Annotated in this window: 91 protein-coding genes, 10 pseudogenes and 1 riboswitch (2 of these 102 running past the window's edge); of the genes and pseudogenes, 42 read left to right on the forward strand and 59 right to left on the reverse strand. The window is 71.9% G+C overall.

Annotated features, from left to right (window positions below; all coding sequences use genetic code 11):
• From sdhC to LNW71_RS10940, 5 genes are all read left to right on the forward strand, one after another.
• On the forward strand, positions 1-112 hold the 3' portion of the coding sequence (gene sdhC / locus LNW71_RS10920; protein ID WP_308294476.1) for a succinate dehydrogenase, cytochrome b556 subunit. Its footprint begins 269 nt before the window's first position; only the last 112 of its 381 coding nucleotides appear in the window; its start codon lies beyond the left edge, outside the window; it ends in the stop codon at positions 110-112.
• Positions 113-117: 5 nt separating this feature from the next.
• On the forward strand, positions 118-591 hold the full coding sequence (locus LNW71_RS10925; RefSeq protein WP_250968076.1) for a succinate dehydrogenase hydrophobic membrane anchor subunit: 474 nt from the start codon (positions 118-120) through the stop codon (positions 589-591).
• A gap of 30 nt (positions 592-621) precedes the next feature.
• A complete protein-coding gene (gene sdhA / locus LNW71_RS10930; RefSeq protein ID WP_250968077.1) occupies positions 622-2,376 on the forward strand; it encodes a succinate dehydrogenase flavoprotein subunit in 1,755 nt (584 codons plus the stop codon).
• Positions 2,376-3,152, forward strand: coding sequence for a succinate dehydrogenase iron-sulfur subunit (locus LNW71_RS10935; protein ID WP_250968078.1), 777 nt, complete (start codon positions 2,376-2,378; stop codon positions 3,150-3,152). Before sdhA ends, LNW71_RS10935 begins: the two co-directional genes overlap by 1 nt.
• Before the next feature lie 178 nt (positions 3,153-3,330).
• Positions 3,331-3,921, forward strand: a complete 591-nt coding sequence (locus LNW71_RS10940) for a hypothetical protein (RefSeq protein WP_250968079.1) — start codon at positions 3,331-3,333, stop codon at positions 3,919-3,921.
• A 79-nt stretch (positions 3,922-4,000) separates the two neighbouring features.
• Here the strand turns inward: LNW71_RS10940 and LNW71_RS10945 are convergent, their stop codons facing one another.
• The gene (locus tag LNW71_RS10945) at positions 4,001-4,510 is read right to left on the reverse strand and encodes a MarR family transcriptional regulator (RefSeq protein WP_250968080.1); all 510 of its coding nucleotides are present in this window, start codon (positions 4,508-4,510) and stop codon (positions 4,001-4,003) included.
• 88 nt (positions 4,511-4,598) lie between these two features.
• On the opposite strand from LNW71_RS10945, the gene LNW71_RS10950 reads away from it, so the two are divergent.
• From LNW71_RS10950 to LNW71_RS10965, 4 genes are all read left to right on the forward strand, one after another.
• Positions 4,599-5,825: an MFS transporter gene (locus tag LNW71_RS10950; RefSeq protein ID WP_250968081.1), complete on the forward strand. Its 1,227-nt coding sequence runs from the start codon at positions 4,599-4,601 to the stop codon at positions 5,823-5,825.
• Between the two features lie 67 nt (positions 5,826-5,892).
• Complete coding sequence (locus tag LNW71_RS10955) at positions 5,893-6,324, forward strand: hypothetical protein (protein WP_250968082.1); 432 nt, start codon at positions 5,893-5,895, stop codon at positions 6,322-6,324.
• 9 nt (positions 6,325-6,333) lie between these two features.
• Positions 6,334-6,780, forward strand: a complete 447-nt coding sequence (locus tag LNW71_RS10960) for a DCC1-like thiol-disulfide oxidoreductase family protein (RefSeq protein ID WP_250968083.1) — start codon at positions 6,334-6,336, stop codon at positions 6,778-6,780.
• A gap of 23 nt (positions 6,781-6,803) precedes the next feature.
• Entirely contained in the window at positions 6,804-7,535 is a 732-nt protein-coding gene (locus LNW71_RS10965) for a TetR family transcriptional regulator (RefSeq protein WP_250968084.1), read from the forward strand.
• A gap of 99 nt (positions 7,536-7,634) precedes the next feature.
• On the opposite strand, the gene LNW71_RS10970 is transcribed toward LNW71_RS10965, so the two are convergent.
• The 3 genes from LNW71_RS10970 to LNW71_RS10980 form a co-directional block, all read right to left on the reverse strand.
• A complete protein-coding gene (locus LNW71_RS10970) occupies positions 7,635-9,188 on the reverse strand; it encodes an ABC transporter substrate-binding protein (RefSeq protein WP_250968085.1) in 1,554 nt (517 codons plus the stop codon).
• Between the two features lie 314 nt (positions 9,189-9,502).
• The gene (locus tag LNW71_RS10975; RefSeq protein WP_250968086.1) at positions 9,503-10,777 is read right to left on the reverse strand and encodes a metallophosphoesterase; all 1,275 of its coding nucleotides are present in this window, start codon (positions 10,775-10,777) and stop codon (positions 9,503-9,505) included.
• Positions 10,778-10,831: 54 nt separating this feature from the next.
• A complete protein-coding gene (locus tag LNW71_RS10980; RefSeq protein WP_250968087.1) occupies positions 10,832-11,077 on the reverse strand; it encodes an SCO4848 family membrane protein in 246 nt (81 codons plus the stop codon).
• Positions 11,078-11,198: 121 nt separating this feature from the next.
• Between LNW71_RS10980 and LNW71_RS10985 the strand changes: the two genes are divergently transcribed.
• On the forward strand, positions 11,199-12,452 hold the full coding sequence (locus LNW71_RS10985) for a D-alanyl-D-alanine carboxypeptidase family protein (protein ID WP_374119383.1): 1,254 nt from the start codon (positions 11,199-11,201) through the stop codon (positions 12,450-12,452).
• Here the strand turns inward: LNW71_RS10985 and LNW71_RS10990 are convergent.
• Positions 12,400-13,383: a YihY/virulence factor BrkB family protein gene (locus LNW71_RS10990; protein ID WP_250968089.1), complete on the reverse strand. Its 984-nt coding sequence runs from the start codon at positions 13,381-13,383 to the stop codon at positions 12,400-12,402. The genes LNW71_RS10985 and LNW71_RS10990 overlap by 53 nt on opposite strands.
• A gap of 140 nt (positions 13,384-13,523) precedes the next feature.
• On the opposite strand from LNW71_RS10990, the gene LNW71_RS10995 reads away from it, so the two are divergent.
• Positions 13,524-14,882, forward strand: a complete 1,359-nt coding sequence (locus LNW71_RS10995) for an FAD-binding oxidoreductase (protein ID WP_250968090.1) — start codon at positions 13,524-13,526, stop codon at positions 14,880-14,882.
• Between the two features lie 75 nt (positions 14,883-14,957).
• Positions 14,958-15,763 (forward strand): annotated as a pseudogene (locus LNW71_RS11000) (decaprenylphospho-beta-D-erythro-pentofuranosid-2-ulose 2-reductase).
• Positions 15,764-15,832: 69 nt separating this feature from the next.
• Here the strand turns inward: LNW71_RS11000 and LNW71_RS11005 are convergent.
• Positions 15,833-16,423 (reverse strand): 2'-5' RNA ligase family protein, encoded by a 591-nt coding sequence (locus LNW71_RS11005; RefSeq protein ID WP_250968091.1) that lies wholly within the window; start codon positions 16,421-16,423, stop codon positions 15,833-15,835.
• A 106-nt stretch (positions 16,424-16,529) separates the two neighbouring features.
• On the reverse strand, positions 16,530-17,543 hold the full coding sequence (gene trpS / locus LNW71_RS11010; protein WP_250968092.1) for a tryptophan--tRNA ligase: 1,014 nt from the start codon (positions 17,541-17,543) through the stop codon (positions 16,530-16,532).
• A 356-nt stretch (positions 17,544-17,899) separates the two neighbouring features.
• On the opposite strand from trpS, the gene rocD reads away from it, so the two are divergent.
• The gene (gene rocD / locus LNW71_RS11015) at positions 17,900-19,105 is read left to right on the forward strand and encodes an ornithine--oxo-acid transaminase (RefSeq protein ID WP_250968093.1); all 1,206 of its coding nucleotides are present in this window, start codon (positions 17,900-17,902) and stop codon (positions 19,103-19,105) included.
• Between the two features lie 81 nt (positions 19,106-19,186).
• A complete protein-coding gene (locus tag LNW71_RS11020; RefSeq protein WP_250971968.1) occupies positions 19,187-20,041 on the forward strand; it encodes a hypothetical protein in 855 nt (284 codons plus the stop codon).
• A gap of 137 nt (positions 20,042-20,178) precedes the next feature.
• Here the strand turns inward: LNW71_RS11020 and LNW71_RS11025 are convergent, their stop codons facing one another.
• Positions 20,179-21,582, reverse strand: coding sequence for a PLP-dependent aminotransferase family protein (locus LNW71_RS11025; RefSeq protein WP_250968094.1), 1,404 nt, complete (start codon positions 21,580-21,582; stop codon positions 20,179-20,181).
• Positions 21,583-21,629: 47 nt separating this feature from the next.
• Here LNW71_RS11025 and LNW71_RS11030 point away from each other — a divergent pair, with 47 nt between their 5' ends.
• Positions 21,630-22,139: a carboxymuconolactone decarboxylase family protein gene (locus LNW71_RS11030; protein ID WP_250968095.1), complete on the forward strand. Its 510-nt coding sequence runs from the start codon at positions 21,630-21,632 to the stop codon at positions 22,137-22,139.
• A 49-nt stretch (positions 22,140-22,188) separates the two neighbouring features.
• The gene (locus tag LNW71_RS11035) at positions 22,189-22,917 is read left to right on the forward strand and encodes an isocitrate lyase/phosphoenolpyruvate mutase family protein (RefSeq protein ID WP_250968096.1); all 729 of its coding nucleotides are present in this window, start codon (positions 22,189-22,191) and stop codon (positions 22,915-22,917) included.
• Between the two features lie 92 nt (positions 22,918-23,009).
• Here LNW71_RS11035 and LNW71_RS11040 read toward each other — a convergent pair.
• From LNW71_RS11040 to LNW71_RS11055, 4 genes and pseudogenes are all read right to left on the reverse strand, one after another.
• Positions 23,010-23,998, reverse strand: a pseudogene (locus LNW71_RS11040) (malate dehydrogenase).
• 236 nt (positions 23,999-24,234) lie between these two features.
• Positions 24,235-25,359, reverse strand: a complete 1,125-nt coding sequence (locus tag LNW71_RS11045; protein WP_250968097.1) for an XRE family transcriptional regulator — start codon at positions 25,357-25,359, stop codon at positions 24,235-24,237.
• Positions 25,360-25,810: 451 nt separating this feature from the next.
• Positions 25,811-26,500, reverse strand: a complete 690-nt coding sequence (locus LNW71_RS11050; RefSeq protein ID WP_250968098.1) for a DUF3017 domain-containing protein — start codon at positions 26,498-26,500, stop codon at positions 25,811-25,813.
• 20 nt (positions 26,501-26,520) lie between these two features.
• Positions 26,521-27,387 (reverse strand): bifunctional methylenetetrahydrofolate dehydrogenase/methenyltetrahydrofolate cyclohydrolase, encoded by an 867-nt coding sequence (locus tag LNW71_RS11055; protein WP_250968099.1) that lies wholly within the window; start codon positions 27,385-27,387, stop codon positions 26,521-26,523.
• A 227-nt stretch (positions 27,388-27,614) separates the two neighbouring features.
• On the opposite strand from LNW71_RS11055, the pseudogene LNW71_RS11060 reads away from it, so the two are divergent.
• Positions 27,615-28,213: pseudogene (locus tag LNW71_RS11060) on the forward strand (RDD family protein).
• A gap of 82 nt (positions 28,214-28,295) precedes the next feature.
• On the opposite strand, the gene purH reads toward LNW71_RS11060, so the two are convergent.
• Together purH and purN are read right to left on the reverse strand one after the other, a co-directional pair.
• Positions 28,296-29,849 carry a bifunctional phosphoribosylaminoimidazolecarboxamide formyltransferase/IMP cyclohydrolase gene (gene purH, locus LNW71_RS11065; RefSeq protein ID WP_250968100.1) on the reverse strand — a complete coding sequence of 518 codons (1,554 nt, stop codon included), beginning with the start codon at positions 29,847-29,849 and terminating at the stop codon, positions 28,296-28,298.
• Positions 29,836-30,492: a phosphoribosylglycinamide formyltransferase gene (gene purN / locus LNW71_RS11070; RefSeq protein ID WP_250968101.1), complete on the reverse strand. Its 657-nt coding sequence runs from the start codon at positions 30,490-30,492 to the stop codon at positions 29,836-29,838. Before purN ends, purH begins: the two co-directional genes overlap by 14 nt.
• A gap of 366 nt (positions 30,493-30,858) precedes the next feature.
• On the opposite strand from purN, the gene LNW71_RS11075 reads away from it, so the two are divergent.
• The gene (locus LNW71_RS11075; RefSeq protein WP_250968102.1) at positions 30,859-31,854 is read left to right on the forward strand and encodes a hypothetical protein; all 996 of its coding nucleotides are present in this window, start codon (positions 30,859-30,861) and stop codon (positions 31,852-31,854) included.
• Here the strand turns inward: LNW71_RS11075 and LNW71_RS11080 are convergent.
• Positions 31,844-33,514 carry a DUF6350 family protein gene (locus tag LNW71_RS11080; RefSeq protein ID WP_250971969.1) on the reverse strand — a complete coding sequence of 557 codons (1,671 nt, stop codon included), beginning with the start codon at positions 33,512-33,514 and terminating at the stop codon, positions 31,844-31,846. The two genes, LNW71_RS11075 and LNW71_RS11080, sit on opposite strands and share 11 nt — an antisense overlap.
• Positions 33,515-33,639: 125 nt before the next feature.
• Between LNW71_RS11080 and LNW71_RS11085 the strand changes: the two genes are divergently transcribed.
• Positions 33,640-35,049 (forward strand): helix-turn-helix domain-containing protein, encoded by a 1,410-nt coding sequence (locus LNW71_RS11085; protein WP_250968103.1) that lies wholly within the window; start codon positions 33,640-33,642, stop codon positions 35,047-35,049.
• Positions 35,050-35,159: 110 nt separating this feature from the next.
• Here LNW71_RS11085 and sucD read toward each other — a convergent pair.
• The 8 genes and pseudogenes from sucD to LNW71_RS11125 all read right to left on the reverse strand — a co-directional run bounded on the left by sucD (position 35,160) and on the right by LNW71_RS11125 (position 44,896).
• A pseudogene (gene sucD, locus LNW71_RS11090) lies at positions 35,160-36,043 on the reverse strand (succinate--CoA ligase subunit alpha).
• A gap of 21 nt (positions 36,044-36,064) precedes the next feature.
• Complete coding sequence (gene sucC, locus LNW71_RS11095; protein ID WP_250968104.1) at positions 36,065-37,246, reverse strand: ADP-forming succinate--CoA ligase subunit beta; 1,182 nt, start codon at positions 37,244-37,246, stop codon at positions 36,065-36,067.
• A gap of 369 nt (positions 37,247-37,615) precedes the next feature.
• Positions 37,616-37,819: a hypothetical protein gene (locus LNW71_RS11100; protein ID WP_250968105.1), complete on the reverse strand. Its 204-nt coding sequence runs from the start codon at positions 37,817-37,819 to the stop codon at positions 37,616-37,618.
• Between the two features lie 11 nt (positions 37,820-37,830).
• Complete coding sequence (locus LNW71_RS11105) at positions 37,831-38,736, reverse strand: hypothetical protein (protein ID WP_250968106.1); 906 nt, start codon at positions 38,734-38,736, stop codon at positions 37,831-37,833.
• A gap of 108 nt (positions 38,737-38,844) precedes the next feature.
• A complete protein-coding gene (locus tag LNW71_RS11110) occupies positions 38,845-39,909 on the reverse strand; it encodes a hypothetical protein (protein ID WP_250968107.1) in 1,065 nt (354 codons plus the stop codon).
• A gap of 180 nt (positions 39,910-40,089) precedes the next feature.
• Positions 40,090-41,231 (reverse strand): annotated as a pseudogene (locus LNW71_RS11115) (VWA domain-containing protein).
• Positions 41,232-41,358: 127 nt separating this feature from the next.
• Positions 41,359-43,787: pseudogene (locus tag LNW71_RS11120) on the reverse strand (DUF5682 family protein).
• Complete coding sequence (locus LNW71_RS11125) at positions 43,784-44,896, reverse strand: AAA family ATPase (RefSeq protein WP_250968108.1); 1,113 nt, start codon at positions 44,894-44,896, stop codon at positions 43,784-43,786. Before LNW71_RS11125 ends, LNW71_RS11120 begins: the two are co-directional and overlap by 4 nt.
• A 117-nt stretch (positions 44,897-45,013) precedes the next feature.
• On the opposite strand from LNW71_RS11125, the gene LNW71_RS11130 reads away from it, so the two are divergent.
• Complete coding sequence (locus tag LNW71_RS11130; protein ID WP_250968109.1) at positions 45,014-46,501, forward strand: SWIM zinc finger family protein; 1,488 nt, start codon at positions 45,014-45,016, stop codon at positions 46,499-46,501.
• A gap of 17 nt (positions 46,502-46,518) precedes the next feature.
• Entirely contained in the window at positions 46,519-48,261 is a 1,743-nt protein-coding gene (locus LNW71_RS11135) for a DUF5691 domain-containing protein (protein ID WP_250968110.1), read from the forward strand.
• Positions 48,262-48,554: 293 nt separating this feature from the next.
• Here LNW71_RS11135 and LNW71_RS11140 read toward each other — a convergent pair whose 3' ends face one another.
• A complete protein-coding gene (locus LNW71_RS11140; RefSeq protein WP_250968111.1) occupies positions 48,555-48,968 on the reverse strand; it encodes a cobalamin B12-binding domain-containing protein in 414 nt (137 codons plus the stop codon).
• A 401-nt stretch (positions 48,969-49,369) separates the two neighbouring features.
• On the opposite strand from LNW71_RS11140, the gene LNW71_RS11145 reads away from it, so the two are divergent.
• Entirely contained in the window at positions 49,370-50,230 is an 861-nt protein-coding gene (locus LNW71_RS11145; RefSeq protein ID WP_374119384.1) for an esterase/lipase family protein, read from the forward strand.
• A gap of 263 nt (positions 50,231-50,493) precedes the next feature.
• Positions 50,494-52,095, forward strand: a complete 1,602-nt coding sequence (locus LNW71_RS11150; RefSeq protein WP_250968112.1) for a M23 family metallopeptidase — start codon at positions 50,494-50,496, stop codon at positions 52,093-52,095.
• A 47-nt stretch (positions 52,096-52,142) separates the two neighbouring features.
• On the opposite strand, the gene pcrA is transcribed toward LNW71_RS11150, so the two are convergent.
• Positions 52,143-54,581 (reverse strand): DNA helicase PcrA, encoded by a 2,439-nt coding sequence (pcrA, locus tag LNW71_RS11155; RefSeq protein WP_250968113.1) that lies wholly within the window; start codon positions 54,579-54,581, stop codon positions 52,143-52,145.
• Between the two features lie 259 nt (positions 54,582-54,840).
• Positions 54,841-55,005, forward strand: a riboswitch (cyclic di-AMP (ydaO/yuaA leader).
• Between pcrA and LNW71_RS11160 the strand changes: the two are divergent.
• Positions 55,004-56,148: pseudogene (locus LNW71_RS11160) on the forward strand (NlpC/P60 family protein). It overlaps the preceding riboswitch by 2 nt.
• A 129-nt stretch (positions 56,149-56,277) precedes the next feature.
• Positions 56,278-57,168: a hypothetical protein gene (locus LNW71_RS11165; RefSeq protein WP_250968114.1), complete on the forward strand. Its 891-nt coding sequence runs from the start codon at positions 56,278-56,280 to the stop codon at positions 57,166-57,168.
• 31 nt (positions 57,169-57,199) lie between these two features.
• Here the strand turns inward: LNW71_RS11165 and LNW71_RS11170 are convergent, their stop codons facing one another.
• Positions 57,200-57,553, reverse strand: coding sequence for a hypothetical protein (locus LNW71_RS11170; protein WP_250968115.1), 354 nt, complete (start codon positions 57,551-57,553; stop codon positions 57,200-57,202).
• Positions 57,554-57,913: 360 nt separating this feature from the next.
• Here LNW71_RS11170 and LNW71_RS11175 point away from each other — a divergent pair.
• Positions 57,914-58,959 (forward strand): annotated as a pseudogene (locus LNW71_RS11175) (NlpC/P60 family protein).
• 42 nt (positions 58,960-59,001) lie between these two features.
• Entirely contained in the window at positions 59,002-59,775 is a 774-nt protein-coding gene (locus tag LNW71_RS11180; protein WP_250968116.1) for a GNAT family N-acetyltransferase, read from the forward strand.
• A 40-nt stretch (positions 59,776-59,815) separates the two neighbouring features.
• Here the strand turns inward: LNW71_RS11180 and LNW71_RS11185 are convergent, their stop codons facing one another.
• Both LNW71_RS11185 and LNW71_RS11190 read right to left on the reverse strand, forming a co-directional pair.
• The gene (locus LNW71_RS11185; RefSeq protein WP_250968117.1) at positions 59,816-60,520 is read right to left on the reverse strand and encodes a response regulator transcription factor; all 705 of its coding nucleotides are present in this window, start codon (positions 60,518-60,520) and stop codon (positions 59,816-59,818) included.
• A complete protein-coding gene (locus tag LNW71_RS11190) occupies positions 60,504-61,802 on the reverse strand; it encodes an ATP-binding protein (protein WP_250968118.1) in 1,299 nt (432 codons plus the stop codon). The genes LNW71_RS11185 and LNW71_RS11190 overlap by 17 nt, the downstream gene beginning before the upstream one ends.
• A 278-nt stretch (positions 61,803-62,080) precedes the next feature.
• On the opposite strand from LNW71_RS11190, the gene LNW71_RS11195 reads away from it, so the two are divergent.
• The gene (locus LNW71_RS11195) at positions 62,081-63,301 is read left to right on the forward strand and encodes a PspC domain-containing protein (RefSeq protein ID WP_374119385.1); all 1,221 of its coding nucleotides are present in this window, start codon (positions 62,081-62,083) and stop codon (positions 63,299-63,301) included.
• A 156-nt stretch (positions 63,302-63,457) separates the two neighbouring features.
• Here the strand turns inward: LNW71_RS11195 and LNW71_RS11205 are convergent, their stop codons facing one another.
• From LNW71_RS11205 to guaA, 4 genes are all read right to left on the reverse strand, one after another.
• The gene (locus LNW71_RS11205; protein WP_250968120.1) at positions 63,458-63,967 is read right to left on the reverse strand and encodes a DoxX family protein; all 510 of its coding nucleotides are present in this window, start codon (positions 63,965-63,967) and stop codon (positions 63,458-63,460) included.
• Between the two features lie 183 nt (positions 63,968-64,150).
• Positions 64,151-65,416 carry a hypothetical protein gene (locus LNW71_RS11210; protein WP_250968121.1) on the reverse strand — a complete coding sequence of 422 codons (1,266 nt, stop codon included), beginning with the start codon at positions 65,414-65,416 and terminating at the stop codon, positions 64,151-64,153.
• Positions 65,417-65,542: 126 nt separating this feature from the next.
• On the reverse strand, positions 65,543-66,313 hold the full coding sequence (locus tag LNW71_RS11215) for a class II aldolase/adducin family protein (RefSeq protein ID WP_250968122.1): 771 nt from the start codon (positions 66,311-66,313) through the stop codon (positions 65,543-65,545).
• Between the two features lie 204 nt (positions 66,314-66,517).
• Complete coding sequence (gene guaA / locus LNW71_RS11220) at positions 66,518-68,113, reverse strand: glutamine-hydrolyzing GMP synthase (protein ID WP_250968123.1); 1,596 nt, start codon at positions 68,111-68,113, stop codon at positions 66,518-66,520.
• Positions 68,114-68,491: 378 nt separating this feature from the next.
• On the opposite strand from guaA, the gene LNW71_RS11225 reads away from it, so the two are divergent.
• Positions 68,492-68,809 (forward strand): chorismate mutase, encoded by a 318-nt coding sequence (locus LNW71_RS11225; RefSeq protein WP_250968124.1) that lies wholly within the window; start codon positions 68,492-68,494, stop codon positions 68,807-68,809.
• A gap of 433 nt (positions 68,810-69,242) precedes the next feature.
• Here the strand turns inward: LNW71_RS11225 and LNW71_RS11230 are convergent, their stop codons facing one another.
• The 7 genes from LNW71_RS11230 to LNW71_RS11260 form a co-directional block, all read right to left on the reverse strand.
• Positions 69,243-70,970, reverse strand: a complete 1,728-nt coding sequence (locus tag LNW71_RS11230) for a peptidase (RefSeq protein WP_250968125.1) — start codon at positions 70,968-70,970, stop codon at positions 69,243-69,245.
• Positions 70,971-71,298: 328 nt separating this feature from the next.
• Positions 71,299-73,131, reverse strand: coding sequence for a GMC family oxidoreductase (locus LNW71_RS11235; protein WP_250968126.1), 1,833 nt, complete (start codon positions 73,129-73,131; stop codon positions 71,299-71,301).
• 49 nt (positions 73,132-73,180) lie between these two features.
• Positions 73,181-74,809 (reverse strand): succinic semialdehyde dehydrogenase, encoded by a 1,629-nt coding sequence (locus LNW71_RS11240; protein ID WP_250968127.1) that lies wholly within the window; start codon positions 74,807-74,809, stop codon positions 73,181-73,183.
• Positions 74,810-74,961: 152 nt separating this feature from the next.
• Positions 74,962-76,599 carry a serine/threonine-protein kinase gene (locus LNW71_RS11245; RefSeq protein WP_250968128.1) on the reverse strand — a complete coding sequence of 546 codons (1,638 nt, stop codon included), beginning with the start codon at positions 76,597-76,599 and terminating at the stop codon, positions 74,962-74,964.
• Between the two features lie 97 nt (positions 76,600-76,696).
• Positions 76,697-78,319: a serine/threonine-protein kinase gene (locus LNW71_RS11250; RefSeq protein ID WP_374119520.1), complete on the reverse strand. Its 1,623-nt coding sequence runs from the start codon at positions 78,317-78,319 to the stop codon at positions 76,697-76,699.
• A gap of 163 nt (positions 78,320-78,482) precedes the next feature.
• Positions 78,483-81,503, reverse strand: a complete 3,021-nt coding sequence (locus LNW71_RS11255) for a protein kinase (RefSeq protein WP_250968130.1) — start codon at positions 81,501-81,503, stop codon at positions 78,483-78,485.
• Between the two features lie 180 nt (positions 81,504-81,683).
• Positions 81,684-83,654: a serine/threonine-protein kinase gene (locus tag LNW71_RS11260; protein ID WP_250968131.1), complete on the reverse strand. Its 1,971-nt coding sequence runs from the start codon at positions 83,652-83,654 to the stop codon at positions 81,684-81,686.
• Positions 83,655-83,773: 119 nt separating this feature from the next.
• Between LNW71_RS11260 and LNW71_RS11265 the strand changes: the two genes are divergently transcribed.
• Positions 83,774-84,841 (forward strand): serine hydrolase domain-containing protein, encoded by a 1,068-nt coding sequence (locus LNW71_RS11265; protein ID WP_250968132.1) that lies wholly within the window; start codon positions 83,774-83,776, stop codon positions 84,839-84,841.
• Between the two features lie 84 nt (positions 84,842-84,925).
• Here the strand turns inward: LNW71_RS11265 and LNW71_RS11270 are convergent, their stop codons facing one another.
• The gene (locus LNW71_RS11270) at positions 84,926-86,632 is read right to left on the reverse strand and encodes a glycerol-3-phosphate dehydrogenase/oxidase (protein WP_250968133.1); all 1,707 of its coding nucleotides are present in this window, start codon (positions 86,630-86,632) and stop codon (positions 84,926-84,928) included.
• Between the two features lie 248 nt (positions 86,633-86,880).
• On the opposite strand from LNW71_RS11270, the gene LNW71_RS11275 reads away from it, so the two are divergent.
• Positions 86,881-88,143 carry a nucleotide sugar dehydrogenase gene (locus LNW71_RS11275; RefSeq protein WP_250968134.1) on the forward strand — a complete coding sequence of 421 codons (1,263 nt, stop codon included), beginning with the start codon at positions 86,881-86,883 and terminating at the stop codon, positions 88,141-88,143.
• A 106-nt stretch (positions 88,144-88,249) separates the two neighbouring features.
• Positions 88,250-88,879 carry a hypothetical protein gene (locus LNW71_RS11280; RefSeq protein WP_250968135.1) on the forward strand — a complete coding sequence of 210 codons (630 nt, stop codon included), beginning with the start codon at positions 88,250-88,252 and terminating at the stop codon, positions 88,877-88,879.
• Positions 88,880-88,955: 76 nt separating this feature from the next.
• On the opposite strand, the gene LNW71_RS11285 is transcribed toward LNW71_RS11280, so the two are convergent.
• The 4 genes and pseudogenes from LNW71_RS11285 to LNW71_RS11300 form a co-directional block, all read right to left on the reverse strand.
• Positions 88,956-90,080: a GuaB3 family IMP dehydrogenase-related protein gene (locus LNW71_RS11285; protein ID WP_250968136.1), complete on the reverse strand. Its 1,125-nt coding sequence runs from the start codon at positions 90,078-90,080 to the stop codon at positions 88,956-88,958.
• 104 nt (positions 90,081-90,184) lie between these two features.
• Complete coding sequence (gene guaB, locus LNW71_RS11290) at positions 90,185-91,687, reverse strand: IMP dehydrogenase (protein WP_250968137.1); 1,503 nt, start codon at positions 91,685-91,687, stop codon at positions 90,185-90,187.
• 130 nt (positions 91,688-91,817) lie between these two features.
• Positions 91,818-92,392: pseudogene (locus tag LNW71_RS11295) on the reverse strand (sigma-70 family RNA polymerase sigma factor).
• Positions 92,393-92,737: 345 nt separating this feature from the next.
• Positions 92,738-93,349, reverse strand: coding sequence for a response regulator transcription factor (locus LNW71_RS11300; protein WP_003948568.1), 612 nt, complete (start codon positions 93,347-93,349; stop codon positions 92,738-92,740).
• A 412-nt stretch (positions 93,350-93,761) separates the two neighbouring features.
• On the opposite strand from LNW71_RS11300, the gene LNW71_RS11305 reads away from it, so the two are divergent.
• Positions 93,762-94,097 (forward strand): WhiB family transcriptional regulator, encoded by a 336-nt coding sequence (locus LNW71_RS11305; protein ID WP_250968138.1) that lies wholly within the window; start codon positions 93,762-93,764, stop codon positions 94,095-94,097.
• A gap of 82 nt (positions 94,098-94,179) precedes the next feature.
• Here the strand turns inward: LNW71_RS11305 and LNW71_RS11310 are convergent, their stop codons facing one another.
• Complete coding sequence (locus LNW71_RS11310) at positions 94,180-95,070, reverse strand: LysR family transcriptional regulator (RefSeq protein ID WP_250968139.1); 891 nt, start codon at positions 95,068-95,070, stop codon at positions 94,180-94,182.
• 250 nt (positions 95,071-95,320) lie between these two features.
• Here LNW71_RS11310 and LNW71_RS11315 point away from each other — a divergent pair, with 250 nt between their 5' ends.
• Positions 95,321-96,094: an SDR family oxidoreductase gene (locus LNW71_RS11315; RefSeq protein ID WP_250968140.1), complete on the forward strand. Its 774-nt coding sequence runs from the start codon at positions 95,321-95,323 to the stop codon at positions 96,092-96,094.
• An 8-nt stretch (positions 96,095-96,102) separates the two neighbouring features.
• Here the strand turns inward: LNW71_RS11315 and LNW71_RS11320 are convergent, their stop codons facing one another.
• Positions 96,103-97,632 carry a right-handed parallel beta-helix repeat-containing protein gene (locus LNW71_RS11320; RefSeq protein WP_250968141.1) on the reverse strand — a complete coding sequence of 510 codons (1,530 nt, stop codon included), beginning with the start codon at positions 97,630-97,632 and terminating at the stop codon, positions 96,103-96,105.
• Positions 97,633-97,845: 213 nt separating this feature from the next.
• On the opposite strand from LNW71_RS11320, the gene LNW71_RS11325 reads away from it, so the two are divergent.
• The 5 genes from LNW71_RS11325 to LNW71_RS11345 all read left to right on the forward strand — a co-directional run bounded on the left by LNW71_RS11325 (position 97,846) and on the right by LNW71_RS11345 (position 103,263).
• Positions 97,846-98,940 (forward strand): substrate-binding domain-containing protein, encoded by a 1,095-nt coding sequence (locus LNW71_RS11325; RefSeq protein WP_250968142.1) that lies wholly within the window; start codon positions 97,846-97,848, stop codon positions 98,938-98,940.
• A gap of 182 nt (positions 98,941-99,122) precedes the next feature.
• Positions 99,123-100,454: a sugar ABC transporter substrate-binding protein gene (locus LNW71_RS11330; RefSeq protein ID WP_250968143.1), complete on the forward strand. Its 1,332-nt coding sequence runs from the start codon at positions 99,123-99,125 to the stop codon at positions 100,452-100,454.
• Positions 100,454-101,347: a carbohydrate ABC transporter permease gene (locus LNW71_RS11335; RefSeq protein WP_250968144.1), complete on the forward strand. Its 894-nt coding sequence runs from the start codon at positions 100,454-100,456 to the stop codon at positions 101,345-101,347. The genes LNW71_RS11330 and LNW71_RS11335 overlap by 1 nt, the downstream gene beginning before the upstream one ends.
• Positions 101,344-102,198 carry a carbohydrate ABC transporter permease gene (locus tag LNW71_RS11340; RefSeq protein ID WP_250968145.1) on the forward strand — a complete coding sequence of 285 codons (855 nt, stop codon included), beginning with the start codon at positions 101,344-101,346 and terminating at the stop codon, positions 102,196-102,198. Before LNW71_RS11335 ends, LNW71_RS11340 begins: the two co-directional genes overlap by 4 nt.
• Before the next feature lie 36 nt (positions 102,199-102,234).
• Positions 102,235-103,263: a hydroxyacid dehydrogenase gene (locus LNW71_RS11345; protein WP_250968146.1), complete on the forward strand. Its 1,029-nt coding sequence runs from the start codon at positions 102,235-102,237 to the stop codon at positions 103,261-103,263.
• A 145-nt stretch (positions 103,264-103,408) separates the two neighbouring features.
• Here the strand turns inward: LNW71_RS11345 and groL are convergent, their stop codons facing one another.
• From groL to LNW71_RS11365, 4 genes and pseudogenes are all read right to left on the reverse strand, one after another.
• Positions 103,409-105,031 (reverse strand): chaperonin GroEL, encoded by a 1,623-nt coding sequence (gene groL / locus LNW71_RS11350; RefSeq protein ID WP_123461111.1) that lies wholly within the window; start codon positions 105,029-105,031, stop codon positions 103,409-103,411.
• A gap of 102 nt (positions 105,032-105,133) precedes the next feature.
• On the reverse strand, positions 105,134-105,442 hold the full coding sequence (gene groES / locus LNW71_RS11355; protein WP_024490209.1) for a co-chaperone GroES: 309 nt from the start codon (positions 105,440-105,442) through the stop codon (positions 105,134-105,136).
• A 261-nt stretch (positions 105,443-105,703) separates the two neighbouring features.
• On the reverse strand, positions 105,704-106,036 hold the full coding sequence (locus LNW71_RS36895; RefSeq protein WP_374119386.1) for a hypothetical protein: 333 nt from the start codon (positions 106,034-106,036) through the stop codon (positions 105,704-105,706).
• Positions 106,033-107,021, reverse strand: a pseudogene (locus LNW71_RS11365) (polysaccharide deacetylase family protein). Before LNW71_RS11365 ends, LNW71_RS36895 begins: the two are co-directional and overlap by 4 nt.
• Positions 107,022-107,136: 115 nt before the next feature.
• Between LNW71_RS11365 and LNW71_RS11370 the strand changes: the two are divergent.
• Positions 107,137-108,375 carry a class I SAM-dependent methyltransferase gene (locus LNW71_RS11370; RefSeq protein WP_250968147.1) on the forward strand — a complete coding sequence of 413 codons (1,239 nt, stop codon included), beginning with the start codon at positions 107,137-107,139 and terminating at the stop codon, positions 108,373-108,375.
• Positions 108,376-108,415: 40 nt separating this feature from the next.
• Here the strand turns inward: LNW71_RS11370 and LNW71_RS11375 are convergent, their stop codons facing one another.
• Positions 108,416-108,781: a hypothetical protein gene (locus LNW71_RS11375; protein ID WP_250968148.1), complete on the reverse strand. Its 366-nt coding sequence runs from the start codon at positions 108,779-108,781 to the stop codon at positions 108,416-108,418.
• A gap of 51 nt (positions 108,782-108,832) precedes the next feature.
• Positions 108,833-109,498 carry a hypothetical protein gene (locus LNW71_RS11380; protein ID WP_250968149.1) on the reverse strand — a complete coding sequence of 222 codons (666 nt, stop codon included), beginning with the start codon at positions 109,496-109,498 and terminating at the stop codon, positions 108,833-108,835.
• An 82-nt stretch (positions 109,499-109,580) separates the two neighbouring features.
• Here LNW71_RS11380 and LNW71_RS11385 point away from each other — a divergent pair, with 82 nt between their 5' ends.
• On the forward strand, positions 109,581-110,201 hold the full coding sequence (locus LNW71_RS11385; RefSeq protein ID WP_250968150.1) for a class I SAM-dependent methyltransferase: 621 nt from the start codon (positions 109,581-109,583) through the stop codon (positions 110,199-110,201).
• Between the two features lie 27 nt (positions 110,202-110,228).
• On the opposite strand, the gene LNW71_RS11390 is transcribed toward LNW71_RS11385, so the two are convergent.
• From LNW71_RS11390 to tsaB, 7 genes are all read right to left on the reverse strand, one after another.
• A complete protein-coding gene (locus LNW71_RS11390) occupies positions 110,229-110,699 on the reverse strand; it encodes a VOC family protein (RefSeq protein ID WP_250968151.1) in 471 nt (156 codons plus the stop codon).
• Between the two features lie 63 nt (positions 110,700-110,762).
• Entirely contained in the window at positions 110,763-112,013 is a 1,251-nt protein-coding gene (locus LNW71_RS11395; RefSeq protein ID WP_250968152.1) for an RNA polymerase sigma factor, read from the reverse strand.
• Between the two features lie 65 nt (positions 112,014-112,078).
• Positions 112,079-112,435, reverse strand: a complete 357-nt coding sequence (locus LNW71_RS11400; protein WP_250968153.1) for a YciI family protein — start codon at positions 112,433-112,435, stop codon at positions 112,079-112,081.
• Between the two features lie 183 nt (positions 112,436-112,618).
• Complete coding sequence (locus LNW71_RS11405; protein WP_250968154.1) at positions 112,619-112,897, reverse strand: hypothetical protein; 279 nt, start codon at positions 112,895-112,897, stop codon at positions 112,619-112,621.
• Entirely contained in the window at positions 112,894-114,000 is a 1,107-nt protein-coding gene (gene tsaD, locus LNW71_RS11410; RefSeq protein ID WP_250968155.1) for a tRNA (adenosine(37)-N6)-threonylcarbamoyltransferase complex transferase subunit TsaD, read from the reverse strand. The genes LNW71_RS11405 and tsaD overlap by 4 nt, the downstream gene beginning before the upstream one ends.
• On the reverse strand, positions 114,000-114,491 hold the full coding sequence (rimI, locus tag LNW71_RS11415) for a ribosomal protein S18-alanine N-acetyltransferase (protein WP_250968156.1): 492 nt from the start codon (positions 114,489-114,491) through the stop codon (positions 114,000-114,002). Before rimI ends, tsaD begins: the two co-directional genes overlap by 1 nt.
• Positions 114,488-115,150, reverse strand: coding sequence for a tRNA (adenosine(37)-N6)-threonylcarbamoyltransferase complex dimerization subunit type 1 TsaB (tsaB, locus tag LNW71_RS11420; RefSeq protein WP_250968157.1), 663 nt, complete (start codon positions 115,148-115,150; stop codon positions 114,488-114,490). The genes rimI and tsaB overlap by 4 nt, the downstream gene beginning before the upstream one ends.
• A gap of 184 nt (positions 115,151-115,334) precedes the next feature.
• On the opposite strand from tsaB, the gene LNW71_RS11425 reads away from it, so the two are divergent.
• Positions 115,335-115,343, forward strand: partial view of a hypothetical protein gene (locus LNW71_RS11425; protein WP_250971971.1) — the 5' end (the start) only. Its footprint extends 528 nt past the window's final position; 9 of the gene's 537 nt are visible here — the first part of the coding sequence; it begins with the start codon at positions 115,335-115,337; its stop codon lies beyond the right edge, outside the window.

Raw genomic sequence — 115,343 nt, forward strand, 5'->3', positions numbered from 1 at the left:
GCGCCTCCAGAAGCAGATGCTCTGGACCGTGCTGGGCATCTGGATCGTGCTCATGGTCGGGGCCCTGTACCCCGTCCTCGGCCACGCCGTCCGCGTCATCTTCGGGAGCTGAGGCCCATGTCCACCGAGACTTCCGCGATCGGCGCGGTCGAAGGCGTCAGCCTTTTCGACGTCGACAACCCGGCCCCCGTGATCGAGCCCCCGCGTACGCGGACCGGCAAGACGCCCAAGGGTTCACGCACCAACTTCGAGATGTACGCCTGGCTCTTCATGCGCCTGTCGGGCATCGTGCTGGTCGTCCTGGTCCTGGGCCACCTGCTGATCCAGCTGGTGCTGGACGGCGGTGTCTCCAAGATCGGCTTCGCCTTCGTGGCGGGCCGCTGGGCCTCGCCGTTCTGGCAGGTGTGGGACCTGGCGATGCTGTGGCTCGCCATGCTGCACGGCGCCAACGGTCTCCGTACGGTCATCAACGACTACGCCGAACGGGACAACACCCGCTTCTGGCTGAAGATGCTGCTGTACACCGCCACGGTGTTCACCGTCCTGCTGGGCACGCTGGTGATCTTCACCTTCGACCCGAACATCCGCTAGGCGCCGGGCCCGAAGGACCAGAGGTAAACCATGCAGATCCACAAGTACGACACCGTCATCGTCGGCGCCGGCGGCGCCGGCATGCGCGCGGCCATCGAGTCGACCAAGCGCAGCCGCACCGCCGTGCTGACCAAGCTCTATCCCACCCGGTCCCACACGGGCGCAGCGCAGGGCGGCATGGCCGCCGCGCTCGCGAACGTGGAGGAGGACAACTGGGAGTGGCACACCTTCGACACGATCAAGGGCGGCGACTACCTGGTCGACCAGGACGCCGCCGAGATCCTGGCGAAGGAGGCCATCGACTCCGTTCTCGACCTGGAGAAGATGGGCCTGCCGTTCAACCGCACGCCCGAGGGCAAGATCGACCAGCGCCGCTTCGGCGGCCACAGCCGTAACCACGGCGAGGCTCCGGTCCGCCGGTCCTGCTACGCCTCGGACCGCACCGGCCACATGATCCTCCAGACGCTGTACCAGAACTGCGTCAAGGAGGGTGTGGAGTTCTTCAACGAGTTCTACGTCCTGGACCTCCTGCTCCAGGAGGTCGACGGGGTCAAGAAGTCGGCCGGCGTCGTCGCGTACGAGCTGGCGACCGGTGAGATCCACGTCTTCCAGGCGAAGTCGATCATCTTCGCCTCCGGCGGCACCGGCAAGTTCTTCAAGGTGACGTCGAACGCGCACACCCTGACCGGTGACGGCCAGGCCGCCGCGTACCGCCGCGGTCTGCCGCTGGAGGACATGGAGTTCTTCCAGTTCCACCCGACGGGCATCTGGCGCATGGGCATCCTGCTGACGGAGGGCGCCCGTGGTGAGGGCGGCATCCTCCGCAACAAGGACGGCGAGCGCTTCATGGAGAAGTACGCGCCCGTCATGAAGGACCTCGCGTCCCGTGACGTCGTGTCCCGCTCCATCTACACGGAGATCCGTGAGGGACGCGGCTGCGGTCCCGAGGGCGACCACGTCTACCTGGACCTGACGCACCTGCCGCCGGAGCAGCTCGACGCCAAGCTCCCGGACATCACCGAGTTCGCGCGGACGTACCTCGGCATCGAGCCCTACACGGACCCGATCCCGATCCAGCCGACCGCGCACTACGCCATGGGCGGCATCCCGACCAACGTCCAGGGCGAGGTGCTGGCCGACAACACCACCGTCGTCCCGGGGCTGTACGCCGCCGGCGAGGTCGCGTGCGTCTCCGTGCACGGCGCCAACCGGCTGGGCACCAACTCGCTGCTCGACATCAACGTCTTCGGGCGCCGTTCGGGCATCGCCGCCGCCGAGTACTCCGCGAAGAACGACTTCGTCGAGCTTCCCGAGAACCCGGCCCAGCTGGTCGTCGACCAGGTCGAGCGGCTGCGCAGCTCCACGGGCACCGAGCGCGTCTCGGCGATCCGGCTGGAGCTGCAGGAGTGCATGGACGCCAACGTGATGGTGTTCCGCACCGAGCAGACGATCAAGACCGCGGTCGACAAGATCGCGGAGCTGCGCGAGCGCTACCTCAACGTGTCCATCCAGGACAAGGGCAAGCGGTTCAACACGGACCTGCTCGAAGCGGTCGAGCTGGGCAACCTGCTCGACCTCGCCGAGGTCATGGCGACTTCGGCGCTGGCCCGCAAGGAGTCCCGCGGCGGTCACTACCGCGAGGACTACCCGAACCGCGACGACGTCAACTTCATGCGCCACACCATGGCGTACCGCGAGGTCGCCGACGACGGCACCGAGTCGATCCGGCTGGACTACAAGCCGGTCGTCCAGACCCGCTACCAGCCGATGGAGCGTAAGTACTGATGGCTACCCCCACGATGGAAAAGGCCGACAAGGCTCCTGAGCCCGAGGCGGGCTTCGCCGACTCCCCGTACATCACGGCCACTTTCCGGATCCGCCGGTTCAACCCCGAGGTCTCCGACGAGTCCGTGTGGCAGGACTTCCAGATCGAGATCGACCCGAAGGAGCGTGTTCTCGACGCCCTTCACAAGATCAAGTGGGAGACCGACGGATCGCTGACGTTCCGCCGCTCCTGCGCGCACGGCATCTGCGGCTCGGACGCGATGCGGATCAACGGCAAGAACAGGCTCGCCTGCAAGACGCTGATCAAGGACCTGAACCCGGAGAAGCCGATCACGGTCGAGGCCATCAAGGGCCTCACGGTCCTCAAGGACCTCGTGGTCGACATGGACCCGTTCTTCCAGGCCTACCGCGACGTCATGCCCTTCCTCATCACCAAGGGGAACGAGCCGACCCGCGAGCGTCTGCAGTCCGCCGAGGACCGCGAGCGCTTCGACGACACCACCAAGTGCATCCTGTGCGCCGCGTGCACGTCCTCGTGCCCGGTGTTCTGGAACGACGGCCAGTACTTCGGCCCGGCGGCCATCGTCAACGCGCACCGCTTCATCTTCGACTCGCGCGACGAGGGCGGCGAGCAGCGGCTGGAGATCCTCAACGACCGTGACGGCGTGTGGCGTTGCCGCACCACCTTCAACTGCACGGACGCCTGCCCGCGTGGCATCGAGGTCACCAAGGCGATCCAGGAGGTCAAGCGCGCGCTGATCACGCGTCGCTTCTGACCCCCGATCGCACCCGTAGCACCCCGGGGCCCCGTTCTCCGCAGCAACGCTGCGGGAGGCGGGGCCTCTTGGCTGCGCGGTGCGGCCGGTGACGGTACCGTCGTGCGGAACCCTCAGCGGTTCACCGCACACGGGCAGCAAGGCGCGGGGTGCACGGTTTGATCGAGAGCGGGGAACGTTGAGCGATCCGAATCCGTACGGGGACGACTCGTACAAGTGGGGGCCGCCCCAGCAGCCGGGCGGTCCGCCCACCGTCCCGCAGGGCTACGGCTATCCGGCCGCCGGCAACCCGGTCTACGGCTATCCGCAGCCGCTTCCCGAGTCCGCCGCCCAGCCCGGCCCCGGCTACGGCTACCCGGCGGGCCCGCCGACGATGCCGGGCTACGGGTACCCGGGGCAGCAGGCCATGGTCCCGGCGGGCGGCGGCGGGCCGGTCCTGTCGCTCGGCGACATCACGGTCATGGGCGACGCGATCGTGACGCCGTCCGGGACGATGCCCCTCAAGGGCGCGGTGTGGACGGCGATGGACATGTCCCGTACCGAGGAGAAGATCCCGCCGGTCGCGATCGTGCTCGCGATCCTCTTCGCCCTGCTGTGTCTGGTCGGTCTGCTGTTCCTCCTGATGAAGGAGAAGAAGACGACCGGATTCATCCAGGTCACGGTGACCAGCGGCGGCCGCCACCACTCGACGATGATTCCGGCCGTGCGGCCGGACACCTTCCACATGGTGATGGGACAGATCAACACCGCCCGCTCGCTGAGCTTCTGACGGGTGCGGCCGGGGCCGGCCGCGGCGTTCCCGCGGCCGGCCCCCGCACGGACGGCCGCGTCGGGCGCGCGGCTTCCGCTCAGTCCCAGGCCGCGCCGCCCCGGTCCTCTGCGGCCACCATGATGCGCCGCAACATGGCGTTGAGCAGCGTGCGTTCGTCGTTGTCGAGCACACCCAGCAGCCGGTACTCCTCGTGGCCGAGGATGTCCATCGCGCCGAGCCAGGTCGCGCGGCCCTCGTCGGTCAGCTCCACGTCGACGCGTCGCCGGTCGGTGGTGGAGGGCTTGCGGCGGACGAACCCGCGTCGCTCCAGCGCGTCCAGCCGGCCGGTGACGGAGGCGGGCGCGAGATCGAGGTCGGCGGCGAGCTCGGAAGGGGCCGCCTTGCCACCGCGGCCGGCGAGCTTGTGCAGGGTGTCGAACTCCTGGCGGTCCAGGGCGAAGTCGACCAGGGACTGCTCGCGCACCCGGCGCAGATGGACCGAGAGCTTCTTCATCCTGGTCACCGCGCCCTCGACATCGGGATCGAGGTCGGGAAGCACCGGCTTCCACCGCTCCACATGGCCGTCGGTCCAGTCGCGTCGCTCCATGAGCCACAGCCTACGCCGGAACCCAACTACGCTTCGGTACCCGATATTTCGTTGACGAATAGTTCGGAACCGAATTAGATTCCGCGCCATGCCTCACCCTCTGCGCACCCGCTCCTTCCGCCTGCTCTTCATCGGGCGCAGCCTCTCGATGCTCGGCGACGCCGCGATACCCGCCGCTCTCACCCTCGCCGTCTACCTGGCCACCGGCTCGACCGGCGCCCTGGCCCTGGTGCTGGGCTGCGCGATGGTGCCCAAACTGCTGCTGCTGCCACTCGGCGGCGTGATCGGCGACCGCTTCAACGCCCGCACCGTCGCGCTCACCACCGATCTCGTACGGTGCGTCACCCAGCTCTTCGTCGGCGCCCAACTGCTCTCCGGCACACCGGCGCTGTGGCAGATCGCCGTCGCCGAGGCGCTCGGCGGCGCCGCCGGGGCCTTCGCGATGCCGACCGTCTCCCCGCTGATCCGCGGCACCGTGGCGGAGTCCGGGCTGCTGCGCGCCAACTCCCTGATGGCGGTGGTCAGCAGCGCGACCCGGATCGGCGGACCGGCCGTCGCCGGCGCGCTGGTGCTCACCGCCGGGCCCGGCTGGGCCTTCGTGCTGGACGGTGCCAGCTTCGCGGTGAGCGCCGCCCTGCTCTCCGCGATCGACGTCCGGCACGTCCCCGTCCCCCGCAGCACCCTGCTCAGCGACCTCAAGGAGGGCTGGGCCGAGGTCCGCGGCCGGGACTGGTACTGGACGAGCCTGATCGCCCATGCGGCCTGGAACGGCGCGGCGGCCGTGCTGATGACGGTGGGCCCGGCCCTCTTCCTCCACGACCTGGGCGGCAGGGGCGCCTGGCTCGCCTTCCTCCAGACCGGCGCCGTCGGCCTGCTGCTCGGGTCGCTCCTGGCCGGCCGGGCCCGGCCGCGCCGCCCGATCCTGGTCGCCAACATGGGCCTCGCGCTGTACGCACTCCCCCTGTGCCTGCTGGCCGCGCACGCCCCGGTCGCCGTGGCCATCGGCGCGTACGGCGTCTCGCAGGCGGGGCTCGGCTATCTCAGCCCGGTCTGGGAGACCGCCGTCCAGTCCGCCGTGCCGCCCCACGCGCTCGCCCGCGTGACCTCGTACGACTGGCTGCTCTCCCTCGGCGCGATGCCGCTGGGCTACGCCCTGGCCCCGCTCGCCACCTCGGCCTGGGGCGCCGAAGTCCCGCTCGCCGCAGCCGGGGTGGCGGTCGGCGCGGCCTGTCTGGCCACTGCCGCGGTACCGGGCGTCCGGCGGTTCAGGGCCCCCGCCGACAAGGTGACGCGCACCACCGGAGCCCCGGCTTGAACATGTTCAACGGCAGGTCTACAGTCCATGACAACAGCATTTGAACGCGTTCAAGGGAGGGTGGGGCATGGACCTCACTGTTGTCGCGTACGTCATCTACCTACTCATCAGCGTGGCACTCACCATCTGGGTGGCCCGCACGCTCAGCAGCAACGGCAAGGTCTTTCTCGCCGACGTCCTGCACGGCAACGAAAAGCTCGCCGAAGCCGTCAACCACCTGCTGGTGGTCGGTTTCTACCTGGTCAACCTGGGGTTCGTGACGCTCTATCTGAAGAACTCCGACGAGGTCGCCAACGCCCGCGAGCTCTTCGAGGCGCTTTCGGTGAAGATCGGCGTCGTCCTGCTCGTCCTCGGGGTCATGCACCTGGGCAACGTCTTCGTGCTCAACAAGATCCGCCGCCGGGGCATGATGGAACGCGAGCAGACCCCGCCCGTACGGCCCCAGGGCTGGACCCCGCCGGGTCCCGGGCCGTGGGCCGCTCCCGCCCCCAGGGCGTGAGGACCGGCCATGGCGGCCCGCGGCGACGGTCGGCTCTCCGTCGAACGGCTCACCGTGCTCTACGAAGCACAGTGTTCGCTCTGCGTCCACCTGCGGCAGTGGCTGATGAAGCAGCGTCAGCTGGTCCCGCTCGACCTCGTCCCGGCGGCCTCCCAGGAGGCGCGCCGCCGCTTCCCCGGTCTCGACCACTCCGGAACGCTGGAGGAGATCACGGTGATCGGTGACCGGGGGCAGGTCTACCGAGGCACCTCCGCGTGGATCGTCTGCCTCTGGGCGCTGGCCGAGCACCGGCCCAGGGCCCACTGGCTGACCACCCCGGCCGGCCGGCCGTTCGCCAGGGCGACGGTCCTCGCCGCCGCGAAGTACCGCTCCTTGACCGCGGCGCCCTGCCGGTCGGGTGGGGACGGGGACGAGGACGGCGCGTGCCTGGTGCGGGGCCCGGAGCCCGGCGCGTAGTCATCCCGGATACCCTCGGGACCGTGGTGAAGGAAGAGAAGGACGTGAAGGAAGTCAAGGCTCCCAAGAGCGAGCAGACCCGCACACTCATCCTCGAAACCGCGCTCCGGCTCTTCCAGGAACGCGGCTACGACAAGACGACGATGCGGGCCATCGCCCAGGAGGCCGGCGTCTCCGTAGGGAACGCGTACTACTACTTCTCGTCCAAGGAACACCTGGTCCAGGGCTTCTACGACCGGATCGCCGCCGAGCACGAGGCGGCTGTCCAGCCGGTTCTGGCCGGCGACAAGGACCTCGCGGCGCGTATCCGCGGGGTCCTGCTCAGCTGGCTGGACGTGGCGGAGCCGTACCACCGCTTCGCCGCCCAGTTCTTCAAGAACGCCGCCGATCCGGAGAGTCCCCTCAGCCCGTTCTCGCGCGACTCGGTCGCGGCGCGGGAGGCGGCGATCTCCGTCCACAGGCGCTGCCTGTCGGGCTCCGGCACGAAGATCGACCCCGAGCTGGCCGAGCTGCTGCCGCAGCTGATGTGGCTGAACCAGATGGGCCTGGTGCTCTACTGGGTGTACGACCGGACGGACGACGCCGAACGCAGCCGCCGCCTCGTCGAGCGCACCGCCCCGATCGTCGCGCGGGCCATCACCCTGTCCCGGTTCCGGGTGCTGCGACCGCTCGTGCGGCAGGTCTACGAGGTGCTGGAGGAGTTCCTGCCCGCAGTGGCGGGCCGGGCGGCGGACCGGCCGGCCGCGGGCGGGTAGCGGCGGGCCGAACGACGGCGGGCACGGCCGAGCGGCCGCCCCCTGGTGCCGGGACGGCCGCTCGGTGAAGCTCTGCTCGGTGAGGAGCTGACGCGCAGGTCAGATCCAGCCCAGTTCCCACAGCCGCCAGATGCCGGTGCCGTCGGAGAGGTACTGCGAACCGGCGACGTCGGGCTTGGCGACGACGTAGTCCTTCTTCTGCCACAGCGGTACGAGCGGCACGTCCTCGCCGACCAGCTTCTGGAGGTCCTTGAAGTCGGCCGAGGTGCGGCTGCGGTCGCTGTACTCCAGCGTGGAGTTGATCAGCCGGTCCATCTTCTTGCTCGTGTAGCCGTTGTGAAGGCTGGTGTCACGGCCGACGAGCGGCTGGCTGAAGGTGTCGGGGTCCGGGTAGTCGGGGAGCCAGCCGACGGTGTACGCGTCGTACTTGCCGGCCGCGTACCCCTTCTGGAACGCCTTCCACTCCACGGCCTTCACGGTGACCTTGAACAGGCCGTCCGCCTCCAGCTGGCGCCGGATCTCCGCGGTCTCCTTCGTGTACGCGTCGTCGTCGCGGTAGGCGAAGGTGATGTGCAGCGGCAGCTGCACGCCCGCTTCCTGCATCAGCTTCCTGGCCTGCTTGGGGTCGGGCGAGGGGTACTCGTCGAAGAACGGGGTGCTGTGCCCGATGTAGCCCTGCGGGATCAGCGAGTAGAGCGGTTCGACGGTGCCCTTGTAGACATCGGTCACCAGCGGGGCGCGGTCGATGATGGCCGCGATGGCCTGCCGGACCCGCTTGTCGGCGAGCGGCGCCCCGGCACGGACGTTGAAGACGAGGTTGCGGATCTCCGCGCTGTCCGCCTCCGTCACGTGCTGGTCGGCGTCACCCGGGTCGAGCGCGGCGAGCGTGGACGGCGGGAGCTGACGGTGCGTGACATCGATCTGGCCCGACTTCCAGGCGGCCAGGAGCTCGTCCGACTGCTTGTAGTAGCGCACGGTGACCGGACCGCCGGTCTCCTTCAGTGCGCCCCGGTAGTTGGGGTTCGGCTCCAGTTCGGCGCTGACGCCCGGCTCGTACGACTTCAGGACGTACGGCCCCGAGCCCGTCACCGCGGCGTCGGAGCGCAGCTTGTCGTCCGGGTAGTCCTCCCGGTCGACGATCGAACCGGCCCCGGTGGCGAGCTTCTGCGGGAACGTCGCATCGCGCGAGGAGAGGTTGAAGGTGATCGTCCGGCCCTCGGACACCACGCTCTTGAGGCTGGGGAACAGCACGGACGGGCCGACGTCCGTCTTGATCCTGATCATGCGCTCGAAGGAGTACTCGACGTCCGCGCCGGTGATCTTCCGGCCGTTGGAGAACGACAGGTCGTCACGGAGCTTGCACTGGTACGTCTGGAGCTTCCCCCCGATGAACCCGCAGCTTTCGGCGGCGTCCGGCTCGGGGACGATCGCTCCGGAGTGGAACGTCATGAGGGACTGGTAGACGTTGCTGTACATCGCCCAGGATCCGGCGTCGTAGGCGCCTGCCGGGTCCAGTGAGGTCACCTCGTCCGTCGTGCCGACCGTGACCGGGTCGTCCTTCGCCCCGTCCGAGGGAAGCAGCTGCCAGGCGCCGACGCCTGCTATGACCAATACCGCGAGAATCGCGAGAATCCGTAGCCGGATCGACCGCATTGCCGTGCACTCCCTTAACTGCCCCACCTCGGTGTCGCGCTCAGATACGCAGATCACCGCACGTTCGGGCTCAGCCAATCACACGATTTTCACAACTGGAAGAGGAAATCGGAGGCTCATAGCCTTTTGTTCGTTACTTGAAACCTTGGGCGGATAGGTCGAATACAGAGGGTTCATGCCCGGTCACCGATCCGGCCCGGAAGTGGTGTTCGGGCGGAGTCGGGAGGGAGATCCGGCGGAGATCCGGTGGTGGCTTGCGGGTTGGGCCCGAAGGTCTTCCGGTGTGACCCGGCATGTTCCGGACGGAACAGCCCTCAGGCCTGCCGGGAAGCGAGCTCGACGACGGTGATGTCCGAGGGTGCGCCGACCCTTACCGGCGGGCCCCAGGCACCCGCGCCCCGGGTGACGTACAGCTGGGTGTCGCCGTAGCGTTCGAGCCCGGCGACGGTGGGATTGGACAGCTCCGCGATGTAGTTGCCCGGCCAGAGCTGACCGCCGTGGGTGTGCCCGGAGAGCTGCAGGTCCACGCCGTGCGCGACCGCCTCGTCGATGAGCACCGGCTGATGGGCCATCAGCACGGCCGCGCGGGTCCGGTCGCGGTCGCCGAGGGCGCGGTCGAAATCGGGGCCGTGCCCTTCGCTCTCCCCTCCGATGTCATTGACCCCGGCCAGATCGAAGCCGGCGATCTCGACCCGGGAATTCTCCAGCGGGTGCAGCCCCAATTCCCGCACGTGGTCGACCCATTGGGCCGCTCCGGAGTAGTACTCGTGGTTACCCGTGACGAAGAAGGCGCCGTGCCGTGAGCGGAGCCGGGCGAGCGGTTCGGCGGCCGGGCCGAGATCGGCGACCGATCCGTCGACCAGGTCCCCGACGACCGCGATCAGGTCGGGCTGGGTGCGGTTGACCGTGTCGACGATCCGCTGGGTGTGGTCCCGGCCCAGGATCGGACCGAGATGGATGTCGCTGACGACGGCGATCCGGAAGCCGTGCGCGGAGCGGGGCAGCCGGGCGAGCGGGATGGTGACGCGCTTGACCCGGGGGCCGCGCAGCACCCCGTAGGTGCCGTAGCCGACCGTGCCGAGCCCTGCGACGGCGGCGGCGCCGCCGACGGCCCGCGCGACGAAGAGCCGGCGCGAGGAGGTGTCGGCTGCGGGTACGGCCGCCGGCGGTGCTGCGGTCCTGGTGCCCGCGGCGGCCGCGCCGGCGTCCGATGCGGCGGGCCCGGTCTCCGGCACCGGCGCCGCCCCGGCCGGCGATCCCGCCGCACGGCGGGCGAGCAGCCTGCGCAGCAACGGCCGTACCGCCTCGCCGACCAGCAGGGCCAGCGTCAGGTACAGCAGCGCGGCCAGCCACAGATAGCCCGGCCAGGCCAGCACCTGCTGCAGCCAGAAGGGCACACCCGAACGGCCGGAGACCAGGGCGCCGACGCTCAGCAGCGGCAGGACGTACGCGGCCACCGTGCCTGCCCTGCGCAGCGGACTCCCCGCCGTCGTCGTGTCACCGACGAATCGGCGCCATACGTAGCGGTGCACGGCGACGAGCAGCGCGAGCACCACGATCGCCACCAGAGCGAATCCGACGACTGCCATGTACAGGTCCCCGCCCGTTTTGTCCGCACTCGGTCCCTACTCGAAACCTGGGAGCTAAGCGCCCCGGCTGCGCAACGCCCTGACGCCACGGAACCCGATCACGCCTACCGCCGTCCCCAGAAGAAAGGACGTGATGGCGAGCAGCAGATGCACCCAGAAGTACGCAGTAGGGTCACCCGCGTCGTCGAAGGCGAGACCGCTGCCGTCCTTCCACAGGTTCTTGACGAAAGTGATCCAGATGAACCAGCTCCACACCCCGAAGGCGAGCAGGAACCAGGAGACGGGGCGGCTGAGCTTCATGGAATCAGTATCTCCGCCTCGCCCCGGCCGACTCGCCCGGGGTGGGCTGTCCCGGCGGTCCGCCCGGCGGGTCATACCGTCGGTGTCCATTTTCAGATCAACTGCATGTACGTTTTCGACCGTGTCAGCTCTCAAGAAGACCGCGTTGGCGGTCACCTCTGCCGCTTTGCTGTCCGCTTTCGTCGTCAGCCCTGCTTCGGCGGTCGTCAAGGACAGCTCCGACGACGAGCCGAAGCCGCCCTCCGGGATGTCGCAGGTCGGCGGGGAACAGCTCGGCCGCACCGGCACCCAGGTCAATCTCGGCGCCGGCGCCCCGGTCCTGCCCAAGGATCTGACCGGCAGGTCCTGGATGGTCTCGGACGCGGAGAGCGGCGAGGTGCTCGCCTCGCACAATCCGCACTGGCGGCTGCCCCCGGCCTCCACCCTGAAGATGCTCTTCGCGGACACCGTGATGCCGTCGCCGGCCCTGCAGCCGAACACCCGCGAGTACACGGTGAAGGACGCGGACCTCGCCGACCTCGGCGAGGGGAGCAGCCTGGTCGGCGTCAAGGAGGACCTCAGCTACACGGTGCACGACCTGTGGCTCGGGGTCTTCCTGCGTTCGGGCAACGACGCGGTGCACGTGCTGGCCTCGATGTACGGCGGTGTCGGCAAGACCGTCACCGACATGCAGGCGCACGCCGAAGAGCTGCAGGCCCTGGACACCAATGTGGTGTCACCCGACGGCTACGACGCCCCGGAACAGGTCTCCAGCGCGTACGACCTCACACTGTTCGCCCGCAGCGGGCTGCAGAAGGCGGACTTCCGCGAGTACTGCGCGACCGCCGAGGCGGAGTTCCCCGGCAAGAAGGAGAAGGGCGAGAAGCGCGAGAGCTTCGGCATCCAGAACACCAACCGGCTGCTCACCGGGGCCGACGGGGTCAGCGCGTACAAGGGCATCGCGGGCGTCAAGAACGGCTACACGACGCACGCGGGCAACACCTTCACCGGTGTCGCCGAGCGCAACGGCAAGGTGCTGCTCGTCACCGTCATGAACCCGTCGTCCAACGAGACGCACGCGGTCTACAAGGAAGCGGCGAGCCTGCTCGACTGGGGCTTCGACGCAGCCGGCAAGGTCACCCCGGTGGGCGAACTGGTTCCCCCGAAGTCCGCCGTGACCGGCAACGGCAAGGGCTCCGAGGCCGACAAACCTGCCGGGAACAAGGGCAAGCACGGTCCGGCCCACAGCAAGGCCGCTGCCGCGGACGGCTCCGGCGGGGTCGGGATCGCGCTGGGTATCGCCGGCGGGGTGCTGGTGCTGCTGGGCGGGGCCGCGTTCCTCGTCAACCGGCGCTGGCCGCTGCCGGACCTGGTGCGCCGCCTCCCTCGCCGCTGACCCGGCCGCCCGGGGCCTTGCCGTCCCGGGCGCCCTCGTCGCCGGCGTCCCCCTCGCCGTCGGGCAGGGGCTCCTCGGCGTCCTTGCTCCGCGTCGCCGTCCAGGCGGCGCAGAACAGCAGCAGCTTCGCGGTGAAGTTGATCCACAGCAGCAGCGCGATCGGCACGCCGAAGGCCCCGTACATGCTCTTCGACGCGACACCCCTCATATAGCTGCCGAGCAGCAGCTTGAGGAGTTCGAAGCCGACCGCGCCGGTCAGCGCGGCGACCACCAGCCGGCGGCGCGGCGGCTCGACCCCGGGCAGCAGGGTCAGCAGGTAGAGCAGCAGCAGGAAGTCGGCGACCACCCCCACCAGCAGGGCCGCGATCCGAAGCAGCACGCCGCCCGCGCCGTCCTCGGGGATGTTGATCAGATCGGCGATCCAGCCGACGGCGACGGAGCCGACGGACGAGATCGCCAGGGTCACCAGGGCCGCGCCGCCCAGGCCGAACAGCACCCCGGCGTCCTTGAGTTTGCGGATGACCGGATTGCCCTGGTCCAGGTCGTCCATCTCCCACACCGCGCGCAGGCAGTCCCGCATCGAACCGACCCAGCCGATGCCGGTGAAGAGCAGCAGCGCACCGGCCACCAGCCCGACCGTTCCCGCATGGGCCACCAGGTTGTCGATGCCCAGCTGGTCGGAGATGCCGGGCACCTGCTCGGCGACCTTGTCCTTGATCTTGTCCAGCTGCTCAGTGGAGAGCAGCGCCGCGCCGATGGCGGCGGCGACCGCGATCAGCGGGAAGAGCGCCAGGAAGCTGATGAACGTGATCGCCGCGGCGAGCCTGGCCCAGTGGACCCGTTCCAGCGTCTCGTAGCTGCGCCAGGCGTGCGTCTCCATCAGCCGGGAGACGAGCGGACCGATGACGGGGAGTTTTTTGAGCCAGTCCATGACGTACGACTACCCTCCCGGGCTCCGAAAACCGATGTCCGTTCTGCCGCGCAGGAGATGACACCTCCGCAATCACCCATTTCGGTGAGTGTTGTAACAAATCCCTCAAAGGTGTTTTCTCGGGCGATACGGTCACCCTCATGTCTGTCGACACCGTGTCCCTGACCGGCTGGGGCCGTACCGCCCCGACGACCGCCGTGCGCTTTCGCCCCCGCAGTTACGAGGAGGCGGCGGCGACCGTGCGCGGCTGCGGGCCCCGCGGCTCGATCGCCCGCGGCCTGGGCCGGGCACACGGCGACGCGGCGCAGAACGCGGGGGGCTCCGTCCTCGACATGACGGCGCTGAACCGGATCCGCACCATCGACGCGGGGGCCGGCCTGGTGGTCTGCGACGCGGGCGTGAGCCTGCACCGGCTGATGGAGGTGCTGCTCCCGCTCGGCTGGTTCGTGCCGGTGACTCCGGACAGCCGGTACGTCACGGTGGGCGGCGCCATCGGCTCCGACGTGCACGGCCGCAATCACCGCACCGCGGGCTCCTTCTCCCGCCACGTGGCGGGGTTCGACCTGCTCACCGCCGACGGCGAGGTCCGCACCGTCCGGCCCGGGACACCACTCTTCGACGCGACCGCGGGCGGCATGGGTCTGACCGGAGTGATCCTTTCGGCCACGCTCCGGCTCCTCCCCGTCGCCACCTCCCTGATGTCGGTCGACACCGAACGGGCCGCCGATCTCGACGACCTGCTGGCGCGGCTCACCGTGGGCAGCCGCAGCCGCTACGAGTCCGCCTGGATCGACCTGACCTCCCGCGGCAGGGCGACGGGCCGGGCCGTTCTGACCCGAGGGGAGCACGCCCCACTGGACGCGCTCCCGGCGCACGCCCGGCGCACACCGCTCAGCTTCCGCCCCTCCCAGCTGCCCGCCGCCCGCTCGCTGGTGCCCGACCTCGTGCCCGGAGGGATGATCGGCCGCACCTCCGCAGCCGTCCTGGCCGAACTCCGCTACCGCCGCGCCCCCAGGTTCCGCACCGGCGAACTCCAGCGGATCTCCGCCTTCTTCCACCCGCTGGACGCCGTGCCGCACTGGAACCGGATCCATGGGCGGGCCGGGTTCGTCAACTACGAGTTCGTCGTCGGGGACGGGCAGGAGGAGACGCTGTACCGGATCGTCCGGCAGATCTCGCAGCGCCGCTGCCCGTCGTTCCTCGCCGTGCTCAAACGGTTCGGCACGCGCGATCCCGGCTGGCTGTCGTTCCCGGTGCCCGGCTGGTCCCTGGCCCTCGACCTGCCGGCCGCCCTGCCGGGGCTGGCCCGCTTCCTCGACGGCCTGGACGAGGAGGTGGCGGCCGCCGGCGGCCGGGTCTGCCTGACGGACGACTCCCGGCTACGGCCGGACGCGGTAGCCGCGATGTACCCGCGGCTGGACGAATTCCGTGCGCTGCGGGCCGAGTTGGACCCGAACGGGGCGTTCCGGTCGGACCTGTCGCGGCGCCTGTCGCTCTGACCGGCGCGCCGCCCCTGCACCGCCGCCCCTCCCCTCTTCCGTCCTCCCCCTCCGCCTTATGTAAGGAGCGTTTCCGTGAAGGATGCCTTCGGTGCCCCGCAGTCCCTGCTCGTCCTCGGCGGCACATCGGAGATCGGGCTCGCCACCGCACGCCGCCTGATCGCCTGCCGCACCCGCACGGTCTGGCTGGCCGGGCGCCCCTCCCCCGCCCTGGACTCGGCCGCGGCCGAGCTGCGGAGCCGGGGGCCTACGTCCGTACCGTCGACTTCGACGCCCTGGACACCGAGTCCCACGAGACCACTCTCGGCAAGATCTTCACCGAGGGGGACATCGACATGGTGCTCCTCGCCTTCGGCATTCCCGGGGACCAGGAGCGCGACGAGGAGGAGCCCCTCTCCGCGGTCCGGGTCGCCCAGACGAACTACACCGGGGCCGTCTCCGCCGGGCTCGTGTGCGCCGGCGCACTCCAGGCGCAGGGTCACGGCTCGCTGGTGGTGCTGTCGTCGGTGGCAGGGGAGCGCGCCCGGCGTGCGGACTTCATCTACGGGTCGAGCAAGGCGGGCCTGGACGCCTTCGCGCAGGGGCTCGGGGACGCGCTGCACGGCACGGGTGTGCATGTGATGGTCGTCCGCCCGGGTCTCGTGCGGCCGGCCGGGGCCGCGCACGGGACGGACACCCGGGCCGGGACGGCCGGGGCACCGCTCGCGACGATCCCCTTCACCCGGACCCCGCTCGTCACCACGCCCGACGCGGTCGCGGACGCGATCGTGACGGGGCTGCGGCGGCGTTCGGAGACGGTGTGGGTGCCGGGGGCGCTGCGGGCGGTGATGTCGGCCCTGCGGCATGTGCCGCGGCCGCTGTTCCGGCGCCTGCCGGTCTGACCGGGCGGTTGGTCCCGGCGCCTGCGGGCCGGGCCGGTGGGTCCTGCGCCGCCGGCCCGCGCCGGCGGGTCAGGGACGGAGGGAGGGCGCGTCCACGGAGCTGCCGCTCTGCGCGGGGACGGCGGGGGCGCCACCGCCCGCCCCGAACGGGAACTCGTTGATCTTGCGCCAGACGCTGTCCGTGCCCTGCTCGTACAGGGCGAAGGAACCGCAGGTCCATGCTGCCTCGTAGTCGGCGAGCTCCGCGTACGCCCGGTCCATCGCCTCTTCGGTGATGTCGTGCGCCACGGTCACATGCGGGTGGTACGGGAACTGGAGCTCGCGCACGAGCGGGCCGGAGGCGTCCCGGACCCGCTTCTGGAGCCAGGAACAGGCCGAGGCGCCCTCGACGACCTGGATGAAGACGACCGGCGACAGCGGGCGGAAGGTGCCCGTGCCGGACAGCCGCATCGGGAAGGGGCGGCCGCCGGTCGCGATTCCGGCGAGGTGCGCCTCGATCGCGGGCAGCCGGGCCGCCTCCGCCTCGGTCGGCGGAAGAAGGGTGACGTGGGTGGGAATGCCATGGGCGGCAGGGTCCCCGAAGCTCGCGCGCCGCTGCTGGAGCAGGCTGCCGTAGGGCTCCGGGACCGCGATCGAAACGCCGAGCGTTACGGTCCCCACGTCGTTCTCCTCAATCCTCGATGGTCTGTTTTCAGCCACTGGCGGCCACAAGCTTCACGCCGCCAGTGTGCCGCCTGTGGAGGTGGTACCGCCAGGGTCCTTGGACTCAGTGCTTCGCGGGCAGAAGGCCCATTCGGTCATAGGTCCGCGCCAGGGTCTCGGCGGCGACGGCCCGGGCCTTCTCCGCGCCCTTGGCCAGGATGGAGTCCAGCGTCTCGGTGTCGTCGAGATATTCCTGGGTGCGGGTGCGGAACGGTGTGACGAAGTCGACCATCACCTCGGCGAGGTCGGTCTTCAACGCACCGTAGCCCTTGCCCTCGTACTTCTGCTCCAGATCCGGCACCGAGGTGTCGGTGAGGGTGGAGTAGATGGTCAGCAGATTACTGACACCCGGCTTCTCGGCCCGGTCGAAGCGGATCACCGTGTCGGTGTCGGTGACCGCGCTCTTCACCTTCTTGGCGGTGGTCTTCGGCTCGTCCAGGAGGTTGATCAGGCCCTTCGGGGTGGCCGCGGACTTGCTCATCTTCGCCGACGGGTCCTGGAGGTCGTAGATCTTCGCCGTCTCCTTGAGGATGTACGGGTCCGGCACGGTGAAGGTGTCGCCGTAGGTGCCGTTGAACCGCTCGGCGAGATTGCGGGTCAGCTCCAGGTGCTGGCGCTGGTCCTCGCCCACCGGGACCTGGTCGGCCTGGTAGAGCAGGATGTCGGCGACCATCAGCATCGGATAGGTGAAGAGCCCGACGGTGGTGCGGTCGGCGCCCTGCTTGGCCGACTTGTCCTTGAACTGCGTCATGCGGGACGCCTCACCGAAGCCGGCCAGGCAGTTCATGACCCAGCCGAGCTGGGCGTGCTCGGGGACATGGCTCTGGACGAAGAGCGTGCAGCGCTCCGGGTCGAGCCCGGCGGCGAGCAGCTGGGCGACGGCGAGCCGGGTGTTGGCGCGCAGTTCCGCGGGGTCCTGCGGGACGGTGATCGCATGCAGGTCGACCACCATGTAGAAGGCGTCGTGGGACTCCTGCAGGGCCACCCACTGGCGGACCGCGCCGAGGTAGTTGCCGAGGTGGAACGAGCCTGCGGTGGGCTGGATTCCGGAGAGCACACGGGGACGTTCAGAGGCCATGGACTCATTGTCTCAGGTACGGAACCGATCTCGGGCAGCCGGTGTATGAAAGGTGTGAGGACGTGGGAGGGGGCCCCGCGGACGGGCCGGAAGGGGATCGGGCCGGGCGGGCGCGGACTCCGAGGACGTGGTGCACGGCTGCTGCGGATCGTCGTGAATGAGACGAAGAGCACAGATCAGGCACTTCCGGTGCCAGTCGGCGGCCCCTTCTCGATCTCCGGCACGGCGGTGGCCGCGGCTACATACAGCGGAAATCGCGGGCGCGCCGCGAACTGAAGGTTTCCTCGTCGGAGATCCGACCGACGATACAAAGTGGGCACGACCCCAGCCCACGCCGCACGACGAACGGAGATCCCGTGTCGACCACGGAAACCGCCATCGCCTCAGCCGAGGCGCACAGCGCGCACAACTACCATCCGCTGCCCGTCGTCGTCGCCTCGGCGGACGGCGCCTGGATGACCGATGTCGAGGGCCGACGCTACCTCGACATGCTCGCCGGCTATTCGGCACTCAACTTCGGCCACGGCAACCGGCGTCTGATCGACGCGGCCAAGGCGCAGCTGGAGCGGGTGACCCTCACCTCGCGGGCCTTCCACCACGACCGGTTCGCCGACTTCTGTACGCAGCTCGCCGAGTTGTGCGGCATGGAGATGGTGCTGCCCATGAACACCGGGGCGGAGGCCGTGGAGACCGCGGTGAAGACCGCCCGGAAATGGGGCTACCGGGTCAAGGGCGTGCCGGACGGGATGGCGAAGATCATCGTCGCCGCCGACAACTTCCACGGCCGGACGACGACCATCGTCAGCTTCTCCACGGACCATGAGGCCCGGGCGGACTTCGGCCCGTACACACCGGGGTTCGAGATCGTGCCCTACGGGGACCTCACCGCGCTCCGGGAAGCGATGACCGAGAACACCGTGGCGGTTCTGCTGGAGCCCATCCAGGGTGAGGCCGGCGTGCTGGTGCCCCCGTCCGGCTATCTTCCCGGGGTCCGGGAGCTGACCCGGGAGCGGAACGTGCTGTTCATCGCGGACGAGATCCAGTCGGGCCTCGGCCGGACCGGAAGGACCTTCGCCTGCGAGCACGAGGGCGTCGTGCCGGACATGTACGTGCTCGGCAAGGCCCTGGGCGGTGGAGTGGTGCCGGTGTCGGCCGTGGTGTCGTCGGCCGCGGTGCTGGGGGTGTACCGGCCGGGCGAGCACGGTTCGACGTTCGGCGGCAATCCACTGGCCTGCGCGGTCGCGCTGGAGGTCGTCGCGATGCTGCGTACCGGCGAATACCAGCAGCGGGCGGCCGAGTTGGGCGATCACCTCCATCAGGAGCTGGGCTTGCTGGTGGGCGGGGGCGCGGTGCAGGCGGTGCGTGGGCGCGGGCTGTGGGCGGGCGTCGACATCGATCCGGCACAGGGCACGGGCCGGGAGATCTCCGAGAAGCTGATGGACCGCCGGGTCCTCGTGAAGGACACCCATGGTTCGACGATCCGGATCGCTCCGCCGCTGGTGATCAGCAAGGAGGACCTGGACTGGGGCCTGGAGCAGCTCCGCGAGGTCCTGCGCGGCTGACCGGGGCCTGGCGGTACCCGGTGCTGGCGGTGCCGGGGCCGTCGCGCTGCCGGCAGTAGAGTCGCCGTTGTGCTCCTGGGGATGATCTGCGCGCTCGGTTCAGCGGTCTGCTTCGGTACGGCCTCCGTCCTTCAGGCCGTCGCCGCGCGGGCCGCCGCCGAGCCGGGAGCCGGGGCGGGGGTCGATCCGGCGCTGCTGCTGCGGGCCCTGCGCCAGTGGCGCTACGTCGCCGGGCTCGCCCTCGACGGCCTCGGATTCGTCCTCCAGATCATCGCCCTGCGCTCCCTGCCCATCTACGCGGTGGGGGCCGCACTCGCCGCGAGTCTCGCCGTGACCGCCGTCGTCGCCGCACGCCTCCTCGGGGTCCGGCTGAGCGCCACCGAGTGGACGGCCGTCGCCGTCGTCTGCGCGGGCCTGGGCATGCTGGGGCTCGCCTCCGGCGGGGAGGGACACCTGACCGGATCGGACGCGCTGCGCTGGTCGATGCTCGGCATCGCCATCGGCATCCTGCTGATCGGTACGGCGGCCGGCCGGCTGCCCGAGCGGTCCCGCGCCCTGGTCCTGGGGCTCGGTGCGGGATGCGGTTTCGGGGTGGTGGAGGTCGCCGTCCGGCTGATCGACGACGTGTCGCCGTCCGCGCTGGTGACCAACCCCGCTGTGTACGCGCTGCTGGTGGGGGGCGGTTCGGCGTTCCTGCTGCTCACCTCGGCGCTGCAGCGCGGTTCGGTGACGACGGCGACGGCCGGCATGGTGCTGGGCGAGACGATCGGGCCCGCGCTGGTGGGCGTCATCTGGCTCGGGGACCGCACCCGCGAGGGGCTCGGCTGGCTGGCGGTCACGGGCTTCGCCGTGGCTGTGGCCGGTGCGCTGGCCCTGGCCAGATTCGGCGAGGCCCCGGCGGAGACCCCCGAACCAGCGGTCCCGGGCACGCGGTAGGTGCGGGGTGGCCGTCGACGGTAGGTGCGGGGTGGGCCGCGGTTCGCCGTACGTCCCGGGCCCGGCCAGTCCCGAGGCCCCAGACGCCATCCGGGGCCTGCCCCGGATGGCGTCTGGGCTCCCCCCGAGTGCGGCTCTCAGGGCAGCACTCGGCACAGCGCGTCCAGCGTGCCGGCCCATGCGCTGTCGGTCGGTGTTCCGTAGCCGATGACCAGCGCCTCCCGCCCCGCCTCGGCGTCCGGGTGCCGGAAGAAGGACAGCCCCTGCACCGCCAGCCCCTGCCAGGCCGCCGACCGGATCACCTCGGCCTCGCTCCCTTCCGGCAGTTCGAGGACGGCGTGCAGCCCGGCGGCGATCCCGCTGACCCGGATGGCGGGGGCCCGTTCCGCCAGCGCCGCGACGAGCTGGTCGCGGCGGTTGCGGTAGCGCAGCCGCATGGAGCGCACATGCCGGTCGTACGCGCCCGAATCGATGAACTCCGCGAGCGTCAGCTGGTCCAGCGCGCTCGTCGCCCAGTCGCTCAGCCCCTTGGCCGCGGTCACCTCCCCGACCAGGGCCTGCGGCAACACCATCCATCCGAGCCGCAGCCCCGGTGCCAGGGACTTGCTGACCGTCCCCAGGTGGACGACGCGTTCGGGGTCCAGGCCCTGGAGCGCCCCGACCGGCTGGCGGTCGTAGCGGAACTCCCCGTCGTAGTCGTCCTCCAGGATCAGGCCGCCGGTGCTCCGCGCCCAGTCCACCGCCGCGGCCCGCCGGTCGGGGTGGAGCGGCACACCGGTCGGGAACTGATGCGCCGGTGTCAGCAGCACCGCGCCCGCACCCCGCATCCCGTGCAGTTCGCCGGTCCTGCAGCCGAGTTCGTCGAGCGGCAGGCACGGGATGCGCAGCCCGGCCTCGGTGAGCAGCCCTGTGTGCACATCCAGTCCGTACGACTCGACGGCCACCTCCCGCACCCGCCGCTGCCGCAGCACCTTGCCCATCAGCGTCAGACCGTGGACGAAGCCGGAACAGATCACGATGGTCTCGGGGTCGGCGTAGACCCCGCGGGCCCGGGACAGATAGCCGGCCAGCACGGTGCGCAGCTCGACGCGGCCGCGTGCGTCGCCGTATCCGAAGGCGTCGTTGGGCGCCGCGGTCAGGGCCCGCCTGGCCGCCTTGAGCCATTCGGCGCGGGGGAACGTCGCCAGGTCGGGCGAGCCGGGCATCAGGCTGTAGGCCGGCCTGCTGCGCGGCGGCCGGGAGCGCGGTGTCCTGGCCGCGGCCCGGCGCGGCTCGGCCCGCTGCGCCACCCGGGTACCGGAGCCCTGCCGGGCGGTGAGCCAGCCCTCGGCGACCAGTTCCGCGTACGCGTCGGCGACGGTGTTGCGCGCGATGCCCAGGTCGGCCGCGAGTGTGCGGGAGGACGGCAACCGGGTGCCCGGCGCCAGCCGCCCGGTCCTCGCCGCCTCCCGCAGGGCATCCATGAGCCCGGCCCGCAGTCCGGTTGCACCGGACGGGTCAATGTGCAGGTCAGCACCGAAAGTGGCCCAGGGATCCGTCATGAGAATGGACCATACCGGTGCGCCAACCGGCACGTAACGTCGTATTCATGACGACAGAAACGCACCACCACGCAACGTCCGAGTACACGACCGAGCACACGCCTCGCATGCAGTGGGCCGAGCACGCCCCCGAGGTCTACAAGGCGATGGCCCGCATGGAGGCCGCGTCCCGCAAGGGGCTCGACCCGGTCGTGGCCGAACTGGTGAAGATCCGGTCCTCGCAGCTCAACCACTGCGCCTTCTGCCTCGACATGCACACCAAGGACGCGCTCGCGGCGGGCGAGTCGGTCCAGCGGATCGTGCAGCTCAGCGCGTGGGAGGAGTCGCAGCACTTCTACACGCCGAAGGAGATCGCGGCGATCGAGCTGACCGAGGCGGTGACCGTCCTGACCGACGGTTTCGTGCCGGACGAGGTGTACGCGAAGGCCGCCAAGCACTTCGACGAGGCCGAGCTCGCCCACCTCATCGCCGCGATCATCACGATCAACGCCTGGAACCGGTTCGCCGTGACCACCCGGATGGTCCCGGGCCACTACACCCCCGGCGACTTCCGCTGACCCCCTCGGCCCGCCCGGTCCACCCCGCCTCGCCCCAGGAGCCACTTCGATGACCGCGTCCGCTCTCCGCGCGCTGCACCACGGCCGCGCCTCCGGCGATCCCCTGGTCCTCCCCGGCCCGTGGGACGCCGCGAGCGCCCGGGTGTTCGCCGACGCCGGTTTCCCGGCCCTCGCCACCCCGAGTGCGGGGGTCGCGGCCTCGCTCGGCCACGAGGACGGGGCGACGCCCGCTGCCGAGATGTTCGCGGCGGTGGCCAGGATCGCCCGTGCCGTACCCGTCCCCGTGTCGGCCGACATCGAGTCGGGCTACGGGCTCGCGCCGAAGGAGCTGGTGGAGCGGCTGCTCGCGACCGGGGCCGTCGGCTGCAACCTGGAGGACTCGGTGGACGGTGTCCTGATGGATCCCCGGTGGCAGGCGGACCGGCTGGCCGAGGTGCGGGCGGCCGCCGGGGACCAGCTCTTCGTCAACGCACGTGTCGACACCTATCTCCGCGGCTCGTCGGACGGCGCCGAGCAGGAGGAGGAGACCGTGCGACGTGCCCTGCTGTACGTGGCGGCCGGCGCGGACTGTGTCTACCCGATCGGTGCCCCGGCCGAGGCCCTGCCCCGCCTGGCCGCCGCCGTACCCGCGCCGCTCAACGCCCTCGCCCGGCCGGACGGCCCGGGTCCGCGCCGGCTCGGGGAGCTGGGCGCCGCCCGGATCACCTTCGGCCCCGGGCTGCAGCGCCGGGCCATGGCAGCCGTGCGCGCGATCGCCGACGGCCTGGCCGACGACTGACCGCCCTCCCGGCCCACGGCACAACGCCACCGCCCCCGGCAGCGACTGACTGCTGCCGGGGGCGGTGGCGTACCCGCGAACGGGTCTTCGGATCAGATGAGGCCGAGCTCGCGGACCGCGTCGCGCTCCTCGGTGAGCTCCTTCACCGACGCGTCGATGCGCGCACGGGAGAACTCGTTGATGTCCAGGCCCTGGACGATCTCGTAGGCGCCGTCCTTCGTGGTGACCGGGAAGGACGAGATGATGCCCTCGGGAACGCCGTAGGAGCCGTCCGAGGGATACCCATGGAGGTCCAGTTGCCCTCGGCGGTGCCGTTGACCCAGGTGTACACGTGGTCGATGGCGGCGTTCGCGGCGGAGGCGGCCGAGGACGCGCCACGGGCCTCGATGATCGCGGCGCCGCGCTTGGCGACGGTCGGGATGAAGGTGTCGGCCAGCCAGGCCTCGTCGTTGACGAGCTCGGCGGCGTTCTTCCCGGCGATCTCCGCGTGGAAGATGTCCGGGTACTGGGTCGCCGAGTGGTTGCCCCAGATCGTCAGCTTCTTGATGTCGGAGACGGCGGCACCGGTCTTGGCGGCCAGCTGCGAGATCGCGCGGTTGTGGTCCAGGCGGGTCATCGCGGTGAAGCGCTCGGCCGGTACGTCCGGGGCCGCGGCCTGCGCGATGAGCGCGTTGGTGTTGGCCGGGTTGCCGACGACGAGGACCTTGATGTCGTCCGCGGCGTTGTCGTTGATGGCCTTGCCCTGCGGCTTGAAGATGCCGCCGTTGGCGGAGAGCAGGTCGCCGCGCTCCATGCCCTTGGTGCGCGGGCGGGCGCCGACGAGCAGGGCGACGTTCGCGCCGGCGAAGCCGACGTTGGCGTCGTCGGTGATCTCGATGTTGCGCAGCAGCGGGAAGGCGCAGTCGTCGAGCTCCATCGCGGTGCCCTCCGCGGCCTTGAGACCCTGCGGGATCTCCAGGAGACGCAGGTTGACCGGCACGTCCGGGCCGAGCAGGTGGCCGGAGGCGATGCGGAAGAGCAGCGCGTAGCCGATCTGGCCGGCTGCGCCGGTCACGGTGACATTCACGGGAGTGCGGGTCATGGCGATCTCCGTTAGACAGCTGGCGGTGGGGGCTCCTGGCCCCTGGTGCGGGACATCCCTGAATCTTGATGTGAAGAGATATCCGGCGATCAGGCTATCCGACCCGGAACCCGGTGACTGCCCGCCCCCCTGTGGCACCGCACACAACCGGTCACTCCCCGCTCAACCGGTTCTCCCCGCGCGCCCGGTCGCTCCTCGCCCGCTCACTCGCCGCTCAGCCGATCGTCGCTCGCCGCTCAGCCGGCAGCTTCGGCCGTGCACCCCTTCGTGCCGGTGGCAAGGGTGGCGCACGCCTTGACGTCGGCGACCCGCCGCACGGCGACCATCGGGGTGTAGGTGTCGACGGCGGCGGAGACGGTGCCGTCCTGCCCGGCCCCACCCGCGGTGATCCGCACGGTGTCGCCCGCGGCCGCCTTGGTGATCCGGGCCCACGCCGCCGCGCAGGTCTTGCTGTAGCGCACCTCGACGAGGCTTCCGCCGACGGTGGCGCTGGAGAGGGTACGGGCGTACTCGCCGCCGCAGCCCATTTCCTCGGGGTCCTGTCCGGCACAGCGGGGGCCGCTGCACCCGACCCCGGCCGGCAGCTTCGGCGCGCTGGCCGTCGGTGTCGGGGAAGGGGCGGCCCTGTCGCCCTCGGAGTCACCGCCCGAGCCGGTCAGCAGCACCACGCCGGTCACCACGAGCAGGACGCCCACCGCGGCGGCGGCGATCACGAGCGGGGTGCGGCGGCCCTTCTCACGCCCCTGGCCCCGGCCACCGTCACGTCGGGAGGGCGGCCGGCCGTCGGCGCCCGCGACGCCCGCGTGGACGGCCGCTTCGGGCGGCAGGCCGAATCCCGCCTGCGTCCCCGGGCCCGGCCGGGCCTGCGGCTGCTGCGGCACCCGCGGTACGGATCCGCGCTGGAGCGGTACGGACGGCGAACGGCCCCCGCCGGACAGGCCCGGTGCCGTGCCGCCCGCGCCCTCGGCCGTGCCGACGGCGCCGGAGGGGCGGCTCCTGCCGTGGCCGCGCGACGGCTGCCCCGTCTCACCGAGCGCAGCCCGCGCCTGGGTTATCCGGATGGCTTCCATCGTCATGTCGTGGCGCATCTCGGCACGGCTCCAGGCCCGTTCCGCCAGCTCCCACATGGTGTTCAGGTGCACCTGGTTGGTGCCCGTCACCTCGGCCAGCGCGACGATCGCGCCCCGGGGCGCGAGCAGCCGCCCGTTCAGATACCGCTCCCACGACGTCCTGCTGTACCCCGTGCGGTCGGCCACCGCGGCGAGGCTCAGCCCACTGCGGTCGACGAGTCTGCGCAGCTGTCCGGCGAACTCCCGGACCTGCGGGTCGAGATCCTCCGGCAGCGCCTTCCAACGAGGCATTGCTTCCCCCTGCTTCCCACGTCGCTTCGTTTCGGCCTCCGCAGCCCCGGACGCACCCGGCGCAGCGCTCGCCGCCCTGCCCCCTGTCCGGAACCGGTGGTCTTCCGTTCCGAACTACCCAGGTAGATGCGCGAACGCGGACTGCCAGTTCCTGGGGAGGGAGCGCACGGTTGCACTCGGGGGTCCGGCGCGCGTCCATGCGCGCCCCTGCCCCTGTCCGCCGGGTCAGTCTGCCACCGTTGCCTGACGATCACACCGTGGCGGAATGGTCACTTCCGTGCCACAGGCCGCAGTCATCCCTTGTTCCGGCGCGCCCCGTCCACAAGGCTGAAGTCAGGACGGGGCAAGGCCGCTCAACTCGCCGCATTCCGGAGCTTTTCGCTCCGGTGCGCCCCGCCTCCGGCGTCCGTCCCTCCTCGGGGGAGGGGACGGGCGCCGGCCCTGCGCGGGTTCAGCGGATCGTGAAGTGGACGGCGTTCTCCAGGAACGGGACGTCCAGCCACGGCTTGGGCTGCGCCATCAGCGAGAGCATCACGATGAGGACGCCCAGCAGTCCGTACGTCACCAGGTCGGTGAACCTGGAGCGCACCGCGAGCATGCCCACCGACGGGACGAGGAGCCGGAGCGCCGCTCCCCCGATGAGCGCCACGCCGATCAGTATCGTGCCGACCCGGAAGGCCTGCTCGAAGCCGTCGACGGCCACGATCAGCAGGCCGATCCCGGCCGTGCAGAGCACCGCGAGCAACGGCCACTGGCGGGCGGGTGCCGGTGCGTCCCGGTCCGCCGCCCGGCCGCCGCCCTCGGGCCGCGCGGTGTCCCTGGTGAACGACGGGAACCGCCTGGAGCGACGCCCGGCGGGGGCCTCGGGCTCCGGATCGGGGCCGGGTGCCGGGTGACTTCCGGTGCGGCCGTCCGCGCCGTCCCCCTGCGCTGTTGACGCACCGTCGGCCGGGGCATCGGCCACACCGCCGGCAGCCGGGGCTTCGCCTTCCGCCGGGGTGACGACCGCGCCGCCGGCCGGGGCTTCGGCCTCTGCCGGGGCTTCGGCTTCGCCCTTACCCGCTGCCGCGTCCTCGGCCTGCTCGCCGGCCGGCCCGTCCGCCGAGGCGGCCCGGTCGGCCGGACTCGTACCAGCACCCATGGGGTTCCTTCCGGATCGGATCAGCCTGCGGACGGGGCGGCGTCGCGCTCGGCCGCCTCGACCACGTTGACGAGCAACTGGGCGCGGGTCATCGGGCCGACACCGCCCGGGTTCGGCGAGATCCAGGCGGCGACCTCGGCCACGCCCGGGTGCACGTCGCCGACGATCTTGCCGTTCTCGTCCCGGCTGACGCCGACGTCGAGCACGGCCGCGCCCGGCTTCACGTCCTCGGGCTTGATGATGTGGGGCACACCGGCGGCGGCGACGATGATGTCGGCCTGCCGGAGCTGGGCGGAGAGGTCGCGCGTACCGGTGTGGCACTGGGTGACCGTGGCGTTCTCGGACTTACGGGTCAGCAGCAGCGGGATCGACCGGCCGATGGTGACGCCGCGTCCGACGACCACGACGTGCGCGCCGTTGATCTCCACACCGTGGTGACGGAGCAGCTGCACGACGCCCTGCGGGGTGCAGGGCAGCGGGCCCGTCTCGTTGAGCACGAGGCGGCCGAGACTCATCGGGTGCAGGCCGTCGGCGTCCTTGGCCGGATCCATCAGTTCCAGGACCTTGTTGGTGTCGATCCCCTTGGGGAGGGGGAGCTGCACGATGTAACCGGTGCACTCGGGGTCGTCGTTGAGTTCCCGTACGACGTCCTCGATCTCCTCCTGGGTGGCGGTGTCGGGGAGTTCGCGCTGGATCGAGCCGATGCCGACCTGGGCGCAGTCACGGTGCTTGCCGTTCACGTACCACCTGCTGCCCGGGTCGTCCCCGACCAACAGGGTTCCCAGGCCAGGGGTGATACCCCGGGCCTTGAGGGCCGCCACGCGGACGGTGAGATCGGACTTGATCGCGGCTGCGGTGGCCTTGCCATCGAGAATCTGGGCAGTCATGGGGCATTCTCGCGGATGACCCCGCCCACGGACCAATTGCAGGTGTCCCCCGTGGACACAAGATTGCAATTGGACAACTTCCGACCCTTGCGGCTGGACAAACTTACTTCCCGCTTATAACGATGAAGGCCGCAGTGCCGCAGAAGTACCCGGGGGCGGACCGCTGTCTTTTTCTTCCTCCACGCGGCCGCGATTTGTCCCCGTACGTCCTTGGAGGAAACGCCCACATGAGCTTCGGCGACCCGAACAACCCTACGGGCAGCAGCCCGGACAGCCGCCGCAGGGCCAGCCGGGCTACGGCTACCCGCAGGCCCCCCAGGGCGTGCCGCAGCAGGGCCAGCCCGGCTACGGCTACCCGCAGCAGCCCGGCGTGCCCCAGCAGGGCTACGGCTACCCGCAGCAGCCCGGCTACGGCGGTCAGCCGCAGTTCGCCGGCTGGTGGAGCCGGTTCGCCGCCCTCCTGCTCGACGGCCTGGTCATCTCCATCCCCTACGGCATCCTCGTCGGCATCGGTGCCGCTGTGGGTGGCGGCGCGGGTTCCGCCATAGCCATGCTCGGCATCCTCGTCGGCATCGGGCTCGGCCTCTTCAAGCTGTACAAGGAGGGCACCACCGGGCAGTTCATCGGCAAGAAGGCCCTCGGCATCAGCCTGCTGCGCGAGGCCGACGGACAGCCCCTGGGCTTCGGCATGGCCTTCGTCCGCTACCTCGCCCACTTCGTGGACAGCATCGCCTGCTACATCGGGTGGCTGTGGCCGGCGTGGGACCCGAAGAAGCAGACGTTCGCGGACAAGATCTGCTCCACCCTGGTGGTCAAGGTCGGCTGACCTGCTCCCGGACGGACCCGAGGGCCGTAACCCGACGCGGATCGCGTGGGGTTACGGCCCTCGGTCGTGCCGTGCGAGCGACTCAGTGGAAGAAGTGCCGGGTGCCCGTGAAGTACATCGTCACGCCCGCCTTCTTCGCGGCCTCGACCACCAGCTCGTCGCGGACCGAACCGCCCGGCTGGGCCACGGCCTTGACGCCGGCCGCGGTCAGGATCTCCAGCCCGTCGGGGAAGGGGAAGAAGGCGTCGGAGGCCGCGTACGCGCCTCGCGCCCGCTCCTCACCCGCGCGCTCGACGGCGAGCTTCGCGGAGTCGACGCGGTTGACCTGGCCCATGCCGACGCCGACCGAGGCACCGTCCTTGGCGAGCAGGATCGCGTTGGACTTCACCGCGCGGCACGCCTTCCAGGCGAAGGACAGCTCCCGCAGCTCGTCGGCGTTCAGCGCCTCGCCGGTGGCGAGCGTCCAGTTGGCCGGGTCGTCGCCGTCGGCCTGGAGGCGGTCGGTGACCTGGAGCAGTGCGCCGCCGTCGATCGGCTTGACCTCGACCTGGGCCGACGGGGCCTGGGGGCAGCGCAGCACGCGGATGTTCTTCTTGCGGGTGAGGACCTCGACCGCGCCGTCCTCGTACGCCGGGGCGACGATGACCTCGGTGAAGATGTCGGCGACCTGCTCGGCCATGGTGACGCTCACCGGGCGGTTGACCGCGATGACGCCGCCGTACGCCGACAGCGGGTCGCAGGCGTGCGCGTTGCGGTGCGCCTCGGCGATGTCGTCGGCGATCGCGATGCCGCACGGGTTGGCGTGCTTGATGATCGCGACGCACGGCTCGGCGTGGTCGTACGCGGCCCGGCGCGCGGCGTCGGTGTCCGTGTAGTTGTTGTACGACATCTCCTTGCCGTGCAACTGCTCGGCGCCGGCCAGGCCGCCCGTGCCGGAGGTGTACAGCGCGGCGGGCTGGTGCGGGTTCTCGCCGTAGCGCAGGACGTTGCCGCGCTCGTACGTCGTGCCGAAGAAGTCGGGGAAGCCCGAGTCGTCGGCGGCGGCGTAGTCGGCGGCGAACCAGGAGGCGACGGCCACGTCGTACGCGGCGGTGTGCTGGAAGGCCTCGGCGGCGAGCCGCTTGCGGGCCGTCAGGTCGAAGCCGCCCGCCTTGACGGCGGCGAGCACGTCGGCGTAGCGACCGGGGCTGGTGACGACGGCGACCGACGGGTGGTTCTTGGCTGCCGCCCGGACCATGGAGGGCCCGCCGATGTCGATCTGCTCGACGCACTCGTCGGCGGATGCGCCGGAGGCGACGGTCTCCTTGAACGGGTAGAGGTTGACGACCACCAGGTCGAACGGCTCCACGCCCAGCTCGGCGAGCTGCTCGCGGTGGGCGTCCAGGCGCAGGTCGGCCAGGATGCCGGCGTGGACGCGCGGGTGCAGCGTCTTGACGCGGCCGTCGAGGCACTCGGGGAAGCCCGTGAGCTCCTCGACCTTGGTGACCGGCACGCCGGCGGCCGCGATCTTCCCGGCGGTGGAGCCGGTGGAGACCAGCTCGACACCCGCCTCGTGGAGACCGCGCGCGAGGTCTTCGAGCCCCGTCTTGTCGTAGACACTGACCAGGGCGCGGCGGATGGGCTTATTCACCGACATGACCGAGATGAACCTTTCGTCCCTCAATGCGATAGCCGTCACGGGCGAGCCGCCCCACGGCCTCGACGAGCAGCTTGCGCTCGACTTCCTTGATGCGTTCGTGGAGAGCTGCTTCACCCTCCGGGGTGTCCTCTTCGGTCACCTCGACCACGCCCTGCGCGATGATCGGACCGGTGTCGACGCCGTCGTCGACGAAGTGGACGGTGCACCCGGTGACCTTCACGCCGTACGCGAGCGCGTCACGCACGCCGTGGGCACCGGGAAAGCTGGGGAGCAGGGCGGGGTGGGTGTTGATGAACCTGCCGCCGAATCCGGCGAGGAACTCCTTGCCCACGATCTTCATGAAGCCCGCGGAGACGACGAGGTCCGGGCGGTGCCCGGCGGTGGCCCCGGTGAGTGCGGCGTCCCACTCCTCGCGTGACGCGTGGTCCTTGACCCGGCACACGAACGTGGGGATCCCGGCACGTGCGGCCCGGTCCAGGCCGGCGATACCGTCCCGGTCCGCGCCGACCGCCACGACCTGCGCGCCGTACCCCTCGGGGTCGGCACCGATCGCGTCGAGCAGGGCTTGGAGGTTCGTACCGGAACCGGATACCAGCACGACCAGGCGGGCCGGGGCGGCGGAGGAGGGCGGGGAGGCCACGGCTGGGCCCTTTCTCGCGTGTGGAGCAGTTCGAAGCTGCCGTACCGCCTGCCGCGTTGCGGGTGCGGCGGAGCGGCGGCCATGCTGTTTGTACGGTCATACGAAAGAAGTACGCCCCCCGATACGGGGAACTCTACGAACGAGCCGACCGTCAGCAACGATACCGGCACCTTGCGAGGCCCCTGCGGGACGGGGGTGAAGGACCGGGGGCCGCCGGCTCGACGGGAGCGGGCGGTCCCGGGGTGGCAGCTGTCGGCCACCACGCCTGTACTCCCAGCTTTCGGCCCCTCCTCGCCGGGAGGTAGCGTCAGGGACAGCGAGCCGTCCGCAGGGCGGAAATGACGAGATGGGGAAGACGTTCACCATATGCCGGACCGACGCCGCCGCACCGCCTTCCGCCACCCGCTGCCCGAGCCGGCCTCCCTGCTGATGCGGGAGCGCCAGTCCCCCACGCCGGGCCCCTCTTCTTCCTCCTCCTCTGACTCTTCGTCCGCCTCTTCGCCGTCGGGGTCCGGGTCCTCGGGCTCCTCCGGAGCCCGCCCCGAGGACGACAACCCCTTCGCCCCGCCGCCGGAGAACCGCCCCGACCAGCCGTGGCAGCCGCGCCACCCGGTCAACGGCGACAGCAACGGCAACGGCAACGGCGAGGGCGGGGACGGCGGGGACGCACCCGAGGACGGGTCCGCGGACAAGCGGCCCGTCTGGGGCAGCCAGTGGAGCAGCCACCAGCCCGGGCGCCAGAGCGGCGGCTTCGGCGGCGGGCCCGCCGGTCCGAACGGCCCCACCGGGCCGAACGGACAGGGCGGCGGCCGGGGCGGACCGGAAGGCAGCTCCGGCGGCATGCGCTGGGACCCGACCGACCCGGTCCAGCGCCGCGCCCGCTACGCACTGCTCTCCGGTATGTGGGCCTTCTTCTTCGCGCTCTTCGATCTCCCGGAGATCGCCCTGCTGCTGGGCGCGCTCGCGACCTACTGGTCCATCAGCGCGCTCCGGGCCAAGCCGAAGGCCCCGTCGGCCACCGGGGAGGGGGCCGGATCGGCTACGGCTCCCCGTGCCGATCCCTTCGGTCCCGGGCCCGGTGCCGCTTCCGGGCCGGACCAGGCACCGGGATCCGCGGCCGCACCGGCAGCGCCCGGCACCGGCCTCGTCCAACGCGGCAGCCGGCAGCAGACGACGGCCGCGGTCAGCGGTCTGGTCACGGCGCTGATCGCCCTGGCGATCGTCGCGACGTCGTTCACGGTGCAGCTGGTCTACCGGGACTACTACACCTGCGTGAACGACGCCCTCACCAAGTCGGGCCAGCTCTCCTGCAACGATCTGCTTCCGAAGCCGCTGGAACCCCTCTTCGGCGTCAAGAAGTAGCGTCCGCCGGCGGTTCGCCCGGCCCGGCCTCCGCCGGCCCGGCCGAACCCTCGTCGGACCCCTTCGCGTGCCAGGGGTCCGTCGGCAGGAAGTCGTACGGATCGAAGTCCTCGTCATCCGGGTCGCCCCGGTCCGGCCGCGCGGTGGGGCGACCCGGCACCGATGCGGACGCGGATGCGGATGCGGGACCGTGGTCGGGAGCGGAGTCCGCGCCGGCGTCCGTCTCCGGTGCCGCCTTTCGGCGACTCAGCCACTGCCACCCCTTTCGGTGGCTCCGCCACTGCCACCACCTGCGCGCGGCAGGCCCGGCCTCCTCGCCCGCCTCCCCCGTCCCCGGCTTCTCTCGCGCGGCATCCGGACCGCCGGCCGCCGCCTCGGCCTCCGGCTGGCCGGGTGCCGTGCGCACACGCAGCCGCCAGGCCCGCAGCAGCAGCGCCGCCGGGACACCCAGTCCCGCCGTCCACACCAGGGCCGCTGCCCCCGTCAGCCACCACACGGGGCCGAACTCCGCCAGTGCATGGGTCCCCAGCGGTCCGCCGGCCGCCGCCGCCAGCAGCGCCGCGCCGATCCCGCACCCGAGCGCCCCCAGCGCGGCGGTGAGTGCGGTCTCCCGCAGACTCCACGCCTCCTCGCGCACCCCGTGGGCGGGCGCCGCCCGTCGTACGGTGAACCAGGCGATCGTGAGCGCGGCGGCGACCGGCACCGCGGCGGCCGCCCAGTTCAGCGGTGTCCCCGCACCCCCGGCCGGCAACGCGGCCAGCAGCGGGAAGTCCGGCAGCGCCGGCCGGCCCTCGAAGGCCATCGGGGTGGCCGTGGAGGCGGTACCGACCGCGAACCCGGGCCCGAGCCCGTACGCGGCACCCCACACCGCCGCGTTCGGCACCAGCAGCAGGGCCAGCAGCAGCACCGCGATCCGCCCGGCCCACTCACCGGAGAGCCGCAGGAAGGATTCCTGGACCGGCTCCGCGTGCCACACGAGCGCCGCCGCGACCACGAGTGCGCCGCCACCGAGCAGGACCATCACCCCGGCCGCCGCGGACCGGCCCACCACGTCCGCCCGCCGCACGAACCGGGAGCGTGCCATCGCCTCGTGCAGCCGCACCGGCGCCCAGGACGGCGGCGGCCCGAGCGGGCGCCCGGCGGCCGTCCACACCCCGGCCGCCGCCGCACCCGCCACCACGACCACCGACGGGAACAGCAGAGAGAGCGGGGTGGCGGACAGCGACGCGCCCCGCGCATAGAGCGCGACCGCCGCCCCGACGAGCAGATAGCCGCCCGCCACCAGGGCGAACGCGCTCCCGGGCGAGGGGGCGCCGCGGCCCTCGTCGGGTTCCAGCACGTCCCTGGCCGCGCGGTGCACCAGCCAGACCGGCAGGGCCCCGAGCAGCAGGGGGACGACGCCGACGGGTGCCGGGGCACCGGTCAGGGTGTCGGTTCTGATCAGTTCGGCGCCGTGCGCGAGCAGCCAGAGGCCGGCGGCCGCATGCAGGGCCTCGCCGGGACCGCTGACGGAGTCCGGGGAACTGATCCACAGCACCATGACGGACATGGCGACGGAGCCCAGTCCGAGCCCGGCCGCGACCGCCCCACGCAGCAGCGCCGAGGCCAGTACGGCCGACCGCCCCTGCTCTGCCGACAACGACGGGCTGCGTTCGGTCACTTGGGTCACGCCGCAATGCTCCCAACGACACGCGCTTATTCCGTGTAACGGGCGAATGGCCGTTGTGTCGCTCAATATACGTTTATGTACTTTTTCACCCAGTGCAGGCCGTGCGGGGAGCCCTCATGACGCAGAGCACGACCGGCACGGCCGCTGCCCATCCGCTCCCCTCGCCCAAGGAGCGCCGCAGGCTGCGGGAGGCGAAGTCACTGAGTGAGGAGCAGGTCGCAGCGGCTGTGGGGGTCACCCGGGCCACGGTCCGGGCCTGGGAAACGGGCCGCACCAGTCCGCGGGGTCGCAAGCGCGAGGCGTACGCCAGGCTGATCGGATCCAGCGGCGCGCAGTCCGCTCCCGCCACCTCCGACGTCAAGCCGGAGGCTCCGGACAACTGGTCGAAGGCTGCCGCCGAACAGGCGGCCCGCCCGGCGGCGCCCGCAGCGGCCGGGCAGCCCGCCGAGTCCGCACCCCCCGCGGCCGAGCCCGTGACGCCGTCGCCGCAGCCCCTCCCGCCGGCCCCCGTCGAAGCCACCGGGAGCGACGCCATGGCCACGACCGACACCGGGACCACACCCGACCCGCCCGACGTGGGCGGGGCCACGCCCACAGGTCCCGCCACCCCCGGCGACAGCGCCGGCGACGGTGGCGGTGGCGTTGGCGGTGGCGGCGAGGGCGGCGGTGAGCACGAGGGCAGCGGCGAGGGCGTGACCGAGGCCGGGCTCTCGCCCGACGAGGCGTTCGACGCCCTGTACCGGCACGCCGCGGCCGCGCTGTTCCGGCAGACGTATCTGCTGACCGGCCGCCGCAACCTCTCCCGCGAGGCCGTCGCCAAGGCCTTCGAGCTGGCCTGGCAGCGCTGGCCGGAGGTCGCCGTGGACCGGGACCCGGTGGGCTGGGTACGCGCGGCCGCCTACGAGCACGCGATGTCGCCGTGGCACCGGTTGCGGCGCGAACACCGCCGTCCCGATCCGCCCCCCGAGGCACCCGGCCCGCGCGCCCTGCTCGACGCGCTGCTGGCCCTGCCGCCCTCTTACCGGCGCACGCTGCTGCTCCACGACGGTGTCGGGCTGGGACTGCCGGAGACCGCGGCGGAGACGGAGGCGAGCACTCCGGCAGCGGCGGGGCGGCTGGTGACCGCGCGGGCGGCCGTCGCCGAGCAGCTGCCCGAGCTGGCGAAGCCGGCGTCGCCGGACGAGCAGTCCGCGCTGCTGCACGAGCGGCTCGGCGCACTCGCCCTCGCCCAGCCCGCCTCCTCGCTGCCGGTGCCTGAGCTGATCCGTACCGGGAGCGAACGCAAGGCGCAGCTCTGGACGCGGGCAGCCATCGCGTTCACCGTGCTGCTGATCGGCCTGACGCTGATCACCCTGGCCACGGCTCCGAGGGAGTACCGGACACCCGATTCACCCGCGCAGCGGGTCGGCGGTGTGCCGCCGCGAGGCGGTCCGCAGAAGCTGACGCCGCAGGACAGGAAGGTGCAGAAGAAGCTCGGCAGCGAGCTCGTGCGCGGTCCCGCCCGGCTGGTTCCCGGCGTCGGCTGACCCGGGCACTGCGCACAGAGAAGCGGGCCCGTCCCCCCTGATCGGGGGTACGGGCCCGCTTCTCTGTGCGGTGACGCGTTCCTGCGGTGGTGCTCCGACGCGGTGAGGCGTCAGGCGCCGAGGATCTCGCGTGCCAGCTTGGCGGTCTCGGTCGGCGTCTTGCCGACCTTGACGCCGGCGGCCTCGAGGGCCTCCTTCTTCGCCTGCGCGGTGCCGGAGGAGCCGGAGACGATGGCGCCGGCGTGGCCCATGGTCTTGCCCTCGGGGCGGTGAAGCCCGCGACGTAACCGACGACCGGCTTGGTGACGTTCTTCGCGATGAAGTCCGCCGCACGCTCCTCGGCGTCGCCGCCGATCTCGCCGATCATGACGATCAGGTCGGTCTCGGGGTCGGCCTCGAACGCCGCGAGGGCGTCGATGTGCGTCGTACCGATGACCGGGTCGCCACCGATGCCGACGGCGGACGAGAAGCCGATGTCACGGAGCTCGTACATCATCTGGTAGGTCAGCGTGCCGGACTTCGACACGAGACCGATGCGGCCGGGCTTGGTGATGTCGCCCGGGATGATGCCGGCGTTGGACTGACCGGGGGTGATCAGGCCGGGGCAGTTCGGACCGATGATCCGGGTCTTGTTGCCCTTCGCGTTGGCGTACGCCCAGAAGGCGGCCGAGTCGTGAACGGCGATGCCCTCGGTGATGACGACGGCCAGCGGGATCTCGGCGTCGATCGCCTCGACGACGGCGGCCTTCGAGAAGGCCGGCGGCACGAAGAGGACGGACACGTTCGCGCCGGTCTTCTCGATCGCTTCCTTGACGGAACCGAAGACCGGGACCTCGTTGCCGTCGAAGTCGACGGAGGTGCCGGCCTTGCGCGGGTTCACGCCGCCGACGATGTTGGTGCCGTCGGCGAGCATGAGCTTGGTGTGCTTCATGCCCGTCGCGCCGGTCATCCCCTGGACGATGACCTTGCTGTCCTTGGTGAGGAAGATAGCCATGGTGGTCTGAGTCCCTCTTCCTTACTTCGCAGCCGCGGCGAGCTCGGCGGCCTTGTCGGCCGCGCCGTCCATGGTGTCCACACGCTGAACGAGCGGGTGGTTGGCGTCGGAGAGGATCTTGCGACCCAGCTCCGCGTTGTTGCCGTCAAGGCGCACGACGAGCGGCTTGGTGACCGCCTCGCCCTTGGTCTTGAGCAGCTCGAGCGCCTGGACGATGCCGTTGGCGACCTCGTCGCAGGCGGTGATGCCGCCGAAGACGTTGACGAAGACGGACTTGACGTCCGGGTCGCCGAGGATGATCTCGAGGCCGTTCGCCATGACCTCCGCGGAGGCGCCGCCACCGATGTCGAGGAAGTTGGCGGGCTTCACGTTGCCGTGGACCTCACCGGCGTACGCGACGACGTCCAGGGTCGACATGACCAGACCGGCACCGTTACCGATGATGCCGACCTCGCCGTCGAGCTTGACGTAGTTGAGGTTCTTGGCCTTGGCAGCAGCCTCGAGCGGGTTGGCTGCGGCCTTGTCCTCGAGCGCCTCGTGCTCCGGCTGACGGAAGTCGGCGTTCTCGTCGAGAGACACCTTGCCGTCCAGGGCCAGGATCCGGCCGTCCTTGGTCTTCACCAGCGGGTTGACCTCGACGAGGAGGGCGTCCTCGGCGACGAAGGTGTCCCACAGGGTCACCATGGCCTCGGCGACACCCTCGGCCACGTCGGCCGGGAACTTCGCCTGGGCCACGATCTCGCGGGCCTTGACGATGTCAACCCCGTCGACGGCGTTGACCGGGACCTTCGCGAGGGCCTCGGGGGTCTTCTCCGCGACCTCCTCGATGTCCATGCCGCCCTGCACCGAGGCCATGGCCAGGAAGGTGCGGTTGGTGCGGTCGAGGAGGTACGAGACGTAGTACTCCGCCTCGATCTCCGGGGACAGCTCGGCGATCATCACCTTGTGGACCGTGTGGCCCTTGATGTCCATGCCGAGGATGTCGGTCGCCCGGGCGACCGCCTCGTCGGGGTCGGCGGCCAGCTTGACGCCACCGGCCTTGCCTCGGCCGCCGACCTTCACCTGCGCCTTGACGACCGACTTGCCGCCCAGCCGCTCGGTCGCCTCGCGGGCTGCCTCAGGCGTCTCGATCACTTCACCGGCCAGCACCGGTACACCGTGCTTGGCGAAGAGGTCCCTCGCCTGGTACTCGAACAGGTCCACGCGCGTCCGTCCCTTATCAAATGGTCTCGCGGTTGGTTTTCTGCGTGGGCGTGCCGCGAGGGGCAACGTGACTGCTCTGTCACAAGGAAGGCGCACACGGTGACCGAATACGCGGCATGTCCGTCTCGCAGGTTATCCCCGAGCCCCGCAGGACCCTAAATCGCAGATCACACCTGGGCGGTGATTACGGTCACAGATCGCGCTGGTGGCCGGGTCGCAGTGGACAAAACGGCACCGCACCACGCCGGCCGGCCACCGGTGGACCGGGCGGCGTCCCCTGGTCCGGACCTGTGGGGACCGGACCGGGGGAGGCCGCCCGGCACGTCACCGGGCTCGGTTCCCGGTGCTACGGGTGGCGCGCGGGGAGTCTCAGATGCCCTGCACCGGGTATGCCGGAGCCACCGACGGCAGCGCCGCGAGGGTGCCGGAGACGTAGTCGGGCGTGACCGAGGTCAGGCCCTGGGCGCCGTACGCCGCGTTCGCCACGGTCGGACGGGCGTCGTCGCCGACGGTGCCCACGAGACCGCCCGCGAAGGGCCGGGCCTCGGCGCCGACGCCCTGTGCCAGCGGCATCACCCGGGTGGTCACCCCTGCGCGAACGGGCCGACCGCGTCGCCCGTCAGGCCCTGGGCCAGCGGCGGGACCTCGGAGACGACACCCTCGGCGAACGGCTGGACCGCGCCGGTCACTCCGTACGCCAGCGGCTGCACCTCGGTCGTCACGCCCTGCACGAACGGCGCGGCGGCGTGCGTCACGACTCCGTCGGCGAACGGCGTGACCTCGCCGACGACTCCCTGGACGAGGGTGGAGACATCACCGAGCGCCTGTCCGACGACCGGCAGCACCCCGGAGACGACATCGGCGACGACGGGCGGCAGCACGGCGTCGGAGGTCTGCCCGACGACCGGTGCGGCCTGGGTGAGGGCGCCCTCGGTGGTGGCCTTGGCCGTGCTCCGCGTCGTGGACAGGGCCGTGTCGACGCCGGTGTCCAGCGCGCCGGGGGCGGCTGTCCGCAGGTGGTCCGGGCCGTAGCCGGGGAGCTGCTCGATCGGGCCGAAGAGGTAGTCGACCGGCGCCTCGGGGGCGGGCGTGCCGAAGTGGCTGCCGGTGACCCTGTCCGCGGTGGTGCCTGCGGCCTTCTCGACGGCGCCCGTCACCTGGTCCCCGGCCTCCGGGGTGTGACCGGCGAGGCCGGCCCGGTCGGCCGCGTGGCCGGCCGCGGCGTTCCGGACCGCGGCCCTCGCGTCGGCTGTCGCGTCGGCCGCCTTGGCCTGTGCGGTGTCCGTGAGTCCCTCGGCCTTGCCGACGACGTCGTCGCCGTCGACACCGTTGATCACGTCGGCGACATCGGAGACGTCGGCCGCGTGGTCGGGGGTGGACAGCGGGAGGGAAACGGGCAGTTCGTCCGCGCTGGCGGCGGCGGTGCCGAGGGCCCACATACCGGTGGCGGTTGCGGCGACGGCTATGGAACGGCGGATGTTCTTGTGCATGTGTGTGTCAGATCCTTCGAATTCATGTCTTGATCCGGAGCACGTCCGGACGGCGGGCAGACCTGTTCCGCCCCCGCGCGGCAGGTCGGGGCGGGGGAAGGGTCTGCCCTAGCCGGGGAATTCGAGGATGTCGGCCGACCTGTCACGGACCGGCGCGACGGTCGCCGGGAGACCGGCGCCGCGGACGAGCCCGAAGGAGGTGTCGCCCGTTCCGGAGACGGCGGGCTGGTCACCACCGCGGGGGTGATGGACCTCGGCGGACGCGGAACCGCCCTGCTCACCACCGGGACCGAGGGGCTCCCGATGCACCGGCCGGGGGTCGGTCGCGACTGCCCGGTGAGCGGCGCCCGCCGCCTCGCGCGGAACGGGGAACCCGTCCCGCGCGAGGTACGCCGGGGACATCGGCACGGCTGCGGGTCGCGCCACTGCCGGGCGCCGGGCGGCACTGTCGGCCGCGCCCGGTGCCGGGTACGCGCCTGCGACCGGGGCCTCCGGGGTGGCCGGCAGCGGCGTGCCCGGGAGCGGGAGTCCTGGCAACGGCAGTTCCGGGAGCGGAAGTCCCGGCAACGGCAGTTCCGGCAGGGGCAGTACGCCCGCGAGCGGCCGGGTGGCCGGACGGGTGGTGTCGAGGACGGCGGTGACGGCCGCGTCGAGAGCCTTCCCGGCGACCTGACCGCCGGGCCGGGCCAGTTGCCGGACCGGCTTGGCGACGGGACGGACCACGTCCCGGGCCGGCTGCACCACCGGACGGACCGTGTCACGCACCGGGCCGGCGGCCGGGCGGACGGCTGCGGACGCGGGCCCGGCCCCGGCTGCAGGCGTGGGCTGGGCGGCCGGGGCCACCTGCTCATGCTCCGCGACCGGGGCGGCCGGTGCTGACGGGACGGCAGGTGCTCCCGAGTCGGCCACTGCTCCCGAGTCGGACTTGCCCACAGCCGAGTCCGACGTGTGCGCAGCCGAAGCCGACTCGCGTACGGCGGGGACCGATTCGCGCGTACCCGCAGCGGACCCGCGTACAGCGGAGGCCGATTCGCGCACGTCCGATGCGGACCCGCTCGCAGCCGCACCCGCCGCGGACGTGGCGCCGCGCAGCTGTGGCAGCGGCTGTTGTTCCGCGTGGGCCCGGGTTCCGAAGAGCAGGCCCAGTGCCAGCAGACCGCCGACGAAGAGCACCACCTGCAGCGCACGCCGACCGGCCGGCCCGCGCCGGGGCGCGGGTCGCTGGCTGGACGGACAACTGCCGTGGTCACGCGGGAATGAGTCCTCTCCGGATTCCGCGTACGCGGAATACATCCCTCCGCGTACGACGGGACGATGCTTGCACGAGTCGCCCGGGGTCACGCAAGTCCCCTGTTACTGATGGGTCTCCTTGTCCGGTATGGGCAGTGCCCGCTTCTCGATCGCGGCCGCCATCACGTCCGGGAAGAGGTCGGGCGTACAGGCGAAGGCCGGAGCGCCGAGCGCGGCGAGTGCCGTCGCGTGGTCGCGGTCGTAGGCGGGTGCGCCCTCGTCGGAGAGGGCGAGCAGGGTCACGAACTGCACCCCGGACGCCTTCATCGCCGCGACCCGCTTCAGCATCTCGTTGCGGATGCCGCCCTCGTAGAGGTCGCTGATGAGTACGACGACGGTGTCGGCGGGGCGGCTGATTCTGGACTGGCAGTAGGCGAGTGCCCGGTTGATGTCGGTGCCGCCGCCTAGCTGGGTGCCGAAGAGCACGTCGACGGGGTCGTCGAGCTGGTCGGTGAGATCGACGACGGCCGTGTCGAAGACGACGAGCCTGGTCCGCAGGGAGCGCATGGAGGCGAGCACGGCGCCGAAGACCGAGGCGTACACCACGGAGGCCGCCATCGAACCGGACTGGTCGATGCAGAGGATGACCTCCTTCTTCACCGATTGCGCGGCGCGCCCGTAGCCGATGAGCCGCTCCGGCACGATCGTGCCGGCCCCGTCCTCCCCGGCAGGAGCAGGTAGTTCTTGAGGTTGGCCCGGATGGTGCGGTTCCAGTCGATGTCGTGGTGGCGCGGGCGGCTGATCTTCGCGGAGCGGTCCAGCGCCCCCGTGAGCGCGGCCCGGGTGCGGTTGGTGAGCCGGCTCTCCAGTTGCTCGACGACCTTGCGCACCACGGCGCGCGCGGTCTCCTTCGTCGTCTCGGGCATGACCTTGTTGAGCGAGAGCAGGGTGCCGACAAGATGGACGTCCGCCTCCACGGCCTCCAGCATCTCCGGTTCGAGCAGGAGCGCGGAGAGTCCGAGGCGGTCGATGGCGTCGCGCTGCATGACCTGGACGACGGAGCTCGGGAAGTACGTACGGATGTCGCCGAGCCAGCGGGCCACGGAGGGCGCCGAGGCGCCCAGTCCGGCCGAGCGACCGCTGCCGCCGCGGCCGCCCGTCCTGCCTCCGCCCTCGTACAGCGCGGTCAAGGCGCTGTCCATCGCGGCGTCGCGTCCGGTGAGCGTGCAGCCGGTGCTCTCCGCACTGTCCGCGCCGAGCACCATGCGCCAGCGCCGCAGCCGTTCGCCCTCGTCCGCGACGCGCGCCGGGGGCGCTGTCAGGGTGGTGGCCCCTCCGCCGTCGCGGCTGCGGTGCCGGCGGAGGTGTTCGCGGCCTCGGTGCTGTCGGTCGTCATCCCGTTGCCCCCAGCGGCTCGTCGGTGGTCTGGTGTCCCGCTGCGGACCGGGCCGCGCCCGCCTCCGCATGCGAATCCGCAGCCGGATACGCGTCCGTATGCGCGTCCAGTCCGAGCAGGAGGCGGAGTACCGGCACCACCGCGTCCGCGCGTGGGCCGTCGAGGACGGGACCGAATCCGGGTGCCGTCGTCCCGCCGCCCGGAACCGTGCCGGTGCGCGCCGCTCCCCCGGCGGCGGCCGGTCCGCGTCGGACGAGCTCGCCCAGCGTGCGCCGGACGCCTGACTCGTACGCCGAGAAGGTGCGGCGCAGCAGGGGAAGCACATCGGTGAAGGTGTCGGTGGGAACCCCGGTGAGCCAGGCGTCGACCAGGGCGAGCAGCCTCTCGTCGTGGACCAGGAGCATGCCGCCGCCTGCCGCCCCGCCGACGAAGCCCTCGATCCAGGCCGCGGCGTCGGCGGGCGGTGTGCCGGGGGACAGGGCCAGGCTCATCAGCCTGGCCGCGTCGTCCTGTGCGAGGTGCCCGTCGTCGAGCAGCAACCGGGCGGCCCGGCCCCGGATCACGCCCGCGACCGTGTCCCGGGTGGCGAGCTTGTGCAGCGCCGCTCTCCAGCGTTCGCGCAGCCCGTCCGCGTTCGCCGGTACGGCGCCGGCGAGCAGTCCGATCGCCGTGTGGACGCCGTCCACCCGGCGGCGCAGCTCGGCGGCCCCGTCGGCGTCGAGGCCGGTGCAGGCGGGAGGCAGTCCCACGCAGATCCGCTCCGCGAGTCCGGCCGCGACCTCCCCGAGAGCGGCAGTGTCCGTGGACCGGACGTCCCCGTAGCGCAGGGTGCGCGCCAGGGAGGGCAGGGCGTCGGCGAGATGACCGACGTCCGTGTCGAGCGCGGCGCGGTCGGCGAGCACTCGCATCACGACGGGCAGTGCGTCGGGGAGTTCGGCCAGCAGGCACCGTTCGGCGAGTGCCGTCACCTCGGCGAGGGCGGTGGCCGCCAGGGCGTCCGACTCGGCCCGGGCGGTCGCGGCGGAGAGCACGGTGGTCCCCCATACGCCCGCCTCCGCGACGCGTACGTACAACTCGGGCTCCCAGTGCAGCCGCCAGCTCTCCCGGAAGGTGCCGGTGCTCCCCCGGCCTTCGGTGGGTTCGCCCCAGCCGACGCCGAGGAGCCGCAGCCGGTGCAGCAGCCGACTGCGGGCGGCGTCGGTGTCCTTGCGGAGGTCGAGCTCCATCTCCCTTTCGGCCGCCTCCGGTTTGAGGCGGAGAGTGCGCTGCTGCCGGGTGAGATCGCGCTGGAGCGGGACGGCGGGCGCGGTGTCCGGCACCTCGCCGAGGGCGCCACCGACGATCAGCCGGTCCCGGACGAGTGCGAGCGGCATGTCGGAGCCCTCGCACATCACGGCCCGGACCGCGTCGGTCGTCTCGCTCAGCCCGGCCAGCGGCCGGCCCCGCATGGCGGCGAGGGTCTCGGCGAGCCGGACGGCCTCGATGACGTGGGCGGAGGACACGAACCGGTCCTCGTCGCGCAGGAGCCCCGCGACCTTGGTCATCCAGCGTTCGATCGGGCGGTCCGGGGCGGCGAAGAGGTGTGCGTACCAGCCGGGTGAGTCGATCCCCGCCCCGTACCCGCTGTGCCGGGCGAGCCGGTGGTGGGTCCAGGGCACCCACGTCAGTTCGGCCTTGACCTTGGGCAGTCCCTTGAGGAGAGCCCGGTCGGCGGCGAGTGTCGTCCTCGCTTCGAGCGCCGGCACGTGCCAGGCGCCGCAGACCACGGCGACGCCGTCCCCGAACTCCTTGCGCGCCGCGCGCAACTGGATCCGCATGTACGCCTCGCGGACCCCGTCCCGGGGGTGGCCGCCGTCCCCGTACACCTCGCGCAGGGCGGTCATCGCCTCGCCGAGGGCGGCGAAGGGTGCCAACGGGTCACCGGGTCCGCCGTCGTGGGCGCGGTGTTCGACGACGTCCTCCCACCAGCGTTCGGGGTCGTCGTAGCCCGCGGTCTCGGCCAGTAGCCGGACGGGGTCGAGCGGCACGGCCGCCGGGCCCGCGTCCTCGGCCTGTTCGGTCGGCCCCCCGCGCTCCTCCTCCTCCGTCATGGCCAGGGAGTGGGCGGCCGGCAGGTCGATGAAGCGGACCGGCACGCCGTGGGCCAGGGCCCAGCGGATCGCGACCCATTCGGGGAGAACTCGGCGAGCGGCCAGAAGGCAGCCCGTCCGGGGTCGTCCACCGCATGGGCGAGCAGCGCGACGGGCGGCCGCATCTGCTCGTCGGCGGCGAGCGGCAGCAGCGCGTCGCCCTCGGGCGGGCCCTCGACGAGTACCGCGCGCGGGCGGGCGGCGTCCAGTGCGGCGCCGACGGCGCGGGCCGAGCCGGGGCCGTGGTGCCGCACCCCCAGCAGCAGCGGCCCGCCGGGGCGCGGGGTGCCGGTCATACGGAGGCCTCACGGCAGGCGCGGTAGAAGTCCTTCCAGCCGTCCCGCTCGCGCACCACGGTCTCCAGGTACTCCTGCCAGACCACCCGGTCGGCCGCCGGGTCCCGGACGACCGCGCCGAGGATGCCGGCCGCGACGTCACCGGGGCGCAGCACCCCGTCACCGAAGTGCGCGGCGAGCGCGAGGCCGTTGGTGACGACGGAGATGGCCTCGGCCGTGGACAGCGTCCCGGAAGGGGACTTGAGCTTGGTGCGGCCGTCGGTGGTGACCCCGTCGCGCAGCTCGCGGAAGACGGTGACCACGCGGCGGATCTCCGCGAGGCCGTCGGGCGCGGACGGCAGGTCGAGCGAGCGGCCGACCTGGTCGACGCGCCGGGCGACGATGTCGACCTCCGCCTCGGGTGTCGCCGGCAGCGGCAGGACCACGGTGTTGAACCGGCGGCGCAGCGCGCTGGACAGTTCGTTGACCCCGCGGTCGCGGTCGTTGGCCGTGGCGATGACGTTGAAACCGCGGACGGCCTGCACCTCCTGGCCCAGTTCGGGCAGGGGCAGCGTCTTCTCCGACAGGATGGTGATCAGCGAGTCCTGCACATCGGCGGGGATGCGGGTGAGTTCCTCGATGCGGGCGGTCATGCCCTCGGACATGGCGCGCATCAGCGGGCTGGGGACCAGCGCCTTGCGGCTGGGGCCGTGCGCGAGCAGCTCCGCGTAATTCCACCCGTAGCGGACCGCTTCCTCGGGTGTGCCCGCCGTGCCCTGGACGAGGAGGGTCGAGTCGCCGCTGACGGCGGCGGCGAGATGCTCGGAGACCCAGGTCTTGGCGGTGCCTGGTACGCCGAGGAGCAGCAGTGCCCGGTCGGTGGCGAGCGTGGTGACGGCGACTTCGACGAGGCGGCGCGGGCCCACGTACTTGGGTGTGATCACCGTCCCGTCCGACAGGGTGCCGCCGAGCAGATACGTGGCGACGGCCCAGGGCGACAGCAGCCAACGGGCGGGCCGCGGGCGGTCGTCGGCGGCCGCGAGTGCCTTCAGCTCGTCGGCGAAGGCGTCCTCGGCATGTGGACGCAGCGCCTCGGCGCCTGCGGTTGCGGTGGTTTCGGACACGGTCATGGAACCCCCTCCAGATCGGTCGACCCGATGTGGTTCCCACGGTGCACCATGGCACTGACAATCGGCCTTCCCGCAGGTCGGAGCCGGTTGTCAGTGGTGCGGCCTACCGTCGTTCCCATGCTGCTGACTGACGGGGGAGAACCCTTGCGCACCGCCGCTGCGGCGGCGCGCTGGACGGTGGAGCAGGTCCTGGCCCTGGCTCCTGACGACGCTTCACGCAAGGCGGGGAACAAGCTCGGTTCGGCCGGGCCGTGGTCGGACACCGGGTGGGACGGTCCGGGTGCGGTGTGGGGTCTGTGCCGGGGCAGCGGGAGCAAGCCGTACCGGACGGTGATCGACACCACCGGCCCCGCGTACAAGTGCAGTTGCCCCAGCCGGAAGTTCCCCTGCAAGCACGCGCTGGGCCTGTTGCTGCTCCGGGCGTCCGACGAAACGGCGGTTCCGGCCGCCGACCCGCCGGACTGGGCCGGTGAGTGGCTGGACGGCCGCCGCCGCCGCGCGGAGGCGGCGAAGGCTGAGGGGCGGCCGGACGGCGGTGGCGGTGCGGCGGCCGGGCCCGCCGATCCGGCCGCCGCCCGACGGCGGGCCGAGCGCCGGGCCGAGCGGATCGGCGGGGGTGCGCAGGAGCTGGAGCAGCGCCTGACCGACCTGGTGCGCGGCGGCCTGGCCGCGGCCGAGCAGTCGGGGTACGGGCTGTGGGAGGAGACCGCGGCCCGCATGGTCGACGCACAGGCGCCCGGTCTGGCGGGCCGGGTGCGGGAGTTGGGTGCGATCCCGGCATCAGGGCCGGGCTGGCCGGTCCGGCTGCTGGAGGAGTGCGCGCTGCTGCACCTGCTGGACACGGCCTGGCTGGGCGTCGACCGGCTGCCGGAAGCACTGGCGGCCACGGTCCGCACCCGGGTCGGGCTGACGGCTGCCGCCGAGGGCCCGCCGGTCCGTGACCACTGGCTGGTCCTCGCCCAGTACGACACCCCCGAGGGCAAGATCGTCACCCGCCGCATCTGGCTGTACGGAAGGGAGTCGGGCCGCACCGCGCTGCTGCTGTCCTTCGGGGCCGCCGGCCGCTCCCCCGGGCAGGCCCTGCCCGTCGGCGTGACCATCGACGCCGAGCTCACGCCCTATCCCGGGTCCGGACAGCTACGGGCCGAGCTGGGCCCGCAGTTCGGGCTGCCGGCGCCGGCCGGTCCGCCTCCGCCGGGTGTCACGGTCACCGAGGCGATCGCCGCGTACGGGCGGGCCCTGAGCGACGACCCCTGGCTGGACTCCTGGCCGGTGACCCTGCGCGACGTCATACCCGTGCCGTCGCCGGACGGCTGGCAACTGATCGACGCGGAGGGTCATTCGGGCCTGCCCGTCGCCACCGCCGCGCTGTCCCGGCCCGCGCTGTGGAAGCTCGTCGCGCTCTCCGGGGGCGGCCCGCTCACCGTCTTCGGCGAATGCGGTCACCGTGGCTTCGATCCGCTCGCGACGTGGCCGGCCGCGCGCCAGGAAGGTGACGCGATGCCGATGGCGTCCGCACACACCACGGCGCACACCGAGCCGCACACCACGGCGCACCCCAGGCCGCTCACCACCGAGTCCCTGCCGACCGTGCCGCTCATCTGAACCCTGGAGGAGGAGCGATGCCCCGTACCACCGCGCCCATGACCACGCCCACAGCCACCGGCTCCACACCAGTGCCGGCACCCGCACCCGCGCCCGCACTCACCACCACCGGCTCCGCGCCGACACCTACACCCGCACCCGTCGACCCCACCGGCACGCTCGACGCCATGTCGTCGTGGGAGGAGCTGGTCACCTCGGCGCTGCTCGGCACGGACCGCCGCCCGCCCGGGACGGCATCCGGCGGCCCGGACGGCGCGGCAGCCGCCCTGCTGAACGCCGCCGCGCTGCACACCGTGCGGCGCCGGGCAGGCCTGCTGCCCGCACCGGCGGCCCCTCGCCCCGAACCCGCACCCGCCGACCCGCGGCCGCCCCTGCCCGAAGCCGCCCGGAGACGGCTGGACCGGCTGCTCGCGGACCGGGCGGCACCCAGCGGTTCCGGCGGCCGGCGCGGCACGGCACCCGATCTGACGGAGCTGATCCCGCAGTGGCTGACCACCGCCGGTGTGCACGGCTACCGGGCGCCGGACGCCGCGCTGCCCGCCCTGCTGGACGCGGCCCGGTCGCGGACCGATCTGCGGCCGCAGGCACTGGCGTTCGCCGGACCGCGCGGGCTGTGGCTCGCCGGGCTGAACCCCGAGTGGAAGTTCGCGCTGCGCGGTGCGTCCGGCACCTCGCTGCTGCCCGATGTGACCGACCCGGAAGCGGTGCGCCGGTTGTGGGAGGAGGGTCTGTTCGCCGAACGGGTCGCCCTGCTCGCGGCCGTACGGGCGCATGAGGCCGGCGCCGCGCTCGCCCTGCTCGCCACCACCTGGTCCACGGAGCGGGCCGAGGACCGGCTGATGTTCGCCGACTCCCTGCGCACCGGGCTCTCCGGCGCCGATGAGGACTTCCTGGAACGCGCCCTCGCCGACCGCAGCCGCAATGTCCGTGCGACGGCGGCCGAGTTGCTCTCCGCGCTTCCCGGATCGGCGCTCGCCGGGCGGATGGCGGCCCGCGCCCTGTCCTGCGTGAGCCCGGGTCTGACCGGCACCGAACCGTTCGTGACCGTGGAGGCCCCACACGAATGCGATACGGCGATGCAACGGGACGGCGTCGTGGCGCTCCCGCCGTCCGGGCGGGGTGAACGGTCTTGGTGGCTGGGCCAGTTGGTGGAGGCATCCCCGCTCGGCGTCTGGCCGGCCCGGTTCGGCGGCCGCGGTGCGCGGGAGATCGTCGCGCTGCCCGTGGCCGACGGCTGGACCGAGGAACTGCATGCCGCCTGGTGCCGGGCCGCCGTCCGGCAGCGGGACCCGGAATGGGCCCGGGCCCTGCTCGGCGCCCCCTCCACGCCCCCGTCGAACGGGCCGGGTACCGCGTCACTCGCCGAGCGGTCGAAGCTTCTGATCGTGCTGCCCGCCGCCGAACGGGCCGGCTGGGTAGCCGAGTTCATCGCGGCCCACGGCCTGTCGGAGGCCTTTCAGCTGCTGGGGGTCTGCCCGGTCCCCTGGGCGGAGCCGCTCGGCAGGTCCGTCGTCGACGCGCTCGACATCGCCCGGGACGCGGGGAGCTATCCGTGGAGCTTCAGTGGGGTGATGGGCCTCGCCGAACGCTGCCTGAATCCGGCCGAGGCGGACCGCCTGGAGGTCCTCACCACGACTCCCGACGAACCCGCGGACGCGTCGCCCGGAGCGAACGGCTACTGGTCGGAGGCGTTCCAGCGCCTGGTCTCCACCCTGCGGCTGCGCGCGACGATGGACGCGGAGCTGACACCGGACCGGTAGGACGGGCGCGCCCGTCACCGCGCGACGGCCTCACCCCGTGGCCGGCCAGGCCCGGCCGCCCGGCCCGGCTACCCAACCCGGGCTGGGCCGGGCGCATCGACCGGCACGCCCACCCACCCCGAACAGCAGGACATGGCGCCACCTCGAAGACAGGACATGGCGGCACCTCGAACCGGGCGCCGCCACCTCGGACCGCGCCACCTCGAACCGGGCGCCGTCCCGGAAACCCGAACACCCGGACACCCGGGCCCGGACACCCCGGGCCCGTCCGCACTCCCTGGCCGGCGGTGGGTTCAGGCTCCCGCCGGCTGACGGACGTGGGTGTTGACCCAGTCGACGATCTCGACCGTCGTCGCACCCGGGGTGAAGATCTCCGCGACGCCCTGCTCCTTCAGCGGTGCGATGTCCGCCTCCGGGATGATGCCGCCGCCGAAGACCTTGATGTCCTCCGCCTCGCGCTCCTTGAGCAGAGCGATCACCTTCGCGAAGAGCGTGTTGTGCGCGCCGGAGAGGATCGAGAGGCCGATCGCGTCGGCGTCCTCCTGGATCGCGGTGTCCACGATCTGCTCCGGCGTCTGGTGGAGCCCGGTGTAGATGACCTCCATACCGGCGTCGCGCAGCGCCCGCGCGATCACCTTGGCCCCGCGGTCATGGCCGTCGAGGCCCGGCTTGGCCACCACCACACGGATCGGACCGGTCACACCCATCACTGCCTCCACATGCGTCTCCCGTGCCTGAAGGGCCGGGGATGTGAACGAACGTTATCGACAGCATCCCGCAAGCCGCTGTTTCGCGGTGGACCGGGAGGGGGAAATCACACGTGGGACATGTTCACCGGGCACCGTCTCCCGCAGCATGCGGCACTCCAGCCGTGCGGGACCGGCCGCCAGGGGAGCCGCACGAGGTCGTCGTACCACCGCGCCGTCAGCCGCACGGCACGGTGGTACGGCTCACCGACCGCCCGCCGGCCGTCACCGCAGGTGACCGGAGGCGCGGCGAGCGGCGGGTCCCGGTCGGTGACAGGCCGCCCGGACCTCCGACACGGCGCCCCATGAGGGCATACGGGACAGGAGCCGCCTCACCCGGGTGCCGGAGCAGGAGGTCGACCATGATGGCCCTGCCCTTTCTTCCTCTACTGCTGCGCCGGTCGCTCCTGCGCACCACCTGGCTGCCGTCCGCCCTGCTGAGAGCGACCGCTCTGGAGCTGGTGGTGCTCGCCGGACACGCACTGCTGTACCCCACCGGCATCACCGGCGAGCGCAACACCACGCCACGCCCGGCCGACCCGGCCCCCGCTCCGGCCGGGACCGCCACGCTGCCCGCCGTGCGCCCCGACCGGCCGCCCGTCGTGCTCCTGCACGGCTTCATCGACAACCGCTCCGTATTCGTCCTGCTGCGCCGCTCCCTCGCCCGGCACGGCTGGCGCCATCTGGAGTCGCTCAACTACTCCCCGCTGACCTGCGACATCCGGACGGCCGCCGAGTTGCTCGGCCGGCACGTCGAGGAGATCTGCGCCCGCACCGGACATCGCGAGATCGACATCGTGGGGCACAGCCTGGGCGGCCTGATAGCGCGCTACTACGTACAACGGCTGGGCGGTGACCAGCGGGTGCGCACCCTGGTCACTCTCGGCACCCCGCACGCCGGCACCTCCGCCGCGCCCCTGGCCAGCGCGCACCCGATCGTGCGTCAGATGCGCAGCGGCTCGGCCCCGATCGAGGAGCTGCGCCTGCCCGCCCCCGGCTGCCGCACCCGCTTCGTCAGCTTCTGGAGCGAGCTGGACCAGGTGATCGTCCCGGCCGAGGCGGGCTGCATCGTCCACCCGGACCTCGACGTGACGAACGTCCGCGTCAGCGGGATCGGCCATCTCGCGCTGCCCGTACACCCGGCCGTGGCCGCCGGAGTCCGTCAGGCGCTCGACGCGCAGGAGCCGGCCCGCGGGACCGCCGGCGCCGCATCCGTGGCCTGAGCCCGGCGGGGTTCCGGGGCCGTCGGCCGCCCCGTCAACACCGCACGGTGCCCCACAAATAGAACGGGTTTCGAACATAGAGCCAAGGCTGTGTGAGCAGCTCGTCGAAAGACGGCCGATTGCCCGTTTCCTGAGTGCCCGGGAGCCGTGGAAGATTGTCGGCGTCGCATACCGCCGGGTACAGTCGCGGCCACTGCTTAGCCCCCGGAGTCCCCCACCGGTCCCCGGACACAGGTCCTGCTGCCGAGGCGAGAGAGAAGTTGGTGAACGACCAGCACCCCCACGCCGGGTACGCCGGATACGACGGCCAGTCCCAGGGCAGTTTCGACAGCGACCCGCTCTTCGGCTCCCTCCCCGGCAGCTACGACGGCTCGTACGACACCACGCAGGGCTACGCCGCCCCCTACGACGGCGGACAGGCCGGATACAGCGGCCAGTACGACTCCGGCCAGTGGGACACGGGCGCACACCTGACCGCCGGTTACGGCCACCCCGCCGACGGCACGGACTACACCGCCCAGCCTCAGCAGCATCCCCAGTACGACGCGGCACCGCAGTACGACTCCACCGCTTACGCGCTACCGGTCGACGGCTACGGCGCGAACATCCCGGCGCAGGGCGGCGACCCGGGCTCGTCCGGCCAGTGGGACACCACCGGCTGGTACCCGAACGGCCAGTGGGCGGGCACCGGCACGGCGGGATTCGACACCGGCGCGTACGACGCGACCGCCTGGAACACCGGCGCCACGCCCGAGCACGGACAGCAAACGCCGCAAACCGCGCCGGTATCGTACGAAGCCGAACAGACGACGCAGCATCCGTACGAGACGTATGAGTCCCACGAGGCCTACGAGACGTACGAGTCCTACGAAGGACACCCCCAAGCCGACGGGCAGGGCCACTCCCAGGACGAGGCGCACGGCCACGAGCAGGCCTCCTACGATCCGTACGAGCCCTACCGGACCGCCGAGTTCAGTCTCCCGCAGCTGGACCTCGACGTGGAGGGCCCCGAAGCCGGCGCGGACGACGCGGCCACCGGCCACGAGGCCGCGGCCCAGGACCCGGCCCCGGCCGCCGCGCACCGGCCCGCGGGCCGCCAGGTCTCCCGCGGTGGCGGCAGCCGCAGCCGCAGGCGTTCCCCGGCCAAGCGATCCGCCCTCCTCACCGTCGCCGTCCCCTCCGCCTGCGTGATGAGCGTGGCCGGCATCGCCGCCGCCTCCGTGGGCGGAATCGGCGGCGGCGAGGAGACGAAGGACGACACCACGTCGATGGCGGCCGCCGACCCCGGCACGGTCGAGCCGGTCGCCGCCAACAACAAGCTGGACACCCAGCTCGCCAACCTCAGCGCCGACGCGGAGAACTTCGCCGACCGCGCCAGCCGTACCCAGGAGCGCATCGACCTGAAGGAACGGCAGGACGCGGCGAAGAAGAAGCGCGAGGCGGAGGCCGCCCGCAAGGAGGCCCTGCGCCCCAAGTACGTCATGCCGGTCAAGCAGCACGGCCTCAGCGCGTACTTCGGGCAGGCGGGCGTCAACTGGATGTCCGTGCACACGGGCATCGACTTCCCCGTCCAGTACGGCACCCCGGTGATGGCCGCGACCGACGGCACCGTCCGGACGCAGTACAACACCGCGTACGGGAACATGGCCATCGTCACCATGGCCGACGGCACCGAGACCTGGTACTGCCACCTCAGCAGCACCAGGATCCGCTCGGGCTCGGTCAAGGCCGGAGACGTCATCGCGTACTCCGGCAACTCCGGCAACTCCACCGGCCCGCACATGCACTTCGAGGTGCGGCCCGGCGGCGGCGCGGCCATCGACCCGCTGCCGTGGCTCCGCAGCCACGACGTCGACCCGACCTGAGCCGGCGATCGGACAGCAGTTGCCGTCCGATCCGGCCGGCCCCGGCGTTACAGCTTCTGGACCGGCGCGTACCGCAGGAGCAGCTTCTTCGGCCGCTCGTCCCCGAAGTCGACCGTGGCCTTCGCCTGGTCGCCGATGCCCTCGACCGCCGTCACCGTGCCCAGGCCGAACTGGTCGTGGGTGACCCGGTCGCCGGCCACGAGCGTGATGGTCGGCTTGTCCGAGGTCCGACGGGTCGCGAAGCCCGAGGGGCCGGAGCGTGAACGGGACGCGGACAACGACGAGGTGATGCCCGCCGTCGGCCCCGCCGGGGCCGCCATCGGGCCCTTTCGCTTCCACTCCAGATGCTGGTCCGGGATCTCCTCCAGGAACCGCGACGGCGGGTTGTACGAGGGCTGGCCCCACGCGCTGCGCATCGCCGCCCGGGTCAGGTAGAGCCGCTCGCGGGCGCGCGTGATGCCGACGTAGGCGAGCCGGCGCTCCTCCTCCAGCTCCTTCACCTGTCCCAGCGCCCGCATGTGCGGGAAGACGCCGTCCTCCATCCCGGTCAGGAAGACCACCGGGAATTCGAGGCCCTTCGCGGTGTGCAGGGTCATCAGCGTGACGACGCCGGAGCCGTCGGTGTCCTCGTCGGGGATCTGGTCGGAGTCGGCGACGAGCGCGACCTTCTCCAGGAACTCGGAGAGGGTGCCCGCACCCTCCTCCTCGCCACGCTCCTGCTCGAATTCGAGCGCGACGGCGGCGAGCTCCTGGAGGTTCTCGATCCGGGTCTCGTCCTGCGGGTCGGTGGACGCCTGGAGCTCGGCGAGATAGCCGGTCCGCTCCATCACCGCCTCCAGCACCACCGCGGGGCCCGCGCCCGACTCGACGATCGTGCGCAGCTCCTCCATCAGCGTGTTGAACCGCTTGACGGCGTTGGCGGAGCGAGCGGCCATGCCGTACGCCTCGTCGACGCGGCGCAGCGCCTGCGGGAAGGTGATCTTCTCGCGCAGTGACAGGGCGTCGATCATCGCCTCGGCGCGGTCGCCGATGCCGCGCTTGGGCACGTTCAGGATGCGGCGCAGCGGGACGGTGTCCTCGGGGTTGGCGAGGACCCGGAGGTAGGCCAGGACGTCCCGGACCTCCTTGCGCTCGTAGAAGCGCACGCCGCCGACGACCTTGTAGGGCAGGCCGACCCGGATGAAGATCTCCTCGAAGACACGGGACTGCGCGTTCGTGCGGTAGAAGATCGCGACGTCGCCGGCCTTGGCGTCGTCCGCGTCGGTCAGCCGGTCGATCTCGTCGGCGACGAACTGGGCCTCGTCGTGCTCGGTGTCCGCGACGTAGCCGGTGATGCGGGCGCCGGAGCCGGCGTTGGTCCAGAGGTTCTTCGGGCGGCGGCTCGCGTTGCGCTCGATGACCGCGTTGGCGGCGGACAGGATCGTCTGGGTGGAGCGGTAGTTCTGCTCCAGCAGGATCGTGGTCGCGTTCGGGTAGTCCTCCTCGAACTGGAGGATGTTGCGGATCGTGGCGCCGCGGAAGGCGTAGATCGACTGGTCGGCGTCACCCACGACGCACAGCTCGGCGGGGGCGTCGGCGTCGCCGGCCGGGCCGACCAGTTCCCGTACGAGGGTGTACTGGGCGTGGTTGGTGTCCTGGTACTCGTCGACCAGGACGTGCCGGAAGCGGCGGCGGTAGTGCTCCGCGACGTCGGGGAACGCCTGGAGCAGGTGCACCGTCGTCATGATGATGTCGTCGAAGTCCAGCGCGTTCGCCTCGCGCAGCCGGGACTGGTACATCGCGTAGGCCTGGGCGAGCGTCTTCTCGAAACCGTCCGCGGCCTGGCCGGCGAAGGTCTCCTCGTCGATCAGCTCGTTCTTCAGGTTCGACACCTTCGCCGTGAACGACTTCGGCGGGAAGCGCTTCGGGTCGAGGTCGAGATCGCGGCAGACCAGGGCCATCAGCCGCTTGGAGTCGGCCGCGTCGTAGATCGAGAACGAGGAGGTGAAGCCGAGCTTCTTCGACTCGCGGCGCAGGATCCGTACGCACGCGCTGTGGAAGGTCATGACCCACATGGCGTTGGCCCGGGGTCCGACGAGCTGCTCGACGCGCTCCTTCATCTCGCCCGCGGCCTTGTTGGTGAAGGTGATCGCCAGGATCTGGCCGGGGTGCACCCCGCGCTCGGCCAGCAGGTGGGCGATGCGGTGGGTCAGCACGCGGGTCTTGCCCGAGCCGGCCCCGGCGACGATGAGCAGCGGGGAGTGGGCGTGCACGACGGCGGCGCGCTGCTCGGTGTTCAGCCCGTCGAGCAGCGCGGCGGCGTCGATGACCGGGCGGTGGGCCCCGTCGCGGTAGTACGCGTCGCGGGGCGGCGGGGGCCCGTCGAACACGCCTCCGAAGAGGTCCTCCGGCACCGCTTCGGGTGCGGAGTCCTCGGGGGGCGGCGGGGGCCCTTCCTCCGTGTGCTGGAGGCCGGCCAGGAAACTGTCGTCAAAGAGGCTGCTCATCGCTGTCCGAGTCTAGGCCGCCGCACTGACACCCCGGGGCCGCATGCCGAACCGTGGACCTTCCCGCGGGCACGCAAAGCGATGCCGCCTCCACGGAGTGTGGGTGAACCCCGTGCCTGACCTGCCTACACCGCACCCACCCCGCCAAGGTCACGAAAATGTATCGGGCATATCGCACATCAACCTTCACAGCGACACCATGAGTTGGCTAGCGTGCTCGTTCGGGCGGCCCGTACCCCCAGAGGCGAACCACGCCGAGCGGACGTCCACGCCGAATCCGGGCTGCCCCTGCGGGCGTCCGGACCGGGGACCCACACGCATCACCGGGGTGAATCGGTCCGCTTACTCCACCAGGACCGTAGGGCAGCCTTCCGTTCCGCCCGAACCCGACAGCTAACCCGGTAGGCGGTCCACGGAAGGAGATGCCGGCCTTGGCATCGCATCGCAAACCGCGCCCCAGGGTGCGCAGTACCACCCCGGCCGTCGGATTCACGACGGCCGCGCTCGCGTCGGTGACCCTGCTGTCCACGCAGAGCGCGCTGGCGGAGCCGGCTCCGAAGCCCAGCATCGAGGACGTGCAGAAGAAGGTCGACGACCTGTACCGGCAGGCGGGGACCGCGACCCAGCACTACGACCAGGCGAAAGAGGCGTCCGCCAAGCAGCGCACCAAGGTGGACACGCTGCTGGACGACATCGCCGCACGCGCCGACAAGCTGAACGAGGCCCGCCGGAAGCTCGGCAACTACGCCGCCGCCCAGTACCGCGACGGCACCCTCGCGCCGACCGCCACCTTCTTCCTGGCGGACGACCCCCAGTCGTTCTTCGACCAGACCCACCTCATGGACCGGATGGCCGAGCACCAGCAGCAGGCCGTCACGGACTTCCGTACCAAGCAGGCCGAGGCGTCCAGGAAGCGTGCCGAGGCGGTGACGAGCCTGGAGACGCTGACCGAGTCGCAGACGAAGCTGCGCACCAGCAAGCAGAACGTCCAGAACAAGCTGACCGAGGCCCGCACGCTGCTGTCGAAGCTGACCACCGAGGAGAAGGCGCGCCTCGCCGAGCTGGAGCGGAAGAAGAAGGCCGAGGCACAGCGCAAGGCGACGGAGCTGGCGAAGAAGCAGGCCGCCGCGAAGGCGGAGGCCGATCGCAAGGCCGGGGAGGCCGGTGACGCGGGGGTACGGGCACCGGGGCCGGGACGGGCTCGGACAGCGGCGCCACCACCAAGGCCGCGAAGGTCCTCGCGTTCGCCAGGGCCCAGCTGGGCAAGCCGTACGTCTGGGGGGCGACGGGCCCGTCCTCGTACGACTGCTCGGGGCTCACCCAGGCTGCCTGGAAGGCCGCGGGCGTCACCATTCCGCGGACCACCTGGGACCAGGTGGAGGTCGGCACCCGGATAGCCACGGCGGATCTGCAGCCCGGGGATCTGGTGTTCTTCTACGACGACATCAGCCACGTCGGCATCTACAAGGGCGACGGCATGATGATCCACGCGCCCAAGCCGGGGGCGAACGTGCGCGAGGAGTCGATCTACTACATGCCCATCTACGGCAGCGTGCGGCCGGCCTGAGCCGGACGGGAGACCCCGGGGCCGCCTTCCGGTGACCCCGGGCTGCGGGCCGGCTCGCACCGGCCCGCAAGGCAATGCGGTACGAACAGGAGCGAAGCGACCGTGAGGATCCCGGAAAGCGTTCGGGGCATGGCCTTCCGTGGGACCTTCGGCCAGGCGCGGCTGTTCTCGGCGGCCTGCACCGAACGCACGGCCGGGGTGCTGCTGCGGTACCTGGCCGACGAGGGACGCCCGGCGGACCAGGACCTCTGCGTGGCCGCGCTGGAGCTGCTGTGGGACACCGCGCCGCCTGACGCGGAAGCGGCCGGGGCCCTGCACCGCCGGCTGGGCGAACTGCCGGAGCTGGATCCGGCGCTGCGGCCGGACGCGGACGGCCTGCGGGCGGCGGCGGTGCTCGGGTTGAGGGCGCTGTTCTCCGGGGTCGCCATGCTCGTCGACGGGGGGCCGGACGGGGTGGCCGGGCCGTCCGCCTCGGCGCGGGAGCTGGCCCGGCTGCTGGACGCGGACGGGCACGGCGGCGGCCTGGCGGCCCAGGAGGAAGCGCTCCAGGACCGGGACGTCGGCCTGATCATGTCCTGGAGCCCCGGGGAACTGCCCCGGCACGTGCACGCGTTGCGCGCGGCGGCGGCCGGGACGGGCCGCGAACGGCTCGTGGTGGCGGAGGCCCGGTACGGCAGTGACCCGGGCGGAGTGGATCCGGCGCCCGCGCAGACCCGGCTCGCGGTCACGGCCACCGCCGACCGAGGCGATGTCGCGGCGGCCGAACAGCGGGCGCGGTACGGGGTGGTGGGCCGGATCACGGCAGGCCAGGACACGGGTTACTACCTGCGCGCCGACCGGTCGGCCGACCTGGCCGGGACGCCCGAGGAGCGGGCGGCGGCGGCCGGGGTGGACATCCTCGTGGCGGCCGACCCGGCGATGACGCGGGACTGCGTGGGCGAGTGGGTCGAGGACTGGGCCGGCGTGGAGGAGGCTCTGCGGCGGGACGGCCGGGAGGTCGACTGGGGCGCGGCGGACTGAGGGCCTGTCGTACGGGCCGGGCCGGCGGCGCTCAGTTCCAGAGCGTGGCGATGAAGATGTTGACGATCGTGAGTGCGCCCACCGCGGCGAAGAGACCCTTGTCGACCTTCTCCTCGTCCCGCTTGACGTAGACGAGCGCGAGGACGACGACCAGGATCAGCAGCTTGATGCCGATCTTGACGTTGTTCACGGGGTGGTCGTCGGCCTGGTCGAGCCCGACCAGCGCGACACCGGTGACCAGCATGGTCAGCGCGCCGTGCAGCATCCCCGGCACGAAGCGCGCCGTCCCCGCCCCCATCGCCTTCAGCTGAGTCAGGAAGCCGCCCAGCAGGGCGGCGATACCGATGATGTGCAGGGCGACGAAGACATCGATGAGTACACGCATGGGTCCGCAGCCTAGCCGCGGCCATATCAGCACTCCGCAGCCAGGTGGCCCTTACTGGCCACTTGGCCGATAAATGCCCCAATTGTCGGACTCTGGCGTAATTTTCCCGGTCATCGGGCAACAACGCAACGCCAAATCAAGGCAATAAGCGTCATTACGACTCTTACCCGTGCCCCGGGTTTAGCGTCCCTACCCAGGTGACCGGCTTCACCGCCGCTCCGCACCCGGACGGCACACTCCGGTCACCCCGCCGAGAGATCCGGCGGCGGGCCACTCCCCCTGTTGGTGACCCGCCGCCGGACCCGGGCGGGCCCGCCGGTAGGCCCCGACGGGCAGTCGACAGGAAGGACTCCCGCCCTCGTGGCCGCCCATCGCAAACCCAAGCAGCGCCTTTACACCGGCTCTGCTGCCCGCACCGCAGCAACCCTCGCCTTCGCCGGGGCCGCGACCGCTGCCGCGTTGCCGGGATCTGCGCACGCCGACCCGACGCCCACCACCGCGCAGGTCAGGGCCGAGGTGGACCGGCTGTACCGGGAGGCGGAGGCCGCCACCGAGAAGTACAACGGCGCGAAGGTGGAGGCGGCCGCCGCCGCCGAAGCGGTCGACGCGCTGCGCGACCAGGCCGCCAGGAAGACCGAGCGCCTCAACGCCTCCCGCGACAAGCTGGGCGCGTTCGCCGCGGCGCAGTACCGCTCGGGCGGGATCGACCCGGCCCTGCAGCTGGCGCTCTCCTCGGACCCCGACCAGTACCTGCAGCGCGCCTCGTACGTGGAGCGGGCCGGCGACCGCCGGGCCGCCGAGGTCCGCGCCGTGCAGCGCCAGGTCGCGGACGTGACCCAACTGCGCTCCGAGGCCGCCGGACAGCTGACCGACCTGGCCGCCGGCCAGGCCGAGCTGAAGAAGCACAAGGCCACGGTCCGGACCAAGCTGTCCGAGGCCCGGAAGCTGCTGGCCCGCCTGTCCCCGCCGAGCGCGCCGCGTACGACGCCTCGGACGGCAGCCGCGGCGCGGCGCACGCCGACCGCAGCGCCCCGCGCGGCTCCGACCGGGCGCCGAACGCCCGCGCCGCCGAAGCCGTCGCCTTCGCTTACGGGGCCCTGGGCAAGCCCTACGTCTGGGGCGCCACCGGCCCCTCCTCGTTCGACTGCTCCGGCCTCACCCAGGCCGCCTGGCAATCCGCGGGTGTCTCCCTCCCCCGGACCACGTACACCCAGATCAACTCCGGACAACGCGTCTCGCGGTCCGAACTCGCGCCCGGGGACCTGGTGTTCTTCTACTCGGGCATCAGCCACGTCGGGCTCTACATCGGCAACGGCCAGATGATCCACGCCCCGCGCCCTGGAGCCCCGGTCCGGATCGCGCCGATCGACCAAATGCCCTTCGCCGGAGCGACCCGGGTGGCATAGGCTCCCGTCCTTCCGACCGACCGGACAGAAGGACACCCGCGCATGCCCATGGACTTCGACGTCCAGACCCACGCCCGCACGCTCGCCCTGCGTTCCCCGGATCACCTCCGGGTCGGCCCGTTCACGGTGCGCCACAACGTGAACTGGTCGCTGAAGTACGCCAACTACGCCATCCCCGACCAGGGCGCCGAACCGACGCCCGGCGAACTCGACGCACTGATAGCGGCCTTCCGCGAGCGGGACCGGATGCCGCGCCTGGAGTTCCTGCCCAACTGGGCGCCCGCGGTCGAACCCGCTCTGCTGGCGGCCGGGTTCACCGTCGAGAACCGGGCCCCGCTGCTGGCCTGCGCCCCCGGCGGCCTGCTGACGCCGAAGGCGGTGGACGGCCTCGTGACGGCCGAACCGGCCACCGACGCGGAGTTCGACGCCGCCGCCCTCGTGCAGCACCTGGGATACGGCGGGACGGGCGAGCCCGAGGGCGGTGAGGCGGAGTGGCTGCGCAACGCGGCCACCGGCGGCGGCGTCGCCGCACTCGCGACCCTCGGTGGCATCCCGGCGGGCGCGGGCGGCTGCTCGGTCCCGGTCGACGGCCTCAGCGAGCTGGCCGGACTGGCCGTCGGCGCGGACTTCCGCCGCCGGGGCATCGGGGCCGCCCTCTCCGCCCACCTGACCCGGACCGCCTTCGAGCGGGGCTGCCGGGTGGTGTGGCTGGAGCCGGGCGACGCCGATGTGGAGCGGATCTACGCGAGCATCGGGTACCGCAGGATCGGCGAGAAGCTGAACATCTCGCTCGACCCGGAGCGAACGGCCGGCTGATCCGGGCCGTGGCCCCCGCCCGGCCTGGCCCGGCGGGGGCTCAGACCAGCCGGCGCGCCGTCGCCCACCGGGTCAGCTCGTGCCGGTTGGAGAGCTGGAGCTTGCGCAGCACCGCCGAGACGTGCGACTCGACCGTCTTCACCGAGATGAACAGCTGCTTGGCGATCTCCTTGTACGCGTAGCCGCGGGCGATCAGCCGCAGCACCTCGCGCTCGCGCTGGGTCAGCCGGTCGAGGTCCTCGTCGACCGGCGGCGCGTCCGTCGAGGCGAAGGCGTCGAGGACGAAGCCGGCCAGCCGGGGCGAGAACACCGCGTCGCCGTCCTGCACCCGGAACACCGAGTCGACCAGGTCGGAGCCGGTGATGGTCTTGGTGACGTAGCCGCGGGCGCCGCCGCGGATGACCCCGATGACGTCCTCGGCGGCGTCCGACACGGACAGCGCCAGGAAGCGCACCGGGTTCTCGACCGCGCCCATGAACGGGGCGCAGCGGCGGAGCACCTCGACGCCGCCGCCGCCCGGGAGGTGGACGTCGAGGAGGACGACCTCGGGGCGGGTCGCCGTGATGACGGTGACCGCCTGGTCGACGTCGGCGGCCTCGCCGACGACCTCGACGCCGGTCTCCTCGGTGCGGCCGATCTCGGCCTGTACGCCGGTGCGGAACATCCGGTGGTCGTCGACGAGCACGACTCGTACCCGGCGCTCCGGGCCCTCGTGGCCCCCGGTCGCCTCAGTGGTCCCGTTCATCGCTCGTCCTCTCCATCTCCAGCTCGACTTCCGTGCCCCCGCCGGGCACCGAACGCAGCCGGGCGGTACCGCCGTTGCGCTGCATCCGGCCGATGATTGACTCTCGTACGCCCATTCTGTCCCCCGGTACGGAATCCAGGTCGAATCCGGGACCGCGATCGCGCACCGAGACGAAGACCGTGCGGCCCTCGACCTCCGCGTAGACCTGTACGGCGCCGCCCTCGCCACCGTACTTGGCGGCGTTGACCATCGCCTCGCGTGCGGCCTGCATCTGCGCGGCCAGCTTCTCGTCGAGCGGGCAGTCGCCGACGACGACGACCTCCAGCGGGACGCCGTGCTTGTCCTCGACCTCGGCGGCCGCGCGTTTGACGGCCTCGGCCATGGTCTCGGGTTCGTCGTCCTCGTCCTTGCCGGTGCCCTCAGGGTTGTAGAGCCAGTTGCGCAGCTCGCGCTCCTGGGCGCGGGCCAGCCGGCGGACCTCGCCCGCGTCCTCCGCGTTGCGCTGGATCAGGGTCAGGGTGTGCAGCACCGAGTCGTGCACATGGGCGGCGACCTCGGCCCGCTCCTGGGCCCTGATGCGCATCAGGCGTTCCTCGGAGAGGTCCTGTGTCATGCGTACGAGATAGGGGCCGGCCAGCAGGGCGATGCCGGTGAGCACCGCGATGGCCGCGGTGAGGACGTTGCCGAGCTGGGCGGCCGAGCCGCGGACCACCATGAAGCCGGCCAGGCCGAGGCCGACCAGGGCGACTCCGGCGAGTCCCCGGGCCAGGTTCAGCACCCGGCGGCGGCTGCCGACCTCCATCCAGCGGGCGCGACGGGCGTTGTCGGCCTGCCGCCAGACCAGGACGGAGCCCGCGCCGATCAGCAGCGTGGGCCAGATGTAGCGGTCGGCCTTGCTGCCCATGTCGACGTTGCCGACGAAGATCACCGCGCCGATGAGCAGCGCGACGAGGGCGAAGACCTGGCCCCGGTCGGGCTTGCGGAGCCGGCGCCGGCCGTCGGGGGCGGTCTCGAAGACGGACCGCGGGCCGTCCACGCCGCCGACGCCGAGCGGCACGACGATCCAGAAAACGGCGTACAGGAGCGCGCCGAGGCCGTCCGCGAAGAACAGCCCGAGGAAGACGAACCGGACCCAGGCGACCGGCAGCCCGAGGTGTCCGGCGAGTCCGCGCGCGACGCCGCCGAGCAGCCTTCCGTCGGCGCTGCGGTACAGCTTGCGCAGCGGCGGCTCCTCCGGATCGGGGGCGTGGGAGCTGGCGGCTCGGGTCGTGGCGGCTGGCATGTCCCGATCGTCACACGCGCGCAGGGCCGGTGGCATCAGGGTCGGCCCCCACTTCGACCCTGAGAGCCGGGTGGGGGCGGCGCCCGGCCCCGGCGTCCCTCAGGGGTGCGGCGGACCAATATCAGGGATCGGCCAGGGTCGGGGCGGGTGCCGGACGGGCCCGGCGCCCGTCACCATGGAGCCATGACCGTTCCCCAGGATGCGCCGCCCGGCGTCGTACCGCCCCCGGGCCCGGCCCGCAGCTGCAGCGCAGCTCGCGGCAGAAAGTGGTGGCCGGGGTGTGCGGCGGACTCGGACGGTACTGCGACGTCGATCCGGTGATCTTCCGGATCGTGCTCGGTGTGCTCTCCGTGACCGGCGGTCTCGGGCTGATCTTCTACGGCTTCGCGTGGCTCCTGATCCCGCTGGAGGGCGAGGACGAGAACGAGGCGCGCCGGCTCCTGTCGGGCCGGGTCGAGGGGGCGTCGCTGATCGCGGTGCTGTGCGCGCTGATCGGCTGCGGCCTGTTCCTGTCCATGCTGGGCAACGGCGGCACGCTGGCGTTCGCCGCGATGCTGTCCCTCGCGGTCATCGGCTTCTCCGTCTGGACGCAGCACCGCAGGACGGCGGATCCACAGGCCCCGCTGCATCCGGCGGCCGCGCAGGCGGTGTCGGACGCGCCGCCCGAGGTGAAGGCGCCGCCCTCGCCGGGCAGCCCGTCCTGGTGGCGGGACCCGATCGTCAAGGACGGCACCACGGGCCCGGTGGGCCTCGGCTATCTGTGGGGTCCTTCGGACACGGTGATGGACGGCCGGGGGACCGGGAAGCGCAAGGCGTCGTCCGATGCCCCGTTCCGGCGGCGCGGGCGGGCCCGGGAGGACGCGGAGCCGACCTCGATCGCCGGTGCCGTCTTCCTGCTCGCGGTGCTGGCCGGCTTCCTGGGCGCGCGGCTGCACTGGGACTCCCAGCCGCTCGGTACGAGTCTGCAGATCGGCCTGGCCGCCGCGCTCGCGGTGTTCGGGGCCGGACTGGTGGTCAGTGCCTTCGTCGGCCGGACCGGCTTCGGCACGGTACTGCTCTCGGTGATCACGGCGGCCCTGCTGGCGGGCGCGTCCGCGCTCCCCGACGAGATCACCGCGCACTGGGTCCGCGAGGAGTGGCGGCCGGCCTCGGTCGCCGCAGTGCAGCCGCGCTACGAAGTGGGCTCCGGGGTGGCCGACCTGGACCTCAGCCGGGTCTCCGTCGCCAAGGGCGACACGCTCCGGACCCGGATGGAGGTCGGTGCGGGCCGGGTCGTGGTGCGCGTACCGAGGACGGCCACCGTGAAGGTGCACGCCCGGGCCGGCCTCGGCGACATCACGCTGCCCGGCGAGCCGCGGCCGGGCGACGTGGACGTCCGCCCCTCGCAGGACGAACGCCGGACGCTGCCGCCCGCCGCCGGCGGCACACCGGCCGGCACGGTCGAACTCGATCTGGAAGTGGGCATCGGACAGGTGGAGGTCACCCGTGCTGCGTCATGAGATCAGGCCCGGAAGGGCCGTCGCGGGCCTGGTGATGCTGGGCCTGGCGGCCGGTTACGCGGCGGATGCGGCGGGCCTCTGGGACGCCCCCTGGGCGTTCTTCGTCCCGCTCTTCGTCGGCGGTCTCTGGACGGCTGTCCTGACCACCTGGGTGGCCTACCGGATCCGGCGCCGCCGCGAGGTGAGAAGGGCGTCCAGGGAGAAGGACGCGGCGCCGCCGAGCACCAGCGGCAGCCAGGCCATGAGGTAGGCCAGGTCGTTGCCGAGGTAGTAGGGCGAGACCTGCCAGCTGACGGTCAGCCACAGGCTCAGCGAGATCAGCACCCCGCCGAGCGCGGCGATCCGGGTCCACAGCCCGAGCAGGGTGCCGATCCCGACGGCCAGCTCGCCGAACGCGATGGCGTATCCGAAGCCGGACGGGCTCTTGAGCGCGAGATCGACGAGGGCCGGGATCGCGGAGGAGTCCCGGACCGCGTTCATCGTCTCGCCGATGGAGCCGGCGCCGGTGGCGTGGAAGAAGGCGCTGTCGGTGAGCTTGTCGAGACCGGCGTAGATGAAGGTGACCCCGAGGAAGATCCGCAACGGCAGCAGGGCATGCTCCCGTGCCAGCTCCCCCAGGCTCCTGGCCTCGCCCAGACCGCGCCCGTTCGTGCCGTACCCGTGCATGGTTCTCCCGCCTTCCGCAGCCCGTCACCGGACCGCCGGGTCCCGTGCACAGAGCCATTCGACCCTCGCCGGACCGTTCGATCCGTCACCAGACACTACGTACCCGGCGAGGGCCCTGCTCACCAGGTGCGCCGCCGGAATCGGCGGGCCGCGGCGCGCAGGCGTCCGGACGGCAGCCGTGCCTCAGTCCGTCACGTCGATCTCGACCCGGTTCGACTCCGTACCCGCCGCCGTCACCACCTGTACCTCGACCACCCCCGGCTCCACCTCCACCGGCACCGGCACGGTCAGCACGGTGTCGGTCGGGTTGGCGAAGCCGCCGGGGACCGGGATCAGCGGGACGTGGACGTGGACCGGGCCGATCCGTACGACCATGCGGGCCAGCCGGTCGGGGGCGCCGGCGCCGGGCGGGACGAAGCCCGCGCCCCGGATCTCGATGTCGTCGCCGGTACGGATCGGGGCGTCCAGGTCCCCGGCCTCCCGGGCCCTGACCACGGACAGCACGACGGGCCGGCCGCTCTCGGTGTACTTCCCGGCGAAGTACGCCACCGCGGAGACGGCCACCAGCAGGGCGAGCCCCCAGGGCAGATCGGGCAGCTGCTCGGGGCGCCGGGCCAGCCGGACCGCGGCGAAGAGCACGGCGACGGTGGACACCAGCACGTACTGGACGTCGGTGAAGCCGCCCCGGCCGGAGTCGTCGGTCAGCAGATCGGCCGCGCGCGGCCGGTCGGCCCGCAGCTTCTGCAGCCGGCCGGACAGCACCCGTACGCTCACCACCCGCCGCACGACCACCGCGATGGCGCACACCAGGGCCAGCACGCTGACCACTCCGGCGCCGCGTGCCAGGTCCAGGCCCTCGATCAGCGCGTCGCGCTGGGCGTGCCCGGAGGCGCCCGCCAGCTGGAGCGCCAGCACGAGCACGGAGAAGACCGCGAGCAGCACCCAGGAGGCGGCGACGGCACGGGAGGTGGAGAGCCGGTTGTCCTCGCCGATCAGCGGGGCGAGGAGCCCACCGCGTGACCGGTGGACGTGTGCGGCCGCGGTCAGCAGCCCCGCGGTGACAAGGCCGGCGACCAGGCCGGCCGTACGGGCGTGGCTCCAGCCCGCCCCGATGGCGGTCGCGGCCTCGGCGATCGCCAGCACGGCCACCGCGCCCCACACGACGACCAGGGTGCGCTGCCACACCCGGTACAGCCAGGCGTCGCCCGCCTCGCGGCCGCGGTCGGCCACGGCGCGCGCCGACTGGGTCAGCTCGTCCGAGACCCACTGCCGGGTCGCGGACGCGGACTGGGCGACCCCGGTGGGCAGCCCCTGACCGGCGGCCAGTTCGTCCCGCTTGGCCAGGAACGCGGCCACCGCGCGCCGGTGCCCCTCACGCGCTCCGTGCGGGCAGTCGCCGCACGTACAGCCACCGCCGTGCGTGCCTTGTCTTGCCTCGTCCAACGCCACGGAGAACGCCGCCCTTTCCCGCCCCGGTACAGCCGTTGCTCAATCCAACTCTGCTGTGATTGCTGCGAATTGTGCCGTACGGAGTGGACTGCTCCCGCATCGGGGCACACCGGGCGGGCGGGATCGTCAGAACGTTCGAGCGATGCGCTGCCACTGGGGCTGGTAGTTGATCCAGGCGACCAGGTCGCTGCCGAGCTGTTCCCGGGTGGCGACCGCGTCCCGGTGCTCGATCAGCACCGGCTTCCCGGCCGCCCGCGCGGCCAGCTGCACCTGGCAGGACCGCTCCAGCGTGAGGAACCACCAGGCGGCCGCGTCCACCGAGTCGCCCACGGTCAGCAGCCCGTGGTTGCGCAGGATGACCGCCTTGCGGGCGCCCAGCGCGGCCGCGATCCGGCGCCCCTCGTCCTCGTCCACGACGACCCCCGTGTACGCGTCGTAGAGGGCGTGGTCCTCGTAGAAGGCGCAGGACTCCTGGGTGATCGGTTCGATCAGCTCCCCCAGCGAGGCCAGTGCGCGGCCGTGCACCGAGTGGGTGTGCGCGACGGCGACGACGTCCGGGCGGGCCCGGTGCACCTGGGCGTGCACGGCGAAGGCCGCCTGGTTGACGTGGTGGCGCCCCTCGACGACCTGGCCCTCCCCGTTGACCAGGATCAGCTCCTCCGGCCGCAGCCCCTCGAAGGGGGCGCCGAAGGGGTTGACCCAGAAGCAGCCGGTGAATTCCGGGTCGCGCGCGGTGATGTGCCCGGAGACGCCGTCCTCGTACCCGTACTCCCCGAACAGCCGCAGCGCCCCGGCCAGACGTTCCTTGCGGTACGCGCGTTCCTCGGCGGCGGAGGCGTGCACGGGCGGCATCGCGAAGTGGAGCTGGTCCACGGGTATGGGTGTGGGCTCGGGCATGGCGGCTCCTCGGTGCTCCCAGGCGTACGGGATCAGGCGTACGGGATCGGAAGTTACCGCCGGTTGCCGCAGGTGGCCAGAGGTATCGGGGTCCGATTCGGGTCCGGGTGCGACCTCGGGCCGGTCTCCCGGCGCACGACGATGCCGCCGCCCGGACGAGCGGGCGACGGCATCGGCGGCGGCACGGGCCGGATCAGGCGGGGATCACTCCCACTCGATCGTCCCCGGCGGCTTGCTCGTCACGTCGAGGACCACGCGGTTGACGTCGGCGACCTCGTTGGTGATGCGGGTGGAGATCTTGGCGAGCGTCTCGTACGGCAGCCGGGACCAGTCCGCCGTCATGGCGTCCTCGGAGGAGACCGGGCGCAGCACGATCGGGTGGCCGTAGGTGCGGCCGTCGCCCTGGACGCCGACGCTGCGGACGTCCGCGAGCAGGACCACCGGGCACTGCCAGATGTCGCGGTCGAGACCGGCGGAGGTCAGCTCCTCGCGGGCGATGGCGTCGGCCGCGCGGAGCAGGTCGAGCCGCTCCTTGGTGACCTCGCCGACGATGCGGATGCCCAGGCCGGGGCCGGGGAAGGGCTGGCGCTGGACGATCTCCTCGGGCAGGCCGAGTTCCTGGCCGACCATCCGGACCTCGTCCTTGAACAGCTGGCGCAGCGGCTCGACGAGCTGGAACTCGATGTCGTCGGGGAGCCCGCCCACGTTGTGGTGGGACTTGATGTTGGCGGTGCCGGTGCCGCCGCCGGACTCGACGACGTCCGGGTAGAGCGTGCCCTGCACGAGGAAGGCGACGTCCTCGCCGGCCGCGCCCGCCTCGGCGACGAGCTCGGCCTGCGCCTGCTCGAAGACGCGGATGAACTCGCGGCCGATGATCTTCCGCTTCTGCTCCGGGTCGGAGACTCCGGCCAGCGCGTTCAGGAAGCGCTCCTCGGCGTCGACGACCTTCAGCTGGACGCCGGTGGCGGCCACGAAGTCCTTCTCGACCTGCTCGGTCTCGCCCTGGCGCATCAGACCGTGGTCGACGTACACGCAGGTCAGCTGGGAGCCGATGGCCTTCTGCACGAGGGCCGCGGCGACCGCCGAGTCCACCCCGCCGGACAGGCCGCAGATGGCGCGCTTGGTGCCGACCTGCTCGCGGATCAGCGCGATCTGCTCCTCGACGACGTTGGTGGTCGTCCAGTTCGGCTCGATGCCGGCACCGCGGTACAGGAAGTGCTCCAGCACCTGCTGGCCGTGCGTGGAGTGCATGACCTCCGGGTGGTACTGAACGCCGTACAGCTTCTTCTCGTCGTTCTCGAAGGCGGCGACCGGTACGACGTCGGTGGACGCGGTGACGGTGAAGCCCTCGGGGGCGGCGGAGCAGGCGTCGCCGTGCGACATCCACACCGACTGCTGGTCCGGGGTGCCCTCGAAGAGCGTCGAGCCGGACTTGGAGACGGCGAGCGCGGTACGGCCGTACTCACGGGCACCGTTGTCGTCGACGGTGCCGCCGAGCGTGGTGGCCATCAGCTGGAAGCCGTAGCACATGCCGAAGACGGGGACCCCGGCCTCGAACAGCGCACGGTCGAGCGAGGGGGCGCCCTCGGCGTACACCGAGGAGGGGCCGCCGGACAGGATGATCGCCCGGGGGTTCTTGGCCAGCATCTCGGCCACCGGCATCGTGGACGGCACGATCTCGCTGTAGACCCGGGCCTCACGGACCCGTCGGGCGATGAGCTGGGCATACTGCGCGCCGAAGTCGACAACGAGGACCACGTCGGTGGTGATGTCGGGGGCGGCGGGGGGTGCTGCTGGCACGGGGCGGCCTTCCGGCGGTGGAGAGGGGGTCGGTCCTCCCGATTCTACCGGCGGCCGGGGGCGCCCCTCGTCGCCCCGGGAAAGGGGTACGGGGGCGATCTTGGTGGTGGCACCGGGTACGGGCCGCCGGCCCCGCGGCCGTCTCAGTATCCGGGCCGGGCGTCGGGCCGCGCCCGCCGCCGGTCCATACTGTCCCCATGCGTCAGCACACGACCTTCGTCTTTACCTATGGCAACCGGCCCGCCGGCTGCCATGGTCGTGCTGCTTGAGCTACTGACAAGCAACGTTCCAGGCGCCCCGGGCCGACAGGCCCGGGGCGTTCTGGCGTTCCGGGCCCGGTCGGCCCCGGGGAGCCGCACCCCACCGGGAGACCCCGACATGAACAGCACCGCAACCGGCCGGCCCGCGGACGCCAGGACCGCCACCGAGGTGACCGGCGCGCACACCGACGAGGCCGCGTCCCTGATCGGCGACGCCAGGTCGCGCATCGACGCCCTCGACGACCGGATCATCGGGCTCGTCCAGGAGCGGATGGCCGTCTCCTCGGTCATCCAGCAGGCCCGCATCACCTCCGGGGGCCGCCGGGTCAACCTCTCCCGCGAGATGGAGATCCTCGGCCAGTACCGGGACGCGCTGGGCAGGCCCGGCACCTCGCTCGCGATGACCCTGCTGGAGCTGTGCCGCGGCCGCGTGTGACGCGCCGCGGGCCGGGCGGGCAGCGCCTTTCGCCGGGATCGTGCCGGACGCCCCGAGCCCGGTGCGATCCGAACGGGAGGCCCCAAGGGGGGCCGGGCCGCGAGGGCGTATCCCAGTTCGGGCGGGCTCTCACCCGTACGGCGCGTGACCGGGCCCTGCGCGGCTTCGTTGGTCCCGGTGTCCGTGCCAGCCAGGGGCGGCGGCTTTGGAAGGAACCACGCGTGGCTTCGCCGGGGCGTGTGGCGTACTGCATGTACGCCGTGGGACCGCGCACCGGCGTGCGTGACCGGTCGGCAGGGGACAGCAGCCCGGTCACACCAGGACACGGCCGGCTCCGGGGACGCCCGGAGCCGGCCGTGTCCAAGGGCCCGCGGACCGGTCTGCCGGTCCGCGGGCCCTTGTGCTTCCCCGGCCTGATCCAACCGGAAGGCCACTACCGGCCTGCGCGCCGCCTGGTCGTCACGTGGAGCACGCAGCCCGTCAGCAGGGCGACCGCGGCAGCTGCCGCGGTCAGCAGGGCGGTGGAGCCGGTGGCCGCCAGAGCACCGCCGGTGCCGCCCGTGCCGGAGCCGGTCGAGCCGGTGGAGCCCGAACCGCCGTCGCCCGTGGAGCCGCCGCCGGAGCCGCCCGTGGAGCCGCCGGTGGTGGACGAACCGGTGGTGGAACCCGACGCGGCCGTTCCCGTGCCGCCGGTTCCTGAGCTCCCGGAGTCCCCCGGTTCGCCGGCGTTCAGGACGAAGGCCGCGGTGTTGTTCCCCTGCTCCGGGTCGAACGGCAGCAGCGGGTCCTGCAACCGCACATTGCGGACGACGACCGCGCCGGAGGCCCCCGCGACGACCTTGGTCACCTTCATGTCGAAGTGCAGCGCGAAGTACTGGTCCTCGCCGAAGGCCGTCGCCGTCTCGCACACGTAGCGCGGTGCGCCGGTCTGCTCCTTGCGGTACTGCCCGTCCGCCGTCACGCCCTGGCAGGACCGGGGCCATTCGGTGACCGAGGCGCCTTCGGGGACGGTGAGGTCGAGGGTGGCGACGGGTTCGCCGGAGCGCAGGTGGGAGATCCAGGCCGGTCCCTCGCTGTGGAAGCCGATGTCGGCCTCGACGGTGCTGCCCCGCGCGCCCCGGGCCGTATCGCCGTCGGCCACGAAGTCGGCGGTGTTCTCGGTGCTGAAGTCGGCCTCCTGCTGGTTGTCGCCCGGGGTGAGATCGGCTGACCGGGCGGTGGGCAGCTCCCTGAGGCCGAGCACGTGTCCCTCGGCGCCCGGGGTGGACCGCGCACCGGCCCGCTGGGCACCGGCCGCCGTGGGTCCGCTCTCGTCGACCCGGTAGACGAAGGTGTCGCGGTAGGCGTGCCGGGTGGCCCGGAGCGTCAGCGGTTCGGCGAGTTCGTAGCTGGCGCCCGCCTCGTAGCTGCCCTCGACCGAGCAGAGCGCGGTGGTCCGGACGCGGACGCCCTGGCTGCCGTCCCCGTCCCGGTACTCGCAGTTCTCGTACCGCTCGGTGAATTCGATGCCGTGCGTGTAGACGAGGGTGAGCAGTACCCCGTCGGCGGCGCGGGTGCCGTTGTTGGAGAAGGCGAGCGGGACCGGCTGGGTCTCGCCCGGCTGGAGCTCCGTCTTCAGCTGGGCCCGCCGCATCACCAGGTCGGGGCCGCCGACAGCGATCCGGGTGGAGAACGGGGTGAAGGCCGCACCCTTTGCCGCACCGGTGACCCGGACCGTGCCGGCGTCCCCGTCCTTGCTGCCCCTGGCCGCGGTGACGTGAAGTTCGGGCAGCGGGGTCGTGCCGGGTGAGACGCCCGAGCCGTGGCAGACGCCGGTGGTGCCGGTGATCGCGCAGTCCGCGCCGCCCTCCTCGCCGAAGACGGCGTCGGCGACGCCCGCGATCCCGCTGAGGTCGAAGGTCACGGTGTACTCGCCCTCGTACCCGCCGTGCTCCTCGTCCCGGGACGGGTTGTCGACGGTGATCGCGACGGAGGTTCGCTGCGGGGCCCCGCTCGCCGGGTACGGGTGCAGAGCGGTCTCGGCCGGGCCGCCGAAGCCCAGGACGGGACCCTCGGCGCGGGCCGGGGCGGCCAGGGCGAGCGAGCCGGCGGCCAGCAGACCGACGGCGGCGAGGCTGCCCGCAGCACGGCGCAGAGCGGCTCTCGGGGTCGTGCTTCTCATCGCGGGACCTTCTGGGGTCGGGGAACTGTGCGGCTGCTGTGACAGCGGTACGAGTTCGACCCCGAGACCGTACGAACAGTTGCGCGGGCGCAGGTCACGGATTGAGCACGACGGTAAACGTGAGGGGCATCACATAAGGATTTCATGAGTCCCGGGACAACCATCGGGACGTTCTGTGGGTCATGCATGCGGAACCACCGGTCACATCCGTAACGCGGCTTCACCGGTTGAGCATGAGGGGCTGCACTCGGAGGGGGTGCAGCCCCTTCTGCTGTCCTGTCACAGGTGGCCGCGGATCAGCCGGCGGACCTAGGGCCTCTCGTTCGGATCAGGCCTGTCCGGCCTTCTTCGGCGGCACCGCGGGCATTCCCAGGAACGGCAGCCGCAACGCGCCGAACGCGTCCTTCGGAACGGCCGGCGCCTGCGGCTCGACCGACGTCAGCCGCTCGTACGCCTCGCCCTGCGCCGGACGCGGGTCCTGCTCGCCCTTGTTCGGCCAGAAGGACATGGCCCGCTCGGCCTGCGCGGTGATCGTCAGCGAGGGATTGACGCCGAGGTTGGCGGAGACCGCCGAACCGTCGACCACCGAGATGCCCGGGTGCCCGTACAGCCGGTGGTACGGGTCGATGACCCCTTCCTCGGCGCTCGCGCCGATCGGGCAGCCGCCGAGGAAGTGCGCGGTGAGCGGGGTGCCCATCAGCTCACCGATGTTGGAGCCCGGGAAGCCGTTGATCTCGTCCGCCAGCAGCGTCGCGCTCTGTGTCGCCTCGGCGATCTGGGTCGGGTTGGGCGCTCCGTGGCCCTGGCGGGCGGTGAGCAGGCCCTTCCCGATGCCGCTGGGCTTGCGGTACGCGGTCAGGGAGTTGTCCAGGGACTGCATGACGAGCCCGATGATGGTCCGCTCCGACCAGCGCCGGTTGGAGAGCGAACGCGCGGCGAGCGTCGGGTGCTTGGCCATGTTGCCGAGCCAGCGCAGCACCCGGTGGGCGCCGAAGGGGACCTGGAGGATGGTCATCCCGCCCATCGCGTTGGACCCCTTGCCGTAGCGGACCGGCTCGATGTGGGTGTTCTCGTCGGGGTGGATCGACGAGGTGATGGCGACGCCCCTGGTGAAGTCGGCCTTGGTGCCGTGCTTCCTGCGGTAGCGGCGGTCCGAGGTCTGCGCGCCCACGAGCCCTTCGGAGTTGGTCCGGGTCAGCTCGCCGAGCCGGGACGAGAGCCGGGGCAGCAGGCCCCGGTCCTTCATCGTGTGCAGCAGGGTCTGGGTGCCGTACGTGCCGGCCGCCACGACCACCTTGCGGGCGCGCAGCAGTGTCGGCTTGCCCTTCTTGCGGCGGTCGGTCGGCACGGTGGAGACGTGGTAACCGCCCTGCGGGTCCTCCGTGACGGCGAGGACGGAGGTCATCGGGTGGATGACCGCGCCGGCCTTCTCGGCGAGGTGGAGGTAGTTCTCGTTGAGGGTGTTCTTCGCGCCGTGCCGGCAGCCGGTCATGCATTCGCCGCACTCGGTGCAGGCCTTGCGGGCCGGGCCCGCGCCGCCGAAGTACGGGTCGGCGACCGTACCGCCGGGCTTCGCCCGCGCCGTGCCGTCGGCGTCCTTGCCGTCGCCGAAGAAGACGCCGACCGGGGCCAGGTGGAAGGTGTCGCCGACGCCCATGACCTCGGCGGTCGCCTTCAGGTGGACGTCCGAGGGGGTCATCGTCGGGTTGAGCCGCACCCCGAGCATCCGGGTGGCCTGGTCGTAGTACGGCTTCAGCTCGTCCTGCCAGTCGGTGATGTGCGCCCACTGCCGGTCCTCGAAGAACGGCGCCGGGGGCACATACAGCGTGTTGGCGTAGTTCAGCGAGCCGCCGCCGACCCCCGCCCCGGCCAGCACCATCACGTTGCCGAGCAGGTGCACCCGCTGGATGCCGAACAGGCCGAGGGCCGGGGCCCAGAGGTAGTTCTTCAGGTCCCAGGAGTTCTTGGGCAGCGTGCCGGGGGTGAAGCGGCGGCCCGCCTCCAGGACCCCGACGCGGTAGCCCTTCTCGCTCAGCCGCAGGGCCGACACCGCGCCGCCGAAGCCCGAACCGACGATCAGTACGTCGTAGTCGTACGCGTCGTCGTCATCGGCCGAGCCGGCCGGTCCGGCCTGATTCTGGGCAGGGCTGTCCTGGGACATGGCTCTCCTCGGTGCGAAAAGGACAGAGATGCTGCGGTGGTGCGGGGGGTCAGCGCAGCCGGAAGGCCTTCATCGCCTTCAGGCTGCGGCTCATGAAGGCCGCGTACTTCTCGTCGTCCATCCCGAAGGACGGGGCGAGCGGGATCAGCCGCTGCTGCGCGACGGTCTGGGCCTCGGTGTACTTGAGGATGCCTTCGGAGCCGTGCCGGCGGCCGAGACCGGAGTCCTTCATGCCGCCCATCGGGGACTGCACGCTGCCGTACGCGGGGGCGTAGCCCTCGTTGATGTTGACGGTGCCGGTCCGCAGCCGGGCGGCGACCTGGTGGCCGCGCCTGCCGTCCTTGGTCCAGACACTCGAATTGAGGCCGTACGGCGTGGCGTTGGCGAGGGCGATGACCTCGTCCTCGTCACTGAAGCGGTAGATGGAGACGACCGGTCCGAAGGTCTCCTCGTTGCAGACGGCCATCGGGGCCTCGACGCCGTCCAGGATGGTCGGCTCGTAGAAGAGCGGGCCGATGTCGGGACGGGCGACGCCGCCCGCGACGAGCGTGGCGCCCTTCTCGACGGCCTCCGCGACATGCCGGCTGACGGTCTCCAGCTGGCGCTCGCCGACCAGCGAGCCCATGTCCGCGCCGTAGGCGAGGGAGTTGCCGAGCCGCATGCCCTTCGTACGGGCGGCGAACCGGGCCACGAAGTCGTCGGCCACCGACTCGTGGACGTACAGCCGCTCGATGGAGATGCAGAGCTGACCGGCGGAGGAGAAGCAGGCGCGGACGGCGCCGGCGGCGGCCTTCTCCACGTCGGCGTCCTTCAGGACCAGCATGGCGTTCTTGCCGCCGAGCTCCAGCGAGACCCCGACGAGCCGGGCCGCGGCGCCCTGGGCGACCTCGCGGCCGGTGCGGGTGGAGCCGGTGAACGAGACGTAGTCGGCGTGCTTGACGATCTCCGGGCCGACGACGGGCCCTTCGCCGAGCACGACCTGGAACACCTCGGCCGGAAGGCCGGCCTCGATCAGCAGGTCACGGGCCCACAGCGCGGTCAGCGCGGTCTCCGTGTCGGGCTTCATGACCACCGCGTTGCCCGCTACGAAGGCGGGCAGCGCGTCGCCGACGGACAGCTCCAGCGGGTAGTTCCACGGCGCGATCTGGCCGATGACGCCGCGCGGCTGACGCAGCTCGGTGACCTTGGTGAGGGTCGGTACGACGCCGGTGTGCCGCTTGGGCCTGAGATACGCGCCGGCCTTGCGGCCGTAGTGCCGGGCGGCGACGGCGACCGCCAGCACCTCCTCGTGGGCGTGCAGCCGGGCCTTGCCGGTCTCCAGCTGGATGAGGTCGAGGACCTCGGACTGGCGGCCGATGACGAGGTCGTGGAAGCGCAGCAGCACGGCGGCCCTGGCCCGGACGGGCGTCGCGGCCCAGGCGGTCTGGGCGGCACGGGCCCGCTCGAAGGCGGCCGCCACGTCCTCGGGGGTGGACTCCGGCAGGTCGGCCAGCTTCTCGCCGGTGAACGGCGTGTGGTTGGCGGTGCGGCCGGAGCCGACGACGCCGCGGGTCAGCTGGGCGATCACCTCGGGGGTCACGACATCGGCGGCCGTGCGCACGCCCGCGGGCGCTGCGGCCACCGGGTTGGTGCCGACACCGGCGGCGGAGGTGGGCGTGGAGGCCTGCAAGTCCGTCATGAGGGCGAGAGTACGTCCAGCCGGATGCTTTGGGTACCCGTGGGTAACAGCTTTTCAGAGTCCCCACAACAGCCCTCTCCGAGCACCTGCCGATCGAGCCAGTGACCACTGGCTACATAACTGCTGATCAGGTGCTATCAACCGGGTCGCTGTCAGGAGGAGTGAATCTTGAGCCCCTCGGTCACCTGCGCGAAAATCTTCTCGCCGTCCCTCGCCGCCTGACCCGCCGCGGGCATCTCGATCCGGACGTGCCAGTACTCCGCGTCCTTCGTCCCGCCGGGGATCCACAGCTCCCGGAACCGGCTGCGGCGCGGCTTCTCCTCCGTGGCGGAGTAGGGCACGTAGTCGACGGTCATCTCGAAGGCCGCACGGCCCTGGTGCGTGACCTTCTTGTGGGTGACGGTCGCGTCCTTCATCTGCGTGGTGTCCGTGCCGCCCGCCTTGTAGTACTTCTCGCGGGCGGCGATGTCCGCACCCGGGCCACCGGTGTCGCCGTTGGCGTCGGCGGCGGGCCCCCGGCGCCAGAAGTCGATGGCGAACACCCCGCTGGGGTCGCCGAACCAGACCAGTCCCTCGTCGCCCACCTCGTTGCGCTGGTACTCCTTCGGCACGGTCACATCGGCCTGCAGCACCTCCGTCTCCGGCCTCGTCTGCCAGCCCGCCGGCAGCCCGCCCCCGGAGAACGGGTCGGCGAGCACCAGCACGAGGGCCAGGACCAGCGCCAGCAGGACCCCGCCGAACCCGTACCGGGCCCCGCGGTTGTCGTGCAGCACCGGCGGCAGCCAGCGGCTCCCGCCGCCGGGCCTCCCGGCCCCGTGCAGCCGGGTGGCCGCGGCGGTCGCGGGCGGCGCGGCCACCAGGGACTCCAGGGTCTGCCGGACCTCGGCCGCCGCGGGCCGTGCCGCGGGGTCCTTGCGCAGCAGCTGCATGACCAGCGTGCCGAAGGCGCCCGTGCCGCGGGAGGGCATCTGCGGCTCGGCGGAGAGGACGGCCTGCAGGGTGGCCGGGGTGTGCGAGCGGCGGTACGGGGAGATGCCCTCCACCGCCGCGTACAGCACGACGCCCAGCGACCAGAGGTCGGACTCGGGCCCGGGGCGCTGCCCCAGCACCCGCTCCGGGGCGATGTACTCCGGCGAGCCGACGAACGCCCCGGTCTCGGTGAGCGCCTCCTCGCCCTCCACCTGCGCGATGCCGAAGTCGGTCAGGACGACCCGGTCGCCGCGGCCCAGCAGGACGTTGGCCGGTTTGACGTCGCGGTGCAGCACGCCCGCGCCGTGCGCGGCGATCAGCGCGCCGAGGACGGCAAGGCCGATCCGCGACGCCTCACGCGGGTCGAGGGTGCCCTCCTGGAGCAGGTCGGCGAGCGACTGCCCGCGCACCAGCTCCATCACGATCCATGGCTTGGCGTCCTCGACGACCACATCGTGCACGGTGACGACCGACGGGTGGTCGATCCGGGCCGCGGCCCGTGCCTCGCGCTGCATCCGCAGGTGGACCACCTCGCGTTCACGCGCGCCCAGGTGGTCGGGGACGCGGGGCTCCTTGACCGCGACATCCCGGTCGACGACCTCGTCCCTGGCCCGCCAGACCGTGCCCATGCCGCCGTCCCCCAGCCGCCCGACGAGCCGGTAGCGGCCGCCGAGAAGACGGCCGGCGCCGTGCTCCGGCACCGTCCCCCGGTCCGGGGCCACCGACCGCTCGGTGGGCGGCCCGGACGAGGGTGCCGGCACGTGCGGCGGCCGGAGCGCATAGCTGGTGGGCTCGTCCGTCTGTCCCCCGTCGTTCATCATGAGCACATCCTGACGGAGTGCAACTGCACCGGCCACCGCGCCGGTTCAGCAGGGACAGAGCCGTGACAGTCCGCCGGCCGGGAGGGCCCCGAGGGGGTCAGTCGGTATCGGCCGGCGCACGCCAGCTGCGCAGCATCGTGGCGAACTGGTCCCGGGTGACGTCCCAGTCGTCCGCCGGTCCCGTCATGTACAGCGCGTACTCCGGGCCGCCCTCTTTCGCGTAGTACATCTGGTCGATGGCGTGCCGCGGTCCGACGCCGTCCTTCTCGGTCCAGGTGAACTCCCAGATGGACCCGGGGCAGTCGCGGTAGACGTTGGTGTTCATCTCCAGACTCCGGTACTCCGGCAGCCGCTTGCGCAGGCTCAACTCGATGTTCTGCATGTGCGAGTAGGAGTCCTCGAAGTCCGGTGCCGGGTCGACGCTGAGGCGGAAGTAGTGCACGCCGTCGTCCGGGGTGTAGTCGATGTTGGTGCCGGTCACCTTCCGCTCCCAGCCGATCGGCATGAGGATGCTGAACCCGGCGGGGTCCTCCACGCGCCGCCAGCCGTCCGGCACCCCCTTCGTCGGCTCCGCCGAACGGCTCGGCGAGGGCGTGGGGTCGGCCGGCCCCGGCGACCGGGTGCCGTGGGAGGCCGTGCCGCCGGTGCCGCCGCCGTGGTCCGCGCGGTCCGTGTACATCTTCGCGGCGATCCCCGCGCCGCCGCCCACCAGTGCCACCAGGGCGACGGTCAGGAGCACGGTCCGCCAGCGGCTGCGGCTGCGCCGGGTCACCGGCGCGGAGGCGGGACCGGGGTAGGACAGCGGGGGCGTGGAGCCGTTCGGCGCCCCGCCGTCGGAGGTGCCGTCGGGGCCGAACGAGTGCAGGACCTCCTCGGGCACCCGCTGCGTCGGGACGTACTCCTGGGCGGCCCGGGGCGCTCGCCCCTCCATGGCCTCCAGCAGCATCCGTTCCGTCTCCGCGGCCGAGGGCCGGTCCGCCGGGTTCTTGCGGAGCAGCGCGGTGATGACGGGGCCGAGCGCCCCGGCCCGGGTGGGCGTCTCCGGCTCCTCGGTGACGACGGCCTGCATGGTGGAGATCGGGGAGGTGCGGCGGAACGGCGAGGTGCCCTCGACCGCGGTGTACAGCGTGGCGCCCAGCGACCACAGGTCGGATGCGGGGCCCGGGTCGCCGCCGCGGACCCGCTCCGGGGCCAGGTAGTCGATGGAGCCGACCAGTTCACCGGTCCTGGTGATGGTCGAGTCGCCCTCTATCGCCGCGATGCCGAAGTCGGTGAGCAGCACCCGGCCGTCCCGGGCGAGCAGCACGTTGCCCGGCTTCACGTCGCGGTGCAGCACCCCGGCCGCGTGCGCGGCGCGCAGGGCGCCCAGCACGTGCAGGCCGATCCTGGCGGCCTCGCGCGGTACGACCTCGCCGGACTCCTTGGCCGCGTCGGCGAGCGAGGGCCCGTCGACGTACTGCATGACGATCCACGGCCGGTTGTCGTACTCGATGACGTCGTGGACGGTGACCACACCGGGGTGCGTGATGCGGGCGGCGGCGCGCGCCTCCTTCTGCGTACGGGCGTGCAGCACCACCCGGTCCGCCTCCGCGACGTACAGCCCGGCGGTCAGCTCCTTGACGGCGACGGTGCGGTGCAGCACCTCGTCGTGCGCGCGCCAGACCTTGCCCATGCCGCCGCGCCCGAGTACCTCGCCGAGCCGGTACCGCCCGGCCAGCACCAGTCCCGCTTCCGTGCTCTGTGATCGATCCACGTCTCCCCGCCCCGTTCCTTCGGATGACAGGTTACGGAGGGGACCGGCGGCCATGGAACCTCGCATCGCCCACGAGATCGCACTGTGATGCTTGTCGCGCCGGCTCGCGCCGGGCCCGGCCCGGCGGGTGTCAGGACGTCACGCGGTAGGAAGCGATGGCTTGTTGGTAGATGTCCGACACCTTGTCACGCTGGGTCTCCGGACCGATTACCTGGAGGATGTGGTAGCGGCCGGCGACGACCATCGCGAGGTTGCGGACGTAGACCTCGCGGCCCGATCCGTCCTGCCAGGTGAACTGACCCTCCGCCATGGCCTGCCGGCCGACGTCGATGCGGCGCAGCCCACTTGCGGAGGACCAGCTGGAGTCCCGGAAGGGCTTCAACTCCGGCTCCTTGTCCCGCTGGTAGTCGAGCGGGTCGTCGCCGTTGGCCTTGACCGTGTCGCGGCCGGGCACGATCAGGACGGTGAAGCCGTCGCTGCCGTAGCGGATCTGACGGTCCGCACCGGCGGAACTGCGCTGCCAGCCCTTGGGCACCGCGACCTCGAAGCCCTCGGCGTCCTTGCGCAGGGCGTAGCCGGGGGCGACCGCGACGGCGGAGCGGCTGGTCTGCGGCTTCTGCGCGCCGGAGGAACGGGACGGTGAGGGGCTGTCGGAGGTACCGGGGTCGGGCGCCCCGGAGGCCGTACGGGACGGGCTGGCGCCCGCACCGGACTGCGAACCGGACTTGGGCATGAACATCACGGCGTACGCGATCGCCGCGACCAGCACCAGCAGTATCAGGACGAGCAGCAGCCGGCCGAGCCTTCGCGGCGCGCGCTCCCCGCCCTGCTGCGGACGGGGCGGGGTGCGCAGCGCCTTGGGGCCCTTGGGCTCGCGCGGCGGCTTGACGGCCCGGGGCTCGCGCGGCTCCAGGGGCGCCGGTTCGGGCCGCTCCCTGGTCTGGCGGTGCCGGCCGTGCGCCGGGCCGCCCCGGCGGCCGCGGCGCTTGCGGACGAGCTCGCCCCGGCGGCGTACGACGGGCAGCCGGGTGTCGTCGACGGACGGCATCGGCACGACGTCGAGACCGGCCTCGGGCTCGGGCGCGGACCGCACGAGGGAGCGCAGCCAGCCGCGCAGTTCCTCGAAGTCCGGGCGCTCGGTGGGGTCCTGCCGGAGCAGCGACTCGACGACGGGCCGCAGCGGGCCGCACTCCTCCGCGAAGGCCGGCGGCTCGCCGCAGACCATCTGGACGAGCTCGGTGGCGTTCTCCTCCGGGTAGGGGGCGTGGCCCTGGACGGCGCGGTAGAGCAGCGCGCCCAGCGCCCAGAGGTCGGTGGAGGGGCCGATGGGCGGCGCCAGCTGCCAGTTCTCGTGGACCGGTCCGGCCTGCTCGGGCGCCCAGCGCTCGGTGACCGCGCCGACGACGGCGATCCGGGCCTGCCGGGCGCGCTCGGCGGCGAGGGTGGTGGCGGGGCCCCGGTAGGCCGACGTGTCGCGGCTCCCGGCGACGATCTCGTCCCAGCGGCCCGGGGCGGTCTCCCGGGGCCCGGCGGGCAACTGCGGGCGGGCAGCCGGGGTGCCGTGGCGCTGGGAGTCGGCGCGCAGCGCGTCCTCGCTGGAGCCGCCGGCGGACAACGGGCGCCCGTAGCCGGGGCCGTCGTCCCAGGAACCGGTCAGATGCAGCCGTCGGGGCGGCGCCTGACCGCCGCGTCCACCGCCGCCGCTCTCGTCGTCCTCGTCGTCCTCGTCGTCCTCGTCGTCGTACGGGTCGTCGCCGTAGGCGTAGCCGTCCGGGGCGGCCTGCGCGCCGGGCCTGCGGTCCCAGCCGCCGGGCGGCTGCGGCCGTGCCGGGGCCGCGCCTTCGCGCTGGACCGGCAGGGTGCCGGTGTCCTGTGCCTCGTCGGCACCGGCCCGGCGCTCCTCCTCGCTGACCCGGGCGGCGGCGCGGGCGCCCGCACGGTACGCGGCGATGGCGCCCGCCCGCGCGGCGCGCGCCTGAGCGGCGCTGCCCGACTCGGCTGCGGGCACGGGCAGGTGGGGCGGCGACGGGGGGCGTACGGTCTCCAGCTCGTCGGGGCCGTAGGGGTCCTCGGGACCCTCCGCGGACTCGATCGCCGCGGGACCGCGGGACCCGGGCACCTCGGCGGCCGGCAGCTGCTCGGGCGCGCGGAAGGGGGCGTGCGGGTCGGGCTGCGGGTACGGGTCACCGGTGCCGGGCCCGGCCGCCGGGAGCGCGTACGGATCGCCGGGACCGTCCCCGCCCGCCGGGGGCGCGTACGGATCGGCGGAACGGGATTCGCCCGCCGGGAGCGCGTACGGACCGGTGGCCCCCGGCTCGGCTGCCGGTGGCGCGTACGGATCGGCGGAACGGGATTCGCCCGCCGGGAGCGCGTACGGACCGGTGGCCCCCGGCTCGGCTGCCGGTGGCGCGTACGGATCGGCGGAACGGGATTCGCCCGCCGGGAGCGCGTAAGGATCGGTGGCCCCCGGCTCGGCTGCCGGTGGCACGTACGGGCCGGTGGGACCCGACTCCACCGCGGGGCGGCCGTACTCGCCGTCGCCCTCGGCCTCGTCGTCGGGGCGCGGCACCGGCACGTACCCGCAGAGGGCCTCCTCCGCCGCGCCGGCCGCCAGGCCGGTCAGCACGACGCGCCCGTCGTCGCAGATGAGCACCGTGCGCACGGTGATGTTGCGGTGGGTCCAGCCGTGGGCGTGCAGGACGCGCAGCGCCGTCAGCACGTCGGAGCCGATCTCCGCGGCCCGGTACGGATTGAGCGGGCGCTCCGCGAGCAGCGCCGCCAGCGGCCGGGCCGCGACCAGTTCGCTCACGATCCAGAGCGAACCCGCCTCGGCGAACACGTCGAAGACCTGGTCGAGCCGTGGGTGGTCGGGCACCTGGGCCGCCGCCTGGGCGGCCTCGATGGCCCGCAGGACCGCCGGGTCCGTGGGCCGCCGCACCGTGCGTCCGCTCGTCCGCCGCGCCGCCGTGGGCCGGCCGTCGGCGTCGAGCACCTCGGCGTCCACGACCTCCGGCAACGGCACCTGGCGGACCAGGACTTCCTGACCGCTGTAGGTGTCGAACGCCCGGGTCTCGACCAGTTCGTACTCGTCGGACGGGGGCAGCGGAAGGCGGTAGCGGTCGGCAAGTACCCGACCCGCATAGTCGTCCACGACGCCTCCCCAGAGCGCGCTGTCCCCCGGTCACGTAGACCGCACGAAAACCGTCAATTGCGGTCACTTACCGTGCAATTGACTTGTGGTTTCGGCTGCGTACGGTCTTCGAGTTCTCACAATACGTGGCAATCGGCGACTGCGCGGCAGGGTCGGCTCAACCCGGCCCCGCAGCCGCCCTCAGTCGAGCGGCTTGAAGGTGCCGAACGCCGTCTCGCGCAGCGTCCTGCACTCCTTGCCGTCCCACTCGTCGACCTTGCAGCTGATCATGATCGCGTACCCGTGGCTCGCGTCGACCTTGAAGCCGCGGTTCAGCACCCGGACCCGTTCGCCCTGCTGGGTGCGCTCGAACTGCCAGTCCGCGACGGTCGGGTAGCCGTTGTAGTCGACCGGCTTTATGCCGAGGTGGTGGTAGTTCGTACTGGACCCCGCGACACCGCCCCTGGCGGCGTTCCAGGCCGCGGCGGCGTCGCCGCCGGGCGAATTCGTGTAGTCGACCTGAACGCGCGGAAAGCCGCCGTCGGCGTTGTATATGCCGCCGGAGTTGCTGCCCGCCGTCTTGTACAGCCGGAAGTCCTCGGGCATCGCCATCGAGAAGTGGAAACGCTTGTCCGTGACCGTCCGGTAGCCGGCCGGCAGGGCGTCGCCTGGCTTCTCGTCCTTCGAGCCGTCGGAACCCTTGCCGGAGTCGTCGTCCTTGCCCGTGTCCTGGCCGCCGCTGCCGCTGCCGCCCTGGTCCTCTTCCTTGCCCTGGTCCTTGCCGCTGCCGCCCTGTTCCGTACCGGCGGAGCCGCCCGAACCGCCCGAACCGCCGGTCGCCGAGGCGCCCGCCGACGCGGAGGTGTCGTCCTTGCCCTTGCCGGCGTTGTCCGCGCCCTTGTCGTCCCCACCGAGGGTCAGCGCGAGGATCGTGCCGAGCACCGCGAGCACGATGACGGCCGCGATGATCGCCAGGGTGCGGCGCGGGACCACGTCCGTGAGGGAGGCCCGGGTCGCGGTGGTCGCGGAGGTGGCCGGACGCGGCGGCGGGACGGCCCCGGAAGCGGAGGCCGTGGCCGTCCTGGGAGCCGTGGCGGGCCGGGCCGGCGCGTCGGCGGCGGTGGCGACACCGGCACCCGCTGCGGCGGCGGGCGCCGCCTTCGCGTTCCGTACGGAGCGCAGCGCCCCGCGCAGCCGGTCGCGGGCGCCCTCGCCCGCCTCACCGGACTTCGACGCCGGCTTGGCGGGGGCCGGCACCTTCGGCAGCGACATCACCTGGGTGGCGTCCGCCGGCGGCGGCACCGGGATCTCCGGCTCCTCGGGGGCGTTGATCACGTCGTTGAGCAGGGCGCGCGCGCCGGCGTCGTCGAGCCGCTGCTCGGGGTCCCGGGCGAGCAGCCCGTAGATGACCTCCTCCAGCGGGCCCGCGTTCTTCGGCGGGTCCAGCGGCTCGGTCATCACGGCGGTCAGGGTCGCGATCGCGGAGCCCTTGTCGTACGGCGGGCAGCCCTCGACGCTCGCGTACAGCAGTCCGCCGAGCGACCACAGGTCGGCCGGCGGTCCCGGCTTGTGACCGCGGGCCCGCTCCGGCGAGATGTACGAGGGCGCGCCGACGAGCATGCCCGTGGAGGTGACGGAGGGGTCGCCCTCGACCTGGGCGATGCCGAAGTCGGTCAGTACGACCCGGCCGTCCTCGGAGATCAGCACGTTGGACGGCTTCACGTCGCGGTGCAGAATGCCCTCGCGGTGCGCGGAGCGCAGCACGTCGAGGATGGCCAGACCGACCTCGGCCGCCCGCTTCGGCGTCAGGACGCCGTCCTCGCGCACGGCCTCGGCCAGCGACTTGCCCTCGATGAGTTCCATGACGATCCACGGCCGGTCGTCCTCGTCGACCACGTCGTAGACCGTGACCGCGCCGTTGTTGCGGATCCGGGCGATCGCCTTGGCCTCGCGCAGCGTACGCGTGATGAGACGGCGCTTCTCGTCGTCGTCGATGGCCGTCGGGAACCGCAGTTCCTTGACCGCGACCGTACGGCCCAGCGTCTCGTCGACGGCGCGCCAGACCGTGCCCATACCGCCCCGGCCGAGCACCTCTCCGAGCCGGTACCGCCCCGCAAGAAGACGTCCTTCCTTGTCCCGTTGGGGCTCCCGTGCCTGCTCCGCCTCCGACATGCGTCCCCTCTGCGATCAACCCGCCCTGGCAGAGCGTTCATTGTCCCCTACCCCGGGACCGGCCCTGGTGCCGGGTCCTGGGTCCGTCATGATGTGACCGGAGGAAGGGATTCCCTGCCATGCCGGTACTCAGGGCGCTGCTCGTCACCCCGTTGGTGATAACACTGCTCGGCCTCGGAACGGCGAGCCTGCCCAGCGAACCACACCTCACGCCCGCAGCTTCCTACCTTCCCCGGCTCGTCGTCCAGGGCGACGCCCCCGCCGCGGCGCTCCTGGTGCGCACTTCCGCCTCCGGAGCCCATGATGCCTACCGCTCGACGGGTCCCGGCATCCGGTATGCGGACCGGTTCCGGGCAGGCAGCATCACCAAGACCTTCGTCGCCGCCGTCGTCCTCCAACTCGCCCATGAGGGGCGGCTGCGGCTGGCCGATCCCGTCGACCGGTTCCTGCCCGGCCTGATCCGCGGGCACGGCAACGACGGCCGCCGCATCACCCTGCGCGCCCTGCTCAGCCACACCAGCGGCCTCTACGACTACACCGACGTCCCGTCTGCGCATCCGGTCTCCGCCACCGCCGCGATCCGCACGGCGACGGACCACCGCCCCGCGACGCGGCTCGGCCGGTACGCCTACTCCAACACCGATTACGTCGTCCTCGGCCTGATCGTTCAACACGTCACCGGCCACGGTTACGCAACCGAGATCCGACGACGCATCATCGCTCCCCTCCACCTCACCGGCACCTCGCTCCCCGGCGCCCGTACCACCCTGCCCGCGCCGCACGGCCGCGCCTACGCGCGCGAGGCCGCGGGCGGCGGCCTGAGCGATGTCACCGACCTCGACCCGCGCACCGCGGGCGCCGCCGGCGAACTGATCTCCACGCTCACCGATCTGAACCGCTTCTACTCGGCCCTGCTGGCCGGACGGCTGCTCGCGCCCGTCCAGCTGGCCGCGCTGCTGAACACCGCCGCGGCACACGGGAACTACGGCCTGGGGATCTTCCCGCAGCGGCTCTCCTGCGGGGTCACCGTCTGGGGCCACAACGGCCGCATAGCGGGCAGTTACGTCCGGGCCGCCGCCACCCGGGACGGCCGGCACACCCTCACCTACCGCATCGACACGGACACCCTGGCCGACGCCGGGACGCTCGAACCGGGACTCCTGGAAGCGGAGTTCTGCCCCGCCTGAACGGGGACCGGCCCGTGCCGACCGACCCGAGCGGGCCGGCCCGTGCGGGCCGGCCCTCACCCGAGGAGCGCGCGGGCCGGGGCTCTAGATCGGCACGATGTCGGGCGCCCCCAGCCGCGCCGCGTCGGCCGTCAGGTCGTCGGGCTGGCGCTGCGACTCCCGTTCCGCCTCCACCCGCTTCTCGTAGTGCTCGACCTCCCGCTCGATCTGGCCCTTGTCCCAGCCGAGCACCGGCGCCATGAGTTCCGCGCAGAGCTGGGCGGAACGGGTGCCCCGGTCGAAGGTCTCGATGGAGATCCGGGTCCGCCGGGTCAGCACGTCGTCGAGGTGGCGGGCCCCCTCGTGCGAGGCCGCGTACACGATCTCCGCCTTCAGGTAGTCGTCGGCGGCCGGCAGCGGTTCGCCGAGCACCGGATCGGCGACGATCAGGTCCAGCAGCTCCTCGGTCATGGAGCCGTACCGGTTGAGCAGATGCTCCACCCGGGCGACATGGAGCCCGGTCCTGGCCGCGATCCTGGCCCGTGCGTTCCACAGGGCGTGGTAGCCCTCGGCGCCCAGCAGCGGGACGTCCTCGGTGACGCATTCGGCCACCCGCTGGTCCAGGCCGTGCACCGCCTCGTCGACGGCGTCCTTGGCCATCACCCGGTAGGTCGTGTACTTGCCGCCCGCGACGACGACGAGGCCCGGCAGCGGGTGCGCGACCGTGTGCTCGCGAGAGAGCTTGCTGGTCGCGTCCGACTCGCCGGCCAGCAGCGGCCGCAGCCCCGCATAGACCCCTTGGACGTCGTCCCTGGTCAGAGGGGTGGAAAGGACCGCGTTGACGTGTTCCAGCAGGTAGTCGATATCGGCGCTGGAGGCCGCCGGATGGGCCTTGTCCAGGTCCCAGTCGGTGTCCGTCGTGCCGACGATCCAGTGCCGGCCCCACGGGATGACGAAGAGCACCGACTTCTCGGTCCGCAGGATCAGGCCGGTCGAGGAGTGGATGCGGTCCTTCGGGACGACCAGATGGATGCCCTTGGACGCCCGCACGTGGAACTGGCCGCGCTCGCCGATCAGGGCCTGGGTGTCATCCGTCCAGACGCCGCTGGAATTGACCACCTGTTTGGCCCTGATCTCATACGTGCCACCGGCCTCGACGTCCTCCACCCGGGCGCCGACGACCCGCTCACCCTCGCGCAGGAAGCCCGTCACCCGCGCCCGGTTCGCGACGTGGGCGCCGTATCCGGCGGCGGTGCGCACCAGCGTCGCCACATGGCGGGCGTCGTCCACCTGGGCGTCGTAGTACTGCAGGGCCCCCACCAGGGCGTCCTTCTTGAGCGCCGGCGCGACCCGCAGGGCCCGGCGGCGGGAGAGGTGCCGGTGCACGGGCAGTCCGCGGCCGTGTCCGGACGACACCGACATCGCGTCGTACAGCGCGACGCCCGCGCCTGCGTAGAGCCGCTCCCAGCCCTTGTGCTGCAACGGATAGAGGAACGGCACCGGCTTCACCAGATGCGGTGCCAGCCGCTCCAGCAGCAGCCCGCGCTCCTTCAGCGCCTCCCGGACGAGCGCGAAGTCGAGCATCTCCAGATAGCGCAGCCCGCCGTGGATCAGCTTGCTCGACCTGCTCGACGTGCCGGACGCCCAGTCGCGCGCCTCGACCAGGCCGGTCGAGAGCCCTCTCGTCACCGCGTCGAGCGCCGTCCCGGCGCCCACCACGCCCGCCCCCACGACCAGCACGTCCAGTTCGCGCTCGGCCATCGCGGCGAGCGCCTCGCCGCGCTCCGCGGGTCCCAGTGTCGCTGTCCTCACTGCTGCCTCCCGGTAGATCGGGGTGGTCCGGCACGGGGATGCGGCCCGACCGAGGGGCCGGGTGCCCGTGCCTACCTCTCGATTCTGTCCGCGCTCGGCGACTTCAGCCACCGCCTGTGGACAACACCCGGACGACGAGGGCCGCACAATGCGACATATAGGTCATATTTACGCCTAGTCTGACATTGCGCTGTCCCCAGCAGTTGCACTTTCTGTCCTCATGGTCTTAGGGAAGGACGGCCACCCACGTGCCTGCAGACCTCGCCGTCATCGGACTCGGTCACCTCGGCCTGCCCCTCGCCCAAGCCGCCGTCGCAGCCGGCATCCAGACCGTCGGCTACGACACCGACCCCCGGGCCTTCGCGGAGCTGTCCGCCGGCCGCACCCCGGTCGAGGGATCACTCACCGCGTCCGACATCCGCCGGATGCTCTCGGGGGGATTCCGCCCCACCACCAACCAGGTCGAGCTGGGCCGGGTCCGTACGGCCGTGATCTGCGCGCCCACGCCGCTCGGTCCCGACCGCACCCTGGATCTCGGCGCCATCGGCGACGCGGCCCGCGCCCTCGCCGCCCGGCTCCGCCCGCACACCACCGTGCTGCTGGAATCGGCCGTGCCCCCCGGCACCACCGAGAACTACCTGCTCCCCCTCCTCGAAGAGGGGTCCGGGCTGCGCGGCGGCCGCGACTTCCACCTCGCCTACTCCCCCAGCCGCCTCGACCCGGGCAACCGCACCCACGTCTACGCCAACACCCCCAAGGTCATCGGCGGCCTCACCCCGGCCTGCACCGAGTCCGCCGCGGCCTTCTACGGCCGGCTGACCGACAAGGTCGTACGCGCCCGCGGCCCGCGCGAGGCCGAGATGACGAAGGTCCTGGAGACCAACTTCCGGCACGTCAACATCGCCCTGGTCAACGAGATGGCCGTGCTCTGCCACGACCTCGGCGTCGACCTGTGGGACGTCATCCGGTGCGCCGAGACGAAGCCCTTCGGCTTCCAGCCGTTCCGCCCCGGCCCCGGCGTCGGCGGTCACGGCGCCCCCGTCGACCCGGGCTTCCTCCCGTACAACAGCCGCACCCCCGGCCACCCGCTGCGGATGGTCTCGCTGGCCCAGGAGATCAACGACCGGATGCCGCAGTACGTGATCCAGCGCTGTGCCACCCTCCTCAACGAACACGGGAAGTCCGTCCGCGGCGCCCGCATCCTCCTGCTCGGCGTCACCTACAAGCCGGACCTCGCCGACCAGGAGGCCTCCCCCGCCCGCGAGATCGCCACCCGGCTGATGGACATGGGCGCCCAGATCGGCTACCACGACCCGCACGTCCTGGACTGGCGCGTACGCGAACTCCCGGTCCCCCGTGCCGATTCGCTGTACGAGGCCGCGTCGAGTGCGGACCTCACGGTGCTGCTCCAGCACCACCGCACGTACGACCTCCAGGGCCTCGCCGTGAAGGCGCAGCTCCTCCTCGACACCCGCGGCGCGACCCCGGCGGGAGCCGCGCACCGGCTCTGAACGCAGTCCCCCCAAGGATTTCCGTGGGCCGATGTCCGAACGGACTGCTAGCCTGCGGCGTCACTTCTCGCACAGTCGTGCGCATCCGTCCCAGGGGGGAACCCGAATGAGCCAGCCCGTACCACCGCCGAACCAGCCTTACGACTCCCAGCCCCAGGACGGCAACCCTTACGCCGGCCAGCAGCAGCCCGGCGCTCCGACGGGGAATCCGTTCGCCGGCCAGCAGCCCGGCGCCCCCACCGGTAACCCGTTCGCCGGCCAGCAGCCCGGTCCGTACGGCCAGCAGGGCGCCCAGTTCGGCGGCGGAACGCCGTTCGCCCCGGTGGCGCCCGCGCGCGACAGGGTCGGGCTCGGTCTGCTCGCCGGCGTCGTCGCGGCCGTCGTCGCGGCAGCGGTCTACGGAGCGATCATCGGTGGCATCGAGCACGAGATCGGCTACGCGGCCGTCGGCGTCGGCTTCCTCGTCGGCTTCGCCTCGGGCAAGGTCGGCGGCCGCAACCCGGCGCTGCCGGTCCTCAGCGCCGTCTTCGCGCTGATCGCCGTCTACTTCGGTCAGCTGCTCGGCGAGGCGATGATCGCGGTCAAGGGAACCCCGGTCACGGTCTCCGAGGTGTTCTTCGATCACTTCAGCGAGCTGAACGAGCTGTGGAAGGCCGACTCGAACTTCATCTCGTACCTCTTCTTCGCCATCGCGGCGGTCGCCGCGTTCTCCGGCGCCAAGAAGGCCTCCGACTAGTCGGAGGAAGGCCGAGACGCACGGGAGGGCCCGGACCGCAGTCGCGGTCCGGGCCCTCCCGTCATGCGGCGAACAGTCAGCGGCGGTGCTGCGAGTCCGCCACCGTCACCTCGACGCGCTGGAACTCCTTGAGGTCGCTGTAGCCCGTCGTGGCCATCGCGCGGCGCAGCGCGCCGAAGATGTTCATCGAGCCGTCGGGGGTGTGCGAAGGACCGGTGAGGACCTCCTCCGTCGTCCCGACCGAGCCGAGGTCGACCAGCTTGCCGCGCGGCACGTCCTCGTGGACGGCCTCCATGCCCCAGTGGCGGCCGCGGCCCGGCGCGTCCGTCGCGCGGGCCAGCGGGGAGCCCATCATCACGGCGTCCGCACCGCAGGCGATGGCCTTCGGCAGGTCGCCGGACCAGCCGACGCCGCCGTCCGCGATCACGTGCACGTACCGGCCGCCGGACTCGTCCATGTAGTCGCGGCGGGCACCGGCCACGTCGGCGACGGCGGTGGCCATCGGGACCTGGATGCCGAAGACGTTGCGCGTGGTGTGCGCGGCGCCGCCGCCGAAGCCGACGAGGACACCGGCCGCGCCCGTGCGCATCAGGTGCAGGGCCGCGGTGTACGTGGCACAGCCGCCGACGATGACCGGGACGTCCAGCTCGTAGATGAACTGCTTCAGGTTGAGCGGTTCGGCCGCACCCGAGACGTGCTCGGCGGAGACCGTGGTGCCGCGGATGACGAAGATGTCCACGCCCGCGTCGACGACGGCCTTGGAGAACTGCGCGGTGCGCTGCGGGGAGAGCGCGGCGGCGGTGACGACACCGGAGTCGCGCACCTCCTTGATGCGCTGCCCGATCAGCTCCTCCTGGATGGGGGCGGAGTAGATCTCCTGGAGCCGGCGGGTGGCCGACTCGACCTGCATCTCGGCGATCTCGTCGAGCAGCGGCTGCGGGTCGGCGTGCCGGGTCCACAGCCCTTCCAGGTTGAGCACGCCGAGGCCGCCGAGCTCACCGATGCGGATGGCGTGCTGCGGGGAGACGACGGAGTCCATGGGAGCCGCCAGGAACGGCAGCTCGAAGCGGTAGGCGTCGATCTGCCAGGCGATCGAGACCTCCTTCGGGTCGCGGGTCCGGCGGCTCGGGACGACGGCGATGTCGTCGAATGCGTAAGCCCGGCGGCCGCGCTTGCCGCGCCCGATCTCGATCTCAGTCACGATGGTGTGGCCTTTCCCTCTACGTCTGCGCTGTCCAGTATCCCCGACACGCGCGTGAGGGGCGGTCCCGGGAACCCCGGTCCGCCCTCATCTGCGTTGTTCCGTTACTTCCTGCTGTAGTTCGGCGCTTCGACCGTCATCTGGATGTCGTGCGGGTGGCTCTCCTTGAGACCCGACGAGGTGATCCGCACGAAGCGGCCCTTGCTCTCCATCTCGTCGACCGAGGTCGCGCCCACGTACCCCATCGTCTGGCGGAGACCGCCGACGAGCTGGTGCAGCACGTTGGCCAGCGGGCCGCGGTAGGGCACCTGGCCCTCGATGCCCTCGGGGACGAGCTTGTCGTCGGAGGACACCTCGGCCTGGAAGTAGCGGTCCTTCGAGTACGAGCGGCCCTGCCCACGGGACTGCATCGCGCCCAGCGAACCCATGCCGCGGTACGACTTGAACTGCTTGCCGTTGATGAAGAGCAGCTCGCCCGGCGACTCCTCGCAACCCGCGAGGAGGGAGCCCAGCATCACGCTGTCGGCACCGGCGGCGAGCGCCTTGCCGATGTCTCCGGAGTACTGCAGGCCGCCGTCGCCGATGACCGGGACGCCCGCCGCACGGGCGGCGAGCGCCGCCTCGTAGATCGCGGTGACCTGCGGGACGCCGATGCCGGCGACCACGCGCGTGGTGCAGATCGAACCGGGTCCGACGCCGACCTTGACGCCGTCCACGCCGGCGTCGATCAGGGCCTGCGCGCCGTCACGGGTCGCGACGTTGCCGCCGATGACGTCCACGTTCACGGACGACTTGATCTTCGCCATCCAGTTGAGGGCGTTGCTGTTGTGGCCGTGCGAGGTGTCGACGATCAGGAAGTCCACACCGGCCCCGGCCAGCGCCTGGGCGCGGTCCAGCGCCTCCGGACTGGCGCCGACGGCCGCGCCGACGAGCAGCCGGCCCTCGGCGTCCTTGGCGGCGTTCGGGTACTGCTCGGCCTTCTTGAAGTCCTTGACCGTGATGAGGCCCTTGAGGATGCCCGCCTCGTCGACCAGCGGAAGCTTCTCGATCTTGTGGCGGCGCAGCAGCTCCATGGCGTCCACGCCGGAGATGCCGACCCGGCCGGTGACCAGCGGCATCGGCGTCATGACCTCACGCACCTGGCGCGTGCGGTCCGACTCGAAGGCCATGTCGCGGTTGGTGACGATGCCGAGCAGCTTGCCCGCCGGGTCCGTGACCGGCACGCCGCTGATGCGGAACTTGGCACAGAGCGCGTCGGCCTCGCCGAGCGTGGCATCCGGGCTGACCGTGATCGGGTCGGTGACCATGCCGGACTCGGACCGCTTCACCAGGTCGACCTGGTTGACCTGGTCCTCGACCGAGAGGTTGCGGTGCAGTACGCCGACGCCGCCCTGCCGGGCCATGGCGATGGCCATGCGCGCCTCGGTCACCTTGTCCATCGCCGCGGAGAGCAGGGGGATGTTCACCCGTACGTTCCGCGAGATGAGCGTCGAGGTGTCGACCGCGTTGGGCAGCACATCAGATGCGCCCGGCAGCAGCAGCACGTCGTCGTATGTCAGCCCGAGTGTCGCGAATTTCTCGGGCACTCCGTCGACGTTTGCAGTCATGACACCTTCCCCAAATGGCCTTGATCGGTGCGGATGTCCATGCTAACGGCCTCCGCGGGTGTCTCATTCCACGAGCAAGATCACCTGGAGGTTCTGTAGCTTCGCACCAGGGTCGCCGCGGGTCCCCTGTTCACTGCTCGGCGAGGGCGCGCAGCCGGCTCAGCGCACGGTGCTGGGCGACCCGGACCGCGCCCGGCGACATGCCCAGCATCTGTCCGGTCTCCTCCGCGGTGAGTCCGACCGCGACCCGCAGAACCAGCAGTTCACGCTGGTTCTCCGGGAGGTTGGCGAGGAGCTTCTTGGCCCAGGCGGCATCGCTGCTGAGCAGCGCGCGCTCCTCGGGCCCGAGCGAATCGTCCGGCCGCTCCGGCATCTCGTCGGAGGGCACGGCGGTCGATCCCGGGTGCCGCATGGCGGCCCGCTGGAGATCGGCCACTTTGTGGCCGGCGATGGCGAAGACGAAGGCTTCGAAGGGTCTGCCGGTGTCCTTGTACCGCGGCAGCGCCATCAGCACCGCGACACAGACCTCCTGCGCCAGGTCCTCCACGAAGTGGCGAGCGTCACCGGGCAGCCGGTTCAGCCGGGACCTGCAGTAGCGCAGCGCGAGGGGTGGACATGGGCCAGCAGATCGTGAGTGGCCTGCGCGTCGCCCTCGACGGCTCGGTGCACCAGAGCACCGATCACCGTCGTTCCGTCGTCGCGCATCGGACCATGGTGCCTCGGCGCCGCGTCATCCGCGGCACCGCGTCCGTAGTTGTGCACCGAAGCGTTATGAGCGGGTGCGCCGGAAGTCATGTCCTGCGCCCTCCCCTTCCGCTCGACCGAATCGTTCCCGAGGAACTCCACGTCTCAAGGATGCGTCATCCGCCGGGAAGCGTCACATACCAGGAAGGGGCCGCCGCGAATCCGGCGGCGCGACCGGCGTCCGCGCCGGACGCCGCACGGTGGACGGGGCCTCGGAAACAGACCCTGTGCACCCCTGGCCCGGACCCGCCCCGCCCGCCGGTTTCGCGGGCGGGGGATGGTTCTACCGTCGGTCCCGCACGGTACTCAGCGGACCAGGCCCCAGCGGAAGCCGAGCGCGACGGCGTGCGCCCGGTCCGAGGCGCCGAGCTTCTTGAACAGCCTCCTGGCGTGCGTCTTCACCGTGTCCTCGGAGAGGAAGAGCTCCCGGCCGATCTCCGCATTGGAGCGGCCGTGACTCATCCCTTCGAGGACCTGGATCTCACGCGCCGTGAGCGTGGGCGCCGCACCCATCTCGGCCGACCGCAGCCGGCGCGGGGCGAGCCGCCACGTCGGGTCGGCGAGCGCCTGGGTGACGGTCGCCCGGAGCTCCGCCCGGGAGGCGTCCTTGTGCAGATACCCGCGGGCACCGGCGGCGACCGCGAGCGCGACACCGTCCAGGTCCTCGGCGACGGTCAGCATGATGATCCTCGCCCCGGGGTCGGCGGAGAGCAGCCGCCGGACGGTCTCCACACCCCCCAGGCCGGGCATGCGTACGTCCATCAGAATCAGATCCGAACGGTCGGCACCCCAGCGGCGGAGGACTTCCTCGCCGTTGGCCGCCGTCGTCACACGCTCGACGCCGGGCACGGTCGCGACCGCGCGACGGAGCGCCTCTCGGGCAAGCGGGGAGTCGTCGCAGACGAGGACGGAAGTCATGACCGCCCTCCGAAGCTGATGCGCGTCACCTTGAGCCTCCAGGCTGTTACAAGTCGTCACCTGTGCGGTTGACGCTCTCGGACACTTGCCCGATCGCTTTCTCTGCCAACCGCCTCCGCACTCTCAACGATGGTCACTCGAAAGAGTTACGGGTCGGAAGACCGAGTTCGGCACTCTACGTGAGGGAGCGTGCACGGAGGAGAGCGCCACGGGTCGTCCAGTCGTCAACGGAAACTTCGCGTGCCCACATGCCCCATTTAGCGGGTTTTCTTCCCTTTTGCTGGTGTCTGTGGCTAGATTCGCAATCAGTCATATTTACATCTACTAACACCGTAGATGTACGGTCATGAACACGGTCACCGACGGACGACAACGACGCTTCCGACTCAGCATGGTTTCGAGGGGACAAGCAATGGCAGATTTTTCCCGCCTTCCCGGACCCAACGCCGATCTGTGGGACTGGCAGCTGCTGGCGGCCTGCCGCGGGGTCGACAGTTCACTGTTCTTCCACCCCGAGGGGGAACGCGGCGCCGCCCGGAGCGCCCGCGAGAACTCCGCGAAAGAGGTCTGCATGCGGTGCCCGGTACGCGCCGAGTGCGCGGCACACGCGCTGGCGGTACGAGAGCCCTACGGAGTGTGGGGCGGACTGACCGAGGACGAGCGCGAGGAGCTCATGGGGCGGGCCCGCAACCGGCTGATCACGGCCGCGGCACCCACCGGCACCACGTCCCCCTCGGACCACAACTGACCCGGCCGCACCGCAGACACCAACGGCAGAAACGTTTCTTCATCCGGCCCGCGCCCCAGGGCCCCGACCACGGGCGGACCGCTCAGCGAGCGGCCGCCAGCGCCAGCTGGTCCAGGGTGGCCGCGACGGCGGGGACCTGCGCCAGATCGGGCAGGGTCAGCGCGACGATCTCGCGCTCGATGGCCGGCTCCACCGTGACGGTCCGGGCGCCCCGGGGGCGTACCGACTCGATCGCCAGCGCGGGCAGCACGGCCACTCCGAGACCGGCCCCGACCAGGCCGATCACCGCCGGGTAGTCGTCGGTGGCGAAGTCGATCCGCGGGGTGAAGCCGGACTCCTCGCAGACCTCCACCAGCTGGCGGCGGCAGCGCGGGCAGCCGGCGATCCACGGTTCACCCGCGAGTTCGGCGATGCCCACGGCCGGGCGGTCGGCCAGCCGGTGACCTTCGGGCAGGAGGCCGATCAGCCGGTCGGCGAGCAGCGGCCGCACCACCAGGTCGTCCCACTCGGCGCCCTGCGTGCCGTACCGGAACGCCAGCGCGATGTCGCAGTCCCCGTCGCGCAGCATCTCCACCGAGCGCGGCGGCTCCGCCTCGACCAGGGAGACCCGGGTGCCGGGGTGGGCGGCCCGCAGTGCCGCGAGCGCGCCCGGGACCAGCGTGGAGCTGCCGCTGGGGAAGGACACCAGCCTGACCCGGCCGGCCCGCAGCCCGGCGATCGCGGCGACCTCCTCCTCGGCCGCGGTGAGCCCGGCGAGGATTCCCGAGGCATGGCGCACGAGCGCCTCGCCCGCCTGGGTCAGCCGCATCTCGCGCCCGGTGCGGATGAGCAGCGTGGTGCCGGCGGACGCCTCCAGGGCCTTCATCTGCTGACTGACCGCGGGCTGCGTGCAGCCCAGCTCGCGGGCGGCGGCGGAGAAGGAGCCGGTGGTGGACACGGCTCGCAGGACGCGGAGGTGGCGGGCTTCGATCACTCCTCGAATATAAGGGAATCTTGGGGAAAGTGCGATTTGCCGACGTGTGGCTTTGAGCTGAGGGCTGCGGGAGGGGACCGCGTTCCGGGTCGCGCGGAGCGGACGGGCGCCACTGCCGCCGCCCGTGGGCGGGGAAACGTCCCGTCCCGAGCCACCGCGCGGGGCGCGGAAGTACCTCGCGCGGCGGGGGTGCGCGGGGAGGGGCGGGCGGGTCGGCCTGCGGTCCGTGCGGGGCACTAACGTGCCGCGTATGACGACAGCACTGATTACGGGCGCGACCGCGGGCATCGGGGCCGCGTTCGCGCGGCGGCTCGCGGCCGAGGGACACAACCTGGTCCTGGTGGCCCGCGACACCGAGCGACTGCGGGAGCAGGCCACCGAGCTGCACGACCGGCACGGCATCGAGGCCGAGGTGCTGTCCGCCGACCTGTCCCGGGACGACGGGATCGCGGCGGTCGAGGCGAGGCTGGGCGACCGGCGGCAGTCCGTCGACCTGTTGGTCAACAACGCCGGGTTCGGCAACAAGGGCCGGTACCTGGACGTGCCCATGGCCGATGAACTGGCCATGCTGAAGGTGCACTGCGAGGCGGTTCTGCGGCTGACCTCGGCGGCCGCGGCCGGTATGAAGGAGCGCGGCCGGGGCGGCGTGGTGAACGTGGCCTCGGTGGCGGCGTTCGTGCCGCGCGGCACGTACGGGGCGTCGAAGGCGTGGGTCGTGCAGTTCACCCAGGGCGCCGCGAAGGACCTGGCCGGGTCGGGCGTGCGGCTGATGGCCCTGTGCCCCGGATTCGTACGGACGGAGTTCCACCAGCGGGCCGGCATGGGCACCGGGAACATCCCGGGCTGGATGTGGCTCGACGCCGACAAGCTGGTGGCCACGGCCCTGGCGGACCTGGCGCGCGGCAAGTCGGTCTCGGTCCCCGACCCGCGGTACAAGGCGCTGATGGGGCTGGTGAAGCTGACGCCGCGCGGCCTGCTCGGAGGGGTGACCTCCAAGACAGGCCGCAAGTACGGGCCTCAGTGAACGGCCGCTTACCGCACTCCGCGGCCCGCGTAGGCGCCGATGTTGGGGGCGCCGGGCCTGAGCCTGTTGCCGAAGTAGTCCTTGCCGCCGTTGTTCCCGATGACGGCTCCGGCGGCGAGGGCAGGCGAGCCCGCGCCGAGCCGGAAGTCGGTCCTGAGCTTCGGGTCGGCCGTGATGCCGCCGGGGTCGGGGCGGGTCATCTCGATGCCGTAGAAGGCGTTGTGGTCGAAGGAGAGCCCGGCTGTGGGGTTCTTGAAGGCGTAGCCGCCCGTGCCCTCACTGACGAAGACGTTGTTGCGGATGGCCAGTTCGTGCTGGGTGGTGGCCGGACTGCCGGCGTCGTCCTGGACGAGGTACCCGGGGATCTGCTCCTTGTTGTGGAAGGTGTTGTTGTAGATCTCCGTGCCGAGGATCGGGCCCCTACAGTTCTGGACGAGACGGGCCCCGTCCTCGCGGCTGACGTTGTACCGGGCGACCGTGCCGAGGGTCTTCGCGCCGTCGTACGGGCAGATCAGCAGGAAGCCGCCCTTGTTGTCGTGGCTGTAGTTGTACTGGAAGACGGTGCGCTGCGAGGCGCCGTCGGCGTCGAAGGACATCCCGTCATGGGTGTTGCCGCCGCCCGAGACCTCGTTGTACTCGACGGTCGTGTCGTCGGTGTTGAAGGTCCAGATGCCCGCGTTGGCGGAGGGCGAGCGGAGCTGGAAGCCGTCGACCCGGTTGTGGTCGACGCGGGCGCCGCTGGTGGTGTCGAGCTTCATGCCGTCGCCGGCCAGGGACTTCAGCGTGTTGTGGTGGATGCGGATTCCGGTGCTGGGGGTCCACTCGCCCGGGTAGACGTCCGGGTCCTGCTGTCGACCGACCAGGTCGCGCTTGGAGAAGGTCGACTTGAAGTAGATGCCTTCGCGGTCGACGTCCTCGATGCGGTTGTTTCCGATGTCCAGGCCGTCGTACCAGCTGGCCTTCGCCGTGCCCTCGACCGAGATGTGGATGGCGCTGGAGCCGGACACCGTCTTGTGGTCGCCGCCGCGGACGTCGTGGATGTAGAGACCGGAGAGGTCGAAGCCGCGGGCCACTCCGTAGTCGGTGAGGCGCAGGCGGACCCCGTTGCGCTCACTGCCCGGGCTGTCGGCGTTGGTGATCTCCAGGTCCCTGAGGTGCACGTACTGGGTGTTGGAGAGCAGCACGGCGTCATGGGCGCCCGCGCCGTCGAGCCTGGCGCGCTCCGGCCCGTTGCCGTAGTCGGCGATGGTGAACGGTGCGCGGCCGGAGCCGGCGCCGGTGGGCGCGAGGGTGCCGGTGCAGGTGGCGCCGCGCTTGAAGAGCAGCCGGTCGCCGGGTCCGTAGGTACGCGCGTTGACTTCGGCGAGGGTGGTCCAGGGGTGCTGTCGGCTGCCGGTCGCGCCTTGGGCGGCGGCGGCACAGTCGACGTGGAAGGTGCGGCCCGCGGGTGCTTCCTGCGCGGCGCTCGGTCCTGCGAGGGTCAGCCCGGCGGCGGCCGTCAGGGCCGCGAGCGCCGCGGCGGTGACGCGATGTCTCACAATTCCTCCGTACGAACAGTCAGGGTCGGGACGGGCCGCGAACGGCCTGATCGGCATCGCCGGAATCCTGGACGCGGATTGATCGAACGTCAATGCATTGCGTTTGAATGATCGAAACTCCCATCGTTCGATCACGTTGGTCTAGGGTCGGACATCGGCTCCGGCACCGGCCGGGCCGAGGGCCGGGTCACACACTGCGAGGGGACTGCCGCCGTGCGCGAAAGTGCTGCTGAACGTCATGACCGCCTGCTCGGGCTGGTCCGGGACCGGGGTTCCGCCCGGGTGTCGGACCTGGCCTCGCAGCTGGGGGTCTCCCCCGTCACGGTGCGCCGGGACGTCGAGGACCTGGCCGTCCGCGGCCTGCTCGACCGGGTGCACGGCTCGGTGTCCTGGCCGCAGGACACCGCCCCCGCCGCGGGGCCGGGCAGCGCGGGCAGTGCCGGCAGCGGCAACGTTCTCGGCATGCTCGCACCCTCCGCGACCTACTACTTCGCCGAGGTCATCCGGGGCGCCCACGAGGCCGCCGCCCGGGCGGGGGCGAGGCTGATCCTGCGGATCTCCGACTACCGGCCGCAGGAGGACCACGCCCGCACCGAGGGACTGCTCTCCGCGGGCGCCGAGGGGCTGCTGGTCGCGCCCGGCTGGCAGCATCCGGGCGACCCCTCCGCGTTCGGCGACTGGATCGCCTCGCTGCCCGTGCCGACCGTCCTGCTGGAGCGCAGGCCCCCCGCCGGCTCGCCGCTGGACGGCCTGGACCGGGTCTGCTCGGACCATGCGCACGGAGTGCTGCTGGCCGTGCGCCACCTGGTGGATCTGGGGCACGGGGCGCCGCTGCTGATGGCCCGCGCGGACTCCCCGACCGCGCTCGCGGTGCGCTCCGGATACGCGGAGGCCCTGACCGCGCTCGGGCTGCGCACCCCGCAGGACGTGATCGATTCCGTGCCGGCCGACCATGCCCCGGAGGCGTTCGAGGAGGCCGTGCAGGCGCTGCGCGAGGCCGTCGCTTCGGGCGTGGCGACGGCGGCGCTGATCCACAACGACGTGGACGCGATCCAGGTGGTGCAGCGGCTGGCCGAGCTGGGCGTGCGCGTGCCGCAGGACCTGGCGCTGATCGCGTACGACGACGAGGTGGCGGCCCTCGCGGACACTCCGCTCACCGCCGTCGCGCCGCCCAAGCGGGAGGTGGGCCGCCATGCGACGGAACTGCTGGTGGAGCGGCTGGGCCAGGAGGCGGGCGCACCTCGGCGGCACCTGACGCTGCTCCCGCAGCTCCGGGTCAGGGACTCCTGCGGAGGGCCGCTGCCGTAGGCGGTCAGCACCTCCGCGCGCCACCCGCTGCCGTAGGCCGTCAGTACCTCCGCGCGCCGCCCTCCGTACGCAACTCTTTTGATCTTTTTTCGATCAATCGCTCTTTCGCTCTTGACTTCGGTCACGGCTGGTCCAAGGATCACGGCCAACGCCAATGTCGCCGCCTGTTCAGGAGCCTCGCTGTGAGCCGCAGTTCGAGCAGAACGTCCCTCGCCGTAGTCGGCGCCGCCACTGCCCTCGCCGTTCTCACGGCCTGCGGCGGCAGCGGTGACGACAAGTCGTCCGCCGCCGGAAGCGACGGCAAGCCCGTCAGCATCACCTTCTGGGGCTGGGCCAAGGGGTCCAAGGAGGTCGTTGACGCGTTCAACGCCTCACACAAGAACATCAAGGTGGTGTACGAGGAGATCCCGTCCGGCAACGCGGGCGGCTACGCCAAGATCTCCAACGCCGTGAAGGCGGGCAACGCCCCCGACCTGGTCTCCATCGAGTACCCGCAGTTGCCGGAGTACGTCAGCCAGGGCGCGCTCCAGGACATCGGCCAGTACTTCACCGAGGACATCAGGAAGAAGCTGCTGCCCCAGGCGGTGGAGCTGACGACGCTCGGCGGCAAGAACTGGGCCGTCCCCTTCGACGCCTCGCCGCAGGCCTTCTACTACCGCAAGGACCTCTTCAAGAAGTACGGCGTCGAGGTCCCCAAGACCTGGGACGACTTCCGCAAGGCCGCCGAGAAGGTCAAGAAGGCCGACAAGAAGGCCCGCATCGGCACCTTCTTCCCCGATGACCCGACCACCTTCCAGGCGATGGCCTGGCAGGCCGGCGCCCAGTGGTACAAGCCCGAGGGCGACACCTGGAAGGTCGACACCACCGACCCGGCCACTAACAAGGTCGCGGACTACTGGCAGGGCCTGCTCGACGACGACCTGGTCCGGGACGACGTGTCGTTCAGCCCCGGGTGGACCAACTCCCTCAAGAGCGGCGGCACCGTCGGCTACCTCGGCGCGGCCTGGGGCGCGGGCGTCCTCAAGGGCACCCTTCCCGAGCAGAGCGGCAAGTGGGCCGTCGCCCCGATGCCCAGCTGGGACGGAAAGGCCGCCAGCGGCATGCTCGGCGGCTCCACCTTCGCGGTGACGAAGACCAGCACGAAGGCCGCGGCCGCGGTCGAGTTCGCCACCTGGATGTCGACCACCGAGGGTGGCATCAAGGCCCGCATCGAGTCCGGGACTTCGAGCGCCTTCCCGGCTGCCGCCTCGCTGCGACCGGTCGCCAAGAAGGCCTTCGACGCGGACTTCTACGGCGGCGAGGACATCTACCAGGTCTTCGAGGACGCCGCGACGTCCATCGGCCCGAACTGGACCTGGGGCCCGACGAGCGGCACCACGAACACCACGATGAAGGACCAGTTCGGCAAGGTCGCCGGCGGCACCTCCACCGTCAAGGAGGCCGTGAAGGCCGGCCACGACGCCACGGTCACCGAGCTGAAGAAGCGCGGTCTGAAGGTCGAGGACGCAGGCTGATGAAGCACGCCCGGACAACCAGAGCCGCCGCCGTCCTGCTGGGGCCCTTCTTCGTACTGTTCACCTTGGCCATGGTGCTGCCGATCGGATACGCGGTCTGGCTCAGCCTGTTCACCGAGAAGCAGTCCGGCCTGGGCTTCGGCGGCACCGAGACCGTCTTCAGCGGACTCGACAACTACACGGCGGCCCTGGGTGACCGGGCGTTCCGCGAGGGCTTCGGCGTACTCCTCGGATACTGCCTGTTCTACATACCGCTGCTGCTCGTCGGGGCCCTCGCTCTCGCTCTGCTGCTGGACTCCACGCTGGCCCGCGCCCGCAGGTTCTTCCAGCTCGCACTGTTCCTCCCGCACGCCGTGCCCGGCATCATCGCCGCGCTGATCTGGGTGTACCTGTACACACCGCAGCTCAGCCCGGTGGTCAGCGCCATGGAGTCCGGCGGCATCGGCTTCGACTTCTTCTCACCCGACGGGGCGCTGCCCTCCGTCGTCAACATCGCGCTGTGGGAGTGGCTCGGCTACAACATGGTGATCTTCTATGCCGCGTTGCAGGCCGTCGACCGCTCCGTGCTCGAAGCCGCCACGGTCGACGGGGCGGGCGCCTGGCGCATCGCGCTCGCCATCAAGGTCCCGCTGATCCGCTCGTCGGTGGTGATGGTCGCGCTGTTCACCGTCATCGGCTCGCTCCAGCTCTTCACCGAACCACTGATCCTCAACAAGGGGAGCGGCTCGGCCGTCTCCTCCACCTGGACGCCGAACATGTACGCGTACACCGCGGCCTTCGAACGCAACGACTACGGTCTCGCCGCGGCCGCCTCCATCCTGCTGGCGCTCACAGCCGCGCTGCTGTCCTTCGTCGTCACCCGCTTCACCGGCCGGAAGGGCAAGAAAGCATGAGTTCCCCCGCCTCCCGCGGCCGCTGGATGTCGAAGACCGCGGTCAACGGCTTCCTGCTGCTCGCCGTCGTCTACATGCTCTTCCCGCTCGTCTGGCTGGTCACCGCCGCCACGAAGGACACCGGCGGCCTGCTGGCCGGCAACGCGTTCTCCTTCGACGGCTTCAACCTCGGCCAGAACCTGTCGGACCTGGCCTCCTACGGCGACGGCATCTACTTCCGCTGGTACCTCAACAGCCTCGGCTACGCGGGCGGCGGTGCGCTCGTCTGCTCGCTGATATGCGTGGCCGCCGGATACGCCTTCGACAAGTACGCGTTCCGGGGCAAGGACCAGCTGTTCGGCCTGGTGCTGATGGGCGTGCTCGTCCCCACCACCGCGCTGGCCCTGCCGATGTATCTGCTGGCGTCCAAGGTCGGCCTGGTGAACACCTACTGGTCGGTGCTGATCCCGGTGCTGGTCAACCCGTTCGGCGTGTACCTCGCCCGGGTCTTCTGCTCGGGCTACATACCGAACGAGGCGCTGGAGGCGGCCCGGATCGACGGGGCGGGTGAGCTGCGCACCTTCTGGTCCGTGGGTCTGCCCATGGTGATGCCGGGCTTCGTGACCGTGTTCCTGTTCCAGTTCACCGCGATCTGGAACAACTTCTTCCTCCCTCTCGTGATGCTCTCGGACCGCAAGCTGTTCCCGTTGAGCCTCGGGCTGTACGCGTGGAACACCAACACCCACGGCGAGCCGAGCTTCTACCCCCTCGTGGTCACCGGCTCCCTCCTCGCCGTCATCCCGCTGATCGTCGCCTTCGTCTCCCTGCAGCGGCACTGGAAGGCGGGACTGACCGCCGGAAGCGTCAAGTGACCGTCCAAGCGAGCCCCGAGGAGTACGAGTTCCACCATGCCGCACGCCACTGACAACCGGCCGAGGGCCCTGCTCGCGATGGGTCCCGGCATCGCCGGACGCCTCCTCGCCGAACGCCACCACGCCCGGCTCGCCGCCCTCACCCGCACGGACACCCGTCTCGTCGCCCACGACCTGGCCGACCCGACGCCCGAGGTGGCCGCCGCGCTCGCCGAGGCCGAGGTGCTGTTCACCTGCTGGGGCGCGACACCGCTCACCGCGCCGGTGCTGGCCGCCGCGCCCCGGCTGCGGGCGGTGGTGCACGCGGCCGGGTCCGTGAAGCACCACATCACCGACGCCTGCTGGGAACGCGGCATCACCGTCACCTCGGCGGCCGGGGCCAACGCCCTGCCGGTGGCCGAATTCACCCTCGCCGCGATCCTGTTCGCGGGCAAGCGCGTCCTGCACTCCGCGGACCGCTACCGCGCCCTGCGCGCCGAGCACGACTGGCTCTCGGAGCTGGACGGCAGCGGCAACTACCGCCGCACGGTGGGCATCGTCGGCGCCTCCCGCATCGGCCGGCGGGTGATCGAACTGCTGCGCCCCTTCGACCTGGACGTCCTGTTGTACGACCCCTACGTCGGCGCGGATGAGGCGGCGCTGCTGGGCGCCCGCCTCAGCACGCTCGACGAGCTGTGCGCGAGCAGTTCCGTGGTCTCGGTGCACGCCCCGCAGCTTCCGGAGACGCACCACCTCATCGGCGCGGCCCAGCTCTCGGCCATGCCGGCGGGGGCGACGCTGATCAACACCGCGCGGGGTTCGCTGGTCGACGAGGACGCGCTGCTGCCCGAGCTGACGAGCGGTCGGCTGCACGCGGTCCTGGACGTGACGGACCCCGACCCGCCCCGTGCGCTCTCGCCGCTGTACGACCTGCCGAACGTGCTGCTGACCCCGCATGTCGCGGGCTCACTGGGCAACGAGCTGCACCGGATGGCGGACCAGGCGCTGGACGAGCTGGAACGGTTCGCGAGCGGACTCCCGTTCGCCGACCCGGTCCACGGGGACGCGCTGTCGCGCTCGGCGTAGGACACGAGCCCTGAAAGCAGCGGCGTAGGACACGAGGCCCCTGGGGCAACGTCCCCGCAGCGGTAAGCAAACAGCGTTACCAAGCAAAAGGCCCGGCACCCCTGAGGGGGTACCGGGCCTCACCGCTTGCGCGGAGAGCTACACGCTAGTGCGAGTGGCCGTGACCGTGACCGGCCTCGGCCTCTTCCTCGGCCGGCTTCTCGACGACCAGGGTCTCGGTCGTGAGCAGCAGCGACGCGATGGACGCGGCGTTCTCCAGGGCGGAGCGGGTGACCTTGACCGGGTCGATGACGCCGGCCTTCACCAGGTCGCCGTACTCGCCGGTCGCGGCGTTGAAGCCCTGACCCTTGTCGAGCTCGGAGACCTTCGAGGTGATCACGTAGCCCTCAAGGCCCGCGTTCTCGGCGATCCAGCGCAGCGGCTCGACGGCGGCGCGGCGCACGACCGCGACACCGGTGGCCTCGTCGCCGGTCTTGCCGAGGTTGCCCTCGAGGACCTTGACGGCGTGGACCAGGGCGGAGCCACCACCGGAGACGATGCCCTCCTCGACCGCGGCGCGGGTCGCGGAGATGGCGTCCTCCAGACGGTGCTTCTTCTCCTTGAGCTCCACCTCGGTGGCCGCACCGACGCGGATCACGCAGACACCGCCGGCCAGCTTCGCGAGGCGCTCCTGGAGCTTCTCGCGGTCCCAGTCGGAGTCCGTGGACTCGATCTCGGCCTTGATCTGGTTGACGCGGCCGGCGACCTCGTCGGACTTGCCGCCACCGTCGACGATGGTGGTGTCGTCCTTGGAGACGGTCACGCGGCGGGCGGTGCCCAGCACGTCCAGACCGGCCTGGTCGAGCTTGAGGCCGACCTCCTCGGCGATGACGGTCGCACCGGTGAGGGTGGCGATGTCGCCGAGCATGGCCTTGCGGCGGTCACCGAAGCCGGGGGCCTTCACCGCGACGGCGTTGAAGGTGCCACGGATCTTGTTGACGACCAGGGTCGACAGGGCCTCGCCCTCGACGTCCTCGGCGATGATCAGCAGCGGCTTGGAGGCACCGGCCTGGATGACCTTCTCCAGGAGCGGCAGCAGCTCCTGGATCGAGCCGATCTTGCCCTGGTGGATCAGGATGTACGGGTCGTCGAGGACGGCCTCCATACGCTCCTGGTCGGTCACCATGTACGGGGACAGGTAACCCTTGTCGAAGGCCATGCCCTCGGTGAACTCGAGGTCCAGACCGAAGGTGTTGGACTCCTCGACGGTGATGACACCGTCCTTGCCGACCTTGTCCATCGCGTCCGCGATGAGGTCGCCGACCTGGCTGTCCTGCGCGGAGAGCGCGGCCACGGCGGCGATGTCGGACTTGTCGTCGATCGGGCGGGCCGTCGCGAGGAGCTCCTCGGACACGGCCTTGACCGCGGCGTCGATGCCCTTCTTCAGGGCGGCCGGGGACGCGCCCGCGGCCACGTTGCGCAGGCCCTCGCGGACGAGCGCCTGGGCGAGAACGGTGGCGGTGGTCGTACCGTCACCCGCTACGTCGTTGGTCTTGGTCGCCACCTCCTTCACCAGCTGGGCACCGAGGTTCTCGTACGGGTCGTCCAGCTCGACCTCGCGCGCGATGGTGACACCGTCGTTGGTGATGGTGGGCGCACCGAACTTCTTGTCGATGACGACGTTGCGGCCCTTGGGGCCGATCGTCACCTTCACCGTGTCGGCAAGCTTGTTGACGCCGCGCTCGAGGGCGCGACGGGCGTCCTCGTCGAACTTCAGGATCTTCGCCATGGAGCTGAACTGTCCTCTCAAAACAAGAACTGCGCCCCTCGCCGCCCGGCTAGTTATCTCGCAGGGGGCCAGGGGCGCAGAACAGAAGCAAACGTGGGTGAATTACTTCTCGATGATCGCGAGCACGTCGCGAGCCGAGAGAACGAGGTACTCCTCGCCGTTGTACTTCACCTCGGTGCCGCCGTACTTGCTGTACAGCACGACATCGCCGGTCTTGACGTCGAGCGGAAGGCGCTCGCCGTTCTCGAAGCGGCCCGGGCCCACGGCCAGGACGACGCCCTCCTGGGGCTTCTCCTTGGCAGTGTCCGGAATGACCAGGCCGGAGGCCGTGGTCTGCTCGGCGTCGAGCGGCTGGACCACAATGCGGTCCTCGAGCGGCTTGATCGCAACCTTGGTGCTGGTCGACACGATCCGGTCTCCCCCTTCGGAGATCTCACGGGGTTAACAGTCTTTGGGTGGCGACCAGGTGGGCCCGTCGTCGCGGGTGCCGGACCTGCCGGTCGCACAGTACTGCTGGCACTCTCCAGTGGGGAGTGCCAGCACTGAGACTATGACCGCGATTAGCACTCGGTCAAGCGGAGTGCCAATTCACGCCCCTCGTGGCGTCGACGCCGGACGACCTCACGGCCCCGCCACAGGGAGAACGCGGGAAGCCCCCGGACCGTTCCGGCTTCAGGAGTGCCCGCACCCCGTCCCTTCGCCCGCCCCGTCGTAGGGCCCCGGACCCTCCGGCCACCAGCGGACCGGCCGGGACCGGACGTCCCCCCGCAGCCGGCCGCAGGAGACGACGACCATCGCCCCCGGCGCACCGTGATCACCGCGCACGGCCGCCGGACGCACCCGCAGGGGCCGCATCGCCGGGGCGCTCGGCGGGCGGTTCACCCGCTGAGCCGCCTTACGCCCCAGCCGTTCGATCGGGTCGACCGACTGTGCGCAGCCGGCGGTGGTGGTCAGGAGCGCACCGGCGGCCAGCAGCCCGGCCAGCAGCCGGTGCGCCCTTCTCATACGTAGTCCTCCAGCCGGGCCACGGCGTATCCCTTGTCCGTGATGACCTTCATGACGGCCCGGACCATGTCGGCCATGCTGCCCGGCCAGTCCTTCTTGCCCCGGAAGTGCGTGAGGATGATGTCGCCGGGGTGCAGGTCGCGGTCCTCCTCGCGCCACTCCATGTGGTCGGGGAAGGCCTCCGCCGCCCACAGGGGCACGGCGGTGATGCCGCAGGACTTGGCGATCCGGAGGGTGTCACCGTTGTAGTTGCCGTAGGGCGGCCGGAACAGCCGGGGCGCTCGCCGTACTGCTTCTCGATGATGTCCTGCTGGTCGCAGATCTCCTGCTTCTGCTCGGCATAGGAGAGACCGGGCATGTAGCGGTGGTTGAGCGTGTGGTTGTTGAGCGTGACGCCACGGGACTGCGCGTCCTTGAAGTACGCGTAGTTGTCGCGCACCAGGTAGTCGCTGAGGAAGGCGCTGTACGGGATGCTCAGCTCCGACATCATCCGCAGCAGTTCGGGGTCCTTGTCGTCGCCGTCGTCCATCGTCAGGAAGACGACCTTCTGCTTGGTCGGGACCGTGGTGAAGACCGGCGGCAGCGAGTCGTCACCGCCCTCGACCTCGAAGCCCTTGCGGGTGGAGATGTGCGGCTTGACGGCGGGCGCCACCGGCGCGGCCAGCGGCGTGCTCGCCAGGCCCCACTTCTTGGCGGCGACCGCGCGTGCGGCCTGGGCCAGGCGCGCCTTCTCGGCCTGCCCGGCCCGGGTGCCCGCCGCCCCGGCGTTCCCGGCCTGGGCGCCCGGCTGTCCGGAATGGGTCGCGGCCTCCTGCCCCGCCGCCGGAACGGTGCGGGCGTCGGTCCCGGCCGCGCAGCCGGAGCCGACGGCGGCGACCAGGAGTGCGGCCAGGACCGCGTAGCCGGGCCGGCGACGCAGGTGTCCCCGTCCGCGCCCCGCCCCGTCCTGCCCCTGCTTCGTCACGACCGGTCTGCGCCCATTCATGGCAAATTCTTCCTTTTGTCGTACTAGCTGTATGGCGCCGCATACTGCCAGCACGCGCCCGGGCACCCGGCCCGACACCGCGACCGGACCCGCACGGTCCCCCGGCTGGCTCACAATGGGGCAGGTGAACGCTCTCGACCCGCCCGCCGCCCCCGACCCCCTCGCCGGCTTCCTGGCCCTGCGCGCCCCGGAGGGTGCCGAGCTCCTGGCCGGGCTGCGGTCCTACGACCCCGCCACGGAACTCGCCACGGCCACCCGGCTGCGCCGCACCCACCCCGCCGCCCTCGTCTCGGCGGCGCTGGGCCAGGCCAGGCTGCGGCAGCGGGCGGTGGCGAAGTTCGGCGCCGAGGACGCGCACCGGATGTTCTTCACGCCGAACGGGGTGGAGCAGGCGACCCGGACCTCCGTGGCCGGCTACCGCGCCCGGCGGTTCGCGGCCACCGGGGTGCGCAGTGTCGCCGACCTCTGCTGCGGGATCGGCGGCGACGCGATCGCCCTGGCCCGCGCCGGGATCTCCGTCCTCGCCGTGGACCGCGACCCGCTGACCGCCGAGGTGGCCAGGGCCAATGCCGCCGCGCTCGGCCTGGACGGCCTGATCGAGGTGCGGTGCGCCGACGTCACGGAGATCGACACCTCCCCCTACGACGCGGTGTTCGTCGACCCGGCCCGCCGGGGCGGCCGCGGCCGGATCTTCGACCCCGAGGCGTACTCCCCGCCCCTCTCCTGGGCGACCGCGGCAGCGCTGAAGGCCCCCAGGGCGGCGCTGAAGATCGCCCCCGGCGTCCCGCACGAGGCGATCGGGCCGCAGGCGGAGGCCGAATGGATCTCGGACGGCGGTGACGTGAAGGAGGCGGTGCTCTGGTTCGGCGAGGGCTTCGAGGCCGGTTCGTACCGCGCCACCCTGCTGCCGTCCGGCGCCACGCTGAGCGCCCCGGCCGTGCTGCCCGCCCCGCCGGTCGGCCCGGTCGGCCGCTATCTGTACGAGCCGGACGGCGCGGTGATCCGGGCCCATCTGGTGGCCGACATCGTGGACAGGTGCCACGGCCGGCTGATCGACGAGATGATCGCGTACGTGACCAGCGACGAGCTGTACGACTCCCCGTACACCGCCGGGTACGAGATCACCGACCGGATCCCGTTCAACATGAAGCGGCTGAAGGCGCTGCTGCGGGAGCGGGAGGTCGGCGTCCTGACGGTCAAGAAGCGCGGCTCCCCGGTCGAACCGGAGGAACTGCGCAGGAGGATGAAGCTCCAGGGCCCGAACACGGCCACCGTCTTCCTGACCCGGGTCGCGGACGCGCCGACGATGCTGATCGGCCACCCCGTGACCGGCCCGGAGGCCGGCCGCGGGTGACGCTCGCAGGTGCCGGTCCCGCCCGGCGGACCAGGGCGCCTCAGGCGAGGTCGGTCAGCTCGTCGGCGTACACCTGCGAGAGCGGCTGCGGGCCTACGTACTGCTGGCAGTTGCACTGACCGGACTCGAAGCGGACCGGCTTCTTGTGCGCGTCCCAGGCGGTCGGCACCTCGACCCGCTCATGGCACTTGCCCTGCTTGTCGTGCTTGGCGAGGTGGTGCGTGCACCCGCAGACCGGCTCCGGCGGTTTGTGCGCCGCCTCGACGGCCAGCCGCTCCTGCCTGCCGGCCTCCAGCAGTTCGAGCTTGCGTGCGTGCCGGTTGCGCAACGCCGTACGGGCGTTGTCGGCCGCCCACCCGAATCCGCCCGTCCAGAAGATGATGAGCAACCACCAGTACCACTCCATGGAACAACCTCCCCCTGAGCCCTTCACGTACGCGCCAGGATAGGGCCGCGGTCAGCGGTGCGACCCGGCGCCGGAGGATATCGGCGCCCCGGGCACCGGCGTCCCGATCAGCACCCGGAGCACCCAACGCCGGTGCAGGAGCGCCTTGGTGATGCCGCTCAGCCCGATGAGCCAGCCGATGAACCCGAGGCCCATGACGAGCGCCACCAGGCCGTACGTGTCGTCGCCCCGGACCGCGCCGGCCGGCACGGCGACGCAGGCGTACAGCCCGGACGCGCAGAGCAGGAAGGAGCTCAGCAGCCACACCAGGCTCGTCCCGGGCAGCCGGAGCGCAGCGTCCCTTGCCGGGTCACGGTCCAACGCGCCCCACTGCGCGAGCAGTCGGCGGATCTCGCGGTCGCGGCGCAGGCCCACGACGACGAGTACGACCGCGGGCACCAGGCAACACGCGCCCATGGCAAGGAAGACCACGCCGAAGACGGCGCTGAAGATGTCGTACGACTCCTCGAACGTGATGAGGGCCGTGCCCACCAGCGACCAGCCGAGCGCACCGAGCGCGCCCCAGAGCCAGAGCAGTCCCAGCCGCCCCGGGCCCAGGTGCAGCTTCACCAACTCGCCGAGGATCAGGGCCCGGTCGGCGAGCAGCGCTCCCCGGTCGGGCCAGGTACGTATCTCCACGGGCGGCGGTGGCGGCGGCAGCGCTGAACGACGGGGCATGGGCCAGACCCTACCGAGGGCGCCGCCCGGTGCGCGGGGGCCTTCGCGGTGCGATGCTGGACAGTGAGCCAGGGAGGTCACCATGGGCTTCTACGCACAGCGGATCGTGCCCCGGATCGTCGATGTCGCCTGCGGCCTGAAGGTCGTCGAACCGCTGCGGCGCCGCGTCTGCGAGGGCCTGTCGGGCGAGATCATCGAGATCGGTTTCGGCTCGGGGCACAACGTCCCCTTCTACCCGTCCGCCGTCACCGGCGTGGCCGCGGTCGAGCCCTCCGACCTCGGCTGGCGGCTGGCCGGCGGACGCATCGCCACCGGGAACACACCGGTGCGGCGGGCCGGCCTGGACGGCCAGGCGCTGCCGTTCGCGGACGACTCGTTCGACGGCGCGCTCTCGACGTGGACGCTCTGCACGATTCCCGACGCGCACGCGGCCCTGCGCGAGGTGCGCCGGGTGCTCAGGCCGGGCGCCACCCTGCACTTCCTGGAGCACGGTCTCGCCCCGGAGGAGGACGAGGGGGTGCGCCGCTGGCAGCGGCGGCTGGACCCGCTGGAGCAGCGGCTCTTCGCCGGGTGCCGGCTGACCCGGCCGATCGCCGGTCTGCTCACGGGCGCCGGCTTCACGATCACGGAGCTGGACGTGTTCTACGAGACGGGCGCCCCGAAGCCGATGGGCGCCGACTCGCTGGGAATCGCCGTGCCGTGAAGCCGGCCGCGCGGGCCGCCCCGCGGCTCAGGCGTTGCGCAGCGCCTCGATGTCGAGTCGCTTCATGCCGAGCATCGCCTTCATGGCGCGGGCGGCCTTGTCCGGGTCCGGGTCGGTCAGTGCCTCGCCCAGGCCGGGCGGGATGATCTGCCAGGAGACGCCGAACCGGTCCTTGAGCCAGCCGCACTGGCTCTCCTGTCCGCCGTCCGCGGTGAGCTTGTCCCACAGCTCGTCCGCCTCCTCCTGCGACGCGCAGTCGACGGAGAGGGAGACCGCCTCGCTGAAGGGGAACTCCGGGCCGCCGTTGAACGCGATGTACTGGGCGCCCTCCAGCTGGAAGCGGACCGTCATCACCGCTCCGTCCTCGCCCGGCGACGCCGCGTTCCAGCGGGTCACGTCCACGACGCGCGAGTCCCCGCCGATGACCGAGATGTAGTGGTTCGCGGCCTCCTCGGCCTGGTTGTTGTCGAACCACAGGAAAGTGGTGACCTTCTGCATGGTCTTCTCCTCAGGCGGTGGTGCCGGGTGGCGTGCAAGGTAGACCGGTCGCGGGCCCGGAACTCATCGGCCGGCCCGGTCCAGGAGCATCGCCCGTTCCCGCTCGTTGCGGGTCAGCTCCGCCGCCCGTACGAACTCCGCGCGCGCCTCGTCCGTACGCCCCATCCTGACCAGCAGATCCCCGCGGACGCTCGGCAGCAAGTGGTAGTCCTTGAGCGCGGGGTCCGCGGCGAGGGCGTCGACCAGGACCAGGCCGGCCGCCGGGCCCTCGGCCATGGAGACGGCGACGGCCCGGTTGAGCTCGACGACCGGGGACGGGGTCAGGACGGCGAGCCGGTCGTAGAGCGCCGCGATGGCGGCCCAGTCGGTGTCCTCGTACCGCACCGCCCGCGCGTGGCAGGCGACGATCGCGGCCTGCAGTGCGTAGGGGCCCAGCGCCTGCCCCGTCTCCCCGGCCGTCTCGCTCGACCTGATCAGGGCGGTGAGGCCGCGGCGGATCAGCAGCCGGTCCCAGCGGGCCCGGTTCTGGTCCGCGAGCAGCACCGGCGCACCGTCCGGCCCGGTCCTGGCGGCGGTGCGCGAGGCCTGCAGCTCCAGCAGGGCGGCCAGGCCGTGCACCTCGGGCTCCTGCGGCATCAGACCGGCCAGCACCCGGGCCTGGCGCAGCGCGTCCTCGCAGAGCGCCGGGCGCAGCCAGTCGTCGCCCGCGGTCGCGGCGTAGCCCTCGTTGAAGACGAGGTAGATGACTTCGAGGACGGAGCCGAGCCGGGCGGCGCGCTCGGGTCCGTCCGGCACCTCGAAGGGGACGCCGGCCCGGCCGAGCGTCCGTTTGGCCCGGACGATGCGCTGGGCGACGGTCGGCTCGGAGGTGAGGAAGGCGCGGGCGATCTCGTCGGTGGTGAGGCCGCCGAGCAGTCGCAGGGTGAGGGCGATCCGGGCGTCGGTGGAGAGCACCGGATGGCAGGAGGTGAAGATCAGCCGCAGCAGGTCGTCGTCGATGTGGTCCGGACCGGCGGGGTCGGGTTCCGGGTCGTAGGCGCCCTCGTCCAGCTCGCGGCCCATCTCGGCCAGCTTGCGGGCGTACGTCTCGCGGCGGCGTACGAGGTCGATGGCGCGGTGCTTGGCGGTGGCCATGAGCCAGGCCCCGGGGTTGTCCGGGACGCCCGACTCCGGCCACTGCTCCAGCGCGGCGACCAGCGCGTCCTGCGCGAGCTCCTCGGCGATGCCCACGTCCCGGACGATCCGGGTGACACCGGCGATGATCCGCGCGGACTCGATCCGGAACACCGTCTCCACCGCACTCACTGCCGTCACGGCCACCCATCAGAGCAGCCGCACCGGGCCCGGGCAAGCGTGGCCGGGCCGGTGGGCGGGGCCGGTCAGGGTTCGTCGATGGCGCGGACCTCGGACGTGACGGTCCAGCTCTCCGGGTGGGTCAGCAGGAACCGCTTGGTCCACTCCACCGCCTCGTCCTGGTCCTTGCACTGGAGGATGGCGTATCCGCCGACGACCTCCTTGGTCTCGGTGAAGGGCCCGTCGGTGTAGCTGAGTTTTCCGCCGGACCAGTGGACCCGGGTGCCCTGGGCGGTCGGGGTGAGGCCGGCCGTCTCCAGCATCACGCCGGCCTTGGTGATCTCCTCGAACAGGGCGCCCATCCGCTTCTCGAAGTCGGGGTCGGGCTCGAATCCGGCGGCGGCCTGCTCGTCGATGCGGATGAGGGACATGAAGCGCGGCATGGTGACTCCTCGGTCGGGAGGGCGGGGCCTTTCCCCTGCCTCTCACCTCTGCGTCGAACGGGACACGGCCGGATCGACAGCTCCCCCGGAATTCTTCTGAGAATTCTCCGGATCGGCCACCGGAGTGGTTCCCGGGGCGGAAGCCGTCGTCCTACGAGGTGGCCGACGAGCTCGACGCGATCATCACCGGTCTGCTTGCCCGAGGGACTCGAAACGCCAGCGGTGCACCGGCCGGGTGACGATCCCGGCGTCCGGCTCGGGCAGCTCCGGCAGCTCGTCGCCGTACGCGCCCTGCCACCAGGTGATGACCAGGACCCGGTCCTGCGGGGCGCGCAGCAGTTCGCTGCGCAGCGGCGGCCGTGCCAGCTCGCCCGTGCGGGCGCGTGCCCACTCCAGCAGTTCCGCGCCCCGGCCCTCGGTGGCGCGGGCCTCCCACATCATGGCCACGGTCCCGGCGCTCATGAGTAGAGGTTGTCCTTGCTGATCTCGTGCACGTGGTCGTGCGTGTGCGGGTGGCCGTGGGCGCCGGGTACGTGCGGCTCGGTCACCGGCAGCGAGGAGTCGGCCGACAGTTCCAGGTCGGAGGCCGGCCTGTTGCGCGCGACCATCTCCGCGCCGAGCGCCGCGACCATCGCCCCGTTGTCGGTGCACAGGCCCGGCCGCGGCACCCGCAGCCGGATGCCGGCCCGCTCGCACCGCTCCTGGGCGAGCGCCCGCAGCCGTGAGTTGGCCGCGACACCGCCGCCGATCATCAGGTGGTCGACGCCCTCGTCCTTGCAGGCGCGGACGGCCTTGCGGGTGAGCACGTCCACCACGGCCTCCTGGAAGGACGCCGCCACGTCCCGTACCGGCACTTCCTCGCCCGCGGCGCGCTTCGCCTCGATCCAGCGGGCGACGGAGGTCTTCAGGCCGGAGAAGGAGAAGTCGTACGCGGGGTCGCGCGAGCCGCTCAGGCCGCGCGGGAACGCGATGGCCTTGGGGTCGCCCTCCTTCGCGAGGCGGTCGATGACCGGGCCGCCGGGGAAGCCGAGGTGCAGCACCCGGGCGATCTTGTCGAAGGCCTCGCCCGCCGCGTCGTCGATGGTCGCGCCCAGCGGCCGTACGTCGTTGGTGATGTCCGGCGCCAGCAGCAGTGAGGAGTGACCGCCGCTGACCAGCAGCGCCATCGTCGGCTCGGGCAGCGGGCCGTGCTCCAGCTGGTCGACGCAGATGTGCGAGGCGAGGTGGTTCACCCCGTACAGCGGCTTGTTCAGCGCGTAGGCGTACGCCTTCGCCGCCGATACGCCGACGAGCAGGGCGCCCGCGAGGCCGGGGCCCGCGGTGACGGAGATGCCGTCGAGGTCACGGCCGGTGACCCCGGCCTCCTTCAGGGCGCGCTCGATGGTCGGGACCATCGCCTCCAGGTGTGCGCGGGAGGCGATCTCCGGGACGACGCCGCCGAAGCGCGCGTGCGTGTCGACGCTGGAGGCGACGGCGTCGGCGAGCAGCGTCGTCCCGCGGACGATGCCGACGCCGGTCTCGTCGCAGGAGGTCTCGATGCCGAGTACGAGCGGTTCGTCAGCCATCAGTCAGTCTCTGTTTCTTGTACGTGGAGGCGCATGACCAGCGCGTCGATGTTGCCCGGCTGGTAGTAGCCGCGGCGGAAGCCGATCGGTTCGAAGCCGAAGCGTTCGTACAGCTTCTGTGCCCGGGTGTTGTCGACCCGGACCTCCAGCAGCACCTCGGCGCACTCGAAGGCCGTGGCGTGCTTCAGCAGGTCGGTCAGGAGCTCGGAGCCGAGGCCGCTGCCCCAGTGGCCCCGGGAGACGGCGATCGTCTGCACGTCGGCGAGGTCGCCGGCCGCGGCCAGTCCGGCGTACCCGACGATCCCGCCGGTGACCGGGTCCTCGGCGACCACGTAGCGGCGGGTGGCCTGCGGGCCGCGGGCGTGCGCCAGCTCGGACCAGAACATGCCCGCCGACCAGGCGTCGTCCGGGAACAGCTCGTGTTCGAGATCGAGCACCGGATCGATGTCCCACCAGCGCATCTCGCGCAGTACTGCCGTCGCGGTGGTCACTTGGGCGTGACCACCTTGTAGTTCTTCGGGACCTGCGCGTCGGGCCTGCGGAGGTAGAGCGGCTGCGGGGGCAGCATGTCGGCGCCCGCGGCCAGGCGCTCGGCGGCGAGGGCGGCCAGCGCGCCGGCGGCGACGTGCTCGGGGCCGCGGGCGTCCGGGAACGCCTCGGGGTAGAGGACCGCGCCCGCCCCGACCACGGGGAGCCCCGCGAGCTGCTCGGCGATGTCGGCGGGCCGGTCGACGGCGGGTTCACCGGTCCGGGTACGGGGGTCCTCGTACCGCGCCCAGTAGACCTCCTTGCGGCGGGCGTCCGTCGCGACGGCGAACGGCCCTGCCAGCCCGGCCTGTCCGGCGGCGTACGCGAGCGCGTCCAGGGTGCACAGTCCGTGCACGGGCACGGAGAGCACCGAACCGAACGTCGCGGCCGTGACCAGGCCGACGCGCAGTCCGGTGTAAGGGCCGGGGCCGACGCCCACGGCCAGGTCGGTCACGGCGTCGAGTTTCACCCCCGCCTCGGCGAGGACCCGGTCGACGGCGGGCAGCAGCAGCTCCCCGTGCCTCCGGGCGTCGACCTGGCCGGACTCGGCGACGACACGGGTCCCGTCGTGCAGGGCGACGGTGACGGCAGGGGTGGCGGTATCCACAGCGAGCAAGAGCACGCAAACAGCCTACGGCTCCGCGGCGGGGGCAACGGCGCCCCGTACGGCGTCCCGGCACCGGGGACCACGGCTGCTACCGTCACCGGACATACACGGAATACGTGTAAACGCTTGTACGACATACGACAAATGACACACGAAGGCGAAAGGGGCGCGCACGGTGGCAAGGGGCAGCTCGGGAATCGTGGCCGTG

Origin of the sequence: Streptomyces sp. RKAG290 (assembly GCF_023701695.1) — a bacterium.
Classification (GTDB): domain Bacteria; phylum Actinomycetota; class Actinomycetes; order Streptomycetales; family Streptomycetaceae; genus Streptomyces.

Bases quoted from the DNA above. Each gene is read 5' to 3' on its own strand.
- LNW71_RS11145 (WP_374119384.1), top strand. From the start codon at position 49,370: ATGATGGCCCTGCCCTTTCTTCCTCTACTGCTGCGCCGGTCGCTCCTG.
- LNW71_RS36895 (WP_374119386.1), bottom strand. From the start codon at position 106,036: ATGAGAAGGGCGCACCGGCTGCTGGCCGGGCTGCTGGCCGCCGGTGCG.
- LNW71_RS11100 (WP_250968105.1), bottom strand. From the start codon at position 37,819: ATGCCGCTGGCACAGGGCGTCGGCGCCGAGGCCCGGCCCTTCGCGGGC.
- LNW71_RS11020 (WP_250971968.1), top strand. From the start codon at position 19,187: ATGATCTGCGCGCTCGGTTCAGCGGTCTGCTTCGGTACGGCCTCCGTC.
- LNW71_RS11260 (WP_250968131.1), bottom strand. From the start codon at position 83,654: ATGTCGGAGGCGGAGCAGGCACGGGAGCCCCAACGGGACAAGGAAGGA.
- LNW71_RS11205 (WP_250968120.1), bottom strand. From the start codon at position 63,967: ATGCACGGGTACGGCACGAACGGGCGCGGTCTGGGCGAGGCCAGGAGC.
- LNW71_RS11105 (WP_250968106.1), bottom strand. From the start codon at position 38,736: ATGCACAAGAACATCCGCCGTTCCATAGCCGTCGCCGCAACCGCCACC.
- LNW71_RS11335 (WP_250968144.1), top strand. From the start codon at position 100,454: ATGAAGCACGCCCGGACAACCAGAGCCGCCGCCGTCCTGCTGGGGCCC.
- LNW71_RS11265 (WP_250968132.1), top strand. From the start codon at position 83,774: ATGCCGGTACTCAGGGCGCTGCTCGTCACCCCGTTGGTGATAACACTG.
- LNW71_RS11345 (WP_250968146.1), top strand. From the start codon at position 102,235: ATGCCGCACGCCACTGACAACCGGCCGAGGGCCCTGCTCGCGATGGGT.
- LNW71_RS10960 (WP_250968083.1), top strand. From the start codon at position 6,334: ATGGCGGCCCGCGGCGACGGTCGGCTCTCCGTCGAACGGCTCACCGTG.
- LNW71_RS11025 (WP_250968094.1), bottom strand. From the start codon at position 21,582: ATGACGGATCCCTGGGCCACTTTCGGTGCTGACCTGCACATTGACCCG.
- LNW71_RS11050 (WP_250968098.1), bottom strand. From the start codon at position 26,500: ATGGGTGCTGGTACGAGTCCGGCCGACCGGGCCGCCTCGGCGGACGGG.
- LNW71_RS11375 (WP_250968148.1), bottom strand. From the start codon at position 108,781: ATGGAGTGGTACTGGTGGTTGCTCATCATCTTCTGGACGGGCGGATTC.
- LNW71_RS11170 (WP_250968115.1), bottom strand. From the start codon at position 57,553: ATGCGTGTACTCATCGATGTCTTCGTCGCCCTGCACATCATCGGTATC.
- LNW71_RS10970 (WP_250968085.1), bottom strand. From the start codon at position 9,188: ATGCGGTCGATCCGGCTACGGATTCTCGCGATTCTCGCGGTATTGGTC.
- LNW71_RS11190 (WP_250968118.1), bottom strand. From the start codon at position 61,802: ATGCCAGCCGCCACGACCCGAGCCGCCAGCTCCCACGCCCCCGATCCG.
- LNW71_RS11215 (WP_250968122.1), bottom strand. From the start codon at position 66,313: ATGCCCGAGCCCACACCCATACCCGTGGACCAGCTCCACTTCGCGATG.
- LNW71_RS11230 (WP_250968125.1), bottom strand. From the start codon at position 70,970: ATGAGAAGCACGACCCCGAGAGCCGCTCTGCGCCGTGCTGCGGGCAGC.
- LNW71_RS11400 (WP_250968153.1), bottom strand. From the start codon at position 112,435: ATGCCGCGCTTCATGTCCCTCATCCGCATCGACGAGCAGGCCGCCGCC.
- LNW71_RS10925 (WP_250968076.1), top strand. From the start codon at position 118: ATGTCCACCGAGACTTCCGCGATCGGCGCGGTCGAAGGCGTCAGCCTT.
- LNW71_RS11380 (WP_250968149.1), bottom strand. From the start codon at position 109,498: ATGCCCCGTCGTTCAGCGCTGCCGCCGCCACCGCCGCCCGTGGAGATA.
- LNW71_RS11180 (WP_250968116.1), top strand. From the start codon at position 59,002: ATGCCCATGGACTTCGACGTCCAGACCCACGCCCGCACGCTCGCCCTG.
- LNW71_RS11085 (WP_250968103.1), top strand. From the start codon at position 33,640: ATGACGCAGAGCACGACCGGCACGGCCGCTGCCCATCCGCTCCCCTCG.
- LNW71_RS11340 (WP_250968145.1), top strand. From the start codon at position 101,344: ATGAGTTCCCCCGCCTCCCGCGGCCGCTGGATGTCGAAGACCGCGGTC.
- LNW71_RS11140 (WP_250968111.1), bottom strand. From the start codon at position 48,968: ATGGGTGTGACCGGTCCGATCCGTGTGGTGGTGGCCAAGCCGGGCCTC.
- trpS (WP_250968092.1), bottom strand. From the start codon at position 17,543: ATGGCCTCTGAACGTCCCCGTGTGCTCTCCGGAATCCAGCCCACCGCA.
- LNW71_RS11300 (WP_003948568.1), bottom strand. From the start codon at position 93,349: ATGACTTCCGTCCTCGTCTGCGACGACTCCCCGCTTGCCCGAGAGGCG.
- LNW71_RS11370 (WP_250968147.1), top strand. From the start codon at position 107,137: ATGGGGCAGGTGAACGCTCTCGACCCGCCCGCCGCCCCCGACCCCCTC.
- LNW71_RS10935 (WP_250968078.1), top strand. From the start codon at position 2,376: ATGGCTACCCCCACGATGGAAAAGGCCGACAAGGCTCCTGAGCCCGAG.
- LNW71_RS11045 (WP_250968097.1), bottom strand. From the start codon at position 25,359: ATGCCTCGTTGGAAGGCGCTGCCGGAGGATCTCGACCCGCAGGTCCGG.
- LNW71_RS11240 (WP_250968127.1), bottom strand. From the start codon at position 74,809: ATGACGGACTTGCAGGCCTCCACGCCCACCTCCGCCGCCGGTGTCGGC.
- LNW71_RS10995 (WP_250968090.1), top strand. From the start codon at position 13,524: ATGTCTGTCGACACCGTGTCCCTGACCGGCTGGGGCCGTACCGCCCCG.
- LNW71_RS11055 (WP_250968099.1), bottom strand. From the start codon at position 27,387: ATGACTGCCCAGATTCTCGATGGCAAGGCCACCGCAGCCGCGATCAAG.
- LNW71_RS11390 (WP_250968151.1), bottom strand. From the start codon at position 110,699: ATGCAGAAGGTCACCACTTTCCTGTGGTTCGACAACAACCAGGCCGAG.
- LNW71_RS11030 (WP_250968095.1), top strand. From the start codon at position 21,630: ATGACGACAGAAACGCACCACCACGCAACGTCCGAGTACACGACCGAG.
- LNW71_RS11225 (WP_250968124.1), top strand. From the start codon at position 68,492: ATGAACAGCACCGCAACCGGCCGGCCCGCGGACGCCAGGACCGCCACC.
- LNW71_RS10975 (WP_250968086.1), bottom strand. From the start codon at position 10,777: ATGGCAGTCGTCGGATTCGCTCTGGTGGCGATCGTGGTGCTCGCGCTG.
- LNW71_RS11130 (WP_250968109.1), top strand. From the start codon at position 45,014: ATGCTGCTGACTGACGGGGGAGAACCCTTGCGCACCGCCGCTGCGGCG.
- LNW71_RS10980 (WP_250968087.1), bottom strand. From the start codon at position 11,077: ATGAAGCTCAGCCGCCCCGTCTCCTGGTTCCTGCTCGCCTTCGGGGTG.
- tsaD (WP_250968155.1), bottom strand. From the start codon at position 114,000: ATGGCTGACGAACCGCTCGTACTCGGCATCGAGACCTCCTGCGACGAG.
- LNW71_RS11165 (WP_250968114.1), top strand. From the start codon at position 56,278: ATGGCCTTCCGTGGGACCTTCGGCCAGGCGCGGCTGTTCTCGGCGGCC.
- LNW71_RS11035 (WP_250968096.1), top strand. From the start codon at position 22,189: ATGACCGCGTCCGCTCTCCGCGCGCTGCACCACGGCCGCGCCTCCGGC.
- LNW71_RS10950 (WP_250968081.1), top strand. From the start codon at position 4,599: ATGCCTCACCCTCTGCGCACCCGCTCCTTCCGCCTGCTCTTCATCGGG.
- purH (WP_250968100.1), bottom strand. From the start codon at position 29,849: ATGTCGGTGAATAAGCCCATCCGCCGCGCCCTGGTCAGTGTCTACGAC.
- LNW71_RS11135 (WP_250968110.1), top strand. From the start codon at position 46,519: ATGCCCCGTACCACCGCGCCCATGACCACGCCCACAGCCACCGGCTCC.
- LNW71_RS11305 (WP_250968138.1), top strand. From the start codon at position 93,762: ATGGCAGATTTTTCCCGCCTTCCCGGACCCAACGCCGATCTGTGGGAC.
- LNW71_RS11405 (WP_250968154.1), bottom strand. From the start codon at position 112,897: ATGAGCGCCGGGACCGTGGCCATGATGTGGGAGGCCCGCGCCACCGAG.
- LNW71_RS10945 (WP_250968080.1), bottom strand. From the start codon at position 4,510: ATGGAGCGACGCGACTGGACCGACGGCCATGTGGAGCGGTGGAAGCCG.
- LNW71_RS11185 (WP_250968117.1), bottom strand. From the start codon at position 60,520: ATGAACGGGACCACTGAGGCGACCGGGGGCCACGAGGGCCCGGAGCGC.
- LNW71_RS11280 (WP_250968135.1), top strand. From the start codon at position 88,250: ATGAGCCAGCCCGTACCACCGCCGAACCAGCCTTACGACTCCCAGCCC.
- guaB (WP_250968137.1), bottom strand. From the start codon at position 91,687: ATGACTGCAAACGTCGACGGAGTGCCCGAGAAATTCGCGACACTCGGG.
- LNW71_RS11235 (WP_250968126.1), bottom strand. From the start codon at position 73,131: ATGTCCCAGGACAGCCCTGCCCAGAATCAGGCCGGACCGGCCGGCTCG.
- LNW71_RS11245 (WP_250968128.1), bottom strand. From the start codon at position 76,599: ATGATGAACGACGGGGGACAGACGGACGAGCCCACCAGCTATGCGCTC.
- LNW71_RS11125 (WP_250968108.1), bottom strand. From the start codon at position 44,896: ATGACCGTGTCCGAAACCACCGCAACCGCAGGCGCCGAGGCGCTGCGT.
- LNW71_RS10955 (WP_250968082.1), top strand. From the start codon at position 5,893: ATGGACCTCACTGTTGTCGCGTACGTCATCTACCTACTCATCAGCGTG.
- LNW71_RS11315 (WP_250968140.1), top strand. From the start codon at position 95,321: ATGACGACAGCACTGATTACGGGCGCGACCGCGGGCATCGGGGCCGCG.
- pcrA (WP_250968113.1), bottom strand. From the start codon at position 54,581: ATGAGCAGCCTCTTTGACGACAGTTTCCTGGCCGGCCTCCAGCACACG.
- LNW71_RS11075 (WP_250968102.1), top strand. From the start codon at position 30,859: ATGCCGGACCGACGCCGCCGCACCGCCTTCCGCCACCCGCTGCCCGAG.
- groL (WP_123461111.1), bottom strand. From the start codon at position 105,031: ATGGCGAAGATCCTGAAGTTCGACGAGGACGCCCGTCGCGCCCTCGAG.
- LNW71_RS11385 (WP_250968150.1), top strand. From the start codon at position 109,581: ATGGGCTTCTACGCACAGCGGATCGTGCCCCGGATCGTCGATGTCGCC.
- sdhA (WP_250968077.1), top strand. From the start codon at position 622: ATGCAGATCCACAAGTACGACACCGTCATCGTCGGCGCCGGCGGCGCC.
- LNW71_RS10990 (WP_250968089.1), bottom strand. From the start codon at position 13,383: ATGGACTGGCTCAAAAAACTCCCCGTCATCGGTCCGCTCGTCTCCCGG.